The 112,027-nt window shown below is 62.6% G+C and carries 110 protein-coding genes (1 of these 110 cut by a window edge); 41 read left to right on the forward strand and 69 right to left on the reverse strand.

All coding sequences use genetic code 11. From position 1 onward, the window contains the following. Positions 1-85: 85 nt before the first annotated feature. The 3 genes from cysT to AC1RRE_RS00015 are packed head-to-tail and all read left to right on the forward strand — an operon-like array spanning position 86 to position 2,869. Positions 86-940: a sulfate ABC transporter permease subunit CysT gene (gene cysT / locus AC1RRE_RS00005; RefSeq protein WP_492978985.1), complete on the forward strand. Its 855-nt coding sequence runs from the start codon at positions 86-88 to the stop codon at positions 938-940. Positions 941-943: 3 nt separating this feature from the next. Further along, positions 944-1,819, forward strand: a complete 876-nt coding sequence (gene cysW, locus AC1RRE_RS00010; RefSeq protein ID WP_492978986.1) for a sulfate ABC transporter permease subunit CysW — start codon at positions 944-946, stop codon at positions 1,817-1,819. Positions 1,820-1,822: 3 nt separating this feature from the next. After that, complete coding sequence (locus tag AC1RRE_RS00015) at positions 1,823-2,869, forward strand: sulfate/molybdate ABC transporter ATP-binding protein (protein ID WP_492978987.1); 1,047 nt, start codon at positions 1,823-1,825, stop codon at positions 2,867-2,869. Between the two features lie 4 nt (positions 2,870-2,873). Here AC1RRE_RS00015 and hspQ read toward each other — a convergent pair whose 3' ends face one another. Together hspQ and AC1RRE_RS00025 are read right to left on the reverse strand one after the other, a co-directional pair. Continuing rightward, a complete protein-coding gene (gene hspQ, locus AC1RRE_RS00020) occupies positions 2,874-3,221 on the reverse strand; it encodes a heat shock protein HspQ (protein WP_492978988.1) in 348 nt (115 codons plus the stop codon). Between the two features lie 31 nt (positions 3,222-3,252). Beyond that, a complete protein-coding gene (locus AC1RRE_RS00025; RefSeq protein WP_492978989.1) occupies positions 3,253-4,005 on the reverse strand; it encodes an SDR family NAD(P)-dependent oxidoreductase in 753 nt (250 codons plus the stop codon). 121 nt (positions 4,006-4,126) lie between these two features. Between AC1RRE_RS00025 and AC1RRE_RS00030 the strand changes: the two genes are divergently transcribed. Next, positions 4,127-4,633: a PAS domain-containing protein gene (locus AC1RRE_RS00030; protein WP_492978990.1), complete on the forward strand. Its 507-nt coding sequence runs from the start codon at positions 4,127-4,129 to the stop codon at positions 4,631-4,633. Next, positions 4,630-5,211 (forward strand): DUF924 family protein, encoded by a 582-nt coding sequence (locus AC1RRE_RS00035; RefSeq protein ID WP_492978991.1) that lies wholly within the window; start codon positions 4,630-4,632, stop codon positions 5,209-5,211. Before AC1RRE_RS00030 ends, AC1RRE_RS00035 begins: the two co-directional genes overlap by 4 nt. Here AC1RRE_RS00035 and AC1RRE_RS00040 read toward each other — a convergent pair. Together AC1RRE_RS00040 and AC1RRE_RS00045 are read right to left on the reverse strand one after the other, a co-directional pair. Next, positions 5,186-5,929 (reverse strand): winged helix-turn-helix transcriptional regulator, encoded by a 744-nt coding sequence (locus AC1RRE_RS00040; protein WP_492978992.1) that lies wholly within the window; start codon positions 5,927-5,929, stop codon positions 5,186-5,188. The two genes, AC1RRE_RS00035 and AC1RRE_RS00040, sit on opposite strands and share 26 nt — an antisense overlap. Before the next feature lie 7 nt (positions 5,930-5,936). Next, positions 5,937-6,725 (reverse strand): winged helix-turn-helix transcriptional regulator, encoded by a 789-nt coding sequence (locus AC1RRE_RS00045; RefSeq protein ID WP_492978993.1) that lies wholly within the window; start codon positions 6,723-6,725, stop codon positions 5,937-5,939. Between the two features lie 114 nt (positions 6,726-6,839). Here AC1RRE_RS00045 and AC1RRE_RS00050 point away from each other — a divergent pair, with 114 nt between their 5' ends. Continuing rightward, positions 6,840-7,991, forward strand: a complete 1,152-nt coding sequence (locus AC1RRE_RS00050) for an acyl-CoA dehydrogenase family protein (RefSeq protein WP_492978994.1) — start codon at positions 6,840-6,842, stop codon at positions 7,989-7,991. A gap of 46 nt (positions 7,992-8,037) precedes the next feature. On the opposite strand, the gene AC1RRE_RS00055 is transcribed toward AC1RRE_RS00050, so the two are convergent. Continuing rightward, positions 8,038-8,658 carry a DNA-3-methyladenine glycosylase I gene (locus AC1RRE_RS00055; RefSeq protein WP_492978995.1) on the reverse strand — a complete coding sequence of 207 codons (621 nt, stop codon included), beginning with the start codon at positions 8,656-8,658 and terminating at the stop codon, positions 8,038-8,040. A 12-nt stretch (positions 8,659-8,670) separates the two neighbouring features. Continuing rightward, on the reverse strand, positions 8,671-9,531 hold the full coding sequence (gene ygfZ / locus AC1RRE_RS00060; RefSeq protein WP_492978996.1) for a CAF17-like 4Fe-4S cluster assembly/insertion protein YgfZ: 861 nt from the start codon (positions 9,529-9,531) through the stop codon (positions 8,671-8,673). A gap of 101 nt (positions 9,532-9,632) precedes the next feature. Between ygfZ and AC1RRE_RS00065 the strand changes: the two genes are divergently transcribed. Beyond that, complete coding sequence (locus AC1RRE_RS00065) at positions 9,633-10,586, forward strand: glycosyltransferase family 9 protein (protein ID WP_492978997.1); 954 nt, start codon at positions 9,633-9,635, stop codon at positions 10,584-10,586. Positions 10,587-10,591: 5 nt separating this feature from the next. Further along, positions 10,592-11,359 (forward strand): glycosyltransferase family 2 protein, encoded by a 768-nt coding sequence (locus AC1RRE_RS00070; protein ID WP_492978998.1) that lies wholly within the window; start codon positions 10,592-10,594, stop codon positions 11,357-11,359. Here AC1RRE_RS00070 and AC1RRE_RS00075 read toward each other — a convergent pair. The 5 genes from AC1RRE_RS00075 to AC1RRE_RS00095 all read right to left on the reverse strand — a co-directional run bounded on the left by AC1RRE_RS00075 (position 11,356) and on the right by AC1RRE_RS00095 (position 15,075). Beyond that, positions 11,356-12,126 carry an alpha/beta hydrolase family protein gene (locus tag AC1RRE_RS00075; protein WP_492978999.1) on the reverse strand — a complete coding sequence of 257 codons (771 nt, stop codon included), beginning with the start codon at positions 12,124-12,126 and terminating at the stop codon, positions 11,356-11,358. The two genes, AC1RRE_RS00070 and AC1RRE_RS00075, sit on opposite strands and share 4 nt — an antisense overlap. Beyond that, complete coding sequence (locus tag AC1RRE_RS00080; RefSeq protein ID WP_492979000.1) at positions 12,126-12,695, reverse strand: D-sedoheptulose-7-phosphate isomerase; 570 nt, start codon at positions 12,693-12,695, stop codon at positions 12,126-12,128. Before AC1RRE_RS00080 ends, AC1RRE_RS00075 begins: the two co-directional genes overlap by 1 nt. Before the next feature lie 103 nt (positions 12,696-12,798). Next, a complete protein-coding gene (locus AC1RRE_RS00085; RefSeq protein WP_492979001.1) occupies positions 12,799-13,095 on the reverse strand; it encodes an usg protein in 297 nt (98 codons plus the stop codon). Between the two features lie 194 nt (positions 13,096-13,289). After that, positions 13,290-14,465 carry an aminotransferase class V-fold PLP-dependent enzyme gene (locus AC1RRE_RS00090; protein ID WP_492979002.1) on the reverse strand — a complete coding sequence of 392 codons (1,176 nt, stop codon included), beginning with the start codon at positions 14,463-14,465 and terminating at the stop codon, positions 13,290-13,292. Positions 14,466-14,685: 220 nt separating this feature from the next. Continuing rightward, positions 14,686-15,075, reverse strand: coding sequence for a peptidoglycan-binding domain-containing protein (locus tag AC1RRE_RS00095; RefSeq protein ID WP_492979003.1), 390 nt, complete (start codon positions 15,073-15,075; stop codon positions 14,686-14,688). 382 nt (positions 15,076-15,457) lie between these two features. Here AC1RRE_RS00095 and AC1RRE_RS00100 point away from each other — a divergent pair, with 382 nt between their 5' ends. The 5 genes from AC1RRE_RS00100 (at position 15,458) to trhA (ending at position 20,961) form a co-directional block, all read left to right on the forward strand. Beyond that, the gene (locus AC1RRE_RS00100) at positions 15,458-16,624 is read left to right on the forward strand and encodes an acetyl-CoA acetyltransferase (RefSeq protein ID WP_492979004.1); all 1,167 of its coding nucleotides are present in this window, start codon (positions 15,458-15,460) and stop codon (positions 16,622-16,624) included. Positions 16,625-16,722: 98 nt separating this feature from the next. Beyond that, a complete protein-coding gene (gene acuI / locus AC1RRE_RS00105; protein WP_492979005.1) occupies positions 16,723-17,712 on the forward strand; it encodes an acrylyl-CoA reductase (NADPH) in 990 nt (329 codons plus the stop codon). Between the two features lie 94 nt (positions 17,713-17,806). Then, positions 17,807-19,597: a feruloyl-CoA synthase gene (locus AC1RRE_RS00110; protein WP_492979006.1), complete on the forward strand. Its 1,791-nt coding sequence runs from the start codon at positions 17,807-17,809 to the stop codon at positions 19,595-19,597. An 80-nt stretch (positions 19,598-19,677) separates the two neighbouring features. Next, positions 19,678-20,244: a Spy/CpxP family protein refolding chaperone gene (locus AC1RRE_RS00115; protein WP_492979007.1), complete on the forward strand. Its 567-nt coding sequence runs from the start codon at positions 19,678-19,680 to the stop codon at positions 20,242-20,244. A 78-nt stretch (positions 20,245-20,322) separates the two neighbouring features. Continuing rightward, entirely contained in the window at positions 20,323-20,961 is a 639-nt protein-coding gene (gene trhA / locus AC1RRE_RS00120) for a PAQR family membrane homeostasis protein TrhA (protein ID WP_492979008.1), read from the forward strand. A 3-nt stretch (positions 20,962-20,964) separates the two neighbouring features. On the opposite strand, the gene cysQ is transcribed toward trhA, so the two are convergent. Both cysQ and AC1RRE_RS00130 read right to left on the reverse strand, forming a co-directional pair. Beyond that, complete coding sequence (cysQ, locus tag AC1RRE_RS00125) at positions 20,965-21,738, reverse strand: 3'(2'),5'-bisphosphate nucleotidase CysQ (RefSeq protein WP_492979009.1); 774 nt, start codon at positions 21,736-21,738, stop codon at positions 20,965-20,967. A 19-nt stretch (positions 21,739-21,757) separates the two neighbouring features. Continuing rightward, the gene (locus AC1RRE_RS00130; RefSeq protein ID WP_492979010.1) at positions 21,758-21,937 is read right to left on the reverse strand and encodes a DUF3553 domain-containing protein; all 180 of its coding nucleotides are present in this window, start codon (positions 21,935-21,937) and stop codon (positions 21,758-21,760) included. 83 nt (positions 21,938-22,020) lie between these two features. Here AC1RRE_RS00130 and AC1RRE_RS00135 point away from each other — a divergent pair, with 83 nt between their 5' ends. Continuing rightward, complete coding sequence (locus AC1RRE_RS00135) at positions 22,021-22,647, forward strand: histidine phosphotransferase family protein (protein ID WP_492979011.1); 627 nt, start codon at positions 22,021-22,023, stop codon at positions 22,645-22,647. On the opposite strand, the gene AC1RRE_RS00140 is transcribed toward AC1RRE_RS00135, so the two are convergent. Both AC1RRE_RS00140 and ctrA read right to left on the reverse strand, forming a co-directional pair. Continuing rightward, positions 22,644-23,570, reverse strand: coding sequence for a DNA-methyltransferase (locus AC1RRE_RS00140; protein ID WP_492979012.1), 927 nt, complete (start codon positions 23,568-23,570; stop codon positions 22,644-22,646). The two genes, AC1RRE_RS00135 and AC1RRE_RS00140, sit on opposite strands and share 4 nt — an antisense overlap. Before the next feature lie 62 nt (positions 23,571-23,632). Further along, entirely contained in the window at positions 23,633-24,352 is a 720-nt protein-coding gene (gene ctrA, locus AC1RRE_RS00145) for a response regulator transcription factor CtrA (RefSeq protein ID WP_492979013.1), read from the reverse strand. 285 nt (positions 24,353-24,637) lie between these two features. Here ctrA and fliI point away from each other — a divergent pair, with 285 nt between their 5' ends. Together fliI and AC1RRE_RS00155 are read left to right on the forward strand one after the other, a co-directional pair. Next, positions 24,638-25,978 carry a flagellar protein export ATPase FliI gene (gene fliI, locus AC1RRE_RS00150; protein ID WP_492979014.1) on the forward strand — a complete coding sequence of 447 codons (1,341 nt, stop codon included), beginning with the start codon at positions 24,638-24,640 and terminating at the stop codon, positions 25,976-25,978. Next, on the forward strand, positions 25,978-26,415 hold the full coding sequence (locus tag AC1RRE_RS00155; RefSeq protein ID WP_492979015.1) for a flagellar export protein FliJ: 438 nt from the start codon (positions 25,978-25,980) through the stop codon (positions 26,413-26,415). Before fliI ends, AC1RRE_RS00155 begins: the two co-directional genes overlap by 1 nt. An 11-nt stretch (positions 26,416-26,426) precedes the next feature. Here AC1RRE_RS00155 and AC1RRE_RS00160 read toward each other — a convergent pair whose 3' ends face one another. Further along, positions 26,427-27,317: a DMT family transporter gene (locus tag AC1RRE_RS00160; protein WP_492979016.1), complete on the reverse strand. Its 891-nt coding sequence runs from the start codon at positions 27,315-27,317 to the stop codon at positions 26,427-26,429. A 77-nt stretch (positions 27,318-27,394) separates the two neighbouring features. Further along, complete coding sequence (locus tag AC1RRE_RS00165; RefSeq protein WP_492979017.1) at positions 27,395-28,273, reverse strand: LysR substrate-binding domain-containing protein; 879 nt, start codon at positions 28,271-28,273, stop codon at positions 27,395-27,397. A 90-nt stretch (positions 28,274-28,363) separates the two neighbouring features. On the opposite strand from AC1RRE_RS00165, the gene AC1RRE_RS00170 reads away from it, so the two are divergent. Continuing rightward, complete coding sequence (locus AC1RRE_RS00170; protein ID WP_492979018.1) at positions 28,364-29,287, forward strand: DMT family transporter; 924 nt, start codon at positions 28,364-28,366, stop codon at positions 29,285-29,287. Positions 29,288-29,290: 3 nt separating this feature from the next. Here the strand turns inward: AC1RRE_RS00170 and AC1RRE_RS00175 are convergent, their stop codons facing one another. The 12 genes from AC1RRE_RS00175 to AC1RRE_RS00230 all read right to left on the reverse strand — a co-directional run bounded on the left by AC1RRE_RS00175 (position 29,291) and on the right by AC1RRE_RS00230 (position 44,045). Further along, on the reverse strand, positions 29,291-31,216 hold the full coding sequence (locus AC1RRE_RS00175) for a hypothetical protein (protein ID WP_492979019.1): 1,926 nt from the start codon (positions 31,214-31,216) through the stop codon (positions 29,291-29,293). Between the two features lie 45 nt (positions 31,217-31,261). Further along, positions 31,262-32,101 (reverse strand): MinD/ParA family protein, encoded by an 840-nt coding sequence (locus AC1RRE_RS00180; protein ID WP_492979020.1) that lies wholly within the window; start codon positions 32,099-32,101, stop codon positions 31,262-31,264. Further along, the gene (locus AC1RRE_RS00185; protein WP_492979021.1) at positions 32,098-33,177 is read right to left on the reverse strand and encodes a flagellar biosynthesis protein FlhF; all 1,080 of its coding nucleotides are present in this window, start codon (positions 33,175-33,177) and stop codon (positions 32,098-32,100) included. The genes AC1RRE_RS00180 and AC1RRE_RS00185 overlap by 4 nt, the downstream gene beginning before the upstream one ends. A 14-nt stretch (positions 33,178-33,191) precedes the next feature. After that, positions 33,192-35,315, reverse strand: coding sequence for a flagellar biosynthesis protein FlhA (gene flhA, locus AC1RRE_RS00190; RefSeq protein WP_492979022.1), 2,124 nt, complete (start codon positions 35,313-35,315; stop codon positions 33,192-33,194). A gap of 37 nt (positions 35,316-35,352) precedes the next feature. Then, on the reverse strand, positions 35,353-36,720 hold the full coding sequence (flbD, locus tag AC1RRE_RS00195) for a sigma-54-dependent transcriptional regulator FlbD (protein ID WP_492979023.1): 1,368 nt from the start codon (positions 36,718-36,720) through the stop codon (positions 35,353-35,355). Positions 36,721-36,785: 65 nt separating this feature from the next. After that, positions 36,786-37,121, reverse strand: coding sequence for a flagellar motor switch protein FliN (gene fliN / locus AC1RRE_RS00200; protein ID WP_492979024.1), 336 nt, complete (start codon positions 37,119-37,121; stop codon positions 36,786-36,788). A 6-nt stretch (positions 37,122-37,127) separates the two neighbouring features. Further along, positions 37,128-37,778 carry a FliH/SctL family protein gene (locus AC1RRE_RS00205; RefSeq protein WP_492979025.1) on the reverse strand — a complete coding sequence of 217 codons (651 nt, stop codon included), beginning with the start codon at positions 37,776-37,778 and terminating at the stop codon, positions 37,128-37,130. 22 nt (positions 37,779-37,800) lie between these two features. Further along, entirely contained in the window at positions 37,801-38,814 is a 1,014-nt protein-coding gene (gene fliG / locus AC1RRE_RS00210) for a flagellar motor switch protein FliG (RefSeq protein WP_492979026.1), read from the reverse strand. Positions 38,815-38,837: 23 nt separating this feature from the next. Then, positions 38,838-40,490, reverse strand: coding sequence for a flagellar basal-body MS-ring/collar protein FliF (fliF, locus tag AC1RRE_RS00215; RefSeq protein ID WP_492979027.1), 1,653 nt, complete (start codon positions 40,488-40,490; stop codon positions 38,838-38,840). Between the two features lie 160 nt (positions 40,491-40,650). Beyond that, the gene (sciP, locus tag AC1RRE_RS00220) at positions 40,651-41,001 is read right to left on the reverse strand and encodes a CtrA inhibitor SciP (protein ID WP_492979028.1); all 351 of its coding nucleotides are present in this window, start codon (positions 40,999-41,001) and stop codon (positions 40,651-40,653) included. A 44-nt stretch (positions 41,002-41,045) separates the two neighbouring features. Further along, the gene (locus AC1RRE_RS00225) at positions 41,046-42,152 is read right to left on the reverse strand and encodes a FlgD immunoglobulin-like domain containing protein (protein WP_492979029.1); all 1,107 of its coding nucleotides are present in this window, start codon (positions 42,150-42,152) and stop codon (positions 41,046-41,048) included. 21 nt (positions 42,153-42,173) lie between these two features. After that, on the reverse strand, positions 42,174-44,045 hold the full coding sequence (locus AC1RRE_RS00230; protein WP_492979030.1) for a flagellar hook-length control protein FliK: 1,872 nt from the start codon (positions 44,043-44,045) through the stop codon (positions 42,174-42,176). A 203-nt stretch (positions 44,046-44,248) separates the two neighbouring features. Between AC1RRE_RS00230 and AC1RRE_RS00235 the strand changes: the two genes are divergently transcribed. Continuing rightward, on the forward strand, positions 44,249-45,976 hold the full coding sequence (locus AC1RRE_RS00235; RefSeq protein ID WP_492979031.1) for a tetratricopeptide repeat protein: 1,728 nt from the start codon (positions 44,249-44,251) through the stop codon (positions 45,974-45,976). 27 nt (positions 45,977-46,003) lie between these two features. After that, positions 46,004-46,546 (forward strand): hypothetical protein, encoded by a 543-nt coding sequence (locus tag AC1RRE_RS00240; protein WP_492979032.1) that lies wholly within the window; start codon positions 46,004-46,006, stop codon positions 46,544-46,546. A 5-nt stretch (positions 46,547-46,551) separates the two neighbouring features. Here AC1RRE_RS00240 and AC1RRE_RS00245 read toward each other — a convergent pair whose 3' ends face one another. Together AC1RRE_RS00245 and AC1RRE_RS00250 are read right to left on the reverse strand one after the other, a co-directional pair. Then, positions 46,552-47,331: a DODA-type extradiol aromatic ring-opening family dioxygenase gene (locus AC1RRE_RS00245; RefSeq protein WP_492979033.1), complete on the reverse strand. Its 780-nt coding sequence runs from the start codon at positions 47,329-47,331 to the stop codon at positions 46,552-46,554. A 39-nt stretch (positions 47,332-47,370) separates the two neighbouring features. Next, the gene (locus AC1RRE_RS00250; protein ID WP_492979034.1) at positions 47,371-47,625 is read right to left on the reverse strand and encodes a hypothetical protein; all 255 of its coding nucleotides are present in this window, start codon (positions 47,623-47,625) and stop codon (positions 47,371-47,373) included. Positions 47,626-47,741: 116 nt separating this feature from the next. On the opposite strand from AC1RRE_RS00250, the gene AC1RRE_RS00255 reads away from it, so the two are divergent. After that, positions 47,742-48,656 carry a LysR family transcriptional regulator gene (locus AC1RRE_RS00255; protein ID WP_492979035.1) on the forward strand — a complete coding sequence of 305 codons (915 nt, stop codon included), beginning with the start codon at positions 47,742-47,744 and terminating at the stop codon, positions 48,654-48,656. 18 nt (positions 48,657-48,674) lie between these two features. On the opposite strand, the gene AC1RRE_RS00260 is transcribed toward AC1RRE_RS00255, so the two are convergent. Genes AC1RRE_RS00260 through AC1RRE_RS00270 form a run of 3 tightly spaced genes read right to left on the reverse strand, consistent with a single transcriptional unit; the run spans position 48,675 to position 50,495 of the window. Next, positions 48,675-49,703, reverse strand: a complete 1,029-nt coding sequence (locus AC1RRE_RS00260; RefSeq protein WP_492979036.1) for a threonine aldolase family protein — start codon at positions 49,701-49,703, stop codon at positions 48,675-48,677. 1 nt (position 49,704) lies between these two features. Further along, entirely contained in the window at positions 49,705-50,118 is a 414-nt protein-coding gene (locus AC1RRE_RS00265; protein WP_492979037.1) for a M67 family metallopeptidase, read from the reverse strand. Between the two features lie 23 nt (positions 50,119-50,141). Then, positions 50,142-50,495, reverse strand: a complete 354-nt coding sequence (locus AC1RRE_RS00270; RefSeq protein WP_492979038.1) for a hypothetical protein — start codon at positions 50,493-50,495, stop codon at positions 50,142-50,144. 21 nt (positions 50,496-50,516) lie between these two features. On the opposite strand from AC1RRE_RS00270, the gene AC1RRE_RS00275 reads away from it, so the two are divergent. Beyond that, entirely contained in the window at positions 50,517-51,560 is a 1,044-nt protein-coding gene (locus tag AC1RRE_RS00275) for an RluA family pseudouridine synthase (protein WP_492979039.1), read from the forward strand. On the opposite strand, the gene AC1RRE_RS00280 is transcribed toward AC1RRE_RS00275, so the two are convergent. Continuing rightward, positions 51,557-52,522 (reverse strand): dienelactone hydrolase family protein, encoded by a 966-nt coding sequence (locus AC1RRE_RS00280; protein WP_492979040.1) that lies wholly within the window; start codon positions 52,520-52,522, stop codon positions 51,557-51,559. The genes AC1RRE_RS00275 and AC1RRE_RS00280 overlap by 4 nt on opposite strands. A 196-nt stretch (positions 52,523-52,718) precedes the next feature. Here AC1RRE_RS00280 and rpoH point away from each other — a divergent pair, with 196 nt between their 5' ends. Beyond that, positions 52,719-53,624 (forward strand): RNA polymerase sigma factor RpoH, encoded by a 906-nt coding sequence (gene rpoH / locus AC1RRE_RS00285; RefSeq protein WP_492979041.1) that lies wholly within the window; start codon positions 52,719-52,721, stop codon positions 53,622-53,624. Between the two features lie 6 nt (positions 53,625-53,630). Here rpoH and AC1RRE_RS00290 read toward each other — a convergent pair whose 3' ends face one another. Then, positions 53,631-54,632, reverse strand: coding sequence for an AraC family transcriptional regulator (locus AC1RRE_RS00290; protein WP_492979042.1), 1,002 nt, complete (start codon positions 54,630-54,632; stop codon positions 53,631-53,633). 86 nt (positions 54,633-54,718) lie between these two features. On the opposite strand from AC1RRE_RS00290, the gene AC1RRE_RS00295 reads away from it, so the two are divergent. Further along, entirely contained in the window at positions 54,719-55,087 is a 369-nt protein-coding gene (locus tag AC1RRE_RS00295) for a DsrE family protein (protein ID WP_492979043.1), read from the forward strand. Positions 55,088-55,117: 30 nt separating this feature from the next. Here the strand turns inward: AC1RRE_RS00295 and AC1RRE_RS00300 are convergent, their stop codons facing one another. From AC1RRE_RS00300 to mutM, 6 genes are all read right to left on the reverse strand, one after another. After that, the gene (locus AC1RRE_RS00300; RefSeq protein WP_492979044.1) at positions 55,118-55,813 is read right to left on the reverse strand and encodes a hypothetical protein; all 696 of its coding nucleotides are present in this window, start codon (positions 55,811-55,813) and stop codon (positions 55,118-55,120) included. Between the two features lie 204 nt (positions 55,814-56,017). Then, positions 56,018-57,313, reverse strand: coding sequence for an adenylosuccinate synthase (locus tag AC1RRE_RS00305; RefSeq protein ID WP_492979045.1), 1,296 nt, complete (start codon positions 57,311-57,313; stop codon positions 56,018-56,020). A 17-nt stretch (positions 57,314-57,330) separates the two neighbouring features. Continuing rightward, a complete protein-coding gene (locus tag AC1RRE_RS00310) occupies positions 57,331-58,461 on the reverse strand; it encodes an ATP phosphoribosyltransferase regulatory subunit (protein ID WP_492979046.1) in 1,131 nt (376 codons plus the stop codon). Between the two features lie 53 nt (positions 58,462-58,514). Then, a complete protein-coding gene (locus tag AC1RRE_RS00315) occupies positions 58,515-59,291 on the reverse strand; it encodes an enoyl-CoA hydratase (protein ID WP_492979047.1) in 777 nt (258 codons plus the stop codon). 23 nt (positions 59,292-59,314) lie between these two features. Next, complete coding sequence (locus AC1RRE_RS00320) at positions 59,315-59,677, reverse strand: hypothetical protein (RefSeq protein WP_492979048.1); 363 nt, start codon at positions 59,675-59,677, stop codon at positions 59,315-59,317. Between the two features lie 152 nt (positions 59,678-59,829). Next, on the reverse strand, positions 59,830-60,654 hold the full coding sequence (gene mutM / locus AC1RRE_RS00325) for a bifunctional DNA-formamidopyrimidine glycosylase/DNA-(apurinic or apyrimidinic site) lyase (protein ID WP_492979049.1): 825 nt from the start codon (positions 60,652-60,654) through the stop codon (positions 59,830-59,832). Positions 60,655-60,703: 49 nt separating this feature from the next. Here mutM and ubiE point away from each other — a divergent pair, with 49 nt between their 5' ends. Beyond that, positions 60,704-61,492: a bifunctional demethylmenaquinone methyltransferase/2-methoxy-6-polyprenyl-1,4-benzoquinol methylase UbiE gene (gene ubiE, locus AC1RRE_RS00330; RefSeq protein ID WP_492979050.1), complete on the forward strand. Its 789-nt coding sequence runs from the start codon at positions 60,704-60,706 to the stop codon at positions 61,490-61,492. Between the two features lie 7 nt (positions 61,493-61,499). Beyond that, positions 61,500-63,068, forward strand: coding sequence for a 2-polyprenylphenol 6-hydroxylase (gene ubiB, locus AC1RRE_RS00335; RefSeq protein WP_492979051.1), 1,569 nt, complete (start codon positions 61,500-61,502; stop codon positions 63,066-63,068). A 60-nt stretch (positions 63,069-63,128) separates the two neighbouring features. On the opposite strand, the gene AC1RRE_RS00340 is transcribed toward ubiB, so the two are convergent. Both AC1RRE_RS00340 and AC1RRE_RS00345 read right to left on the reverse strand, forming a co-directional pair. Continuing rightward, positions 63,129-64,439, reverse strand: a complete 1,311-nt coding sequence (locus AC1RRE_RS00340; protein ID WP_492979052.1) for a porin — start codon at positions 64,437-64,439, stop codon at positions 63,129-63,131. A gap of 319 nt (positions 64,440-64,758) precedes the next feature. Further along, on the reverse strand, positions 64,759-65,973 hold the full coding sequence (locus tag AC1RRE_RS00345) for a porin (RefSeq protein ID WP_492979053.1): 1,215 nt from the start codon (positions 65,971-65,973) through the stop codon (positions 64,759-64,761). A 36-nt stretch (positions 65,974-66,009) separates the two neighbouring features. Here AC1RRE_RS00345 and AC1RRE_RS00350 point away from each other — a divergent pair, with 36 nt between their 5' ends. After that, positions 66,010-66,213 (forward strand): hypothetical protein, encoded by a 204-nt coding sequence (locus AC1RRE_RS00350; protein WP_492979054.1) that lies wholly within the window; start codon positions 66,010-66,012, stop codon positions 66,211-66,213. 19 nt (positions 66,214-66,232) lie between these two features. Here the strand turns inward: AC1RRE_RS00350 and AC1RRE_RS00355 are convergent, their stop codons facing one another. Next, positions 66,233-67,201 (reverse strand): class I SAM-dependent DNA methyltransferase, encoded by a 969-nt coding sequence (locus AC1RRE_RS00355; RefSeq protein WP_492979055.1) that lies wholly within the window; start codon positions 67,199-67,201, stop codon positions 66,233-66,235. A gap of 53 nt (positions 67,202-67,254) precedes the next feature. Here AC1RRE_RS00355 and AC1RRE_RS00360 point away from each other — a divergent pair, with 53 nt between their 5' ends. Genes AC1RRE_RS00360 through holA form a run of 4 tightly spaced genes read left to right on the forward strand, consistent with a single transcriptional unit; the run spans position 67,255 to position 72,024 of the window. Further along, positions 67,255-67,875: a DUF3576 domain-containing protein gene (locus AC1RRE_RS00360; protein WP_492979056.1), complete on the forward strand. Its 621-nt coding sequence runs from the start codon at positions 67,255-67,257 to the stop codon at positions 67,873-67,875. Between the two features lie 45 nt (positions 67,876-67,920). Then, positions 67,921-70,491, forward strand: a complete 2,571-nt coding sequence (gene leuS / locus AC1RRE_RS00365) for a leucine--tRNA ligase (RefSeq protein WP_492979057.1) — start codon at positions 67,921-67,923, stop codon at positions 70,489-70,491. Continuing rightward, positions 70,478-71,011, forward strand: a complete 534-nt coding sequence (locus AC1RRE_RS00370; RefSeq protein WP_492979058.1) for a hypothetical protein — start codon at positions 70,478-70,480, stop codon at positions 71,009-71,011. Before leuS ends, AC1RRE_RS00370 begins: the two co-directional genes overlap by 14 nt. Then, on the forward strand, positions 71,008-72,024 hold the full coding sequence (holA, locus tag AC1RRE_RS00375) for a DNA polymerase III subunit delta (protein ID WP_492979059.1): 1,017 nt from the start codon (positions 71,008-71,010) through the stop codon (positions 72,022-72,024). Before AC1RRE_RS00370 ends, holA begins: the two co-directional genes overlap by 4 nt. Positions 72,025-72,054: 30 nt before the next feature. Here holA and AC1RRE_RS00380 read toward each other — a convergent pair whose 3' ends face one another. Both AC1RRE_RS00380 and AC1RRE_RS00385 read right to left on the reverse strand, forming a co-directional pair. Further along, positions 72,055-73,089: a WD40 repeat domain-containing protein gene (locus tag AC1RRE_RS00380; protein WP_492979060.1), complete on the reverse strand. Its 1,035-nt coding sequence runs from the start codon at positions 73,087-73,089 to the stop codon at positions 72,055-72,057. Continuing rightward, positions 73,073-74,200 (reverse strand): CobW family GTP-binding protein, encoded by a 1,128-nt coding sequence (locus AC1RRE_RS00385; RefSeq protein WP_492979061.1) that lies wholly within the window; start codon positions 74,198-74,200, stop codon positions 73,073-73,075. The genes AC1RRE_RS00380 and AC1RRE_RS00385 overlap by 17 nt, the downstream gene beginning before the upstream one ends. Before the next feature lie 130 nt (positions 74,201-74,330). On the opposite strand from AC1RRE_RS00385, the gene AC1RRE_RS00390 reads away from it, so the two are divergent. From AC1RRE_RS00390 to AC1RRE_RS00415, 6 genes are all read left to right on the forward strand, one after another. After that, positions 74,331-74,846, forward strand: a complete 516-nt coding sequence (locus AC1RRE_RS00390; RefSeq protein ID WP_492979062.1) for a methylated-DNA--[protein]-cysteine S-methyltransferase — start codon at positions 74,331-74,333, stop codon at positions 74,844-74,846. 107 nt (positions 74,847-74,953) lie between these two features. Further along, positions 74,954-75,646, forward strand: a complete 693-nt coding sequence (locus AC1RRE_RS00395) for a dienelactone hydrolase family protein (RefSeq protein ID WP_492979063.1) — start codon at positions 74,954-74,956, stop codon at positions 75,644-75,646. Between the two features lie 13 nt (positions 75,647-75,659). Continuing rightward, positions 75,660-76,634 carry a quinone oxidoreductase family protein gene (locus AC1RRE_RS00400; RefSeq protein ID WP_492979064.1) on the forward strand — a complete coding sequence of 325 codons (975 nt, stop codon included), beginning with the start codon at positions 75,660-75,662 and terminating at the stop codon, positions 76,632-76,634. Between the two features lie 100 nt (positions 76,635-76,734). Further along, complete coding sequence (locus AC1RRE_RS00405) at positions 76,735-77,721, forward strand: sodium-dependent bicarbonate transport family permease (RefSeq protein WP_492979065.1); 987 nt, start codon at positions 76,735-76,737, stop codon at positions 77,719-77,721. Between the two features lie 3 nt (positions 77,722-77,724). Then, positions 77,725-78,033 carry a P-II family nitrogen regulator gene (locus AC1RRE_RS00410; protein WP_492979066.1) on the forward strand — a complete coding sequence of 103 codons (309 nt, stop codon included), beginning with the start codon at positions 77,725-77,727 and terminating at the stop codon, positions 78,031-78,033. Further along, positions 78,030-78,770, forward strand: coding sequence for a HugZ family pyridoxamine 5'-phosphate oxidase (locus tag AC1RRE_RS00415; RefSeq protein ID WP_492979067.1), 741 nt, complete (start codon positions 78,030-78,032; stop codon positions 78,768-78,770). The genes AC1RRE_RS00410 and AC1RRE_RS00415 overlap by 4 nt, the downstream gene beginning before the upstream one ends. Before the next feature lie 11 nt (positions 78,771-78,781). Here AC1RRE_RS00415 and AC1RRE_RS00420 read toward each other — a convergent pair whose 3' ends face one another. The 16 genes from AC1RRE_RS00420 to AC1RRE_RS00495 form a co-directional block, all read right to left on the reverse strand. Then, the gene (locus AC1RRE_RS00420) at positions 78,782-79,330 is read right to left on the reverse strand and encodes a toxin-activating lysine-acyltransferase (RefSeq protein ID WP_492979068.1); all 549 of its coding nucleotides are present in this window, start codon (positions 79,328-79,330) and stop codon (positions 78,782-78,784) included. 15 nt (positions 79,331-79,345) lie between these two features. Then, positions 79,346-80,182: an acyl-CoA desaturase gene (locus AC1RRE_RS00425; RefSeq protein WP_492979069.1), complete on the reverse strand. Its 837-nt coding sequence runs from the start codon at positions 80,180-80,182 to the stop codon at positions 79,346-79,348. 13 nt (positions 80,183-80,195) lie between these two features. Continuing rightward, positions 80,196-87,878: a beta strand repeat-containing protein gene (locus AC1RRE_RS00430; protein WP_492979070.1), complete on the reverse strand. Its 7,683-nt coding sequence runs from the start codon at positions 87,876-87,878 to the stop codon at positions 80,196-80,198. 59 nt (positions 87,879-87,937) lie between these two features. Beyond that, positions 87,938-88,486: a GNAT family N-acetyltransferase gene (locus tag AC1RRE_RS00435; RefSeq protein WP_492979071.1), complete on the reverse strand. Its 549-nt coding sequence runs from the start codon at positions 88,484-88,486 to the stop codon at positions 87,938-87,940. Between the two features lie 412 nt (positions 88,487-88,898). Continuing rightward, the gene (locus tag AC1RRE_RS00440; RefSeq protein WP_492979072.1) at positions 88,899-89,816 is read right to left on the reverse strand and encodes an aminotransferase class IV; all 918 of its coding nucleotides are present in this window, start codon (positions 89,814-89,816) and stop codon (positions 88,899-88,901) included. A gap of 46 nt (positions 89,817-89,862) precedes the next feature. Beyond that, entirely contained in the window at positions 89,863-91,284 is a 1,422-nt protein-coding gene (locus AC1RRE_RS00445; protein ID WP_492979073.1) for an amidohydrolase family protein, read from the reverse strand. Between the two features lies 1 nt (position 91,285). Then, the gene (locus tag AC1RRE_RS00450; protein ID WP_492979074.1) at positions 91,286-92,830 is read right to left on the reverse strand and encodes an AMP-binding protein; all 1,545 of its coding nucleotides are present in this window, start codon (positions 92,828-92,830) and stop codon (positions 91,286-91,288) included. A gap of 144 nt (positions 92,831-92,974) precedes the next feature. Next, positions 92,975-94,516: an AMP-binding protein gene (locus tag AC1RRE_RS00455; RefSeq protein WP_492979075.1), complete on the reverse strand. Its 1,542-nt coding sequence runs from the start codon at positions 94,514-94,516 to the stop codon at positions 92,975-92,977. 117 nt (positions 94,517-94,633) lie between these two features. Then, positions 94,634-95,155 (reverse strand): DUF4823 domain-containing protein, encoded by a 522-nt coding sequence (locus AC1RRE_RS00460; protein WP_492979076.1) that lies wholly within the window; start codon positions 95,153-95,155, stop codon positions 94,634-94,636. Between the two features lie 275 nt (positions 95,156-95,430). Continuing rightward, positions 95,431-95,793 carry a hypothetical protein gene (locus AC1RRE_RS00465; protein ID WP_492979077.1) on the reverse strand — a complete coding sequence of 121 codons (363 nt, stop codon included), beginning with the start codon at positions 95,791-95,793 and terminating at the stop codon, positions 95,431-95,433. Beyond that, positions 95,793-96,329, reverse strand: coding sequence for an alpha/beta hydrolase family protein (locus AC1RRE_RS00470; protein ID WP_492979078.1), 537 nt, complete (start codon positions 96,327-96,329; stop codon positions 95,793-95,795). Before AC1RRE_RS00470 ends, AC1RRE_RS00465 begins: the two co-directional genes overlap by 1 nt. 1,308 nt (positions 96,330-97,637) lie before the next feature. Continuing rightward, positions 97,638-98,429: a MetQ/NlpA family ABC transporter substrate-binding protein gene (locus AC1RRE_RS00475; RefSeq protein WP_492979079.1), complete on the reverse strand. Its 792-nt coding sequence runs from the start codon at positions 98,427-98,429 to the stop codon at positions 97,638-97,640. 39 nt (positions 98,430-98,468) lie between these two features. Then, positions 98,469-99,122 carry a methionine ABC transporter permease gene (locus tag AC1RRE_RS00480; protein WP_492979080.1) on the reverse strand — a complete coding sequence of 218 codons (654 nt, stop codon included), beginning with the start codon at positions 99,120-99,122 and terminating at the stop codon, positions 98,469-98,471. Beyond that, positions 99,091-100,143, reverse strand: a complete 1,053-nt coding sequence (locus AC1RRE_RS00485; RefSeq protein ID WP_492979081.1) for a methionine ABC transporter ATP-binding protein — start codon at positions 100,141-100,143, stop codon at positions 99,091-99,093. Before AC1RRE_RS00485 ends, AC1RRE_RS00480 begins: the two co-directional genes overlap by 32 nt. Positions 100,144-100,158: 15 nt before the next feature. Beyond that, the gene (locus AC1RRE_RS00490; RefSeq protein WP_492979082.1) at positions 100,159-100,389 is read right to left on the reverse strand and encodes a hypothetical protein; all 231 of its coding nucleotides are present in this window, start codon (positions 100,387-100,389) and stop codon (positions 100,159-100,161) included. A 3-nt stretch (positions 100,390-100,392) separates the two neighbouring features. Then, positions 100,393-100,602: a hypothetical protein gene (locus tag AC1RRE_RS00495; protein WP_492979083.1), complete on the reverse strand. Its 210-nt coding sequence runs from the start codon at positions 100,600-100,602 to the stop codon at positions 100,393-100,395. A gap of 637 nt (positions 100,603-101,239) precedes the next feature. Here AC1RRE_RS00495 and AC1RRE_RS00500 point away from each other — a divergent pair. Next, complete coding sequence (locus tag AC1RRE_RS00500) at positions 101,240-101,728, forward strand: PAS domain-containing protein (protein WP_492979084.1); 489 nt, start codon at positions 101,240-101,242, stop codon at positions 101,726-101,728. 3 nt (positions 101,729-101,731) lie between these two features. Here the strand turns inward: AC1RRE_RS00500 and AC1RRE_RS00505 are convergent, their stop codons facing one another. The 5 genes from AC1RRE_RS00505 to AC1RRE_RS00525 all read right to left on the reverse strand — a co-directional run bounded on the left by AC1RRE_RS00505 (position 101,732) and on the right by AC1RRE_RS00525 (position 105,971). After that, positions 101,732-102,139 (reverse strand): DUF2000 family protein, encoded by a 408-nt coding sequence (locus AC1RRE_RS00505; protein ID WP_492979085.1) that lies wholly within the window; start codon positions 102,137-102,139, stop codon positions 101,732-101,734. Between the two features lie 34 nt (positions 102,140-102,173). Then, entirely contained in the window at positions 102,174-103,031 is an 858-nt protein-coding gene (locus AC1RRE_RS00510) for an AraC family transcriptional regulator (protein WP_492979086.1), read from the reverse strand. A 12-nt stretch (positions 103,032-103,043) separates the two neighbouring features. Beyond that, positions 103,044-103,586 (reverse strand): superoxide dismutase family protein, encoded by a 543-nt coding sequence (locus AC1RRE_RS00515; protein WP_492979087.1) that lies wholly within the window; start codon positions 103,584-103,586, stop codon positions 103,044-103,046. A gap of 130 nt (positions 103,587-103,716) precedes the next feature. Further along, positions 103,717-105,066, reverse strand: coding sequence for a transcription termination factor Rho (gene rho, locus AC1RRE_RS00520; protein WP_492979088.1), 1,350 nt, complete (start codon positions 105,064-105,066; stop codon positions 103,717-103,719). 281 nt (positions 105,067-105,347) lie between these two features. Next, entirely contained in the window at positions 105,348-105,971 is a 624-nt protein-coding gene (locus AC1RRE_RS00525) for a HupE/UreJ family protein (protein WP_492979089.1), read from the reverse strand. A gap of 206 nt (positions 105,972-106,177) precedes the next feature. Here AC1RRE_RS00525 and AC1RRE_RS00530 point away from each other — a divergent pair, with 206 nt between their 5' ends. From AC1RRE_RS00530 to AC1RRE_RS00545, 4 genes are all read left to right on the forward strand, one after another. After that, positions 106,178-106,582, forward strand: a complete 405-nt coding sequence (locus AC1RRE_RS00530; RefSeq protein ID WP_492979090.1) for a DUF2946 family protein — start codon at positions 106,178-106,180, stop codon at positions 106,580-106,582. Positions 106,583-106,626: 44 nt separating this feature from the next. Continuing rightward, positions 106,627-107,559, forward strand: a complete 933-nt coding sequence (locus tag AC1RRE_RS00535) for a DUF1775 domain-containing protein (RefSeq protein ID WP_492979091.1) — start codon at positions 106,627-106,629, stop codon at positions 107,557-107,559. Between the two features lie 80 nt (positions 107,560-107,639). Beyond that, a complete protein-coding gene (locus AC1RRE_RS00540; protein WP_492979092.1) occupies positions 107,640-109,682 on the forward strand; it encodes a TonB-dependent receptor family protein in 2,043 nt (680 codons plus the stop codon). Between the two features lie 110 nt (positions 109,683-109,792). Next, positions 109,793-111,520, forward strand: coding sequence for an ABC transporter ATP-binding protein/permease (locus tag AC1RRE_RS00545; protein WP_492979093.1), 1,728 nt, complete (start codon positions 109,793-109,795; stop codon positions 111,518-111,520). Here the strand turns inward: AC1RRE_RS00545 and htpX are convergent. Beyond that, on the reverse strand, positions 111,517-112,027 hold the 3' portion of the coding sequence (htpX, locus tag AC1RRE_RS00550; protein ID WP_492979094.1) for a zinc metalloprotease HtpX. The gene runs 458 nt beyond the window's last position; only the last 511 of its 969 coding nucleotides appear in the window; its start codon lies beyond the right edge, outside the window; it ends in the stop codon at positions 111,517-111,519. The genes AC1RRE_RS00545 and htpX overlap by 4 nt on opposite strands.

Consider the following 112,027-nt stretch of genomic DNA (forward strand, 5'->3'; position numbering starts at 1 on the left):
AGTTCGGCGGCTGGGCCAAGACCCAGAAGGCGCATTTCGGCGACGGCGGCGTCTTCGACCAGATCTACAAGCCGGGCTGATCCACGTGTCGCAAGCCTTATCCCGCATTCCCTTCAAGCCTCAGCCCAGCGTCATTCCCGGTTTCGGGATCACGCTGGGCCTCAGCCTGTTCTGGCTCTGCCTGATTGTGCTGGTGCCGCTGGCCGGCCTGTTCCTGAAATCCGCCACGCTGGGCTGGGACGGCTTCTGGGCCACGGTGATGACGCCACGCGTGCTGGCGGCGCTGCGCCTGAGCTTCGGCGCCTCGCTGATTGCCGCCGCCGTCAACGCCGTCTTCGGCCTACTGGTCGCCTGGGTGCTGGTGCGCTACGACTTCCCCGGCAAGCGCGCCATCGATGCGCTGATCGACATTCCCTTCGCGCTGCCCACCGCCATTGCCGGCATCGCGCTGACCACGCTCTGGGCCGAGAACGGCTGGCTGGGGAGTATCGTGGCCGATTACGGCATCAAGGTCTCGTTCACGCCACTGGGCGTCATTTTCGCCCTGATCTTCATCGGACTGCCCTTCGTGGTACGCACAGTGCAGCCGGTGCTGCAGGATTTCGACCGCGAGGTCGAAGAGGCGGCCGAGAGCCTGGGCGCCACGCCCTGGCAGGTCTTCGCCCGCGTCATCTGGCCCAGCATCCTGCCGGCCACGCTCACCGGCTTCGCGCTGGCCTTCGCCCGGGCGCTGGGTGAATACGGCTCGGTGATCTTCATTGCCGGCAACCTGCCGATGATCTCCGAGATCGCGCCGCTGCTGATCGTGATCAAGCTGGAGGAATTCTCCTATGGCGGCGCGGCCGCCATCGCCGCCGTCATGCTGATGGCCTCCTTCACCCTGCTGCTGGCGATCAACGGCCTGCAGCGCTGGGCCGAACGACGCGAAAAGCGGAGGTAGGCCATGGCGGGGGCAGCAATTGCAGGCACGCGCAACCAGGCGCGCCGCATCGAACGGCCAGGCGCGGCGCTCTGGCGCTGGTCACTGATCAGCATCGCGCTGGTCTTCATCTTCGGCTTCATCCTGGTGCCGCTGGTCATGGTCTTCGTCGAGGCCTTCCGCCAGGGTTGGCAGGCCTATATCAAGGCGCTGACCGACCCGGATGCACTCTCGGCCATCTGGCTCACGCTCGGCACGGCGCTGGTCGTCGTGCCGCTGAATCTCGTCTTTGGCCTGCTGGCCTCCTGGGCCATCGCCAAGTTCGAATTCACCGGCAAGAGCTTCCTGATCACGCTGATCGACCTGCCCTTCTCGGTCTCGCCGGTGATCTCGGGGCTGGTCTTCGTGCTGCTGTTCGGTCTTCAGGGATGGCTTGGGCCGTGGCTGCGCGACAACGACCTGAAGATCATCTTCGCCCTGCCCGGCATCGTGCTGGCCACCACCTTCGTCACCTTCCCCTTTGTCGCCCGCGAACTGATCCCGATCATGCAGGAACAGGGCACCACAGAAGAAGAAGCCGCGATCTCGCTGGGCGCATCGGGCTGGCAGACCTTCTGGCGGGTCACCCTGCCGAATGTGAAATGGGCGCTGCTCTATGGCGTGCTGCTGTGCAACGCGCGCGCCATGGGCGAATTCGGCGCGGTGTCGGTGGTGTCGGGCCATGTGCGCGGCCTGACCAACACCATGCCGCTGCATGTCGAGATTCTCTACAACGAATACAATTTTGTTGCCGCCTTCGCCGTTTCCTCGCTGCTGGCCCTGCTCGCCATCGTGACGCTGGCGGCCAAGACCACGCTGGAATGGAAACTGGCGCGCAGCACCCGGCCGGACAAGGACTGAACCATGCAGATCGAAATCGCCGGCGTCAGCCGCCAGTTCGGCAGCTTCCATGCGCTGCGCAGCGTCGACCTCAATATAAAAAGCGGCGAACTGGTGGCGTTGCTCGGTCCGTCAGGCTCGGGCAAGACCACGCTGCTGCGCCTGATCGCCGGCCTTGATCGCCCCGATGCGGGTGACATCCGTTTCGATGGCAAGAGTACGGCCAAACGCCCGGTGGGTGAACGTCATGTCGGTTTCGTGTTCCAGCATTACGCGCTGTTCCGCCACATGACCGTGTTCGAGAATGTCGCCTTCGGCCTGCGCGTGCGACCCAAGAAGGATCGCCCGAGCGACGCCGACATCCATCGTCGCGTCACCGAACTGCTGCGGCTGGTGCAGCTCGACTGGCTGGCCGAGCGCATGCCCTCGCAGCTCTCGGGCGGCCAGCGCCAGCGCATTGCGCTCGCACGCGCGCTCGCCATCGAACCCCAGGTGCTGCTGCTTGATGAACCCTTCGGCGCGCTGGATGCCAAGGTGCGCAAGGAGCTGCGGCGCTGGCTGCGCCGCCTGCATGAGCAGCTCGGCATGACTTCGGTCTTCGTCACCCATGACCAGGAAGAAGCGCTGGAACTGGCCGACCGCGTGGTGGTGATGGACAGGGGCCGCATCGAGCAGGTCGATACGCCGGTGGCGCTCTACAGCAATCCGAAAACGCCCTTCGTCAGCCACTTCCTTGGCGATGTAAACGAGATCGACTGCAATGTCGTGGCCGGCCGGCCGCATGTGCCGGGGCTGGATACGTCCGTGCTGTCGACCGTGCATCTGCCCAACGGGCCGGCGCGCCTGTATGTGCGTCCGCATGACATCAACGCCGAGCCGACGGCGGATGGCAAGGCCGTGATCCGCTTCGTCTCGCCGGTCGGCGCGCTGGTGCGCAGCGAGGCCGAACTGCCCGATGGCCGCGTGATGGAAGTGATGCAGCTGCATGACCGCTTCGCGCTGCGCCCGCTGCAAGTAGGCGACCGCGTGACGCTGACCGCCAAGCGCGGTCAGGTCTTCCCCATCGACTGAAGACTTACATGCGGGTGACGGCGCTGGTCCGCCACTGATAGCGGCCGGCACGGAAGGCGCCGAAATGCTTGCCGATATCGGGATGGTTGACCGGGCCTGAGTCTGAGTCCGGCAGCAGGTTCTGCTCCGAGACATAGGCGACGTAAGGCCCCTGCGCATTCTCGGCCAGCAGATGATAGAAGGGCTGGTCCTTGCGCGGGCGCAGGTCGGGCGGAATCGCCTGCCACCACTCCTCGGTGTTGTTGAACACCGGGTCGACATCGTAGATCACGCCGCGAAACGGAAACAGGCGATGCTTCACCACATCGCCAATCGCAAACTTCGCCTCGCGCTCGCGGCTCTTTTCCGCCATCACACCCTCAAATCACTCCGGACAGGCCAGTCTAGTACGTAGCCCGGCCGCCACTGACGTCAAACACCGCGCCGGTGGTGAAGGAGTTCTCGGCCGACAGCAGCCAGGCCACCATGGCGGCGATCTCCTCCACGGCCACGAACCGGGCGCGGGGTATCTTGGACAGCATATAGTCGATATGGGTCTGCGTCATCTGGTCGAAGATGGCGGTTTTTGCCGCAGCCGGGGTGATGCAGTTGACCGCAATGTCCAATCCGGCCAGTTCCTTGCCCAGGGACTTGGTCAGCGCGATCACGCCGGCCTTGGCGGCGCTGTAGGCGCTGGCATTGGGGTTGCCTTCCTTGCCGGCGATGGAGGCGACATTGACGATGCGGCCATATTTCTGCGCTTTCATCAGCGGCACCACGGCGCGACAGCAGTGGAACACACCGGTGAGATCAATATCGATCACCTGTTGCCAGGCATCCAGGGGATAGGCATCAACGGGCGCATTCGGCCCGGCGATGCCAGCATTGTTGACCAGCAGGTCGATGCCGCCCAGCGCTTTCGCGGTCTCTGCCGCGGCAGCCTCGATGCTGGACCAGTTGGTGACATCAGCCTTCACGGCGATGACCTTGCCCTGCGCACCCAGCCCCTCGGCCGTCTTCTGCGCCAGCGCGATATCCATGTCCCAGATGGCGACAGCGGCGCCCGATTTCAGCAGACGCTCGACCACGGCGCGGCCAATGCCTTGCGCCCCGCCGGTGACCACGCCGCGCTTACCCTTCAATTCGATCTGGTTCATCGTTTCTCTCCCGTTTGGACATAGGCTAGCAGAAGCCGCGCCCCTTTTCACAGGTCCACACGTTTTTAGACATCTGGGCATTCCAGCGCGACCGGCCTAGTCTGGCGACACGGGAGGGGCGATGTCGAACACGCCCGAGACAACAAGCGACCGGACCTGGCCGGCGGTGCTGCCGCCCGCGCTGGCGGATTTCCTTGCCTGGTGGCGCGCCCTGCAAAAGGCCGCCGGCACCGTTCCCCCCAAGCGCGCCGTCGATCCGCTGCTGATCCCGCGCCACCTGCTGCCCCATATCGGCCTGGTTGATGCGCGGCCTGAGGGCGACCTGGCCGCAGGCGGCAGGCTCAACCTGCACTTCCGCCTGCTCGGCACCGGCCATCGCCGCGCCACGGGGCGCGACTACAGTGGCCGCTCATTCGATGAACTTTATACCCCCGAGCAGGTTCTGACCTTCGAGCAGGAATATCGCGCCATCCTGCTGGGCGGCGAACCCACTTTCGCGCGCCGGTCATCTTTGAAGCAGAACCGGGAGTTCATCATGTTCCAGCGAATTCTGGCACCCCTGCTTGATGATGCCGGCCAACCGCGCCATGTGATCGGCTACTGGCATTGGGAGAATCTGGAATCGTGACGACAACACCTGCCACTGTGACACCCGAAAGCGTGCTGACCTTCTGGTTCGACGGACAGCCCAAGGACTTCCGCAAATGCTGGTTCGAGAAGAGTGACGTTTTCGATGCGCAGATCGCCGAGCACTTCGGCGCGGCGGTGGAATCGGCGCTGGCCGAGGGCTTTGCCGACTGGGCAGTGACACCCGAAGGCGCGCTGGCGCTGCTGATCCTGCTCGACCAGTTTCCGCGCAACCTGTTTCGCGGTCAGGCCAAGGCCTTTGCCGGCGATGCGCGCGCCCGTATCGTGGCACGACAGGCGATCGATCGCGGCTTCGATATTGCGCTGCCGCCGGTGACGCGGCTGTTCTTCTACCTGCCGTTCGAGCATAGCGAACACCTGCCCGACCAGGATCTGGCGCATCTGCTGTTCTCGGCGCTGGACAAGGAATTGCCTGGCCAGGATCTGGCGGGCTGGGCCGACAAGCATCGCGTCATCATCGCGCGCTTCGGGCGCTTTCCCCATCGCAATGCGGCGCTGGGGCGGCAGAATTCACCGGAAGAGATCGAGTTCCTTAAGCAGCCCGGATCTTCCTTTTGACATCGGGCCGCTCGGCGACCAGATGGAAGGTTCCTCTGGGCTTGGGCGGTTCGCTGACGCCCAGCCAGGCCACGAACTGCGCGATGGCATCAGGCTTGCCATCGAAGACAATCTCGCCGGCCTGACGTGCCTGATGCAGGCTGCTGTAGCCCATCACCATGCTGGTGAAGATTTCCAGATCGGCATGGATCGTCATGTCCGGCTCGAAGCCCATGTCGGTCGAGCACAGGTCGACCGTCTCGCCGCGCACCACCAGCCACCACCGGCGCAGCTTGTGATCGCGCTTGGGCACATTGCTGAATTCGAAATGGAAGATATACGACGTGGCCGGTGCTGACTTGGCGATCAGCATGCGCCGCAGCGCCCACATCAGGAAGCCGACATTGCGGTCTTCCCGGGTGATATAGGGCGTGCGCCATTCCCAGCCCCAGACGGCGAGGTTGATGATCATCGGCCGCAACGCCTCACCGGCGGGAGTCAGCCGGTAGAAATGCCCACGCGCCGCCGGCTGCGGTATCCTTTCCAGCAGGCCGGCATGCTCCAGTTCCTTCAGGCGACGCGCCAGCAGGCTGCGCGGGATCAACGGCACGCCCTGCTGGATATCGGTGAAGCGCACGCTGCCGAGCAGAAGTTCGCTCAGGATCAGGATGGTCCAGCGACCCGCGATGATTTCCGCAGCCTTGGCCAGCGGACAGAATATCCCGTATCGCATTCCCATCGGCGGTTCAGGCCGCCTCGGCCTGGCGCTTCACCATCTTGCTGAGTGTCGACAGCTTGATGGACGGCGGCGCCGGCGGCACCAGGTCGGGCGAAGCCGGCACACGCATCAGCCGCATCTGCGGCGGCTCGGTCAGCCCCAGCGTGGAGACAAACTGCGACACCAGCGCTGCATTATCGGAGAAGGTGACATCCCCGGCCTTGCGTGCCGACTGCAGGCTGACGGTGCCGATCACTACGCGGGTCATGATGTCGAGATCGGCATCAACGACCAGGTCCGACTCGAAACCCATGTCGGTAAAGCAGAGCTCGACCGCGCCATCGCACAGGATCATCCACCAGGTGCGCTGCTTGTGGTCGCGCTTGGGTACATTGCGGAAATTGAACTGCAGCACGCAGCGCGCCGGCAGCACCGTCTGCCCCAGCACCAGGTCGCGCAGCATCCGCATCAGGAAGCCGACATTGCGGTCCTTCTCGTCGATATGGGGCAGCCGCCAGGTGCTGCCCCATTCGGCCAGCATGTTGATCATCGGCCGCAGCGCGTTGCCGCACTCGGTCAGCCGGTAGGCATGGCCGCGCCGCCCGGGCTCACCCGTGCGCGTGATCAGGCCGGCGGCCTCCATCTCCTTGAGGCGCTGAGCCAGCAGGCTCCGCGGCATCAGGGGGACGCCGTTCTGAATGTCGCTGAAGCGCTCCCGGCCCTTCATGAGCTCGGTGAGGATCAGCGGGGTCCAGCGTCCGGCCACTACTTCGACGGCTTTCGCCACCGGACAGAAAATTCCATAGCCCGTTGTCATGGCGCGATCATCCTTGGTTGAATTACGTTTCCAAGTTCACTTTTCGAACTATCGCCCGAAGGGGTGTACAGGCATGGTCCCGGCTCGCCAATGACTCTAAAGGATGAGTGAGACATGACCGCACACGCCGCTGCCGCTCTCAAATCTGCGCAGATTTCCGCCAATAGTGACCTTGCGACCCGGGTCCAGGCCCTGGCCCAGTTTTTCGCCGTCCAGGCCGCTGCCAACGATGCGGCTGACCGGTTTCCAGCGGATAACTTCGCCCAGCTCAAGGCGAACCACATTTTCTCGGCCAGCATCCCGACCGAGCTCGGCGGTGGCGGCGCCAGCTATCGCGACATGGCGGTCATGCTGAACGAATTCGCCCACCATTGCAGTGGCACGGCGCTGGCGCTGGCCATGCACACCCATCCGATCGCCATGCTGGTGCGGCGCTGGCGCAACGACCCGGCCGCGGTGGAAGCCCCGCTGCGCAAGATCGCAGCCGAACAGCTGATGCTGCTCTCCACCGGCGGCAATGACTGGCTCGACGGTTCGGGCACAGCCAAGCAGGTCGAGGGCGGGTATCATTTCTCGGCGCGCAAGCGCTTCGTCAGCGGCGCCGAAGCCGGCAACCTGCTGATGACCATGGCGATCTGCGGCCAGGAAGTGCTGCATGCCGCCGTGCCGATGAGCAGCAAGGGCATCACCATCGAGAAGACCTGGAAGACGCTGGGCATGCGCGCCAGCGGCTCGCAGGATGTGGTGCTTGAGAATGTCTTCGTGCCGGAAGGCTCGATCTCGCTGCGCCGTCCCGCCGGCGTGTGGCACCCCTTCTTCCACCTGGTGACGCTGGTCGCCTTCCCGCTGATCTACAGCGTCTATCGCGGCGTGGCCGAGAAGCTGTGCGCCGAGGCCGCGAAGGCCGCCCTGCGTCGCCGCAGCGAGCCCGACACGCAGCTGCAGGTCGGCGCCATGCAGACCGCGCTGACAACAGCGGTTGCCGCCCATGAGCAGATGCTGGCCCTGGGCGAGTCCGCGACACCCAGCCCGGAAACCTCGGCGCAGATCATGACGCTGAAGCGCATCGTCGCCGACAACCTGCTGGCCACCGGCAACCTGGCGCTGGATGCCGCCGGCGGCAGCGCCTTCTATCGCGACAATGGCATGGAGCGGCTGTTCCGCGACCTGCAGGGGGCGCGCTACCACCCCTTCACGACCCTGCCGCAGCAGCGTCTGGCCGGACGGCTGGCACTGGGTCTCACGGCCGACGGTCAGGCGGCGTGATTCCCTCCGACGCCTGACTGACGGAAAAGCCGCGTAGCTGCCCTGATCAGCTACGCGGCTTTTTCAGTTTCTGGACCTGCTTGTAACGGAAGCAGTCCGTCGTGTGATCGTTGATCATGCCCACCGCCTGCATGAAGGCATAGACGATGGTGGGTCCGACAAAGGTGAAGCCGCGCTTGCGCAGGTCCTTCGAGATCGTCTGGCTGAGCGGCGTTTCCGCCGGCACCTGCTTCTTCAGCGCCCAGGTATTCTGCAGCGGCTTGCCATCGAGATAATTCCACAGATAGCCCGAGAAGCCGCCCTTCTCGTGTTCCATGATCTCCAGCCAGCCGCGCGCATTGGCCACCGTGCCGTGAATCTTGGCCTTGTTGCGGATGATGCCTTCGTTCTGCATCAGCGCATCCAGCTTCTTCGGCGTATAGCGCACGATCTTCTCGGGCACGAAGCCGTCAAAGGCTTTGCGGAAATTGTCGCGCTTGCGCAGGATGGTGATCCAGGAGAGACCGGCCTGGAAGCCGTCGAGGATCAGCTTCTCGAACAGCGCGCGGCTGTCCCATTCGGGCACGCCCCACTCGGTGTCGTGATACTCCATGTAGAGCGGATCGACGCCGCACCAGGTGCAGCGGCAGCGACCGTCATGACCGACATTGGAGGCGTCTTTGCTCATGGGGGAATCTTCTTATGATTTCGCTTCGGGAATCGGTCCGGCATAGTCGGGCCGCTTTGCGGTCAGTGCAACACCCGCAGCGTCCAACGTCTGCGTTACCGCATCCAGCCGCAGCAGCGCCAGGCCCGTCGCGCCGACACTGGAGCGCAGCTGCCCGACCTCCTGGCCGTTCGCGGTGATCGCCGTGCCGGCGGCCGGCAGGTCTGCCCCGGCCTGCACGCGATAGAGCTGCTTCTTCACCAGGCCGCGATACTTGGTGCGCGCGGTCAGCTCCTGACCGATGTAGCAGCCCTTCTTGAAATCGACGCCGTGCAGCGCCTCGAAATGATTTTCCAGCAGGATGCCCTTGTCGATCTCGATATCCTTCACGCCATCGGGCACGCCGAGCGACAGCCGGTGCGCCTCATAGGCGGCGAGATCGACCGGCGGGAAAGCCGGCTCGATATCCGGCGGCAACCACAGGCGCCAGCCCAGCGCGGCCAGACGCGGGTCGGCAAACAGGATGCCGCCGGCCACGGGCGCAGGTGTGTTGGTGGCGCTGAACAGCGCATAGCCGTGCCAGCCCTCGACGATGGCGATCTCCACCTTGGCACGCAGGCGATACAGCGTCAGGCGGCGCTGCAGGTCGGGCAGGCGTTCGGCCGCGACATCCAGCAGCAGGCCACGATCATCCGCGGTGACGAAGAAATCATGCAGGAACTTGCCCTGCGGGGTCAGCAGCGCGGCATAGACGGCGCGCGCTTGTCCATCAGGGCCGGGCACGACCCCGGTGACTTCGTTGGATACCAGGGCATTGAGGAAGCCGGCGGCCTCGTCTCCCCGCAGGCCCAGCAGGGCCCGGTCGGACAGCACAGCACAGGTCGGATTCGCCATAAAACCTCCGGAATCAGTCCCCCTGAGGTATGGGAGCGACGGCCGCTTGGCAAGCGGCCCTTGCTTGGCAAATGCCGCCCCGGCACCTATAACCGGCGGCCATGCGCATCCTCTTCATCACCGCCAACCGCCTGGGCGACGCCGTCCTGTCCACCGGCCTGCTCAACGAGCTTCACCAGCAGTTTCCCAAGGCGAAATTCACCGTGGTCGCCGGTCCGGCCGCGGCCGGCGTTTTCGAGGCCGTGCCCAATCTCGAGCGCCTGATCGTCATGCGCAAGCAGCCCTGGGGCCGGCACTGGTGGGAGCTGTGGAAGCAGCTCGCCTTCACCCGCTTCTGGCTGATCATCGACCTGCGCGGCTCGGCCATCGGGCAGCTCCTGCTGGCGCGCCGCCGCCGCACCTTCACCGGTTCGGGCTCGCGCCTGCACAAGGTGATCGTGCTGAGCAATTTCATGAAGTTCAAACTGCCGGTCGCGCCGCATGTCTGGACCAACGACGCCCAGAAGAAGGCCGCCGCACAGCTGTGGCCCGACGATGGCCGCCCGGTGCTGGCGCTGGGCCCGACGGCGAACTGGGGCGGCAAGATCTGGCCCGCCGACCGTTTCGCCGAACTGGCGCGCCGCCTCACCGCAAAGGATGGCATCCTGCCCGATGCCCGCATCGTCATCTTTGGCGGTCCGGGCGAAGAGGCGCTGGCCAGACCGGTGGTGGATGCGCTGCCGGCCGACACCATCGACCTGGTCGGCAAGATCGACCTGCCGGTGATCGCCGCCGCCATGCAACGCTGCAGCCTCTATATCGGCAACGACAGCGGCCTGATGCATCTGGCCGCCGCCGCCGGCGCGCTGACGCTCGGCCTGTTCGGCCCCAGCCGCGAGACCGTCTACGGTCCCTGGGGCGAGAAGAACAATGCCGTGCGCACCGATCTCAGCCTTGAGGAAATCGTCGGCCAGCCCGGTTATGATTTCACCAGCCAGGAAAGCCGCATGCTGACCCTCAGCGTCGACAAGGCGCAGAAGGCGGCGGAAGACATGTGGCGGCTGGCCCAGGATTGAGCAGGATGACCATGCCAAAACTCTCCGCTCTGGTGGTTGCCCATAACGAGGAAGCGCAGCTCGCCGACTGTCTCGAACGGCTGAAATTCGCCGACGAGATCGTGGTGGTGCTGGATCGCTGCACCGACCATTCGAAAGAGATCGCGCTGGGCTTCCACGCCAGGATCGTCGAGGGCGCCTGGCCGCTGGAAGGTCCGCGCCGCAACACCGGCATCGAGGCCTGCACTGGCGACTGGATTCTGGAAGTCGACAGCGACGAGCGCGTGCCGGCCGAGATGGCGCGCGAAATCCGCGACCTGATCCCACGCGCCGGCTTCGGCCATGTGCTGGTGCCGTTCGACAATTACGTCGGCAGCCGTCTGGTGCGCTATGGCTGGGGCGGCGCGTTCGGCGTGATGATGGCGCCGCGACTGTTCACCAAGGGCGCCAAGCGCTGGGGCGAGCAGCGCGTGCATCCGGCGCTGGAGCTGAAGGGCGAACGCCGCTTCCTGAAATCGCGCATGATCCATTATGTGGATCGCGACATCACCGACATGATCGCACGGCTCAATCGCTATACCAGCGCGAAAGCCGCCGACCTGCGGGCCCTGCGCGCCGAGGGCAAGGACATTGGCAGCTTCGGCCACAACGTGCGCCGCATCTTCAGCCGCTTCTACAAATGCTATGTCGGTCGCAAGGGCTATCGCGAAGGCCGCTACGGTTTCCTGATCGCGCTGATGGCCGGACTGTATCCGGTGCTCAGCTACCTGAAAGCCGATCTGGAGAAAGACTAGATCACGCCGGCCTGCTTCATCAGCCGGTCGCAGGCCGTCACGAAATGCTGCTGCGCATCCTTGTCGCGCAGAGTCGACAGACCGTGATCCTGCCCCGCCATCGCCTGCATCTCCGCCTTGCCATGCTGCGCCAACGCGGCCACCACGCGTTCGGCATGACCGATATCCGCAAGCTCGTCATTCACGCCATGCAACACCAGCAGGCCGTCGCGCAGTGAAACCTGGTCAGGGTGCAGGCGATGATCACCGGCAGTGTCCAGGAACCGCTGGTCGATCATGAAGGCTGCACCGGCTTCTCCCAGCTTGCCATTTGTCAGCCGCTGCAAGCGGCCATCGGCCAGTCGCGGCGCAAAATAGGTCTGATCCCAGTCGAAGGCCGGCGCCAGCGCCAGCATGCCCCGCAGCAGACCGGGCCGTTGCTGCTGTGCCGCCAGCATGGCCCAGGCGCCCAGGCTGGCGCCGATACCGATGCAGTCTTTCAGCGCCGCATGATCGGCGATCGAGAAAATATCATCCCGCATGCTGGCGATCGTCATGCCCCAGCGCTCGCCACCGGATTTGCCCTGGCCGCGAAAATCCAGCGCGATGCAATCCTGGCCGCGCGCCTGCGCATAACTGAACACCATCTGGCCCAGCGTTTTAGCCATCGGGCTTTGTTGGCCATAGCCGCCGACCAGCAGCAGGCCTGGCGCAGATCCGGCGCAGCGATATCCGGCGATGGCCGCACCATCGGCAGCCGCAACGGAAAAGCTCTGGATCGCCGACATCAGCCGGCGACCAGCCGCGCTTCCACCTGCTCGCAGATGTAATGGTAGTAGCAGGCATGAATCTGCTGGATATGCGGCGTGTGGCGCGAGGGCGCCGCAATCAGCACGTCGCAATGCGGCTTCAGCTTGCCGCCGGTCTCGCCGGTCAGGCCGATCACCGTCATGCCTTTTGCCTTTGCTGCCTCGGCCGCCTGGATCACATTGGCCGAATTGCCCGAGGTCGAAATCCCCAGCAGCACGCCGCGCTCGCGGCCATAGGCCTGCACCTGGCGCGCGAAGAGGCTGGCGTAATCGTAATCATTGCTCCAGGCCGTGGTGACGGCGGCATCGACGCCGAGCGCGATGCAGTTGAGCGCGCGGCGCTCTTTGAGAAAGCGGCCGACCAGCTCGCCGGCGATATGCATGGCATCCGAGGCCGAACCGCCATTGCCGCAGACCAGCAGCGGCAGGTCATGGCGCAGCGCTGCGGTGATCGCCTCGATTGCCTTTTCCACGGCGGTCGCCGTCTCAGGCGTCGCCGCCTTCTGGATCAGGGCGGCGGACTCTTCCAGATAGGCAATGACGGACATCTCAGGCAGGCTCTCGAACAGCGAATGACAAGGGGCTGCACTAGACTAGCATATCGCCGCCCCGGCTCCAGCCGCCGAAAGGCCCTGAAATCCCGCGACCAACCTAATGCAGGTGATAGCTGGCCGCCGCCGCCCGGATTTCGGCCGGACTGACCACCCGGGCCGACACCACGCGCACGCTATGCAGCTTGCCGTCCAATTGGCTTTCCCAGAAATCGAGAAACTTCTTCAGGCCGGGAAAGCGCGGCGCCAGATCATAATCCTGCCAGACATAGGTCTGCAGCAATTTGGGATGGTCGGGCATGTGATAGAGGATTTCCGCCGTGGTCAGACGGTGCGTGAGCAGCTTTTGCAGCCACGCGGCATGGTCGGGTCTTGTATCGGGGGACAGCACAGACATCGCGCCTCCTGCGTTCTGCGGGAGCCGACACCCGATGCCAGATCAACCGACTCGGGAGCCGGCACGCCAACAGTCAAAGCCTGCCGGCAGTCTGTGCTGTGTTGCAATAAGATTATGTAAATGCGACGCCGATTGGCACTCGGCGGATTCGACTGCCAGCAGACTTACAATGCCCAGTCTTAAAGCATACGGCCTTAAAGCATACGGCGGATCGCCGCGCCCAGGCGCTCGATCTCCTGCGACGTGGTGAAATAGCTGACCGAGGCGCGGTTGATCGCTTCCAGTCCACGCGCCTGCATGTCCAGCGGCGTATAGGCCGCACCGATGGCAGCGACATTGATGCGCTCGGCCGCCAGCAGTGTCTGCAATTCGGCCGGCGAACGGCTGGCGGTGGTGAAGGCGACGATGGATGAACGTTCACCTGCTCCCAGATCGCGCAGCGTCACGCCGGGGATGCCGGAGAGTTCGGCGCGCAGCTGCTCGGCCAGTCCGCGAATCTGCGTGCGGATGGCGGGAATGCCCAGCGCCAGCGCGTAACGGATCGCAGCCCCCAGACCGAGCTGCAGCCCGAAGGCATTCTCCGCCGTCTCGAAGCGGCGCGCATCGGTACGAATGTCAGGCGTCGCGCCGTTCCAGCCGGCCGACAGCACATCCAGATAGGCCGGCTGCAGATGCGCGATGAAATCGCGGCGCACGTAGAGCAGTGCCGTGCCGCGCGGACCGCGAATGTATTTGCGTCCCGCGCCCTTCAGCATGTCGCAGCCGATGGCCTGCACATCGATGGGAATCTGGCCGATGGCCTGGCCGGCATCGATGAAATAGGGAATACCAGCTGTTCGCGCGATTTTGCCGATGGCGGCAGCAGGGTTGATCAGCCCGCTATTGGCCGGCAGCCAGGTGAGCGCGATCAGCTTCACGCGGCCGTCGATCATTTTCGATAGGCCCTCGACCGATACCGCGCCATCCTCCTCGCAGGGAATGACCTCGACCGTCGCGCCGCTGCGTGCGGCAGCGGCATACAGCGTGCTGAGATTGCCGCCCCATTCCTGGCGGCCGACCAGGATGCGGTCGCCGGGCTTCATGGCGGGCAGCGCGGCAAACACCACGCCCCAAGCCTGCGAACCGCTGCCCATCAGCGCGATTTCTTCGGGCGTGCAATTGAACAGTTCGGCGGCGGCGACGCGCGTATCCTGCACCTCGGCCGTCACAGCGACGCCGACTTCGCTGGGGCCGTTCAGCGCCTCGCGCTGCAGGTGATCAGTGATCCGGCGCGTCATCAGCGCAGGCGGCAGCGAGCAGCTTGAATGATTGAAATGCGTGACGACGCCGCAGCCGGGCGTTTCCGCGCGGATGGTTTCGATATCAAGCATGGCCGGGCCTCATGAAGACTGCGATGCAGCCTCCATAACACCGGCGATCACGCGCTCACAATGAAACGATTGTCCCGATTGTATCGGTTTGGCGCAGCTTTGACGGCAATGTGAGCCAAAGGATGCGCCCGTTCAGTGAGTGGCAGTCAGTATGCGGGATGACGAAGGGTCTCATCATCGCCATCCCGCATTGCAGGCAAGCGGCCGGGTGGGTCACGGCTTACGCCGCGCGGCCACTCACCTGCCCCGACTGACCGGACAGCGGCTGCTGCAGCGGGGACTGCTGCATGTAGAAGCCGCGGAATGTGGTGATGGTCTCGCCCGCCGGTGCGGCGACGCCGTCGACATCGAGACCGTTGTCGCGCTGGAAGCGGCGCAGCGCATAGTCGTCGCGGTTGCTCCAGTCGCCGCCCCAGCCGCCATCGGGACCGGCATCCGGCAGGTAGCCTTCCCGGTGCAGCAGCGTCTGCAGCTTGAACACATCGGCGCGGCGGTTGAGCAGGCCCGGGCCGATGGCGGCCGACAGCTCGAACAGGCGGATATCGGCATACAGGCTGGCGTCAGCCTGGGCCGACCGGTCGCCGTAGAGAGGATCGCTGAATTCGGTCATGGGGGCAGCTCCCTGTTGAACAATATAAGAACATTAGAGCAGACCGATCTTGACTTCAAGAACATTTTCGCTAAATGTTCCTATAGTGATTTCAATAATATCAATGGTTTATACTATACATTCGTTTTGGTTGTGCCGTTGGGTAAACCAAAACTGGCAGTGGTTGAACGGAACGCGAATAAGATCGGATAAGCCGGAATAAGGACGAATAAGCCCCGGTTAAGGACGGATAAGGGAGCAATAAGGGTCCAATAAGGCAGAACAAGAGTCGCATAAGGGCAGATTAAGGCTGGCCGGGTCCGCGCCTTGACGGTTACCCCCCGCCGCCCTCTCCTTACGGGCAATCCGAACACATCGATTCAAGGACCAAGGGAGAGAGATCATGACCGCCTGCATCGTCGGCTGGAGCCACAGCAAATTCGGCAAACTGGACGGTCGCGACGCGGAAGACCTGGTCGTCGAAGTCGCCGTGCAGGCCATCAAGGACGCCGGCATCGAGCCCAGGGATGTCGACGCCATCTATCTCGGTCATTTCAACGGCGGCCTGATCGATCAGGATTTCACGGCCTCTCTCGTGCTGCAGGCCAGCCCCGACCTGCGCTTCAAGCCCGCCACCCGCGTGGAGAATGCCTGCTCCACCGGTTCGGCCGCGATCTATCAGGGCCTCAACACCATCGCCGCGAAGAAGGCGCGCTTCGTGCTCTGCGTCGGTGTTGAAAAGATGACCTCCGCCTCGACCGAGATGGTCGGCAACATCCTGGTCAAGGCGAGCTACAAGAAGACCGAGGTCTTCAACGAAGGCGGCTTCGCCGGCGTGTTCGATTCGATCCAGAAGCAGTATTTCCAGCGCTATGGCGACCAATCGGATGCCACCGCGATGATCGCCGCCAAGAATCACAAGAACGGCAGCAAGAATCCGCTGGCGCATATGCAGAAGGATTTCGGTTACGACTTCTGCAAGACGGTGTCGGACAAGAACCCGCTGGTGGTCGGCGGCATGCGCCGCACCGACTGCTCGATGGTGTCGGATGGCGCGGCAGCCCTGGTGCTGACCGATGTGCATACCGCGCTGGGCATGAAGAAGGCGATTGCCTTCCGCGCCGCGAAGCATGTGCAGGATTTCCTGCCGATGGCCAAGCGCGACGTCATCGCGTTTGACGGCCCGGCCAAGGCCTGGGCCGATGCGCTGGGCGAAGCCGGACTGTCCGTGTGGGACCTCTCCTTCGCCGAAAGCCATGACTGCTTCACCATTGCCGAACTGATCGAATACGAAGCCATGGGCCTTGTTGAAAAAGGCCAGGGCGCGAAAGCGATCATGGAAGGCTGGACGCAGGCTGACGGCAAGCTGCCGGTGAATCCGTCGGGCGGCCTGAAGTCGAAGGGCCATCCGATCGGCGCCACCGGCGTGTCGATGCATGTGATGGCCGCGATGCAGCTCTCCAACACGGCGGGCGACATTCAGATCAAGAACCCCAAACTGGGCGGCGTTTTCAACATGGGCGGCGTCGCCGTCGCCAACTACGTCTCGATCCTCGAGCCGTTGCGCTGACCTCTATTTAACTTGTCACCCCCGGGCTTGACCCGGGGGTCCCATTAAATGGGATACGCGGATCAAGTCCGCGCATGACACACAAGGAAAGAAAAGTAATGGCCGAGACATTCCGCGCTGTCGTCATCGAAGACGTCGACGGCAAGCCCAAGGCCGGCTTCAAGGAGCTGACCAAGAAAGAGCTGCCGGCCAACGACGTGCTGGTCGAGGTGGGCTATTCCACGCTGAACTACAAGGACGGCCTGGCGCTCACCGGCGGTCGCATCGCGCGCAAACTGCCGATGGTGGCCGGCATCGACCTGGCCGGCACCGTGGTCGTCTCGGGTAATCCGGATTTCAAGCCGGGCGAGAAGGTAATCGTCAACGGCTATGGCCTGTCGGAAACCCAGTGGGGCGGCTACAGCCGCTTTGCCTCCTTGCGCAGCGACTGGCTGGTGCGCCTGCCCGATGTCTTCACCATGCAGCAGGCCATGGCCATCGGCACGGCCGGCTACACCGCGATGCTCTGCGTGCAGGCGCTGGAAGATGCGGGACTGAACGCGGCCGATGGCGAAGTGCTGGTGACGGGTGCGGCCGGCGGCGTCGGTTCGATTGCGGTCAGTCTGCTGGCCAAACGCGGCTATACGGTGATCGCCGCCACCGGGCGGCCGGAGACGCATGACTATCTGACGTCGCTGGGCGCGAAGGGTTTTGTCACGCGCGAGGAACTGGCCGCGAAAGGCGCGCCGATGGCCAAGGAACGCTGGGCCGCGGCGGTGGATTCCGTCGGCGGCCAGACACTCGCCACCGTGCTTAGCACGGTGAAATACGGCGGCTATGTCGCGGCCTGCGGCCTTGCCGGCGGCAATGACCTGCCGGCCAGCGTCTTCCCCTTCATCCTGCGCAATGTCAGCCTGCTCGGTATCGACAGCGTCATGGCGCCGATGCACAAGCGCAAGCGCGCCTGGTGGCAGCTCGCCCAGGACCTGCCCCGGGACAAGCTGGCCTCGATCACCGAGGAGCACCCGCTCTCGGCCGTCTTCGACCTGGCGCCGAAAATCCTCGCCGGCCAGATTCGCGGCCGCGTGGTGCTGGATATCGCGAAGTAGGGGCCTTGCGCTCCTGCCCCGCTCGGCTATGATCTCCCCAACATTGTAACGCTGCCTTACAAATAAGGGCGGCGCTGTTTCCTGGGGAGGGAACATGATCCAGCAGGGCGACGCCAAGCCGCCATTCCTGCCGCTGGCCCTGGCCACGCCGCGCATCCGCCGCACGGATCGCAGCGACGGCAGTTTCATCCTCGAATCCGAAACCGCGCTCGACGCGCATCCCGATCACCTCGGCCTGGTGCTGCAGCAGCAGGCCGCCACGCAACCCGACGGCCTGTTCCTGGCCGAACGCGATGCCAGTGGAAATGGCTGGCGGCGGCTGACCTACGGTGCGGCCTGGCATGCGGCGCGCAGCATCGCGCAGAGCCTGCTGGATCGCGGGCTGGACCAGACCACGCCCATCGTCATCCTGTCAGGCAACAGCATCGACCATGCGCTGCTGATGCTGGGCGGCTTTGTCGCCGGCGTGCCGGTGACGCCGGTCAGCGTCGCCTATTCGCTGATGAGCGGCGATTTCGCCAAGGTGCATCACATCGTTGGTCTGGTGAAGCCGAAGCTGATTTTCGCAGAAGGGGCTGCACCTTTCGCCAAGGTGCTGGCCACGCTGCCCGCCGATATCGAGCAGATCACCGACCTCCGGTCTTTGCTGGATACCAAGACCACGCCAGCGGTAGACACCCGCTTCAACGCCATCCGGCCCGACTGGGTGGCGAAGTATCTGTTCACCTCTGGCTCCACCGGACTGCCCAAGGGCGTGATCAACACCCATCGCATGCTGAGCAGCAACCAGCAGGCCATCGCGCAGATATGGCCCTTCCTCAAAGAGCAGCGCACCATGCTGCTCGACTGGCTGCCGTGGAACCATACCTTTGGTGGCAACCACAATTTCAATATGGTGCTGCGTCAGGGCGGCACGCTGTATATCGACAACGGCAAGCCGGCGCCGGGCCTGGTCGACAAGACCGTGGCCAACCTGCGTGAGATCGCGCCGACGGTGTATTTCAACGTGCCCGCCGGCTACGCCATGCTGCTGCCGCATCTGGAAAAGGACGAGGCGCTGTGCCGCCAGTTCTTCAGCCGGCTGCAGCTGATCTTCTACGCCGGCGCGGCCCTGCCGTCCGATCTGTGGGCACGACTGGAAGCGCTCTCCATCCGCACGCTGGGCAAGCGCGTCTGCATGACCTCGAGCTGGGGCTCGACCGAAACCGCGCCGCTGGCGACGGCGGCACATTTCCCCATCGAGCGCGCCGGCGTGATCGGCGTGCCGGTGCCGGGCGTGCAGCTCAAATTCGTGCCGACCGGCGGCAAGCTGGAACTGCGCGTCAAAGGCCCAAACGTGACGCCCGGCTACATCAACGACGAGGCGCAGACGCAGAAGGCTTTTGATGCGGAAGGCTTCTACTGCATCGGCGACGCAGCCAGGCTGGCCGATCCCGCCGATCCCACCAAAGGCGTGGTCTTCGATGGCCGCATCGCCGAAGACTTCAAGCTGACCACCGGCACCTGGGTACATGTGGGCGGCGTGCGCGTCGCCGCCATCGCCGCCTGTTCGCCACTGCTGCAGGATGCGGTGGTTACCGGACAGGATCGCGGTTACATCGGGCTCCTCGCTTGGCCTTCCGCTGCGGCAAAGGACATGACGCCGGCGCAATTGCACAGCGAGATCGCCACCAAGCTGGCGGCGCATAATGCCACGCAGGGCGGTTCTTCGCTGAAAATCGCGCGTGTTGCTCTGCTTTCCGAACCGCCGTCGATCGATGCCAACGAAATTACCGACAAGGGCTATATCAACCAGCGCGCCACGCTGGAGCGTCGTCACGCCGATGTGATGCGCCTCTATGCCGATTCACCCGATGACAGCGTGATCGTCGTCACCGACCGCTGAGGTCTGCTGCCCTAGATTGCGCTCTCTGCCGAATCCGATTTTGTGATTCGGCCCGACAGTCAATTTGGGGAGACACGCCCGTGCCGCGCCGCCTGGTCGCCACGCTCGCGTTCGGCCTGACCCTTGCCGCCGGTGTGGCGCTGGGTTCGATCGGCCGACAGCATACTGCAGTACCACCTGAAGCCACGGCGGAGACCGATATTCCCACCATTCCGCCAACTGCCACTGTCCTGGTGCCCAACAACGCCGCCGACATGACGGCGGCCGAACGCAACCTGTTCCCCGCGCCGCAGAGTCTGCTGCAGATGGCCGATGCGCTCGACCTGGAACAGGAGCAGCGCCAGAAGCTGCGGCAGCTCCAGCATGACCTGGATAGCGAGGTGAGCGCACTGGGCCGCCGCATCCTGATCGAGGATCGCCGGCTCGACCGCGCCTTCACCGAAGGCAACATCGAGGCGACCCGCATCGATGCCGTGACCCAGAAGATCGGCAGCCTGCAGGGCCGCATGCGTGCCGCCCGCCTGCGCAGCCATCTGGCCGCCCGCGACCTGCTGACGCCGGACCAGCTGCTGCACTTCGCTGCGCTGCGCGGTTTCGAGCCAGCCAGTGAGCAGCAGAGCGCACGCAACGACGATCTTGATCGCTGACGCGCCACGATCACCGAAACGGTCTTTTTCCTGCCGCATTCAATCAGGTATGCTGACCCTCCTACTGGAGGGATGTGCATGCCCCGAACCTGCAGCCGCGCCGAACTGATCGCCGATGCCGTGGTGCATCTGCTGGGTCTGGCCTTTGCCGTCGGCGCGGTGACGACGCTGGTCGTCTTTCTCTGCATCTCGCCTGACCTGCCGCGCGGCATTAGTCTCGGGCTTTACGCCTTCGGCCTGCTGGCCACCATCATCTGCTCGGCGCTGTATCACCTGACCACGCATGCGCAACGCAAGGCGCTGTTCCGCCGTTTCGACCATGCCGCCATCTTCGTGATGATCGCCGGCACCTACACGCCCTTCAGCCTGATGCTGATCGGCGGCGGCTGGGGCTGGGCCCTGCTCGGCTTTGTCTGGACCATCGCCCTCATCGGCGTGGCGATGAAGCTGCTGTATCCGCTGCGCTTCGAGAAGCTGTCAGTCGTGGTCTACCTGGTGCTGGGCTGGACCGTGCTGGTGGCGCTGCAGCCACTGGTCAGCAACGCCTCGCTGGCCGGCCTGGTGCTGCTGATCACCGGCGGCGGGCTGTACAGCTTAGGCGTAGTCTTCCACCTGTGGGAGCGACTGCCGTTCCAGAATGCCATCTGGCACGTCTTCGTGCTGGCAGCAGCGGCCTGCCATTACGCCGCCATCCTGGTCGACGTGGCAATCGTCTAGACTTTACGCGCCGCGCGCCAGGAAACCCGGATTACGGAATTCCGGCTTGCCGTAACCCAGCGGCTGATCATCCCAGGTGCGCACCGAACCGCCGGCCGCTTCCAGCACGGCCTGCCCTGCCGCCGTGTCCCACTCCGAGATCGAAGCGTAGCGCGGATAGAGATCGGCCTCGCCCTCGGCGATGCGGCAGAATTTCAAAGAGCTGCCCACCGTCCAGGTATTCGGCGCCAGCTGCTTTTTCAGGAAATTGTCGACATCTGCTTCGCGATGATTGCGGCTGGTCAGTACCATGGGTGCGACGGGGGGCACCGGGCGCACACGGATGACGGCGCCGGTCATGTCGTCATGGCCGCGGAAGCGGCGCGTGCCCAGACCCGGCTGGCCAAGCCAGGTATCGCCCAGTGCCGGCGCGGACACGATGCCCAGCACCGGTTTGCGATGCGCGATCAGCGCGATGTTGACGGTGAACTCGCCATTGCGGCCGATAAACTCCCGCGTGCCGTCCAGCGGATCGACCAGCCAGAAATGATCGCCGTCGATCACCGGGACATGGCCCTTTGACACCTGCTCCTCGGCCACCACCGGTATGTCGGGCGTCAGGTCGTGCAGGCCTTTGAGGATGATCGCCTCGGCCATGTCGTCGGCATCGGTGACCGGGCTGCGGTCGTCCTTGGCACGCGTGGCGAAATCGGTGGCATAGACCGTCATGATGGCATCGCCGGCAGCGCGGGCGAGCGGCAGGAGGGCAACGGCCAGGCGGGTGAGATCGAGAGTCATGCCAGCTTCAGTCTTCCGCCTAGTCCTCGGGGGGCCGCACAGGCTTGAGAGCGACCTGCTCGGTATTGATCAGGCGCTTGCCCGCATGCAGGAAATTCACCGTGACGCGCGGCCCGACGGCGGACTGCACCTGCCCCGGTCCCCAATCCCGCTCCTGTGGATTCTCCACCCAGTCGCCCGGGGCAAAGGGTGCCGGCATGAGAGTACTCGCTGTTGCCTGCCTGATGCGGACATTCTAAACAGAGCAGGACTGTCCTGCCATATGCCGAGCCGGGAAATCGCATGGGAAATCCGCCTGCCCTCCAGTCCACCGACCTGATCGCGCTGATCTGTTCGCGGCTTTGCCACGATCTTGCCGGCAGCATCGGCGCGGTGAACAACGGCGTCGAACTGCTGGCCGAGGAAACCGACGCCACGATGCGCGAGGAAGCCATCGGTCTGATCGCGCAGTCGGCGAACGATGCGGCGCGCCGGCTGGCCTTCTTCCGGCTTGCCCTGGGTGCATCCGGCGGATTGCAGGACACCATGCATCTACAGGAACTGACCCGCGTGGCGCAGGCCTATTTCTCCGGTGGCAAGCTGACGCTGCATCTGCCGTCGCAGGATGCTGATCTGTCCAAACCGCTGGGCAAGGCGCTGCTGCTCGGTCTTGCCCAGGTCGGTGCGGCATTGCCGCGTGGCGGTTCGCTGGGCCTGGCGGCGGCCGGCGAGGGCTGGAGCATCCACGGCGAAGGTCCGATGCTGCGCTGGAACGAGCATATGGCAGCCGGGCTGGACAGGATGCAGGTCGAACTGACCGAACCGACGGCGGCTATCAGCCGCTACATGCTGCAGCAGGCAGAGAACGCCGGCTTCGCACTCGAGGCCGAGACAACAGAGACCTCTGTGACCCTGTACTTCACGCGCTAGTCGTCGAAGCGCGGCTCGTCATCCGTTTCGAGCGCAGATTCCCGCCCACCATAGACGCGCTTCACTTCCTTGCGGAACTTGCCCACCGCGTTCTCGTGCTTGTCGAGAAACCAGGTTTCATGATCGGCGAGATAGCTTTCGCGCAGTTCGGGCCGGCGCAGGTCGAGCGGCACGCGTTCCATGCGCGGGTCGATGCTGTCGAAGCCGTCAAACGGCTGCGCCAGCCGCTGTTCGACACCGGTCACGTAATCGGGATTGAGCTCGATCCCGATGCAGCGGCGGTCGAGCTGCTGGCAGACGCGCGGCACCGTGCCGCTGCCGGCAAACGGGTCCAGCACCAGGTCGCCGGGATTGGATGACGCCTTCACCATGCGCTCGATCAGGCCTTCAGGCTTTTGCGTGGGATGCGGCTGGCGATTGGGGTGCGAGTAATGCACATGGGAAAAGCCCCAGACATCGCCCGGATTGGCGCCACGCATGTTGTTGCGCTCGCGGTAATACTTCTGCGGTACCCGGACGGCATCGAGATTGAAGGTGAAGGCATCGGATGCCGTGAACATCAGGATGTCGTCATGACGCGGCGAGAAACCGCGCGTCTTGCCCAGGCCTTGCGTGTAATGCCAGCAGATCCAGCTGTTGAACCGCAGGGCCTGGTCGCGCTCCAGGATGTCGTAGATATAAGAAATGAAGCGCACGCCCATGAAGACATAGAGCGTGCCATGCGGCTTCATCACGCGGCGGCATTGCGTCAGCCACCGGCGTGAAAACGCCAGATAGTCATCGAAATCACGGTGATCGGAGTCGTTGCCATAATCTTTCTTCAGGTTATACGGCGGATCGGCGATCACCAGATCGGCGCAGGCATCAGGCAGACTGGCCAGCACCTCCAGCGCATCGCCGACACGAATATCGATTCCGGTCATTGCCTATCCCATGAAAAAGCCGGCCAGCGGCCGGCTTGTCCAATCCTGCAACATGCAAAAATCTAGCGCGCCCCGGCGGCCCGCTTGGCGCCGGCAGCCACCGGCTCGACCTGGTCGCGCAGCACATAGCCGCGGCCCCAGACCGTTTCGATGTAATTGTCGCCATCGGTGGCCGACGCGATCTTCTTGCGCAGCTTGCAGATGAAGACATCGATGATCTTCAGCTCGGGCTCGTCCATGCCACCGTAGAGATGATTGAGGAACATCTCCTTGGTCAGCGTGGTGCCCTTGCGCAGGCTCAGCAGCTCCAGCATGGCGTATTCCTTGCCAGTCAGATGCAGGCGGCCGCCCTCTACCTCGACCGACTTGGCGTCGAGGTTGACGGTCAGCTTGCCGGTCTGGATCACCGACTGGGAATGGCCCTTGGCACGGCGCACAATCGCGTTGATGCGCGCGATCAGCTCGTCCTTGTTGAAGGGCTTGGTGATGTAGTCGTCGGCGCCGAAGCCGAGACCCTTCACCTTCTTGTCCGGCTCGCCCATGCCCGAAAGAATCAGGATCGGCGTATTGACCTTGGCGGCGCGCAACTTCTTCAGCACGTCATAGCCGTGCATGTCGGGCAGATTCAAGTCGAGCACGATGATGTCGTAGTCATACAGCTTGCCGAGGTCCAAGCCCTCTTCGCCGTATTCTGTCCGGTAGACATTGAAGCCCTCGGCGCCGAGCATCAGTTCGATGCTCTTTGCCATATTGGCGTCGTCTTCGATAAGCAGTACTCGCATGGCTATATCCCCACGCGCGGTGGCGTCTGGCGGACCGAAAGTTATCAACAGACCCCCGGTCCTGGGTTTGGCGTTTTTCCGCCCGATTCGCTCTAATTTACCATCGTTAACAAATGAAGTTAACGCATTCTTTAACCCTGCCCTCTATATGGGCAGGTCGGACCCCCAAAACCATGGTAATTTCCGCCTGTCCGCAGCCGGTCACGACCGGATCACGGCGGGCTTTACCGGCAGTTAAGGCTTTGAGACTAGGGTATTTTTCTTAAAACCCCGAAATGAGGCGCCATGCACAGCCTGCTGATGGACCTGGAGCGGATCAAGGATGTGAGTTTCACCGGCCGGGTGACCTCCATCCAGGGCCTGCTGGTCGAAATAGCCGGCGTCGAGCGCCATCTGTCCATCGGATCCCGCGTCCATCTGATCACCCGCGACAACCGCCAGGTCGAGGCCGAGGTCGTCGGTTTCCGCCAGAACCGCGCGCTGCTGATGCCCTATGGCTCACTGGAAGGCATCGGCCTGGGCAGCCGCGCCATCGTCGGCGAGGACCAGCCGGTGGTCTATCCGGACCTGAGCTGGCGCGGCCGCGTCATCGATGGCATGGGCCGGCCGCTGGACGGCGGTCCGCCGCTGACCAACGGCACACAACCGTATCCCCTGCGCGCCAATCCGCCACCCGCCAATACGCGCAAGCGCGTCGGCAAGAAGATCGATCTCGGCGTGCGTTCGATCAACACCTTCATCTCCTGCTGCCGCGGCCAGCGCATGGGCATCTTCGCCGGCTCGGGCGTCGGCAAGTCCGTGCTGCTGTCGATGATGGCGCGCTACACCGAAGCCGATGTGAACGTGGTCGGCCTGATCGGCGAACGCGGTCGAGAAGTACAGGAATTCATCGAGGACGATCTGGGCAAGAGCGGGCTGGCCCGCACCGTGATCGTCGTCGCCACATCCGATGAACCGGCGCTGGTACGCCGCCAGGCCGCCTACATGACGCTGGCGGTGGCTGAATATTTCCGCGACCAGGGCAACCAGGTGCTCTGCCTGATGGATTCAGTCACCCGCTTCGCCATGGCGCAGCGCGAGATCGGCCTCTCCGGTGGCGAGCCGCCCACGGCGAAAGGCTATCCGCCGACCACCTTCGCCGAACTGCCACGCCTGCTGGAACGCGCCGGTCCCGGCACCCAGGACGGCAGCATCACCGGGCTGTTCACGGTGCTGGTTGACGGCGATGACCATAACGAACCGATTGCCGATGCCACGCGCGGTATTCTCGATGGCCATATCGTGATGGAACGCGGCATCGCCGAACGCGGCCGCTATCCGGCCATCAATATCCTGCGCTCGATCTCGCGCACCATGCCGGGCTGCAACACCGAGGACGAGAATGTACTGGTGACGCGGGCGCGCCAGCTCATGGCCACCTATGACGACATGGCCGAGCTGATCCGTCTGGGCGCCTATCGCGCCGGCAGTGATCCGAAAGTGGATGAGGCGATCCGCTACCAGCCGATGCTGGAAACCTTCCTCAAGCAGCAGAAGGCCGAGCGCGCCGACCTGCCGTCTGGCTACAGCCGGCTGGCAGAAATCTTCCTTGAAGGCGAAGGCCTGACCTCCCAGGCTGGTGAATAATGAAGGGCGTCGACGCCCTGATCCGGCTGTGGAAATGGCGGCTTGACGAGCGCCGCCGCATCGTCGTCGATCTGGAAATCATGCGCGCCAACTTCGAGCGCCAGATGGAAGCGATGGACGTGGAGCTGGAGGCCGAGCGCAAGGTCGCCACCCAGCATTACGAAGCCAGCTTCGGCTTCACCAACTATCGCAAGATGAACCGCGAGCGCCGCGCCAATCTGGAAGTCTCGCGCGAAGAACTGATCGACCGCATCGCAGCCGCACAGGAAGAGGTGAAAGCCGCCTTCCGCGAGCAGAAGAAATACGAACTCGTGCTCGAGAACTGGGAAAAGCGCGAACGCGCCAAGCAGGAAAAGCGCGAGCAGGCCGAGATGGACGAAGCCGGCCTGCAGGGCTTCCGCCGCCGCCAGGAGCAGGACGGCACACCGCCAGTCTGAAGGGCGGCCAACTAGCGCCGCAGCAACCTGAGCAGTCGCCCGTCGATGGCGGCCAGTCCCAGCGCGATCGCGCCGATGCCGATGAAATGCCGCGGCTCCAGCCGCTCGCCCAGCACCAGTACACCCAGCAGGATCGCGCTGACCGGCACCAGCAGCGTCACCAGATTGACGTTGCTGCCGGCCGCCGCCATCACGCGGAAGAACAGCACATAGGCAAACGCCGTCGACAGCACTGCCAGCCCCAGCAGCGCGGCGAGAACCGGCAGCGACGGCAGCGGCAACTGCCAGCTGCGTTCGACCAGCAGGGCCAGCGGCAGCAGGATCAGCGACGACATCACCAGTTGTCCGCCCGCAACCACGACAGGCTCGACACCCATGTGGCGGAAACGACGGCCATAGACCCCCGAGCAGGCATAGCTGAGCGTGGCCAGCAGGCAGGCGCATTGCGCCGGCACATTATGGCCGAGACCCGAGATCAGGTCGGGCCCCAGCATCGCCACCACACCAGCCAGCCCGAGCAGCACGCCGAGAATACGGTTAGCGGTCAGTTTCTCATCCTGGGTGAAGGCATGGGCGACCAGCGCGGTCGAGATCGGCGTGGTGGCATTGAGGATCGAAGCAAGGCCGCTGGGGATTTGACCCTGGGCCCAGACAAAAAGCGTGAACGGCACCGCGTTGTTGAGCAGACCCATCAGCAGGAAGGCGCGCCACACATCCCTGTCAGTCGGCAGGCGACGACCGATCAGATACAGCACCGGCAGCAGGACGCTGGCCGCAATGCCGACGCGCGCCGCCACGATGGTCAACGGCGGCAGCTCATGCACGGCGACACCGATAAAGAAGAACGAGCCGCCCCATAGCACAGACAGGGCCAGCAAGAGGCCCCAAGTCTGTGCGCTCATGCGTTGCGCTGTCATCCGCGCTGTCTAGCCCCATTCACAGGCGATGCCTATCCGCTTCTTGCGGTCGGTCGGCGCAATCACGCTGCCTTGGCGGCAGGCTGTGAAAGCGCCGTGGCGATGAACTGCGCCAGGTCCCGTGCCGCGGCGGCACGCTTGCCCTTGGCGGTGACATGACAGGCCAGCGCCACCTCGCCCAGATCGGGTAGTTTCAGCCGGCGGCGATCGATCAGCTTCAGCCCCGGTTCGATCACGCTTGCCATCATCGCGCTGACGCCAAGGCCTGCCGCCACGGCGGCGCGCACCCCGGCCAGGCTGGGACTGGTATAGGCGACGCGCCAGCGGATGCCTGCCGCATCCAGCGAATTGATGATGCGGTCGCGGAAAATGCAGCCCTGCGGCCAGAGGCAGAGCGGCAGCGGCTCGGCCGGATCGAGCGCCAAGCCAGGGCCGGCGAACCAGACCAGCGGATCGGCCTTCAGCCGCTCGCCGCTGCGGTCGGCCGGATCCTGCTTCACCACGGCGACATCGAGATCGCCGCGGTGGAATTGCTTCGTCAGCACGAGCGAGAGATCGCAATGCATGGCGATATGCAGACGCGGGTGCACGCGGCTGAATTCCGCCAGTGCGCGTGGCAGGGCGACCGGCGCAATATCTTCGGAAACGCCCAGCCGCATCTCGCCGCTATGGCTGATGCCGCCGATGGCGGCGCGTGCCTCGTCATGCAGGCTGAGCAGCCGGCGCGCATAGGTCAGCATGCGGTCGCCATCCTCGGTCAGGTGCAGGCTGCGGGTATCGCGCAGCAGAAGCGGTGCATTGGCCGCCTGCTCCAGACGCTGAATCTGCTGGCTGACGGTTGACTGCGTGCGGTTCAGCTTCTCGGCGGCGCGCGTGAAGCTGCCGCTTTCGGCAACGCCGACAAAGGCGCGCAGCAGGTCGATGTCCAGATCGTGGGTCATGGCCGAAAGCCACCACTTATTATGAAATACGATAAATCATATAATATCATTTAATTTCTAAATTAAAAGGTCAAGGTCTATCTAGGGGACATGAACGATGCATGCCTCCCCCTCACGCCCCCCTCTCGCCGCATATCCATTGAGAAATGGACCCAGCCGGCGCTGATCCTGCTGTTCTGCCTGCTGTGGAGTTCGGCCTTCACGGCCGGCAAGATCAGCATTCTCGATGCGCCGCCGCTGCTGCTGCTGGCGATCCGCTTCCTGGTCGCGGGCCTCGTGCTGACCGCCGTGATGCTGCTCTGGCGCGGCACGCAGGTGATCCGGCGCGCCGAAATCGGCCGCCTGGTCCTGCTCGGCATCCTCAATTACGCGCTCTATCTCGGTCTGGGCTATTGGGGCATGAAGACGATCTCGTCGGGCCTCGCCGCCGTGATCGTCAGCACCAATCCGATCCTGACTGCCCTGCTGGCCGCGCTACTGCTGGGCGAGCGCTTCACCTGGCGCAAGGGCCTCGGCCTGCTGCTCGGCCTGGCGGGCGTGACTGTGATCCTGCGCAGTCGCCTGACTGTGGGCCATGACGACCTGACCGGCATCCTGTTCAGCGTCGCCGCCGCCGTCGGCCTCGCCGCCGGCACCATTCTCTACAAGAAGCTGCCCACCAAGAGCGACACATTCGGCGGCCTGGGCGTGCAGCTGATCGCCGCCGGCAGCGGGCTGCTGCCCATAGCCCTGCTGCTCGAAGACGTCGCCGCCATCCATCCGAGCTGGTCACTGCTCGGCGCGCTGCTCTATCTCGCCGGCCCCATTTCGATCGGTGCCTATGCCCTGTGGTTCATGCTGCTGCGGCGTGGATCGGCCACCCAGGCCAGCAGCCTGCATTTCATCATGCCGCCGCTGGGCCTGCTGATAGGATGGATGGTGCTGTCTGAACCGCTCAATGCCATCGACTTCCTCGGGATCATCCCGGTGGCCATTGGCATCTGGCTGGTGACTCGCAGCCCGAAGGTGGTTTGAGCCTTAAATCTTGATCTCAGTGCTGTGGCCCTTGGCCTCAAGCTCGGGACTGGGCCAAGCCAGCGGCTTCTCGCGATCATGGAAGCGGATCGATCCTACCATGCCGGTCACTTCCAGCGCGCCGGTGAAAATCGCCGTGACATCCAGCTTGAAGGCCGGACCGAATTCGGTTTCCGAGCGCAGCACCAGATCGAGCTGCTTGGTGCTGACAAAGCCGTCGAACTGGATCGGGCCTGTGCTTTCCAGATCGAAGTCGATCAGGAAGCGGGTCTGCGCCTGCTTCTTTTCCTTGTCCTTGCGGCGGCGCATGAAAATCTGCACCGGTTCGACCTTGCCGTTCACCAGCATCGGCATCACCAGCGCCTGCCAGTCGCTGTCCGACTGGCGGCTGTTGAGCCGGCCGAGTTCGCGGAAATCGTCATCGAGCTTTTTCAGCAGCTCGCCCTTGCCCTGCTGCTCCAGCTTCTTCACGGCTTCAGAGCCCAGCCAGGCCTGCGCATTGCCGGCCGCGGCGGCAGCCATGAATTGCAGCGCCGTCGCCGCCAGCCGCACATTGGCCTGCGGCAGCAGTTCGGCCTGCAGGCGCTGCGCCAGCGCCGGATCGGCGGCGCGCACGGCATCCAGTGTCATCTGCAATGCCGGCCATTCGCCCTGCAGCCGTGTCAGCACGCCAGCGATCGGCGGTGGACCGAGCGTGGTCGGCGTCGACATCGGTGGCCGCGTGATCGAGGCCAGCTCCAGCGACAGCTGCGTGCCGGCCGGCAGCGGCTGCGACAGGCTGAGCGACAGCACGCCCTGCGGCGTGCTGACCAGCACCTGGCCATTGGCGGCCTGACCCGAGACCACGCCGGACAGCACCTGACCGGTGGAGACCGGCACGGGCTGCGCCTGTGCCGCGAGAGCGGCGGCGGCCGGACTGTTGGGTACTGGTGGCTGCGAAACAACCGGCGTCGGCACGGCGGTCTGCAGCAGCGGCGGAGTTGGTGACGGAGTCTGCGGCAGAGCCACTTGCGGTGTGCCCTGCATTGGCGGCGCTGCCTGCTGCAGCAACGTGACGGTGATTGGCGCAGAGACCGTCGGCGGCACAGATACGTTGCCGGTTGGCGATGGTGTGGCAGGTGTCGCCGTGGCCGGGGCGGCCGGCAATGGCGTGGCCAATACAGCCGGCGGCACCGGCGGCGCAGCGCCGGGCGGGATCGGCGCAGGCGGCACCGGTGATGGTGTCGGCGATGTGGGTGTTGGCGGCAACTGCACGGCAGGTGCGGTCGGCGGCAGCGTGGCGCTCTGCACCACAACCTGAATCTGGCTGCCGGTCGGCAGCGCCGCGTTGGCGGGATTGCCGCCGGCCTGCGCGGGCACGACCGTGGCGGTGAGAGTCTGTCCCGCCTGCGGCAGCACCGGCGCGGCGGTGTTCGCCGGCTGCGGCGGCGCGAGGGCCTGCGCCAGCTGCGTCGCTGTCGGCGGCTGCGCCTGCGCGGTCAGTGGCGGCTGCAAGGCAACGCCATTGGCGCTGGTGATGGTGGCCTGCTGGGGGTTTTCCGGATTGAGCTGGATTTTCAGTGCCGCTGTCAGCACCGCGATATTGGCCTGTTCCAGCTTGGCCGCGAGATTGGACGCCAGGGTGAGCACATTGCCCGCCGCCGTACGCACCAGCAGCGTCGCGTTGTCGCGCCCCACCACCTGTGCGGAAATCTCGCCACCCTTGGTCAGTTCGCTGGAGCTGGCCGCGATCTGTGAGGCGTCGCCCTGCAACACCGTGTTCGGCGATGGCTGCGGCTGCGTCGGTACACCGCCCTGCCCGCCGCTCTGCTGGCCGCCTGCCGGCGGCGGCACGGCCACCGGCGTCTGCGCCGCGGGCGCGGGCGTCGGCGCAACCGGGGTTGCCGGCGTGACCGGCGGTGGTGGCGTAACCGGGCCGAGATCGCTCACGCGAAGCCTCCGCCCGTCAGAGTACGACGATCAGAGTCTTGCGGATCAGGGCTGTGCAGGCTGGCCGACACGCAGCAGGCTGTTCATCAGCGCTTCGATATCCTCGGCCGCCTCGCACATCGGATGGCGGGTCAGCAGGGGAACCTGGTTGCGGATGGCGTCGCGCACCTTGTCGTCGCGACGCACCACGCCGGCCAAGGGCGGTGAATACTTCAGGAAATTTTCGGCCGCCTTGTTCAGTTTAGCATAGGTGCGCTCGCCCTCGCGGGTCGTCGCTGCGATGTTGATCACCACACGCACATCGGCGTTGCGATCGGCCATCCGCGCCAACTTGATATAGGCATAGGCATCGGTCAGCGCGGTCGGCTCGTCATTCGTCACGACTACAGTGATGCCGGCAGCCATCGAGAAGGTACGCACCACGGCATCGACGCCGGCGCCCAGATCGATGATCACGCGATCATAGCTCTTGGCCAGCAGCATGAGTTCGTCGCGCAGCGCCGTCATCGCCGCCTGGTCCAGCGTGGCGAGCGAGGCCGAACCTGACTTGCCGGCGATGATGTCGAAGCCCGCTTCCGACGGCATCACGGCATCGGCCAGGCTGAAGCGGCCGGCGATCACGCTGCCCAGGTCGCGGTCAGGCATCAAGCCGAGCTGGATATCGACATTGGCGAGGCCGATATCGCCATCGAAGAGCAGCACGCGCTGGCCCTGGCGGGCGAAGCTGTGTGCCAGCGTGACCGAGAGCCAGGTCTTGCCGACACCGCCCTTGCCCGAAGCGATGGCGATCACGTTGGACATGCGCTGCGCAGCCGATGGATGGCGGATCGGGCGAGCGGCGGCGGAGGGCGTCGTCGGCGTTTGCGTCATGGCGATCACGGTCATTCTGCGGCCTTCATGGCTGCGGGTTTGGGGGCGAAGTAGCGGCTGTCGATCTCGGCATCAGGCGAAACGGAAGACTGGGCATCCGGATCGGCCAGCAGGCGATGGGCCAGCATCAGGGCATCGAAGCGTTCGAAGCCCTTGCCGACAAAGGCGCTGGCGCTGGCATCAGCGAAGGCCAGACCGCCCAGATCGGCGGCGGTGACCAGTGCGCCGAGGCGACGGGCCGAATCGAGACGGGTGGCGACATAGCGGCGGGCGCCCAGCGCCACGGCCTGCGCGGCAAGTTCGCCCACTTCCATGGCGTCGGTGCCGGCGGCGAAGACGGCGACCGGCTCGGCGCCGCTGGCCTGGATCAGCTCTTTCAGGCTCCGGCGTTCGGCCGCGTCATGCAGGTTGATGCCCGCGGTATCGATCACCAGCTTGGCCGATGGCGGTACGGTATCAATGGCCAGTGCCAGATCGCGTGCGGTCGGCGCTTCCATGAAAGGCGTGGCCATGACGCGACAGAGCGCGGCCAGCTGTTCGCCGGCGGCGGCGCGGCTGCCGTCGCAGGACACCACATGCACGCCGCGACGGTCGATGACGCAGCGCGCGGCCAGCTTGGCCGCCACGATGGTCTTGCCGCTGCCCGGCGGGCCGATCAGGATCACCGGCCGGTTGTCGCTGCTCAGGCCCGGAAAGCGATAGGTCTCGTCCAGCGCCTCGGCCAGCGCGCCGACGGCGTCGTCGAGACCAACGCGCATCGCCGCCTGGGCCAGACGCTCGGCCACATGAGCCGGCACGCCATGCCACTGCAAGGCGCCGAGAATCAGTTCGCCCACCTGCTCGGGATTGTGATCGGCGAAATCATCGCCCGGCACGAACAGGCGACCGTTGCCCTGGCCGTAGCGCATCGCCTGCGCTTCCGGCGTCACGAAGTCGTCTTCGGTCTGCTGCTCGATGGCTGCCGTGATCTCCACGCCCTCGCCGTTGCGATGGCTGTAGGTCGACACGATGATCGCGTCTTCGCCCAAGGCCTGGCGCACGAGGTCCATTGCCTCGCTCATGGTCGCCGCCTGGAAGGTCTTGAGCCGCATCGTCTAGATCGTCCTCAGATTTGGGCCACTGTCCGAAGCTTGGCCTTCGGATGGATTTCCTGCTGTGACATCACCACGGTGGCCGGGCGGAAACGCTCGATGATCGACCGCACATAGGGGCGGATCGTCGGGCTGGTCAGCAGCACCGGCATATGGCCTTCTGACGCCATCCGTTCGAAGGTCTGGCGCACCTGGGCGATAAAATCCTGCAGACGCGAGGGCTGCATGCTGAGCTGACGCTCCTCGCCCTGGCCGACCAGCGCCTCGGCGAAATTCTGCTCCCATTGCGGCGACAGCGTCACCAGCGGGATATAGCCGTCCGGGCTGACATTGGCGTTCGAGATCTGGCGCGCCAGACGCGAGCGCACATGCTCGGTGATCTGGGTGATCGACTGGGTATAGCCCGAGGCCTCGGCGACCGCCTCCAGGATGGTGGCGAAATCGCGGATCGACACGCGCTCGGCCAGCAGATTCTGCAGCACGCGCTGCACGCCGTTGACGTTGATGCGGTTGGGGATCACTTCGCTGACCAGCTTTTCGTTGTTCTTCTTCAGCTCCTCGATCAGCTTCTGCGTCTCGGCGAAGCTGAGCAGGTCGGACATGTTGTCCTTCACCACTTCGGTCAGATGCGTGGTGATGACGGTGCCCGGATCGACCACGGTATAGCCGCGGAACATCGCCTCGTCGCGCATGTTGTCATCGACCCACATGGCCGGCAGGCCGAAGGTCGGCTCCACCGTCTCGATACCGGCCAGCGCGATGCGTTCGCCGCGCGGATCCATGACCAGCAGCATGTTCGGCCGCACTTCGCCGCGCGCCGCTTCCACTTCCTTGACCCGGATTACATAGGTGGTGCCGGGCAGCTGCATGTTATCCAGGATGCGCACGCTGGGCATGATGAAGCCCATGTCGATGGCGATCTGGCGGCGCAGAGCCTTGATCTGGTCGGTCAGGCGATAGCCGCGCGCATCGTTGATCAGCGGCAGGAGGCTGAAGCCAAGTTCCATGCGCAGGTCGTCGATGGCCAGCGCATTGGTGACCGGCTCATCCAGCGGGCTGACCGGTGGCAGCGGTTCGGGCGGCGGCACGAAGGCGGCGATCTTGGCATTCTTCTCGGCCTGCAGCGAAGCATAGGCCAGACCGCCGGTGACGGCGGCCAGCAGGATGAAGGGCAGGAAAGGCATGCCCGGGATCAATGCGAAGGCGCCCGCCAGCACGGCCGACATGGTCAGCGCCTTGACCGAGGAGAGCTGGCGCGACAATGCCTTGTCGGTGGAGCCGGTGACGCCGCCCTTGGACACCATGATACCGGCGGCGACCGAGATGATCAGCGCCGGAATCTGCGCCACCAGGCCGTCGCCGACAGTCAGGATCGAGTAGGTATTCAGCGCCTGGCTGAAGCTCAGGCCGTTCTGGATCACACCGATCAGGATGCCGCCGATCAGGTTGATGAAGGTGATCATGATGCCGGCAACGGCGTCGCCGCGCACGAATTTCGAGGCACCGTCCATCGAACCGAAGAAGCTTGACTCGTCTTCCAGCTCCTTGCGGCGGATGCGCGCCGTCGCCTCGTCGATCAGGCCGGCCGACAGATCGGCGTCGATCGCCATCTGCTTGCCCGGCATCGCGTCGAGGGTGAAGCGTGCCGACACTTCGGCGATACGGCCCGAACCCTTGGTGATGACGACGAAGTTCACGATGATCAGGATCGCGAAGACGATCACGCCGATCACCAGGTTGCCGCTCATGACGAACTGGCCGAAGGCCTCGATCACATGGCCGGCGGCATCGGTGCCTTCATGGCCCTTGCCGAGAATCAGGCGGGTGGAGGCCAGGTTCAGCGCCAGCCGCAGCATGGTGGTGATCAGCAGCACGGTCGGGAAGCTGGAGAATTCCAGTGGGCGCTGGATGAACAGGCAGGTCATCATCACCATGACCGAAATGGTGATCGAGATCGCCAGGGTGATATCGAGCAGCCAGGTCGGCATCGGCAGGATAAGCACCGACAGGATGGCCATGACGCCGACAGCCAGCATGATATCGCCATGCTGGCTGATGTTGCGCATCCAGCCGAATACGTCGCCGCCACCGCCTTGTGAGGCGGCCGGAGAATTCTCCGCCGGCAGGTTCTCGGCCATTACCCGTTACTCCTCAACCCCGTAATGCATCACAGCCTCAGGCCGTGACGCGCGAGCCTTCATTGGCAGCCGGAACGGCCATGCCCTCGTCGGTATACTGCTTCAGCTTGTTGCGCAGCGTGCGGATCGAAATGCCCAGGATGGTCGCCGCATGCGTGCGATTGCCCAGGCAATGCTTCAGCGTGTCGATGATCAGGTCGCGCTCCACATCGGCCACGGTGCGGCCGACCAGATTGGGCGCCGGGCCGGCCTCGCCGCCCGCGGCGCCATCGCCGACGGGGCGGCCGATCGCATCGGCCAGCGCCGTGCCATCGGGCAAGCGGATGTCTTCCAGTTCGATCTGCGTGCCCAGCGCCAGCAGCACGGCACGATGCATGGTGTTTTCCAGCTCGCGCACATTACCGCGCCAGGGCGCCTGCTTCAGGGCTTCCAGCGTGGTGGGCGCCATCGGCCGCTCCGGCACGCCATTGGCCTCGGCATATTTCTTCAGGAAATGGCCGGCCAGCAATTCAACATCGGCCGGACGCTGGCGCAGTGCCGGCAGCTTGATGTTCACGACATTGAGGCGGAATAGAAGGTCTTCGCGGAAATTTCCCTTGGCCACTTCATCGGCCAGGTTGCGGTTCGAGGTGGCGATGACGCGGATATCCACCTTGATCGGCTTGTTGCCGCCGATGCGGTCGATCTCGCGCTCCTGGATGGCGCGCAGCAGCTTGGCCTGCAGGCGCACGTCCATCTCACTGATTTCATCCAGCAGCAGCGTGCCGCCGTTGGCTTCCTCGAACTTGCCCAGACGCCGCGCCACCGCACCGGTGAAGGCACCCTTTTCATGGCCGAACAGTTCGGATTCGAGCAGCGATTCCGGAATGGCGGCGCAATTCAGCGACACGAACGGCTTGTCGCTGCGCGGCGAACGCGAATGGATGAAGCGCGCCATCACTTCCTTGCCGGTGCCGCTTTCGCCGGTGATCATCACCGAGGCGCCGCTGGGCGCGATCTGCTCGGCCAGCTTGACCACCTGGCCCATAGCCGGGTCGCGGAAAATCATCTGGTGGCTGTCTTCGGCCACCGCTTCCAGCACGGCGGCGATCAGGTCGGCTTCCGGCGGCAGCGGCAGGTATTCCTTGGCGCCGGCGCGGATCGCGGCGACGGCGGCGCGCGCATCGTTGCCGATGCCGCAAGCAACCACCGGCAGGCTGATGCGTTCATTCTTCAGGCTGTCGACCAGCAGCTTCACATCCAGGCTGACGTCGATCATGGCAAGATCAGCGCCCTTGCCGGAGCGCAGGGTGTTCAGGGCCTGTTCGATATCGTCCACCTGCATGACCTTGGCGCCGCGCTGCAACGCGATGCGCGTCGCTGCACCAATCTGTCCGTTCAGTGTGCCGATAATGATCAGTCGCATATCGTTTCGCCCCGACTTCCCGCTTTAATCCCGGCTTTCGCCAACACAGACAAACTCCGGCCGCATCAACCGCCGCGGCCGCCCTTGATGATTTCCGTCATGGTCACGCCCAAGCGGTCTTCCACGACCACGACTTCGCCGCGCGCCACCAGACGATTGTTCACGTAGATGTCGATTGCTTCGCCGACCTTGCGGTCGAGTTCGACCACCGCGCCACGACCGAGCTTCAGCAGCTGGCTGACCTGCATGTTGGCCTTGCCCAGCACGGCCGAGACATGCACCGGAATATCGAACACGGCCTGAAGATCCGCTGCAGTACGCGCTGCATTGGGATCTTCGTCATCCATCATGCCTGCGGTTTGCCCCAGGTCCTTCAGTTCAAGATCATCACTGTCAGCCATAAACCCTTACTCCTCGGTCGCAAGCTGCGCCTGCAGCCCGGCGATATACCGTTCCACCGCCTGGGCGACATCCTTGTCCAGCGCCGCCTGGCGTCGTTCGGCCGAGCCATCGGCCCAGTTGATGCGGCAGTCGGTGACCGCCATCGTCTCGTCGGGGACCAGCGCGATCTTGCCGCCGAAGCCCGACTGGGACACCAGCTGGTCGATCTTCTGGTCCAGATGCTGGATCACGCTTTCGGCGGCCCGCACCACCAGGCGCGGCTCATCGCGCATGTCGTCCATGCAGCGCAGCACCAGCGCCTCGATCTGGTCGAAGGGCTGACGCTCGATCAGACTGCCGGCCAGCTTGCGTGCAATCGCGACGGCCAGTTCGGTCGCCTCAGCGCGCGCCGCGACCTGGGCGCGTTCCTCGCCAGCCGCGATGGCGCCCAGTTGCTCGGCGATCGCCTGCAGCGCCCGCTCCAACCGCACCTGATGTTCGCCATAGGCGGCCTCGCGACCCGCGGCCTCGCCCTCGGCATAGGCCGTGCTGCGCGCCGTGTCGATTTCCTCGACCGAGAATTTCTGCGGCGGCGGCTTGGGCGCGTACGACCGCTCCACCTTCGGGCGGGTGCCGTCGAAGGGCATGTCGAACAGGAATTTCGCCTTGCTTGCCATAATGCGCTACGCCGCGTCCCTTTTAGTAAATGAGCTCGTCTTCGCCCTTGTTGTCGGCGAGCATGATTTCGCCCTTGGCCGCCAGTTCCTTGGCGGTCGTCACCATCAGCATCTGCGCCTCGTCCACGTCCTTCAGACGCACGGGGCCCATCGATTCCATTTCCTCGCGCAGCAGCTTGGAGGCGCGTTCGGACATGTTGGAGAAGAACAGGTCGCGCAGCGTTTCGGAGGCGCCCTTGAGCGCCAGGCCGAGCTTTTCCTTCGGCACGTTCTTCAGCAGGGTCTGTACGCCCGAGGGATCGAGCTTGATCAGATCCTCGAAGGTGAACATCAGCGCCTTGATGCGCTCGGCTGCGTCGCGGCTGCGCTCTTCCAGGGCCGCGAGGAAACGCGACTCGGTGTTGCGATCCAGGCTGTTGAAGATTTCGGCCATCATTTCGTGGGCGTCGCGGCGGTTGGTACGCGCCAGGTTCGACATGAATTCGGCGCGCAGCGTCTGCTCCACCTTGTCGAGCACTTCTTTCTGTACGGCTTCCATGCGCAGCATGCGCATGACGACTTCCATCGAGAATTCTTCCGGCAGCGCGGCCAGCACGCGGGCGGCATGCTCGGGACGGATCTTCGAGAGCACGACGGCGACGGTCTGCGGGTATTCGTTCTTCAGGTAGCTGGCCAGAACGTTTTCGTTCACGTTGGCGAGCTTGTCCCACATGGTGCGGCCGGCAGGACCGCGGATTTCCTCCATGATCTGATTGACGCGCTCGCTGGGCAGCGCCTTCATCAGCAGTCGCTCGGTGCTGTCGAACGTACCCGTCAGCGAACCGGTGGAGGAGAAGTTGTTGACGAATTCGAGGAACAGCTTTTCCACGACGTCGGAATTCACCGCGCCGAGGTTGGCCATGTTCTGCGAGATTTCCTTGATCTCTTCGTCGTCAAGCAACGGCCAGATCTTGGACGAATGCTCCTCGCCGAGCGCGAGCATCAGGACGGCAGCCTTGTCGGGGCCTTTGAGCTGTCGGAAATCTTTTTCTGCCATGAGGCGCTCCTAGATCGCAGCCGTCAGGTGGTCTGATAGAGCCAGTTGCGGATGATCGACACAGCCTCTTCGGGATGCTTGTCGACGATCTCGCCGATCTTCTTGAGCGACGAGGCCTTCACCTGGCCTTCGATACGCGCAATGTCGATCATCGATTCGATGCCGGGCGTCGGCGGCGCCATGCCGGCATCAGGCGCGGCCGGCAGCTCGGCGATCGGCGCGCCACCCACCACCATGGGCAGGCCCGGCATCGCCGGCGTCAGCATGCCAGGCGGAATATCGTCGCCTTCCTGCGAGGCTTCCAGCACGCGCTTGATCAGCGGACGCACCACCAGCAGCATGGCCAGCAGGCCGAGCAGCACGTAGCCGGCGATCTCGCCGATGCGGAACAGGTCGGCCTTGGTCATGCCCATGAAGACCGGCAGGCTGGCCGGATCGATCTCTTCCGGAATGTCGCCCGGCTCGGCGAAACGCATGGTCACCACTTCGATGGTGTCGCCGCGCTGCTGGTCGAAGCCAATCGCGTTGCGCACCAGCGCATTGAGCTGCTGCATCTCTTCGGGCGAACGGGCCTGGTAGGAGCGCTGGCCCTGGCCATCGACCTGGATGATGTTGTTGACCAGCACGGCGGCCGAGACACGGCGCAGTACGCCGGCCTCGCGCACCTGGGTGCGGATGGTCTTGGAAATTTCGTAGTTGACCAGTTCCTCGGTGCGATTACCCGAAGACGACTGCTGCGAGCCGCCCTGGCCCTGCGCTTCGGGCAGGTTGTTGGCGACCGAGACGTTCTGCTGGCCTTCCGAGCTCTGGTTGTTTTCGGTGATGGTCTGGGTCGAGCGCACCACCTGCTGGTCGGGATTGAACAGTTCCTGGTTGGTGGTGACGCGGTCGAAATCCATGTCGACCGAAATCTCGGCGCGCACATTGCCCACGCCGACCGAACGCTCGAGCAGTGCTTCGATATTCTTGCGCAGGCGCTCTTCGGTCTGGCGGCGCATATCGGCCATGCGGCCGGCGGTGGCCGTGGCCGGATCAGCCTCTTCCTGGGTGCCGGCGAGCAGGTTGCCACGATCATCGATCACAGCGATGCGGGTCGGCTTCAGGTCCGGCACGGCCGAAGCGACGAGATTCTGGATGGCTCGGACCTGCGGTTGGTCGAGACGACCGACCTTGGTCTTGATCACGATGGAGGCCGAGGGCTCGCGCTGGTCGCGGCTGAATACTTCGCGCTTGGGCAGCACAAGATGCACGCGGGCTGACTGCACCTGCTCGATCGAACGGATGGTGCGGGCGAGTTCGCCTTCCATCGCGCGCAGATGATTCAGGTTCTGCATGAAATTGGTGGCCGACAGCGCGTTGGCCTTGTCGAAGATCTCATAGCCGGCGCCGCCGCCGGACGGCAGGCCGCCTTCGGCCAGCTGCATGCGGGCGCGCAGCACGCGGTCTTCCGGCACCAGGACCTGGGTGCCGTTATTGGCAATCTGATAAGGGATTTTCTGGGCTTCCAGGCGATTGACGATCTCGCCCGAGGACTGCAGGTCCAGGTTGCCGTAGAGCAGCGCCATCTTGGGCTGCGTGATTTTCATACCCAGGAATACGAAAAAGCCGATCAGCACGGCCGCGGTCGCCGCCAGCATCGCCAAGCGAGCCGGACCGATATTCCGCATCATATTCATAATACCATTCACGGCATCACCCCATGCACCAGGCACGCGTTGCGGCAGGCCCTTCCTGCCTTGTGTGCAAGGTAGGAAAGCGGGATGAAGGAGAGGTTAACATCCCGGCAAAATTTGCCTACCGGGATGTTGCCCTGAATGGTGAGATTTATTTAGCGCTTTACGGGGAAATACGGACCGGGCGCAGGCTGCGCTCCGGCAGGGTGCCGGGCCTATATTCTTGTAAACGGGTGGTGCGCAGACCGGGCATGCCATGCTGGTCGATGGCGCGCTGCCAGGAGAGGAATTCTTCCACCGTCAGCGCGTAGCGCTGGCAGGCGGCATCCAGGCTCAGCAGGCCCCCGCGCACCGCGGCCACGACCTCGGCTTTTCGGCGGATTACCCAGCGTTTCGTGTTGGACGGCGGCAGGCTGTCCAGGGTGATGCGCTGACCTTCGGGTCCGATCACGCTGGCCTGGCCGGACACGGCGGACATCTGCGGCCGGCTGGGGAAGCTGTGGAGGTTCTGCATGGTGGTTATCCGCCTTTCTGACGCACGGGTGATGATGAAGGAACTCAGCTGCGCACCGCGGCGATTGCGGTCGCCGGCAGGCCGAGGGAGCCGATGAGGAAGATCGCCTGGAAGTTCTCGTAGGCCAGGCTCTCGATCTTGCCGCGACCCAGGATGTCGACCGTGACCGCCTGATTGTCGGAGTTCTTGGCTTCGACCTTGAGGCTGTAGACCTCGCCTTCCTTCGCCGTGGTGCCGTCGGTCTTGACGCCATTCCAGCTGAAATCGTGGCGGCCCTTCGTGGTGTCGCCGGTGGTCTCGTAGACCACCTTGTTCTCGGCATCGAGGACCTGGATCTTGGTGGCCGTCGAATTCGCCGCCATGCCATAGGTCCAGCGCGCATTGCTGCCCTGCATGACGCTGCTCTGGGTGAAGAACTCGACGTCCTTGCCGATGTAATTGACGTAGGAGCCGTTGTCCTGCGGGAAGATCGGCGCCTCCGGCGCTCCGCGCAGCTTCAGCACTTCAGAGGCGGCATACTTCTCGCCGTTCACGACCAGGAAGTCCTGGCCATCGACGCGTTCGATCGACGAGACGACGCCGCGGGTCTTGACCGTGGTTTCCATCTTGTTGCCGGTGGCGTCCTGCGCCACGACTTCCAGCTTGTAGTCGCCAAACGGCGCCTTGCCGCCGCCGGCCAGCGTGCCGTCCCAGGTGAAGGTATGCTCGCCCTTGGTCTTGTCGAGCTGGGCGGTGTGAATGACCTTGCCGCTCTTGTCGATGACGCGCAGTTCGCCCGCCGTCGCCGTCGACGGAAGATCGTAGAGCCAGCCCGCAGACTGGGTCGAACTGAGCGTCGACTTGTTCGACTCGATGTCGATGACCTTGCCGATATAGCTGACGAGGTTCGAGCTCTGCTGCGAACCGACCAGCGCGATCAGCTTTTCAAGGTTCTTGTTCTGGTTGATCGCCTGCTCCACCTGGCTGAACTGCACCAGCTGCGTGGTGAACTCCTTCGAGTCCATCGGAGAGGTCGGATCCTGGTTCTTCAGCTGCGTGGTCAGCAGCGTGAGGAAGGTATCAAAGTTCTTTGCCAGCGACACACCGGCGTTTTCCGACTGCGTCGGATTCGTGTTGGTGGTGCTCGGGGTGCTGGTGACTGCGGTAACCATGATGGTTCTCCTCGCGAAAACTTAAATCTTGATATCGAGACCGCCGCGGGCGGCGGCGGCGCGCTGCGCCTGGGCGGCAGCGGCCTGCACCGGATCGATGCGGGTGGTCTCGGCATATTCGTCGTGACCGCGACCACGGCGGCCGTAGCCGCCCTGACCATCGCGGCCTTCCTGGGCCTGGTTCTGGTCGCGCAGCGAGAAGCTGAGTGAATTCTGGTCGGTCTTCAGGCCGGCATCGCGCAGCGACTGCTCAAGGCTGGCCGAGTCCTTCTGCAGCATCTGCAGGGTTTCCGGCTTGTCGGCGGCGATCACGGCCATCAGACGGCCGTCCTGGCCGACTTCCAGCTTCACTTCCACCTGACCGAGATTGCCCGGATCAAGGCGGATCGAAATCTTGTCGAGGCCTTCCGAAGCGCCCTTCTTGATCTGCACGGCGACCTGTTCACCGGCAGTGACATAGGCATTGAGCCCGCGCGCCAGCGTCTGGTTGCTGGCATGCTGGCTGGCCGCAGCGGACTGCGCGGCCGGCGTCTCGACGATGGCCTGCTGCTGCATCACATGCGCCGGTGCATGCTGGGTCGCGGCGACATTCAACGGCTGCGCGGCCTGGGCACCGAGATGCGTCTGCAGGGCGGCGGCGAATTTCACATCCGGCGCGGCATTGAGCTGCTGCTGCTGGGTCTGGGCCTGCAGCTGCTGCTGGAGCAGCGCGGCATCGGCATGATCATCATCATTCTGCATAGCCATCAGTGCAGCCTGATCGACCAGCGGCTTCGGCGCGGCGGCAGCCACCGCCTGCACATCAACGGTCAGCGACTTGTCGTTCTTGCCATCGGCCTTCGGCATGGCGACGCCGGTCGCCTGAACGACCTGCACCTGAAGCTGCGGCTCGGTCGTCACGGTCTGAACATTCTGCTGCAGCTGGCTTTCAGCCTGCGCCTGCAGTGTCTGCCGGATCGCGGCGAAATCTTCCTTGGTCATGGTCTGCTGCTGCGACAGCAAGGCAGCCACGCTGGTCTCGGTCGCGTCCTTGGCCACGGCGGGAGTGACGGCCTTCAGCGCGGCGTCAGCAGCCTGCGGTGTCACCGGCACCTGCACCGGGGTTTCGACCGGCGTCTGCACCGGAGCCACAACGGCCTCGACCGGCGCAGTCTGCGCGGCGGCAGCGAGCACCTGCGCCGCTGCATCGGCAGCAACCGGGGCCGGCGCGGCAGGAATGGTGGCGGCGACAGCCGCGGCAACCGTCGGCACCACGATCGGCGCAGCAGTCTTGGCATCAGCGGCAACGGCTGTCTCGACCACCGGCGCGGCGGCCGGCACCTGGACCTGCAGCAGGTTCAGGATCAGTAGCGCATCCGGGGCATCGGCCACCACGGGCTTGGTGGCGTCGTCTTCCAGCGTGTCGTCTTCAGCGGTTTCGGTTTCGCCGGCAGTCGGCTTGGCGGCATCGGTCTTCGGCTTGTCGTCGGCCTTGGGCGCGGCATCCTTGTCGGCCGGCGCAGCATCGGCGTTATCCTTGGCCACCGGCTTGTCATCGGCCTTGGCGACCGGCTTCTCGGCGGGCTTGTCGACAGTCTTTTCCGGCGGCGCGGCATCGCGCGCTTCGGTCTCGGTCGGCTTGGCGGCCGGCGCGCGGGTTTCGGTACGGTCTTCGTTGCGGTCGGCCGGACGCTCGGCGGGGCGCTCAGCGCGCTCGGCCGGACGGGTTTCGGTACGCGGGGCGGGAGCCTGGTCCTGGGTCACCTGTTCGCTGCTGCGGGCCACGGCCTGGCTGCCGGTGCCGTAAAAGGCGTTCTGCAGGACGCGCGAGAAATCCTCCGCCCGGCGGCCGATATCGTCGGCGGCGGGAGCGGAAGTGGGGGTGACTGCACTGTTGACCGAGGTGACTTGCATGGGAATCCTCATTCGACACGCCTCTGGTAGCAAGCGCCGGGCCAACTCGGTTTTCATATTTAAGACATTGATATTACTTGATTAAATTTCAGAGGCCGGGCCAAAACCGGGGTCTGGAACTGCCGGCCGGCAATTTCTGCCGGTACGCCCAGGCCGCTCCTGCCGGTCGCCTTGGCCGGGTGGAGCGGCTAAGGTCCCGCCCCATGTCAGACCCGTTCCAGACTGCGTTGCAGCACCAGCAGGCCGGCCGCCTGACCCAGGCCGCCGAGATTTACCAGGCCATGCTGCGCGGCAATCCCCAGCAGCCCGAAGTGCTCTATCAGTTCGGCCTGCTGCACCATCAGGCCGGCCGCCCGGCCGAGGGCGTCAAATACGTCCAGCGCGCCCTGTCGCTGCAGCCCGGACAGACCGCCTATTTCAATACCGCCGCCATGCTGTTCATCGCCGCCGGCCAGCCGGCCGAAGCGCTGCGCATGGCCGAGCAGGCGCGCAGCCGCAACCCCGACAGCGCCGAGGCCGCCAACAATCTGGGGCTCGCGCTGGCACTGCTGGGCCGGCCCGCCGATGCCGATGCTGCCTATGCCGAAGCCCTGCGGCTGCGGCCCGCCTTCCCCGAGGCGCAGTTCAACCGCGCCAACCTGCAGCGCGAACGCGGCGACTACGCATCCGCCATTGCCGCCTATGGCGCCCTGCTGCAGGACGCGCCGCAGTTTGTCGCCGCGCGCGTCAACCTGGGGATCGCACATGAGCTGGCCGGCGACCTGCTGTCCGCCACCGAAGCTTATCGCGCGGCGGCCGAGCAGCAGCCGACGCTGGCCGTGGCACATCTCAATCTCGGTCTCGCCCTGCAGAAGCAGCATCGTTTCCGCGACGCCATCGCCGCGCTGAAACAGGCCGTGACGCTGGATGGCAATCTTGTCGTCAGCCACATGGCCATCGGCCAGTCGGCGCGCGAGACCGGCGATACCGCCACCGCCATGCAGGCCTTCCAGCGTGCGGCAAAGCTGGCACCGGACCACCCCGAGGTGAAAGCTGCGCTGTCGGGCTTGCTCAGCGGCCTCATCCCTGGCTGGCATTTCCCCATGCTGGCCGACACGGCGCGCAACGAGGCTTTCGATGCGGCGCTGAAGAAAGCCGTGACGCCTGGCATGACGGTACTGGATATCGGCACCGGCTCCGGCCTGCTTGCGCTGATGGCGGCGCGTGCCGGCGCGGACCGCGTGATCGCCGTAGAAGCGCATCCGCTGATCGCGGAGACCGCGCGCGAGATCGTGGCACAGAACAAGGCCGAGACGCGCATCACGGTCATCGCCAAACGCTCGACCGAGATCGACCCGCAGGCCGAAATGACGGCACAGGCCGACCTGATCGTGGCGGAAGTACTGGATGCCGGCCTGATCGGCGAAGGCATGCTGCCGACGGCGCGCGATGCCTTGAAGCGCCTTGCGAAACCGGGCGCGCAGATCATTCCCGCCCGCGCGCAGGTGCTGGCGCAGGTGGTCACCCTGCCAGTGCTACGCACCGTCAATCCGCTGCGCGGCATCAGCGGGTTTGACCTCTCGGCCTTCGACAAATTCCGCAACACCAGCGCGCATGGCAATGTGCGGCTCGATCACGAGCGCTATGAGCCGTTGAGCGACGTGCTGCCGGTGCAACTGGTGGATTTCGCCAATCCGCCCGACTGGACCCAGCCGCAGAGCATGCCATGGCAGGCATCCATAACCACGAGTGGCACGGCGCAGGCACTGGTCTTCTGGTTCGACCTCTGGCTCGACGACGAGATCATGCTGTCGACCGGCCCGGGCGGCGCCATGCGCCACTGGGGCCAGGCCACCTGCTGGCTGCCCGAGGATCGCGTGGTGAAAGCCGGCGACAGCCTCGCCTTCACCGTCACGCTGGCCGACACCTATATCGACTTCGTGCTGGCATAAGCCGCAAACGGCGCTAGACTCAGGGTCATGAGCATCCCGCCGAAAAAACCATCCGGCGCACCACCGCGCCCGCTGGCTCCCACAGCCGCACCGGTGTCGACCGATGCCGAGCCGGCCGAGAAGGAGCAGTTGCAGTCCAGCGAACTGGACGAGCTGACCCATGCCGAATACCGCCTGCTCTATGACGAGGCCGCACGCAACGTGCTGTTCGCCAAGCGGCAGCAATGGCGCGTGCTGGAATACTTCACGCTGCTGTCGCTGGCCCTGGTCGCCATCGGCATCGTCATGCCATTCGCAGCCGATGTGGCCACCTTCGTTTCCGGCTTCCTAATCCTTGTCGCCGTCGCCATCGTCGCCGTGCTGCTGATGCTGCAGGTCTGGCAGAATCGTGAACATGCCAAGCAGGCCTATCTGGCCAGCGACCTGTCGAATTTCGCCCGCACCGCCCGCCGCCTCAAGCCGAAGACCAGCAGCGATGTCCATCGCTACACCATCCTCGGTGCGATGATCTTCTATGTGATCGTGCTGGCGATGGTGATCGTGCGCCTGCTCGGCGACATCGGTCGCTAGACGCTTCAGTTGAACAGGTAGCTGTCCATCGCCAGCGAGCCATAGGCGAAGCTGGCATGCAGGCGTTCGGCTGCCCTGCCCGGCGTCGCAGCACCCAGCGCCACATAGAGCGGCAGCAGATGCTCGTCGGTCGGGTGGTTCATCGCCGCATGCGGCGCCTGCTGGCGGTAATCCACCAGTGCTGCATCGTCGCGCTGCGTCAGCTTGTCTGCCATCCAGTCGGCAAAAGACTGGGCCCAATCCACAACAGGCCCGCTGTCGCGGCGATCGAGCTCGCGCAGGTTATGCGTCAGCGAGCCCGTCGCCATGATCAGCACGCCGTCATCGCGCAAGGGCGCGATCGCGCGGCCGAGCGCCATGTGATGCGCCGGCGAAAGATCGGGCTGCATCGAGAGCTGCAGCACCGGGATATCGGCCTGCGGATAGATCAGCAGCAGCGGTGACCAGGCGCCATGATCGAGGCCACGGTCAGGATCCAGCCGCGCCGCAAGGCCGGCATCGTCGAGCAGCGTCTTCACGCGGCTAGCCAGTGCGGGCGCGCCAGGTGCAGGATACTGCTTGGCGAACAGCGCCGGCGGAAAGCCATAGAAATCGTGGATGGTGGCGGGCTGCGGCGTCGCCGCCACTTCGGGCGACGCGGTTTCCCAATGCGCCGAGATCGCGAGGATCGCTGTCGGCTTGCTCCAGCGCGTGCTGGCCTGCAACAGGAACTGATGCGCCGGACGCTCTGGCTCGAGCGTCAGCATCGGGGAACCATGACTGATGAACAGGGCCGGCAATGACATGGGCATCACCTATGCCAGCAGCGCCGGCCCCGCAAGACGTTACTTGCCAGTCACCACCGGGCGCCTGATCGAGCCATCCACGACTGAACCGGTCCAGTCGGCCGGACGGGCGCGGAACAGGCCAGCCACACGGGCGACGACGCCCTGCATAGTCCCGGGGCGGAACTGTGGGGCGCGATGACGCAGATAGGCGACTTCGTCGGGCGAGATGTGACGGACGGCCGGGAAGCCGTCACCGATCTGGAAACGCTTGTCGATGTCGGTCATCAGGTTCGTATGAGTCGTATAAGTCATGAGGGAGGCCCTCCTCTTTCCGGGTGGACTGGTCATGACCCTACGTCGCGTCACACTTTTCATTAATACGGAGATATGTCATTATTTAATGACTAAAATTCATAAATAGGCTAGTTATGGACCGCTATGGAGAGATGCAGGCCTTTATCCAGGTGGTCGACCAAGGTGGTTTCACCGAAGCCTCTCGGCATCTGGGCCTCTCACCCTCAGCCGTCAGCAAGCTGATCTCGCGGCTGGAGGACCGGCTGGGTGCGCGACTGCTGCAGCGGACCACGCGGCGCGTCAGCCTGACCGCCGAAGGCCGCGTCTATGCCGACCAGGTGCGCGAGATTCTCGCTGATATCGATGCAGTGGAAGCCAGCGTCGGCGGCGCCGAGGCCGAGCCGCGCGGCATGCTGCGCATCAACATGACACATGGCTTCGGCATGACGCAGATCGTGCCGCTGCTGCCCGGATTCCTCGCCCGCTATCCGAAGATCACCGTGCACATCACCTTCGCCGATCAGGTCGTCGACCTGGTGGCTGAGGGCGATGACGTCGGCATCCGCATCGGGACGCTGCATGACGATGCGCTAATCGCGCGAAAGCTTGGCGAGCATCGCCGCATCATCTGCGCTGCGCCTGCCTATATCGAAAAATTCGGCATGCCGCAGACGCCCGACGACCTGGCGCAGCATAACTGCCTGCTGTTCGACGGGCCCGAGAGCCTGAATGAATGGCCATTCTACGCAGTGGATGGCCGCATCGAGCGGCGCCAGATTCACGGCAATTTCCGCAGCAGCAATAGCGATGCGATCTTCCGCCTGCTGCTGGATGGCGTGGGGCTGTGCTATGCGGCCGATTTCAGCATCAAGCCGGCGATCGAGGATGGACGGCTGGTGCCGGTTCTACCGCACCACACGGCCGACATCCTGCGGCCGATCCATGTCGTGTATCCGGCGCGCAAGCATCTGGCCGCCAAGGTGCGCGCCTTTGCCGATTATCTGATCGAGCAGTTCACGCCGGAACCGCCCTGGCTAATGAAGCCGTAATTTAGACCAGAACCTGCTTCACACTAAGGCTTGGGCTGCCTTGATCAGCGCCGCGATCTCGGCCGGGCTCTTGTCAAAGGAGCAGACGAAGCGGCAGAGCGACCCATCCGCGCTCCAGGGATGGAACTTGGCGCCCTGCGCGCGCAGGCCATCGGCCAGCTTGGGCGGCAGCACGGCGAAGACCTCGTTGATCTGCACCGGCGTGGTGATCTGCACGCCGGGAATGCGTGCCAGGCCATCGGCCAGTTCGCGTGCCGCCGCATTGGCCTGACGGGCCAGCTTGAGCCACAGCCCGTCCTGCAGCATGGCCAGCAGCTGCACCGACAGGAAGCGTGCCTTGGAGAACAGGTGACCACCGCGCTTGCGACGATAGAGGAAGCTCTCGGCCAGCTCGGGCTTGAAAAATACCACGGCTTCCGCGGCAATAGCGCCGTTCTTAGTGGCACCGAAGCTGAGCACGTCGACGCCGGCGCGCCACGTGATGTCGGCGGCCGAACAGTTCAGGCCGGCGACGGCATTGGCGAAACGCGCGCCATCCATATGCAGGCGCATGTTGTTCTCACGGCACACACCGGCGATATCGGCGATTTCATCGGGCGTATACAGCGTGCCGGATTCGGTCGCCTGCGTGATGCTGACGGCCGAGGGCTGCGGGTTATGCTGCGAGCCGGCCCAGCCGAGCGACAATGCGTCCTTCAACGCATCGAGGCTGATCTTGCCATGCTCGCCCGGCAGATTGACCAGCTTGGCGCCGCCGGTGAAGAATTCCGGCGCGTTGCATTCGTCGGTGACGATATGCGCATCCTGATGACAGTAGATCGCGCCATGACCAGGACTGATGCAGGCGAGGCTCAGCACATTGGCGGCCGTGCCAGTCGCGACGGGAAACACCTTGCATTCGCGATCGAACAGTACCGAGAAGGCGCCATCGAGCTCCATGCTCCAGTCGTCGGCGCCGTAAGAGGATTGCGTGCCCTTGTTGGCGGCGAGCAGGGCTTCCATGATCTCGGGGGCGGCGCCGGCCACGTTATCGCTGCGAAAATCCATTTCAAGAATCCTGCTGTTCAATCTCGAGGGCAAGCGGTGCAAATCCGGTCGCGGTGGCGTTTGGACACCAGGCCTGCGGTGCATCCGCGCGTCCATCCTGCACCGCGCTGATCAGCCAGACCAGAGCCGTATCGTAAATCATCGCCGCATCCTGCGCCGAGGGCGACGGCCGGCCATTGGGATGGCTGTGCCAGTGACCAATTATGCGATTGGTTCCACCTTGTTCACGCAGCCGGCGCATCACGGCAACATGCGTGGCGGGATCGAGTTCGAATTCACGCTCGGGCGTCGCCGCCAGATTGGCGGCCGGCACGATCTCGGTGACCCGCAGATCGGCATCATCGCCCGTCCCCACCAGCAAGGCGCAGGCCTCGCGCGGGAAAACAGCCTCCGCCAGCACACCCAGCTCGGCCATTTGAACTGCGGTGAGCCGCAGGATCATTTCTCGACTTGGACCGTGATGCTGCCCAGCGGCTTCAGCGTCTCGCCGTCGAGTGCATAAAGCCGCTCGGTGCCATCCGCCAGCCGCACCCGCAGCACGATGCGGTTGCCGGTCGACAGCACATCGGCGACGCGGCTGTTCCTGGGCAGGCTGAACACCATGTCCTCGATCGCCACGCTGCGCGGAGCCGCCGCAGGGCTGCTGCCCGTGCCGCTGGCCGTGCGTTTCGGCCCGCCGGTCATGATCAAAACGATCAGCAAAGTGGCGAGACCGACGAAGATGACGCCCAGACCGATGACGACAGCCTTCAGCCACCGTATCTTGAAGGTCTGTCCCTGTGCTTCGCTCATTGTAAAGAAATCTCCAGTCGCATGTCCGACGCCCCCAACCCGATCATGGCCTTGCAAGACCTGCCGCCCGTTCCGCCGGAGACCGCCGGCGAACGGCTCGACCGCTATCTGGCGGCTGTGCTTGCTACCCTGCCAGGTGGCGAGGAAGCGTCGCTGTCGCGGTCGCGGCTCAAATCGCTGATCCTCGACGGTCATGTGCAGCTCAATGGCGCGACGATAACCGACCCCTCGCGCAAGATCAAACCAGGCGAGGTCTATACCGTGGGCCAGCCGGCCGCCGTGGCGGCGATTCCGGAAGCGCAGGACATTGCGCTGACTGTGATCTACGAGGATGACCAGCTGATCGTGGTCGACAAGCCGGCCGGGCTGGTGGTGCATCCGGCACCCGGCAGCCCCGACAGGACCCTGGTCAATGCATTGCTGCATCATTGCGGCGACAGCCTGTCAGGCATCGGCGGCGTGAAGCGGCCCGGCATCGTGCATCGCATCGACAAGGATACGTCCGGCCTGGTCGTGGCAGCCAAGACCGACCGCGCCCATCACGGGCTGGCCGCGCTGTTTGCCGAGCATGACATCGAACGCAGTTACGATGCGATGGTCTGGAGTCATCCCAATCCGCTGCAGGGCACCATCGAGGGCGCGATCGGCCGCGACCCGAAGGACCGCAAACGCATGGCCATCGTCGAGCGCGGCGGCAAGGATGCGATCACGCATTACGCCACACAGAAGATGATCTTTGATGGCAAGGGCCAGCCGGTCTGCGCGCTGGTGCGCTGCACGCTGGAGACCGGCCGCACGCACCAGATCCGTGTGCATATGACGTCAAAAGGCAATGCGCTGATCGGCGATCCCACTTACGGCCGCGCCCGCAACCTGCAGCGCTATCAGCTCAGCGATGCAGCGCGTGCGGCCTTGAGCGGCTTCAAGCGGCAGGCGCTGCATGCAGCGACGCTGGGCTTCCGCCATCCGGTCAGCGGCAAGGAGCTACGCTTTGAAAGCCCGCTGCCGGCGGATTTCGCCACCCTGCTGAAGCTACTCTCCACCCAGCGCAATACACCGCGCTAAAGCTTGAACGCTGCGCGCATCGCGGCCTTCATGGCATCCAGCGATTTCGCCTTGGTCTCAGCATCCGGACCGCCGCTGACGCCCATGGTGCGGCAGACGGCCTGCGCCTTCTGGTTCGCACCTTCAATAGCGCGTCCGCCAGGGCCGACGGTCATGATGCCGGAGGCCTGCTCGATCCAGCTTCTGTCGGCCTGTTCGACATAGACGCATTTGGCGTTGTTCTCGCCGTTGGCGATACTGTACGGTCGGCCGCCGCCATCCCAGCCATGCTGCGCCTTGGGGTAGACGATGGCTTCGATGTTGCCGCCACCCGCCTTGATCTTCTCTGAATAATCCAGACAGGGCTGGCTGCCGACATAGGTATCCGCACCGCCGATCAGCACCAGCATCAGCGCGTCGGTGGTTTTCACATTGAGATACTGCGTGCCGCAACTGGCATAGAAAGGCACATGCAGGGCAAAACGGGGCCCGCCGGGTGCGAAGCGTTCGGCCACGGCGACGAGCGCGCTCTGCAGTGCCACCGTGCCGCCCTTGGAAAACCCGGTGATCCCGATGCGCGCCGGATCGAGGCGCGGATGCGTGGCGGCTACCTTCAGGGCACCGAAGGCATCGGCCAGCACGTCATTGTTGGTGACGGTGCTCTGGTCAGCCACCGTGCTCTTCACGCCGCGCGGCGTGAAGGAGTCCGGGATGATCGCCGCCACGCCCATGGCGATGAACTCGCGCGCATAGGCATATTCACGCTCGTTGGTCACGCCGCCGCTGCCGTGGTGGATCACCATGGCCGGCAGGCCTTTGGCTCCGCCTTCGGGCAGGAACAGTTCGGCCTTCACGGTCACCGGTGTGCCGCTGCGCGACTGCCCCTGGAATTCCAGGATTTCCTTGATCTGCGCCTGCACCGGCCCGGCCAGAAAGGCAGCCAGCAAGACCAGACCGAATACCCCTGTTTTCATCCGCCCCATGACCACCCCTTGAGGTTGCACCCCGCCTGTGAGCACTATCACAAAAGCGTTTTAACCCCGCAACCCCGGGCTTTCACAGTCGCACTTCTGCCGTATTTGGCCGTTCATCTCATTGCAAATGAAAGACAGGGCACCCATTTCTGAACCAGCGCCGGACGCCGAAAGAGCGCGACCGGCCGGGGGAGTTTCACCGAAGATGTCGACCGTCAGCCTGCCCGCACTGTCCTCTATTGAAGGGGGCCTTGCCCGCTACCTCGCCGAAATCCGCCGCTTCCCCATGCTGGAAGCGCAGGAGGAATACATGCTTGCCAAGTCCTGGCGGGATCATGGCGACGTGCAGTCCGCGCATAAACTGGTGACCAGCCACCTGCGTCTGGTGGCCAAGATCGCCATGGGTTATCGCGGCTACGGCCTACCGGTCGGCGAACTGATCTCCGAAGGCAATGTCGGCATGATGCAGGCAGTGAAGCGCTTCGATCCCGATCGCGGCTTCCGCCTCTCGACCTATGCCATGTGGTGGATCCGCGCCTCGATCCAGGAATACATCCTGCGCTCGTGGTCGCTGGTGAAGATCGGCACGACCGCTGCCCAGAAGAAGCTGTTCTTCAACCTGCGCCGCCTGCGCGGCCAGATGAAGGCCATCGATGGCGGCCAGCTCACGCCCGACCAAGTGGAGAAGATCGCCACCCAGCTCGATGTGTCGAAGGACGAGGTCATCACCATGGACCGCCGTCTGGCCGGTCCGGACAGCTCGCTCAACGCGCCGCTGCGCAGCGACGAAGACGGCGGCAGCGAGTGGCAGGACTGGCTGGTCGACGAGACACCGAACCAGGAAGCCCGCCTGGTGGACGGTGACGAGTTCGACAGCCGCAAGGCGCTGCTGACCGCGGCAATGGCGCAGCTCAATGAACGCGAGCGCGACATCCTGGCCCAGCGTCGCCTGACCGAAGAACCGACCACGCTGGAAGACCTGTCGGCGCGCTATGGCATCAGCCGCGAACGCGTGCGCCAGATCGAGGTGCGTGCCTTCGAGAAGCTGCAGAAGGCCGTGCGCAATGCCGCCACCCAGAAGGGCATGAACGGCGTACCTGCCGAAGCCTGACGCCTGCTACAGCAAACTACCCTTGGCCTGCTGCCGCCAAGTGGCTGGCGGCGCGCCATAACCGCGTGAAAACGCGCGGCTGAAGGCTGCTTCCGTGCCGTATCCCGCCTCATTGGCGATGGCGCTGATCGCCCGGCTGGTGGTGCCCAGCGCCACACTCGCGAGGAACAGCCGCCAGTCGCGCACATAGCGCATGGGCGAAATACCCAGCATCGCCTCGAAGCGTTCGCTCAGCACGCTGCGCGACAGGCCTGCCGCCGTCGCCAGACCCTGCACCGACCAGTCGTGACCGGGATCGGTATGGATCATGGTGAGGCAGCGGCCAAGCGCCGGATCGGCCAGCGCCGCCAGCCAGCCCGCGGGCGCGGTCTGCGTGGCGATCATCTGGTGCCGCAGCAACTCGACGAAAATAACCTCCGTCACGCGCTCCAGCAGGAACTGTCCGCCGCTGCGCGGCGCATCCACTTCGTTCACGAGCTGGGTGATGGCGGCACTTACCCAGGCCGCGCTATTCGCACCCCGCGACCGCATATGCAGCAATGTCGGCATCGCATATTGCAGCGGGCGGAAATTCATGACATCGCAACGCAGGTAGCCACAGAGCAGGCGCAGCTTCACACCGGCGTCGCCGTAGCGGATAACAGGAACTTCGGACCATGGCCTGGGTGGCAGGAGACTGGACGGGTTGACCTGCCGGCCGCCACCACCGACACCCAGCTTGTGTCCGGTGCCGAATGGGAAGGCGACGACATCGCCGGCCACCAGGTTGACCCGGCGCCCTTCGATATCGATCCAGCACTCGCCTTCCACCACGATGTGGAACGGAATCGTGCTGACGCCACCCTCTCCCCGACTCATGAAAGACGGCTTGTCGTCCGTTTCCCAATCGCCTTCCGGCATGAAACAGAACTGCAGGGACCCCGACAGCCGGATGGCGCGCAGCACATCGGACAGCACATCGTGGTGTCCGGGATTGGCGGTTTTCGAACCATCCGGATTTTCGATCAATTTTTCCGGTAACACGGCCAAAGACGCGCTCCTTAACGGTTGTCCATATACGCAGCTTCAAAATCTAAACTGCAAGGGACACTACAATGTCAACCGCAACTGACAAGCTTGTTATTCTGGTGACCAAGGGCATCGACTCAGAACTGTCGTCGGTCGCGTTCACCATTGCCAATGGCGGCCTCACCGCCGGCCTGAAAGTCTCAATGTTCCTGACCAGCACGGCCATCGATCTGGTGCGCAAGGGCGGCCAACGCATGACCCAGGTGGCGCCGCTGCAATCGCTCAGTGCCCTGATCGAGGATTTCCAGAAGCGCGGCGGCGTGATCTGGGCCTGCCCGCCCTGCGTCGAATCGCGTGGCTACCAGCAGTCTGATCTGATCGATGGCGTGATTATTGTGGGCGCCAGCGCGATGCATGCACAGATCAAGGATGGCGCGGCGACACTGTCGTTCTAAGAGATGCTGAGCTTTTGAAGAAGACGGGGCCTAGTCGTAGGCCTCGTCTTCGTCGCTTTCGAACAGCGAGTCCATATCCAGCGACGGCATCGGCGCAGTGAGGCCCAGCGCATCGAAGGCGCGGGCGGCATCCACCGACTGCAGCCAGATGGCTTTTTCGCCGCCGCGATAGAAGTGGGACAGGTCCTGCTTCACCGAACCCATATCGGCCAGGCCGCGGGCCGACAGATCGGCCAACGCATCACGGGAGATGTCGCGGCCCGCCTGCTGCTGCCGCAGGGCGGCGGCCAGGGTCTGGGCCAGATTGCGCAGGATAGTGATGTCGCGGCTACGCCAGTCGTCATTGCCGGTATGGCGCTCGCAGCGGAAAATCGCGGTGGGACGGCCCTGTGTATCGACCAGCAGCAGGTCGAGACGTGCCTTCACGTCTTCGGCGGCGCCTTCCATGATCGGTGCGTCTTCCGTGACCAGCGAAGCAAGGCCCTGGGTGGCAGCGTCGATATAGGCGGAGGTGGCGGACTGCGGGATCACCGCACCCTGCTGGAAACGGCCGTCGCGGGCATCCAGCAGACGCTGGCAAACCATGTCGCCCTTGTCATCGAAGAACCAGATGCTCACGCGGCTGACTGCAGCCACATCCACGGCATCGAGGCAGATCGCCTCGCAGAGAGCGGTCATGCCGTCTGCGCCGAAATTGTAGAGTGCTGCTTCCTGCGTCCTGAGCATGGGGCCCCTCCTCCGGGGTACGAACTCGATGGACGCAGTCTCCTCCCGGCCGGCCCGAAGCGGCAGGTTACGGCTCAATAACGAGACATTAAGAGTCGATAACCTGCCGCACTACTGGTGCGGGTTTACCCCCGGTATTCGACGCAATCCCACAGCCCAGCAGATCGTGATCTGCCAGGAATACGGCCGGATTTTCCGCGCCGATCAGTCCTCGAAGGGATCCTTCATGAGGATGGTATCCTCGCGCTCGGGCGAGGTCGACAGCAGCGCCACCGGCGCGCCGATCAGTTCCTCGATGCGGCGGACGTATTTCACCGCCGTGGCCGGCAGGTCGACCCAGCTGCGTGCGCCGCGCGTGGTTTCGCTCCAGCCTTCCATGGTCTCATAGATCGGCTTGGCGGCCGCCTGGTCGCCCATGCCGGCCGGGAAGTAATCCAGAGTCTTGCCATTCACCTCATAGCCGACGCAGATCCTCAGTTCCTTCAGGCCGTCCAGCACGTCGAGCTTGGTGAGCGCGATACCGTGGATGCCGTTCAGCTTGACGGTCTGGCGCACCAGCACGGCGTCGAACCAGCCGCAGCGGCGCTTGCGCCCGGTGACCACGCCGAATTCATGGCCCTTCTCGCCCAGCCACTGCCCGGTCTCGTCGGTCAGTTCGGTCGGGAACGGCCCCTCGCCCACACGGGTCGTATAGGCCTTCACGATGCCAAGGATGTACCCCAGCGAACCGGGCCCAAGGCCCGATCCGGCCGAGGCCGAGCCCGCCATGGTGTTGGACGACGTCACGAACGGATACGTGCCGTGATCTACATCCAGCAGCGAGCCCTGTGCACCCTCGAACAGGATGCGCTTGCCGGCGCGACGGGACTCATCCAGATCGCGCCAGACCGGCGCAGCATAGGGGAGGATTTTCGGCGCGATCTCGGCCAGTAACTTAAGCAAAGCCTCACGATCCACCGGCTCAACGCCGAAGCCGCGGCGCAGTGCATTGTGATGCGACAGCAGGCCGTCGACCTTGCGGCCCAGCGTGGCCTGGTCGGCCAGATCGCAGATGCGGATGGCGCGGCGACCGGCCTTGTCTTCGTAGGCCGGGCCGATGCCGCGACGCGTGGTGCCGATCTTGACGCCGCCATCCGTGGCGTCCTCGCGTAGGCCATCCAGTTCGCGATGCAGCGGCAGGATCAGCGAGGCGTTGTCGGCGACCTTCAGGTTATGCTCGCCGATCTCCACGCCCTGCCCGCGCAGCTTGTCGATCTCGGCGAACAACGCCCAAGGATCAACCACCACGCCGTTGCCGATCACGGCCAGCTTGTTCTTGCGCACGATGCCTGACGGCAGCAGCGACAGCTTGTAGACGTTGTTGCCGATCACCAGCGTGTGGCCGGCATTGTGACCGCCCTGGAAACGCACCACCACATCGGCGCGCAAGGACAGCCAGTCGACGATCTTTCCCTTGCCCTCGTCGCCCCACTGAGCGCCGACCACGACCACATTGCTCATATCGAAATCCTTAAAGCTTAAAGCAGCTGGACGGTTTTGCCGTCCCACCAGTGACTGCAACCCGCGGCCTTGGCCGCCCTTTTCACATCGCCTTGGTCCTGCAGCGCCGCCCAGGTGGCATGGCCATCCTGGCGCAGCTTTGCTGCCGCGGTGCGCGGCGTACCGAAGGGAAGATAAACCAGCGGCGCGGCCGGTTGTGCCGGCAGGGCGCGCATGACGCTGTCGAGATAGAGCGTGAAGCCGGTGGCGGCCTCGCCGGCCGGCGTCACATAGCGACCGCCACGGCCAAGCTCGCCGCGCACGTTGCGCGCAAACAGCGTGAAGGCAATGCCGGTGTGATACTCGAATCCGCGGAATTCGCCGGGATCGAGCGTCAGCTGCAGATCGGGCGCGGCGGCCGAGACCTCGCGCACCAGCGCATCCAGGTCGGCCACGATCTTGGCTGCCACATCCGGCAGCTTCAGCTTGTTCAGGCCGTCCAGCGCCGTGCGGGCCGGACCGGTCAGCGCCAGCAGTTTCAGCAGCGTCGGCGCGGCGGCACCGCCGGATTCCTTCAGTTCGGCCGCATCCTTGCGGTCCAGTGCACGGCGCGCGGCGCGGGCCTGCTTCGGTTCCAGGCCATGCGCGGCCATGATCGCCGGCGCCAACAGCGGCTGCGTGATATCCAGCGACAGGCTGCCAACCCCGAGGGCAGCAACGGCTTCGGCCGCCAGCACAGCAACCTCCACATCGGCGGCCAGCGCATCCGAGCCGATCAGTTCGACGCCGGCCTGCGCGAACTGCCGTTCGGGCCGCAGCTGCGTGCCGCGCACACGCAGCACCTGGCCGGCATAGGCAAAACGCAGCGGACGGGCAGAATCCTTCAACCGCGAGGCAGCAATACGCGCCACCTGCAGTGTAATATCGGTACGCAGGCCCATCATGCGTTGCGATACCGGATCCATGACGCGGAACATCTGGCCCGCCAGATCCTGGCCTGAACCGGCAAGCAGCGTTTCCTCGAACTCGATCAGCGGCGGCTTGACCCGCGCATAACCCTGCGCCGCAAAAGCGGCAAGTAACGCCTCGCTGGCCTGTGCCTCGGCCTCGGCACGCGACGGCAGCACGTCACGCAGACCGGCCGGCAGCAAGCCGGCTGCAGCGCTCATGTCGCCATCATTCGCAGGGTTGCGTCCGCGCGGTGCCATGCCTGGTGATCCGCTTACTTGTTCTTGAAGGCGGGTTTGCGCTTTTCAGCGAAGGCACTCATGCCTTCCTTCTGGTCTTCCGTTCCGAAGGTGGAATGGAAGACGCGGCGCTCGAACTTGATGCCTTCGGCCAGCGTGGTCTCGTAGGCGCGGTTCACTGCTTCCTTGGCCATCATCACAGCCGGCAGCGACAGGGCGCAGATTTTCTCGGCCACCTTGATCGTCTCGTTCAGCAAATCGGCTGCGGGTACAATGCGGCTGACCAGACCCGAACGTTCAGCTTCGGCGGCATCCATCATGCGACCGGTCAGGCACATTTCCATCGCCTTGGACTTGCCGACAAAACGCGTCAGGCGCTGGGTGCCGCCCGAGCCCGGAATGGTGCCGATATTGATCTCGGGCTGGCCGAACTTGGCAGTATCGGCGGCAATGATGAAATCACACATCATCGCCAGTTCGCAGCCGCCGCCCAGTGCGTAGCCGGCCACCGCCGCGATGACCGGTTTGCGGCTGCGCGACACACGCTCCCAGTCGCGGGTGATGAAGTCTTCCTTGTAGACATCCATATAGGACTTCGGCTGCATTTCCTTGATGTCGGCGCCGGCGGCAAAGGCCTTTTCCGAGCCGGTCAACACGATGCAGCCGATCGTGTCATCCGCCTCAAGCGCATCCACCGCCCTGGTCAGTTCCTGCATCAGCGGCGTGCTGAGCGCATTCAGCGCCTGCGGCCGATTCAGCGTGATCAAACCGACCGGGCCGCGCGTTTCCACCAGGATGTTTTCATAGGCCATGACAGACGTTCCTTGGATTGGCTTTATTTAGGCAACAGCTCGAAGCGCACGGTGAGCGCGCCATCGCGGCCGGCAAAACTGATTTTCAGCTGTTCGGTGTCGCGGCGGAATTCTTCTGACCCGGCAGCCTGCCAACCCAGCTGCGGCAGCGTGGCGGCATAGAACTGCCGCACGGCAGCAGCAGTGACATTGCCCTTGGCTTCGGTGCTGCCGATGCGGCCGGTGGGCTTGTCGAACACCGTGGCAGCGTCGGCATTTTCAGCCAGACCCGGCATCAGAGGCACGTCTTCGGCGATGGACAGGAAGCCAGCAGCGGCATGGGCCGTGCTGATGAGGCTTGCACGAATCCCCGCCAGCGCCAGACCGCCAATGACAACACCGCCCATGGGGGGTGTGGCAAGGACGAAAAGTGCAGCTAGCGCCGGGACCGGGAAAGACCTCCAGCCAGGGCGGAACATGGCCGGGAATTTGGCAGATCGGGCCGTCGGTTGGAAGCCCCGGAGGCCCGGAATCACATGGTGAATCCGGTCTTTACCGGCTATTTCTGGCAGTGGCCGCAATAGAAGGTGGAGCGGCCGGACTGGACGATCCGGCGGACCGCGGCCTTGCAGGTGACGCAGGCCTGTCCCTCGCGGTCATAGACCCGGAATCGGGTCTGGAAATAGCCCAGCTCGCCGTCCGACTGGACGTAATCACGCAAAGACGATCCGCCGGCCTTCAGCGCCTCGGTCAGCACCGCCTTGATGGCGGGCACCAGCTTGGTCAGCTTGTCGGCCTTCACGCTGCCGGCCAGCTTTTCCGGATTGATGCCGGCACGGAACAGCGCCTCGCAGACATAGATGTTGCCCAGCCCCGCCACCACCGTCTGGTCCAGCAGCGCGGCCTTCATCGGTGCCTTCTTGCCCTTCAGGGCCTCAATCAGCACGGCGGCCGTGAAAGCGTCGTCCAGCGGTTCGGGGCCGATCCCGGCCAGCAGTTTATGCGCAGCCAGTGTCTTGCCCGGGATCAGGTCCATCATCCCGAAGCGGCGGGCGTCATTGAAGGTAACGGCCCAGCCCTCATCGGTGCCGAAAATCACATGGTCATGCGGCCCGATATCGTTGGGCCAGCCCTGCCGCATCACCATGCGGCCCGACATGCCGAGATGGATGATCCAGACCAGATCACCTTCCAGGCGGATCAGGATGTATTTGGCCCGACGCTCCAGCGACTCGACCCGGCGGCCCTGGATGGATTTGGCGAAATTCTTCGGCAGCGGGAACCGCAGATCCGGTCGCCGCGCCTCGATGCGCGTGATGCGCCGGCCCTCCAGTTTCAGGGCCAGTCCCCGGCGGGTGGTCTCGACTTCGGGCAGCTCAGGCATGGCTGTCTCTATACCGCGAGGGGGGCATTTCGGCTATGGTCTGCCCCGCATGACCCAGACAGGCCATACCCCCGGGAAGACACCGGGCGACGAGACCCATTTCGGCTTCCGCACCGTGCGAGAGAGCGAAAAGGCCGGGTTGGTGCGCGGCGTGTTCGACTCGGTGGCCGGCTCCTACGACATCATGAACGACCTGATGTCGGGCGGCATACACCGGCTGTGGAAAAACAGCATGATCGGCTGGCTCAACCCCCATGGCGCGATCCGCGTCCTGGACATGGCCGGCGGCACCGGCGACATCGCTTTTCGAATCCTCGACCGCGCCCCACAGGCCGAGGTGCTGGTGGCCGATATCAACACGTCCATGCTGGAGCAGGGCCGCAACCGCGCCATCGACACCCCCGGACGAGATGGGACGCGTCTGTCACGGCTGACCTGGACCTGCATGGACGCGGAACACCTGTCGCTGCCCGACCGTTCGGTGGATGCCTATACCATTGCTTTCGGCATCCGCAACGTGACCCATATCGACGCCGCCCTGCGCGAGGCCTATCGCGTGCTGAAGCCCGGTGGACGCTTCCTCTGCCTGGAATTCTCCACCGTGCGCAATCCAGCCATGGCAGCGCTGTATGACATCTACAGCTTCAACTTGCTGCCCAAGATCGGCGGACTCGTCGCCAAGGACGAAGACTCCTATCGCTACCTGGCCGAAAGCATCCGCAAATTCCCGAACCAGGAACGCTTCGCCGCCATGATCACGGAGGCCGGCTTTGGCCAGGTGTCCGTGCGCGACCTCACCGGCGGTATTGCCGCGCTCCATTCCGCCTATCGCATCTGAGCGTTCCGTGGCTGTGCTGACCGATCTGCGCCATCTGCTTCGCCTGTTCGCCACCGGACGCAGCTTCGCGCGTCATGACGCGCTGTTCCTGCTGCAGGATTCAGCCTTCACGCCGCGCAGCGGCCGCGTGGCGCTGCAACTGTTCCAGACCGTGTTCGGTCGTCGCCATCCCGCTCTGCGGCCGGGCGAGCGGCTGGCGGCTGCCCTGGGCGATCTGGGCCCCAGCTACATCAAGCTTGGCCAGGTGCTTTCCGTGCGTCCCGATGTGGTGGGCACGGCGATTGCCGAAGACCTGGGCCGCCTGCGCGATAAACTGCCGCCCTTCCCCTGGTCGCAGGCGAAAGTCATTCTGGAAACCGAACTCGGCGTACCGGTCGAGACGCTGTTCAACCATATCGAGCCTGAACCGGTGGCGGCCGCCAGTGTGGCGCAGGTCCATATGGCGGAAACCAGCGAAGGCCTGCCGGTGGCGGTGAAGATTCTGCGGCCGGGCGTGGAAGCGGCCTTTGCCCGCGATCTGGCGCTGTTTGGCTGGATCGCCGAGACGGCCGAGTTGCGCGCACCGGGCATGGCGCGCCTGCGGCCACGCGATGTCGTCGCATCCTTGCGCGACTGGGTGTCCATCGAACTCGACCTGCGGCTGGAAGCAGCAGCGGCATCCGAACTGCGCGACAATTTCCTCGACGATACCGACGTGATCGTGCCGGCCATCGACTGGCAGCGCACGGCACGACGCGTGCTGACCGTGCAGCGGATCAGCGGCACGCCGATCGAGGATCGCGCGGCCCTGATCGCGGCTGGCATCGACGTGAAGGCGGTGGCCGAGCGTGTCATCCGCGTCTTCCTCAAGCAGTCTTTGCGTGACGGCTATTTCCATGCCGACATGCATCACGGCAATCTTTTCGTGGCTGCCGACGGCCGGCTGGAGCTGGTTGATTTCGGCATCATGGGCCGGCTCGACCTCAAGACCCGCCGCTTCATGGCCGAGATGCTGGGCGCATTTTTAACCGGAAATTGGCGCCGCGCCGCCGAAGTGCATTTCGAAGCCGGCTATGTACCGGCCGACCGCAGCGTCGACGCCTTCGCCCAGGCCTGCCGCTCGATCGGTGAACCGATTCTCGACCGCCCGGTGACGGAAATCTCCATCGGCCGGCTGCTGGCCCAGCTGTTCCAGATCACCGAGACCTTCGGCATGCAGACGCAGACCCATCTGCTACTGCTGCAGAAGACCATGGTGACGGTGGAAGGCGTGGCGCGCAGCCTCGATCCGGAAATCAATTTCTGGGAAGTGGCGCGTCCGGTGATCGAAGACTGGGCGCGCGAGAATATGGGGCCAGAAGCCTATATGCGCGAGGCCGCCGGCACGTTAGTCGATTTCGCCAAACACCTGCCCAAGGTGGCACGCGACCTGGAAAGCCTAGCCGAGACGGCACAGACGGAGGGCCTGCATTTAAGCGCCGCCAGCATCCTGGCGCTGGCCGAGAGCCATGCCGAGGCACAAGCCCGTCGTCGCCGCCCGCTGCTCTGGGTGCTCTGGGCGATTGCCGCGCTGCTGGCGCTCGCGCTTTTCGTTTAAACCAAGAAAGAAAAGGGGCCGGTCACCCGGCCCCTTTCCGTTTGCACTGATCGATAAGGATCAGAAGTCGAAGCGGGCGCCGACGAGGCCGAAGGTGGCCTTGGCGTCGTTGTTCGCCTGAGCGGCAACGCCGTTCGGGGTCGCACCGGCACCATAGGCGTCGTCGAAGTCATACTGACCGCCGCCGCCGAACAGCAGGATGCCGCTGGCCAGCTGGTAGCTGGCGCCAATGCTGTACCAGGTGAACTTGTCGCGGCCGCCAACGGCGGTGCCACCAATGTTGCCCTGATCGGTCTTGCTGAGCGAGAAGTCAGCGCCGAGGCCGACTGAACCCGGACGCGTGCCGTTGGTGAGATACTTCACACCGAGGCTGTACACATCACGCTGATCGCCGCCGGCATTGGTGAGCGGATTCTTGGTACCGGTTTCTTCAGTCTTCCACGCACCACCGACCTGCACGGTCGAACCATCGCCGATATTGTAGGTGGCAGTGGCACCAACCATGTAACCTTCAAGACCATTCTGCTTGAAGATCTGGGCGCCGCCGGTGGCGGCCGCCGGAGCAGTGCTATTGGCTTCGATATTGTAGTGGTTGTAGCCAACCATCACACCGAGATCGACCGGACCGAACGACTCAAGGTAGTTCGCCGCACCTGAGTAGATCTTACTGAACTGACCCGCATCGGTGGTCAGACCGAAGCCAGTCGGACAAGCGTTAGTGCCCGCCGCAGCAAAGACACCAGAAGTGTTATTGAAGTCCTGGCAGCCATCGGGAACATAGGAGAAGCCGAGCTGCAGACCCTTGCCGGCCTTCGAGCCGAAATAGCGGTTCGAAGCGGTATACAGATTCAGACCTTCAGTGTCGTCACCAGCGGTACCGAATTTGCTGAGCGGGCCGGTGGTACGCGCACCTGAGGGAGCGTTGATCACGTTGGTGTTGCCGGCCGGATCAATGGTGCCAATATTCGGCAGAGCCGACGGAGCGCCGTAAACCATCTTCGAGGTCACACGGTCGGTCGAGCCGATTTCGGCACGGCCGATATCGGCACGCTCGAAGAACATATACGATTCGTCGATCTGATCGCTGTCGGTGTTACCCTCCAGCTCGATGCGGCCGCCGGCGATCAGGCCGTTGTCGAGCACGCTGCGGATATTGAACCAGATTTCGGTGTCGCCGGCACCAATGGTGTTGGAGCTGCGATCGAGATGGGCCGGGGTATTGTCGCGATCCTGGAACTTGTAGGTGCGCATCATGTAGCCGCCGACGCTGACGCTGATCGGCTCGGCCTTAACCTGGGCGGACGCGACATCGGCCAGGAACAGGCCAGCAGCGGCAACCAGGGCAGTCTGAAGCAGTAAGGTCTTTTTCATTCGTTGGTCCTTCTAGGTGAGGATGTGTCAGCATCGCCGGGGCGACCCACGAATGGCGCTAAGCGCGCAGGGAAACCTGATTTCTCACACACCTATTGTCAATCGAACCAGCCCGTCCACGGCCGAAGCCGACACTGTTTGCGGCGGAGTGTGATCCGAAAGCCGACACATCTTGTGTCAACGGTCACAATCGCATCAACGGCAACAAAATCGACGACTCGCTGTCTCAAATGGATTGCCGACCAGAATTTAGACCCGAAAAAAAAGAAAAGGGGGCAGGTTTCCTGCCCCCTTCCCCAGTTAAACCGAGTGTATCGGCTTAGAAGTCGAGGCGAGCGCCGACCACACCGAAGGTCGACTTGGCTTCGTTGGCGGCAGTGTTGTTGCCGTCCTTATAGTCGTAGGCGCCGATACCGCTGTACAGCAGAATGCCGGCGGCCAGCTGGTAGGTCAGACCACCCTGGAGCAGGGTGTACTTGTCATCACCCAGGCCAGTCTCTTCGCCCTTGGCGCGCAGGAATTCCGCGCCCAGACCGACCGAGCCCGGAGCCACGCCGTTGGTGAGGTAACGCAGACCAGCGTTCCAAACCTTACGATCAACCGTGGTGAAGACTTCTTCGTCCTTGTAACCACCACCGAAGGTAACGGTCGAACCATCACCAACGTTGAAGGTCAGCTGAGTACCAGCCTGCCAACCGTTGAGGCGATCACGCACACCAGCGCTCGCAGCTTCCATCTGAGTGCTGATGTAACCAGTGTACAGAGCCACGGTGAAATCACCGAACGACTCAATATAGTTCGCAGCAAACTGATGGTTGTTGTGAGTCTGACCGCCGTCATTGGTGAAGCCGAAGCCGGCCGGGCAAGCAGTCACAGTGGCGCTAGCAGCGAAGACGCCAGAGCCGTTGGCATAGTCCTGGCAGCCATCCGGAGTGTACGAATAACCAAGCTGCAGACCCTTACCAGCCTTCGAGCCGAAGTAACGGTTCGAAGCGGTATACAGGTTCAGACCTTCAGTGTCATGGGCAGCGTTAGCAAACCACATGGTCGTCCCGCCAGCGCGATTGCTCGCCGGGGTGACAATGGCAGCGTTTTCCGAAGCCGACGAACCAGTCGCATAACCCGGGATCGCGCCCGGAGCGAAATAGAGCATCTTCGACGTGACGCGGTCAGTGGAACCGATCTCCATACGACCGATCGAGTCGTTTTCGAACCACATGTAGCTTTCGTCGATCTGGTCGGCGTCAGTAGCGCCTTCCAGTTCAACGCGGCCGCCAACCTTCAGGCCGTTGTCCAACACCGCACGGATGTTGAACCAGATTTCCGCGTCCGGCGCGCCAAAGGTGGCGGGAGCACGGTCGGTCATCGCACTACCAGCGGACTTGCTGCGGTCCTGAACCTTCAGGCCGCGGTTCATGTAGCCGCCGACGGTGACGCTGATCGGTTCAGCCTTGACTTGCGCGGAAGCGATGTCGGCCACGAACAGGCCAGCAGCGGCAACAAGCGCGGTTTGCAGAAGCAGAGTCTTCTTCATTTTCCTCTTTCCTCTCCCACCGGGATTAGGGTTTCAATGCTAGTCACTAGCAGCGAACAAACAGCCGAGTCCGGCTATGTGATCGTTGAGGATCAAGCCATCCCCCCCCTGCAAGTGTCAATAAAAGCAGCGTTTTCCCCGCGCTTTTTGCAGCGGGTGTTGCAATTGAGCCACAATATTGACGCAATTCACAGAATTATCGTTTTATATCAAATAGTTGATGCTATTTTTGGCACCTGAACCCACCCGAATACGTGCCTTATTTGCGGCGCTGGAATCGATAGGCCCGACCCGGTTCTGGCTGCCCATCTTCAATGCGCAGCGTCTCATCGGCAAAGGCCGTAACTTCGAAATCGGCGGCCTGGGCACAGGCCCGGATATATGCGTCGGTCTGCCGGAACCGACCGCTGGGCATCAGCTGGACCGGTGGATCACCCGGCGCGCCCAGCTCGATGGTGCACAGAATCTCGCCATTTTCGCTAAGATTATGTTTTGAAAGAGAGAAAATTTCGTCCAACTTGCCGATGTAAATGAACACATCCGTCGACAGCAGGACGTCGTAACGCGCTGGAGGGCGCCGCAGGAAGGCGTGAATCTCGGCCTTGTAAAGGTGATCATAGCCCCGACGACTCGCCTGGCGGAGCATCCGCGGGGCCAGATCCAGGCCATCGAGCTGTGCCGCATAGGGCCGGAATAAGGGAGCATTCAGACCGGTCCCGCAGCCCAGGTCGAGAATGGCCCGGGTAGCCTCCCTGGCCCAGGCCGTCCTGACCAGCTCGGCGATCATTTCCGGGCCGCGATACTGCAGGGCTGCCAGATGGGCATCGAAATTGTCCGCATGGCCATCAAAGACCCAGAGGACATAATCATCCGGTGCCCGGTCCGGCGGCGCGCCGCCCTCCAGCATGGCGATCAGGTGCCGGACCGCGCCGGAGTTCGGCATCAGCGTACCGGCTCGCCGGAAGGCAGCGAGCGCTGAAGCACTATCCTTGCGTTCCAGATGACACTGCCCGAGGCCGAGCCAGGCGGGCGGAACATCGCGGTCATCCAGGATTTGCCGGTAAAGTGCGACGGCGGCATCGATATTGCCGGCGGCCTGGGCATCCCAGGCACGGCGCAGAAGATCATCGATGGCAGCATCATCAAGCGGCATCAGTGCCGGCTTTAAGGCTTTTCCCGGAAGCTGGCAATCCTCCGCTCCCACCAGGCCAGATGATTGGCGGGCCACCTGAAACTGTGCTATTCCACGCATCCTTAACGCGTTTCAGGAGGACGGCTGCGATGGCTTTTCCGCGCCCGCAGATTTTGCGCTCGATTTCCGGCGGATTCGCACCGCATCGGCTTGCCCGACTCGGATCGCGCCTTGCGGTCATGCTGGTTGCCGGCAGCCTGGTGGTGCTGGCCGGCTGCAGTTCGCCTGGCGACGGCCAGACCCAGACCTATTACCCTGAAAAAGATAACAGCGGTAATTATAACCCGGCCCCCCAGACCGGTGAACGCTCTACCATTTTCGGTGCTGGCGGCCTTAACATCCTGGGCGGCGGCAACAAGAAGACTGAAGAAGGCGGCAGCGGCGGCATTGGCGTGAACAGCTTCCTCTGGCGCGCTTCGCTGGATGCCATTTCCTTCATGCCGCTCGCCTCCGCCGATCCCTTCGGCGGCGTCATCATCACCGACTGGTATGTGCCGCCGCAGACCCCGAACGAGCGCTTCAAGGTCACCGTCTACATCCTCGATCGCGCGCTGCGGGCCGATGGCCTGCGCGTCGGCGTGTTCCGCCAGGTGCGGCAGGGTGATGGCTGGCTGGACCAGCCGGCGGCCCAGAACACGGCCGTGAGCATGGAAAATGCCATTCTGCAGCGGGCTCGCGAATTCCGCATGGAAGCCGAAGCGCGCCGCTAAGCGGCAACGCCCTACAGACGCAGCAGGAAGCACCGGATCAGTCTTATGTCCCGCTATAACGCCAAGGCGGTCGAAACCAAGTGGCAGGCCGTCTGGGACGAGCGTCAGTCGTTCCGCGCCGAAAACGACACTAAGCGACCCAAGTATTATGTCCTCGAGATGTTTCCCTATCCGTCGGGGCGCATCCATATGGGCCATGTGCGCAACTACACGCTGGGCGATGTCGTCGCCCGCTACAAGCGCGCGCGCGGCTTCAACGTGCTGCATCCGATGGGCTGGGATGCCTTCGGCCTGCCAGCGGAAAATGCCGCGCAGGAAAAGAAAGTCCATCCCGCGGCCTGGACCTACGACAACATCGCCAACATGCGCAGCGAACTGCAGCGCATGGGCCTGTCGCTGGACTGGAGCCGCGAACTCGCGACCTGTCATCCCGGCTACTACAAATACCAGCAACAGATCTTCCTGGATTTTCTCAAAGCCGGACTGATCTACCGCAAGGAAAGCTTCGTCAACTGGGATCCGGTGGATCACACCGTACTCGCCAACGAACAGGTGATCGACGGGCGCGGCTGGCGTTCGGGCGCACTGGTCGAGCGCCGCAAGCTGTCGCAGTGGTTCCTCAAGATCACCGCCTATGCCGATGACCTGCTGACCACGCTGCAGACCGGGCTGGAGCGCTGGCCCGAACGCGTCAAGCTGATGCAGCAGAACTGGATCGGCAAATCGGAGGGCGCGCGCTTCAGCTTCGCGCTGAAAGATCGCGCCGATAAGATCGAGGTCTATTCGACGCGGCCCGATACACTTTATGGCGCCAGCTTCGTCGCCATCGCTGCCGACCATCCACTCGCCGCCGAGATGGCGAAGAACGACCCGAAGCTCGCAGCCTTCATCGAGGAATGCCGCCAGACCGGCACGGCGGAAGCCGAACTGGAAAAGGCCGAGAAGAAGGGCTATCGCATTCCGGTCGATGCCCTGCATCCGTTTAATCCGTCATGGGACCTGCCGGTCTATGTCGCCAATTTCGTGTTGATGGAATACGGCACTGGCGCCATCTTCGGCTGCCCGGGTCATGACCAGCGCGATCTGGATTTCGCACGCAAATACGATCTGTCGGTCAAAGCCGTCGTGGCGCCGAAAGGGCAGACCGCACTGGAGATCGGCACCGAAGCCTTCACCGAGACCGACAATACGGTCGCGATCAATTCCGACTTCCTCAATGGCCTCGACGTCACGGCTGCCAAGCGCGCCGCGATCCAGAAGCTGGAGCAGATGAAGGCCGGCGAAGGCACCGTCACCTTCCGTCTGCGCGACTGGGGCGTGTCGCGCCAGCGCTACTGGGGCTGCCCGATTCCGGTGATCCACTGCGATGCCTGCGGCATCGTGCCGGTGCCGTCGCAGGACCTGCCGGTCGAACTGCCCGATGACGTCACCTTCGACAAGCCGGGCAATCCGCTCGACCTGCATCCGACCTGGAAGCATGTGAACTGCCCGGCCTGCGGCGGCAAGGGCCGGCGCGAGACCGACACCTGCGACACCTTCGTTGACTCGTCGTGGTATTTCGCCCGCTTCTGCAGCCCGCGCGCCGACCTGCCGTTGGAGAAAGCTGCAGCCGATTACTGGCTGCCGGTCGACCAGTATATCGGCGGCATCGAGCATGCGATCCTGCATCTGCTCTATTCGCGCTTCTTCACCCGCGCGCTGCGCGACACCGGTCATATCTCGCTGCCCAGCGGGGAGCCCTTCGAGGGCCTGTTCACCCAGGGCATGGTCTGCCACGAGACCTACAAGGATGCCTCGGGCGCCTGGCTGCAGCCGACCGAAGTGAAGAAGGACGGCGGCAAGGTCGTGCATCTGCGCACCGGCGAACCGGTGACGGTCGGCCGCACCGAAAAGATGTCGAAGTCGAAGAAGAACGTCATCGATCCCAGCCTGATCATCGATACCTACGGCGCCGATACCGCGCGCTGGTTCATGCTGTCCGACAGCCCGCCGGAGCGCGACCTGGAATGGAGCGAAGGCGGCGTTGAGGGTGCCTGGCGCTTCACCCAGCGCCTGTGGCGCCTGGTTGCCGAACCGCGCGGTCCGATTGCGGCCAAGGGCGCTGCGCTGCCCGCCGAATGGCCGGCGCCGGCGCTGGAATTGCGACGCGCTTTGCACAAGACCATCACCGGCCTGACCAGCGACCTGGAAAACTTCCATTTCAACAAGGCCGTGGCTCGCATCCACGAATTCGCCAACCTGCTGGAAGCAGCCAAGGGCGATGACGCCGCCACCGCCTGGGCCCGCCGCGAAGCGCTGGAGGCGCTGGCCAAGCTGATCGGCCCCATGGTGCCGCATCTGGCCGAGGAAATCTGGCAGGCACTGGGCCATGACGGCCTGCTGCTGGACCAGCCCTGGCCGGCCCCCGACGCGGCCCTGGCGCGAGATGAAACCGTCACCATCGCGGTGCAGGTTTCGGGCAAGCTGCGCGCCACCATCGAGGTGGATCGCGACATGGAGCAGACGGCGCTGGAAAAACTGGCGCTGGCCAACGACAATGTCCTGCGTGCCATGGAGGGCAAGCCCGTGCGCAAGGTCATCGTCGTCCCGAACCGGATCGTCAATGTTGTGGTCTAACCCCCACAGGCTTCTGATCGCCGCCGCCCTGGCCATGCTGCTGGCTGGCTGCGGCTTCAAGCCGCTGTACCGGCAGGACAGCACCGGCAATGTCGTGCCGCAGTTCGCCCAGATCATCATCACCCAGCCTGAAGACCGGCCAAGCCAGCAACTACGCAACTACCTGCTCGATACGCTGACGCCACATGGCGAACCGCAGAAGCCGCGATATATCCTGGAATACAAGATCACCGAATCGATCGGGGCGGTCTTCGTGACGCGGAATGAAGAAATCACGCGCAATAACCTGCAGGTATCGGTGATCTATTATCTGCGCGACTACGAGACCGGCAAGACCATCCTGTCCCAGTCCGCGTTGAGTCAGGCCTCCTACAATCTGACACTCGCCGACTATGCGAATCTCGTCAGCGAGAAGAATGCCCGTGAACGCAGCCTCAGGGATATTTCCGAGCAGATGCGGCTGCGGCTCGGCAACTTCTTCGATCGCCAGACGGCAGCCGGGCAACCGCGCGCGCAATGAAGCTGGCGACGCGCGACGCTGAAGCCTTTGTCAAACGGCCGCGTGCCGATGTCCGGGCTGTGCTGTTGTTCGGCAGCGACGCCGGCCTGATCCGCGAGCGCGCGAAGATCATTGCCAAAAGCGCCTGCGAAGATCTCAGCGATCCTTTCCGCGTTTCCACCCTCACCGGCGCCCAGCTGCAGGACGATCCCGCCAGGCTGGCCGACGAAGCCGGTGCGATCGCACTCACCGGTGGGCGTCGCGTCGTCATGGTATCGGGTGCCGGCGATCGTAATGCCAAACTGTTCGAGGCTTTCCTAGAAGCGCCGGTCGGCGACACGCTCGTCGTGGTCGAGGCCGGTGAACTGACGGCGCGATCCTCGTTGCGGGTTGCCTTCGAGGATGCACCGATTGCCGCCGCCATCGCCTGCTATGCTGATGACAACCGCGCCCTGCAGGGCCTGGTGGAAGACGTGGCGCGCGAAGCCGGCAAGAAGGTCGCGCCCGAAGCCATGGCCTACCTGCTCGACAACCTGGGCACCGACCGCATGGTCAGCCGCGGCGAACTGGCCAAGCTGATGCTCTACAAGGGCGACGATGCGACGCCGGTCAGCCTGGAGGATTGCGAAGCCACCATCGGCGACAGTTCGACGCTGTTCCTCGATGACGCCGCCTTTGCCGCCTTCGGTGGCGACTTCAACACCCTGACCGATGCCCTCACCCGCTGCGAAAGCGCCGGCGAGTCACCGGTGGCGATCCTGCGTGTGGCGCAGAAGCATGGCCAGAAACTGCATCTGGCCGCCGCCCAGCGCGAAAACGGCGGGCGGGCCGATCCGACCCGGCTGGGCGTGCATTGGACCCGGCGCGACGGTTTTGAACGCCAGAGCAAGATGTGGTCGAGCGATCGGCTGATGCGCGCGCTGGAAATCCTCACCGATGCCGAGCTGCTGACCAAGAGCACCGGCATGCCGGCGGCCGCAGCCTGCGGCGATGCGCTGCTGCGTATAGCCAGAGCTGCGCGCGTAGCGCGATAAAACGGGGCTGCGCGCGTAACGCGTTAAGGCTTACTGCCCGAAATCCAGAATGCCGGCTGCACCGTCTTCAGCGCCGGCTATCAGGTAGCGGCCATCGGATGTCCAGGCCAGCGCCGTCACCGGTGCCGGACCCAGTTTTTCCAGATCGATGCTCGACTCGTCGTTGATGCGACCGAGCTTGAGCCGGCCGTTCACATCGCCTGATGCCACCAACCCGTGGCGCGGATGGCAGGCCACGGCCGTGACCATGGCGCCGCGGCTGAGCTCGACCGGCGCCGATCCCATCGGTCCCTTGCCCTTGCAGTCCCACACCACCACAACCTCGGCACCCGAGGTGGCGAGCCAGCGGCCGTCACGCGCCCAGCTCAGGGATTTCGGCTTGTTCGGATAGCCACTCATGCGCATGTCGGCGCTGTCAGACAGCCGCCAGCCATGCATCTCATTTTCCTGCGTCGCCGTCATGATGAACTTGCCATCCGGCGACCAGGTCACCGCGACATGCGAGCTTTTCCAGGCGAGCCGCTTGGCCGGCTGGGCATCGGCCTTGACCCACCACAGCGTGACGCCGCCGTAATGCGACACCACCAGCCGCTTGCCCTTCGGATTGAAGGCGATGCCGCTGATCGTGCTGGGATGGTCTTCGAAAATGGCGATCGGTTCGCCACGCGTGTTCAGCAGGCCGACGCGCTTGCCGGCACTGTAGGCGATGCCGCCTTCCGACACTGCCACCTGTTCGATCCATTTGCGCGGCACGGCGGCGATCTCGCGCCCCGTGCCATCGATGGCGGTCAGCATCAGCTTGCCGTCATCGCCGCCCGAGACAAAGCCTTCGCCATCGGGGGAAGCAGCCAGACAGAGCAGCGCGGCATCGGGATGCGCCACCAGACGCCGCGTGGTGTCGGCATCGGGCTCATCGAACGGCCGCAGCGCGATCGAGCCGTCGCCCAGACCGAAGCCCGCCGTACCGGCGGCCTCGGCCGCCGCGACCGCGACGACACCGGACTTGAACTGCCAGAGATACGCGCGGAACCCGATCTGCGTTTCAGACTTAGGCGCGGGTGGCATCGAAACCCTGCTGCAGAGCGTTGCGGTCGAGATCCCGGCCGATGAAGACCAGGCGCGAGACGCGCTTTTCATCGGCGCGCCAGTCGCGCTGGAAATCGCCGTCCTTGATCATGTGCACGGCCTGGAAGACGAAACGCTTGTCGCTGCCCTGGAAACCCAGGATGCCCTTGCTGCGCAGGATGTCCTGGCCCTTGCTTGCCAGCAATTCACCGATCCAGGCGTCGAACTTGCGCGAATCGATCGGCGCATCGACGGTCAGCGACACGCTCTTCACCGTGGTGTCGTGGATGCTGTCGCCATGATCATGGTCGTGGCCACAATGTTCGTCATGCACATGGCCGGCCTCACCATGAGCCGGGTTGTGGCCATGATCGTGGTGATGATGTCCGTGATCATGATGGTGGTCGTGCCCGCAATGCTCGTCATGTACATGACCGGCCTCACCATGCGGCGGGTTCAGGAAGTCCGGTTCCAGGTCGAGGATGCGATTGAGGTCGAAGGCACCGCGGTCCAGCACCTTGTCGAGCGCGACATCGCACTTGGTCGCATGATGGATCTGGGCAAAACGGTTGACGCTGCGAATGCGGCGCTCGATATCGGCCAGTTCGTCCTTGGTCACCAGATCGGTCTTGTTCAGCACGATCACGTCGGCGAAAGCAATCTGCTCCTCGGCCTCACGGCTGTCCTTCAGGCGCAGCGGCAGATGGCGGGCATCGACCACGGTCACGATGGAATCGAGGCGGGCGCGGCGGGCGACATCCTCGTCGACGAAAAAGGTCTGCGCCACCGGGCCCGGATCGGCCAGGCCGGTGGTTTCCACGATGATGGCGTCGAAGCGGTCCTTGCGCTTGAACAGGCCCTCGATGATGCGGATCAGGTCGCCGCGCACGGTACAGCAGATGCAGCCGTTGTTCATCTCGAAGACCTCCTCGTCGGCATCCACGACCAGTTCGTTGTCGATGCCGATTTCGCCGAATTCGTTGATGATGACGGCGTATTTCTTGCCGTGATTTTCGGTCAGGATGCGGTTCAGCAGCGTGGTCTTGCCGGCGCCGAGATAGCCGGTCAGCACCGTGACGGGCGTCTGCGTATTTTCCAATGACTGTGACATAAGCGGATATCTCCGGCCGGCATGGCCATGCTAGGAAGCAGGCCTTATATTGAATATCGGGGCGTAACCATAGTGGCCTCGTCCTCAGAGTCCAGTCTTGGGTCCAGCCCCGGCCAGAGCGTCAGAAACCATGGCAAAAACCTATTCGATCACCGTTCCCAGCCCGCTCGGTTCCCTCACCGTCACGGCAACCGCCACGGCTATCGTCAAGCTCGACTGGGGCGGCCGCGGTTCAAAACCTGCACCACTCGACATCCCGCCCGAGGCCGAGGCCCTGCTGGCCGAGGCCGCCCGCCAGCTCGAAATCTATTTCCGGGACGGAAAATACGCCTTCGACCTGCCGCTGGAACCGGCCGGCACCGGGTTCCAGCGCGCCGTGTGGGATTTCATGCTGGCGATCCCGGCCGGCCGTACGCGCAGTTACGGCGAGGCGGCGAGCGCCATCGGCAGCGGCGTGGTGGACGCCCGGGCCGTGGGCAGCGCCTGCGGCGCCAACCCGATCCCGGTGATCATCCCCTGTCACCGGATTTTGGCGGCCGGCGGCGATGCCGGTGGCTATTCGGGCAAGGGCGGGCTGGAGACCAAGCGCTGGCTGCTGCGCCATGAGGGCGCTTATGTGCCGTCGGAGCAGGTCACCCTGCTGTAACCGATTTCACAGACTTGTGCTGATGTAACCGGACCATATGGCACTGGTTGCCGCTGCGCCCGCGCCTGCCTTAGAGTTCCTCCCCGGATAAACAGGAGGAACGCGCAATGGCGAAGACCATCACGATCAGCGCCGCGGATGGCAGCGGCAGCTTCACCGCCTACCAGGCCGGCGACAAAGGCCCCGGCATCCTGGTGATCCAGGAAATCTTCGGCGTCAACAAGGTGATGCGCGACATCTGCGACGACCTGGCGAAACAGGGCTATGTCGCGCTCTGCCCCGATCTCTTCTGGCGCCAGGAACCTGGCATCGACATCACTGACAAGAGCGAAGCCGAGATGAAGAAGGCCTTCGCGCTGTTCGGCGGCTTCAACCTCGATCTCGGCATCGCCGACCTGAAGTCCTCGCTCGCCGCCCTGCGCAAGCTGCCGGGCGTCACCGGCAAGGCCGGCGCAGTCGGCTATTGCCTCGGTGGCAAGCTCGCCTTCCTGATGGCCGCGCGCAGCGATGTCGATGCGGCCGTCTCCTATTACGGCGTCGGCCTGGCCGATCATACCGGCGAAGTGGCCAACATCAAAAAGCCACTGCTGATGCATGTGGCGACCGAGGACAAGTTCGTGCCCAAGGACCAGCAGGCCAAGGTGAAGGCGGCTGTCGCCTCCAATCCCAATGTCACGCTGCATGAATACCAGGGCAACGACCATGCCTTTGCGCGTACCGGTGGCGAGCATTACGATAAGGCGGCGGCCGACACGGCAAATAAACGCACGTCGGATTTCTTCAAAACGCATCTTGGTTAAGGATTACACGACCATGGTTCACGCGATCCGCATTCACGCCGCTGGCGGCCCCGACGTCATGAAGTGGGAAGAGGTCGAGGTCGGCGCGCCCGGCCACGGCCAGATTCGGCTCAAGACCACCGCCGCCGGCCTGAACTACATCGACACCTATCATCGCAGCGGCCTCTACAAGATGCCGCTGCCGCTGGTACTGGGCATGGAAGGCGCCGGCACGGTGACGGCCGTCGGCGACGGCGTCAGCGATGTGAAGGTCGGCGACCGCGTCGCCTATGCCTCGGCGCCACTGGGCTCCTATGCCGAGGAACGCCTGATGCAGGCCGACCGGGTGGTGTTGATCCCCGACGGTGTCTCGGATCAACAGGCCGCTGCCATCATGCTGAAGGGCATGACGACGGAATACCTCGTGCTGCGCACCTACAGGATCAAGGCCGGCGACACCGTGCTGTTCCATGCCGCCGCCGGCGGCGTCGGGCTGCTGTTCGGCCAGTGGGCCAAGGCGCTGGGCGCCACCGTGATCGGCACGGTGAGCTCGGAAGACAAGGCCAAACTGGCGAAAGCCCATGGCTATGACCACATCATCAACTATCGTACGGAAAACTTCGCCGAGAAGGTGAAGGAGATCACCAAGGGCGCGATGCTGCCCGTCGTCTATGACGGCGTCGGCAAGGACACCTGGGCCGGTTCGCTTGATTGCCTGCAGCCTTTCGGCCTGATGGTCAGCTTCGGCAACGCGTCGGGCCCGGTGCCGCCGGTGGATATCGGCAGCCTCGCCGGCAAGGGCTCGCTCTATGTCACACGGCCGACACTGGTCACCTACACGGCCAAGCGCACCGATCTGGTGGCCTCGGCCAAGGCGCTGTTCGAGGTGGTGAAGAGTGGCAAGGTGAAGGTAGAAATTCCGCAGACCTATGCGCTGAAAGATGCCGCCCGTGCGCATACGGATCTGGAAGCGCGCAAAACCACCGGCTCGACGCTTCTGTTGCCATAGGGGCCTCTGCCGTAAGGGCTGTGCGTTTTGCATAACAGGGCCGGATGGGCGCCCCCGCCCGGCCCTTTTCCTTTATCCACAGCTTTGCCATGCTGCGCCCATGACCGAACTTCTGCATCTTGCCGCCGGCAATCTGCTATCGCCGATGATCCTGGCCTTCGTGCTGGGTGCAGCCGCGGCGGCGTTGCGGTCCGACTTGGAAATCCCCGAAGGCGCCGCAAAGGGTCTAGCGATCTATCTGATGTTCGCCATCGGTTTTAAGGGCGGCGTCGCTATGCATGCCGCCAATGGTTGGGCGCTGGTGGGCGCGATTTTTGCTGCACTCGCACTCAGCCTCGCATTACCAGTGATTGCTTTCGGACTGCTGCGCGGCCTGTGGCAACAAAATCGTGTAAATGCCGCCGCCATCGCCGCCCATTACGGCTCGATCAGCATCGTCACCTTTGTTACGGCCGCCGAATTCCTGCGCAGCCGTGACATCCCGTATGAAGGCTATCTCGTCGCCATGACGGCGGTGATGGAAACGCCGGCCATTCTGATCGGTCTGCTGCTAGCCGGTCGCCAGATGCAGCAGGGCATGCAGCCTGGCAGCAGTGAACGCGGTGCGCTGGTACGTGAAGTGCTGGTGAATGGCTCGGTGATGCTGCTGGTCGGCGGCTTTGTCATCGGCTGGCTCACCGGCGATGCCGGCATGAGCAAGATCAAACCCTTCGTGGCTGACCTGTTCAACGGCGCGCTGTGCATCTTCCTGCTCGATATGGGTCTTGTCGCCGTGCGCCAAGGCCGGGCGGCGAAGAACTTCCCGCCCGCGCTGATCCTGTTCGGCCTGGTCATGCCACCGATCGGCGCAGCCGTCGGTTTCGCGGCGGCCGCTCTACTGGGGCTCTCGGCCGGCGGCGCCATGTTGCTGGCGGTACTCTCCGCGTCTGCGTCATACATCGCCGTGCCGGCCGCGATGCGCCTCGCCCTGCCGGCCGCCAGTCCGTCTCTCTCCGTGACACTGGCGCTAGCCGTCACTTTCCCCTTCAATGTCGCCATCGGTTTGCCGCTCTACCTGACGGTGGCGCAACACCTGTTCGGGAATTAGGTCATGGCCCATTCGCGGAAAAAGATCGAGATCATCGTCGAGGCACCGCTTCAAAGGTCTGTTCTTGACTGGCTCAGCCAACAGGGCGTGAAGGGCTGGAGCATCTTGCCGCGCGTGATCGGCGGTGGGCAACAGGGCGAGCGCAGCGGCGACGACATCACCCGCGCCTTTGACAATGTGATGATCGTCGCCGTGACGACCGAAGCCGTGGCACGCCAGGTTCTGGACGGCTTCCATGCCCGCTTCGCCGATGCCGTGGCCATCGTCTATCTCTCGGATGTCGAAGTCGCCCGCGCGGAGAGGTTTACGTGACTGATCCTATCGGCAACGGCCGCACTCCGGCGCAGCAAGCCCGCACGGTCGCTCGCGCATGCCTCACAGGATCTCTGGCCACCACCATGGCCGACGGCGCGCATACACCCAAGACCGCGCAACCTTATGCCTCGCTGGTGCTGACAGCCTTCGATCACGACGCCAGCCCGATCCTACTGATCTCGCGGCTAGCCGAGCATACCAAGAATATCTTGAGCGACGACCGCGTGGCGCTGCTCTGCGACGGCACGACAGGCCTCACTGAGCCGCTGACCGGCCCGCGCGTGACGCTGTTGGGCCGCGCCGAGAAGACCGACGACGCGCGGCCGAAAGCCCGCTTCCTGGCACGGCATCCATCCGCCGAAATGTATGCCGGCTTTGCCGACTTCGCATTTTACCGGATCAATGTCGAGCGCGCACACATCGTAGCCGGTTTCGGCAAGATCCACTGGCTGGACGATTACCTGTATAGCGGTGAAATGGCGGCGCTGATCGATTCTGAAGTCGGCATCGTCGAGGATATGAATGACGACCACGCCGATGCTATCCAGCTCTATGCGCAGAAGCTACTGGGGCAGACGACAGAGGGTTGGAGCTTCTGCGGCATCGACGCCGAGGGTGCTGACCTGATCCGCGAACAGAAAGTAATCCGCCTGCCTTTCGACAAGCCAATCAACACGGCAGAAGAAGCGCGGGTAGAGTTAGTGCGATTAGTGAAGAAAGCACGAAGTCTTTAAGGCGAGCTCACTTAGTCTTTAACCTTCCTGAACGTCGGCTTTACCACCGGCCGGACATAGCTCTTCCACGTCCGATCTTCGTGTGCCGTGGGCCCCAACTTCATGACCCGGATCGAATCCTCGCCCTTCACTTTCCTGAAGGCCTTGCAGAATCCATGGGGCGCGAAGACCTTGTCTTTGCGCAGATGCCGCCGCACCGCCGTCGCATGGCCAAACGGCGCCACGAAATCGACGATCCAGGCATTCTGGCCGCTCTTCCAGTCTTCGACCTTCAGCGAATATGTGCCGGTCGCATACTGGGCTTCGGCTTCGTCCGACAGCCACGCCCAGCTGACAAAGCCGATCGGGCGGCCATTGTCATCGTGATAGAGCCGGAACTGCTTGTGATGGATCGCCGGCAGGATATTACGCTCAAGGATCGCGAGCGGCCACATCCGGTGCATCTTCGAATGCAGCAGCAGGAATACGATGTCGCCAAGAACGGAAGAATTCGTGCGGCTGCCGCCGCTCTCGGCATTACCCGGCAGGCTGCTGCCGAGCCCTTTTCCCGTACCACTCATCGTCACCCCTCCGGATCAACTCGCCTTGGCCGGAACGGCGCTCATGCGGTTGCGCTTGTCGCAGAGCCTGATCAATGCAATCACCACTGCTCCGATGTCAAGCTCCCACCAGCGCATGAAGCCAAAACTCCAGCGGCCGGGATGGGCATGGTGATTGTTATGCCAGCCTTCGCCCCAGGCGAGGATGCCAAGCCACCACACATTCCGGCTGTCGTCCTTGGTATCGGTATTCTGGTAGCCGTATTTGTGGGTGATGTAGATAGTGAGGCCGCTGATCCACAGCTTGATCGCCACCGGCACGGCCCAGCCGAACAGGAAAACCTGCCAGTCGGCCAGCAACAGCAGTGTGGCGAAACCGAGTACCAGCGCCACATAGTTCTTGTGCACCCAGAGCTGGAAGCGGTCACGCTTGAATTCGCGCCGCATCTGCCACTTCCGGTTCTTCGGGGCATAGTTGTGGATGAACATCACGCCCAGCCCGCGCAGATGCGGCGAATGGGGGTCACCTTCGCGGTCGGCATATTGATGATGCTGGCGATGCATCACTGCCCAGCTGGCCGGCGAGCCGGAGCAGCCCAGAGCGCCGGACAGGGTGAACAGAATCTCGGCCCAGCGCGGGGCCTTGAAGCTGCGATGCGCATAGTAGCGATGGAAACCAACCGAAAGTCCGATGCAGCCATAGATGAAGTACCCGAACAGCGCGAGCGCCCACCAGTACCATTCCGCTCCGGAGAAAAGGGCGTAAACGGTCAGCAGGCCCGTCACGATCTGGATGCTGCCGACGAACTGTACCGTCGGGCGCACCAGGGGCGAGCGCTCGATCCTGCGCTGCGCGATTTGCAAAGCACTCATATCCAACTCCCCGTTAATGCCAGTTGGCGGCCAGCACAGAGGCCAGCTGCTCCTGATAGGCGGCCGGCAAGGTCGTCTGACCCGCCGATGGCGGCGCGTAGCTTGCCATGGCGGAGACCAGATTCGCCACATCGTTCGCCACCAGATTCTTGCCATCGCCAGCCGTGATGACATCGACCCGCTGGCTTGCATTGAGATACCAGTCGTCGAGGATGACCCTGCTGGAGGATTCTCCGATGACGTCGATCCACAGGTCGTCGCCCGACTGCCGGAACCAGAGCTGGCTGGCGCCGACGCCCGGACCGAACTGCAGGCGATCCGTGGTCGCCGCCGCATCGGCAATGCCGTTCTGGCCGATGGTATCCACGCCACTGCCTCGCGCCACCATATAGGTGTCGTTGCCGTCACCACCGGCAAGCAGGTCATTACCTGCCCCACCAATCAGGATGTCGACGCCCGCACCACCATTGATCGTATCGTCGCCATCGCCGCCGTTGAGCACGTCGTTACCGGCGTTGCCGTTCAGCGTGTCGTTGCCAGCGTGACCGAACATCCAGTCGTTGCCGGCCGCGCCATTCAGCGTCTGGGTGGTATTGCCGGTCGCAGCATTGGTGAAGGCCATCGCCGACACGTCGATCTGGGTACCATCGGCGAAGCGGAAGGTTTCCACACGATTGTTCGTGGTGAACCAGTCCTTGATCGTAACTCGATCACCGGATTCGGAAGCTGACTGATAACCGGTCCCGACGCCCTGCAGCCCGACGACCAGGTCATTGCCGGACTGCTGCAACAGCAGATCAGCAACGGCAACGCCTTCGCCGAACTCCACTGCGTCTGAGCCACCATTTGCCAATATTGTGTTGTAACCAGTATGAGTCACCCAACCGTAGTTGGCGCCACCTTTGCCATCATAGGAGATGATTTCCCAAGCCTCATACGAGTAAGCCTGCTGGTAGCGGTAATCATCATATATTTGATCAACACCATCGCCACGCTTGAAGCGATAAATGTCATTACCGGCACCGCCAGCAAGGCTGTCATTGCCCCCCGCACCCGCGAGGATGTCGGCAGAACCACTACCTGTCAGAGTATCCGCGAATGCACTGCCTATAATGCCTTCGACGCTATTGAAGGTATCTCCCTGTGCCGCACCACCTGCACCAGTATTTGCTCCCAGAATGACAGTGACCGCAGAAGCGGACGTCGCATAAGACACAAAATCAGTGCCGGCGCCGCCATTCAGAGTATCGGCCCCCAAGCCGCCGTCCAGGACGTCATCGCCAGCGTCGCCGTTCAGCGTGTCGTTGCCAGCATCGCCATTCAGGATATCAGCGTCATCACCGCCATTCAGCGTGTCGTTGTCAGCGCCGCCATTCAGTGTGTCGGTGCCAGAACCACCCCATAGCGTATCGTTGCCGGCATCACCCCATAGCGTGTCGTTGCCGGCACCGCCATCCAGAACGTTGCCAATGGCACTACCAGTCAACGTATCGTTGAAGCTGCTGCCAATGGCATTCTCAAAGCCACTGAGCACATCACCATCGGCATCACTGCCCGAGGCCACCTGCGTAGCGAGATTAATCGTGATGCCAGCTGAAGAACCCGCGTAGCTCACTGTGTCGACGCCCGCACCACCCGCGAGGATATCTGCGCCAGCACCGCCATTGAGCACGTCGTCATGGTTGCCGCCTGCAATATTATCATTGCCCGCGCCGCCACTCAGGGCATCATTACCGTCACCGCCATCCAGAATGTCGTTGCCGTCATTGCCATTTAGCGTGTCATTGCCGCCACCGCCCCACAGGCGGTCGTTACCTGCGCCACCGGTTAGCGTGTCATTGTTGGAGCCGCCACTCTGGATTGCCAGCGTGCTGCCATCGGCGAAGCGGAAGGTCTCAATCTGGCTCAACGGGTTAAACCAGTTCTTCAGCACTACGCGATCCGCAGATTGGCTGGCCGTTGTCAGTGTTCCACCGGCATTCTGCAGACCAACAATCAGATCACCACCAACCGTTTCGAACAGAAGGTCAGCTGCCACAATACCTGCGCCAAACTCAAGCACATCGGCGCCCGCGTCACCCTGCACCGTGTTGTAGCCGGTATGTGTGACCCAGCCCCAATCCGCAGCCCCACCCTTGGGATCGACACTGATAACTTCCCAAGTCTGGTATGTATAAGCCTGCTGGTAGAAATATTCGTCTGTGACCGTGTCAACACCATCACCGCGATTGAAGCGATAGGTGTCGCTACCAACACCGCCGTTCAGGCTATCGTTACCAACACCGCCGGCCAATGTGTCATTGCCTGCACCGCCCATCAGAGCGTTGGCACCGACATTGCCGGCCAACACATTGTTCAGATCGTTGCCTGTGCCATTAAGCGCCGCAGAACCTGTCAGCGTTAGGTTCTCGACATTGGCCCCCAATGCAAAGGTCGACGCAGTGATAATCGTATCTGTTCCAGCATTCACTGCTTCAGTGACCGTATCGCTGACACTATCGACATAGTAGGTGTCATTGCCAGCACCGCCAGACATGCTGTCATTGCCAGTGCCGCCGTCCAGGACGTCATCGCCAGCGTCGCCGTTCAGCGTGTCGTTGCCAGCATCGCCATTCAGGATATCAGCGTCATCACCGCCATTCAGCGTGTCGTTGTCAGCGCCGCCATTCAGTGTGTCGGTGCCAGAACCACCCCATAGCGTATCGTTGCCGGCATCACCCCATAGCGTGTCGTTGCCGGCACCGCCATCCAGAACGTTGCCAATGGCACTACCAGTCAACGTATCGTTGAAGCTGCTGCCAATGGCATTCTCAAAGCCACTGAGCACATCACCATCGGCATCACTGCCCGAGGCCACCTGCGTAGCGAGATTAATCGTGATGCCAGCTGAAGAACCCGCGTAGCTCACTGTGTCGACGCCCGCACCACCCGCGAGGATATCTGCGCCAGCACCGCCATTGAGCACGTCGTCATGGTTGCCGCCTGCAATATTATCATTGCCCGCGCCGCCACTCAGGGCATCATTACCGTCACCGCCATCCAGAATGTCGTTGCCGTCATTGCCATTTAGCGTGTCATTGCCGCCACCGCCCCACAGGCGGTCGTTACCTGCGCCACCGGTTAGCGTGTCATTGTTGGAGCCGCCACTCTGGATTGCCAGCGTGCTGCCATCGGCGAAGCGGAAGGTCTCAATCTGGCTCAACGGGTTAAACCAGTTCTTCAGCACTACGCGATCCGCAGATTGGCTGGCCGTTGTCAGTGTTCCACCGGCATTCTGCAGACCAACAATCAGATCACCACCAACCGTTTCGAACAGAAGGTCAGCTGCCACAATACCTGCGCCAAACTCAAGCACATCGGCGCCCGCGTCACCCTGCACCGTGTTGTAGCCGGTATGTGTGACCCAGCCCCAATCCGCAGCCCCACCCTTGGGATCGACACTGATAACTTCCCAAGTCTGGTATGTATAAGCCTGCTGGTAGAAATATTCGTCTGTGACCGTGTCAACGCCATCGCCGCGATTAAAGCGGTAGATGTCGTTGCCGATGCCACCATTAAGCGCGTCGTTGCCCACACCACCGGCCAGCGCGTCGTTGCCAGCACCGCCGGTCAGCGTGTTAGCGCCATCGTTACCAGTGAGAACATTGTTCAACTCATTGCCGGCACCGTTGATCGCAGCCGTACCCGTCAGTGTCAGATTCTCGACATTGGCACCCAATGCAAAGGTCGCCGACGACACAACTGTATCAGTACCGTTGCCAGCCGCTTCGGTAGCTGTGTCGCCAGCACTGTCAACATAATACGTATCGCTGCCGGCACCGCCGGCCATGCTGTCGTTGCCGGTACCGCCATCCAGCACGTCATCGCCAGCGTCGCCGTTCAGCGTGTCGTTGCCAGAATCGCCATTCAGGATATCGGCGCCATCACCGCCATTCAGTGTGTCGTTGTCAGCGCCGCCATTCAGTGTGTCGGTGCCAACCCCGCCATTCAGGGTATCATTGCCGGCATCGCCAGACAGCGTGTCGTTGCCGACACCGCCATCCAGCACGTTAGCTAGGGTGCTACCGATCAGAACGTCGTTGAAGCTGCTACCAATGACATTCTCAAAGCCGGTCAGTACGTCACCATCGGCGTCACCGCCAGATGCAGTCTGAGCAGTAAGGTTAACTGTGACGCCAGCTGAAGAATCGGCATAGCTCACTGTGTCGACGCCCGCACCACCCGACAGAATGTCGGCGCCAGCACCACCATTCAGGATGTCGTCGTTGTTGCCACCAGTCAGCGTATCGGTGCCAGTACCGCCGTTTAGCGTGTCGCTGCCATCACCGCCATCGAGCTGATCGTTACCATCATTACCGGTGAGTGTGTCATTGCCAGAAGCACCCCAGAAACGATCATTTCCAGAACCACCGATTAATATGTCATTGTTAGAGCTGCCACTCTGAGTCGCCAGCGTGCTGCCATCGGCAAAGCGGAAAGTTTCAACCTGGCTCAACGGGTTGAACCAGTTCTTCAGCACCATGCGATCAGAGGACTGACTCGCCGCCGTCAGCGTACCATCAGCATTCTGCAAGCCGACGATCAGATCGGCACCAATGGTCTCAAACAGTAGATCGGCTTCTGTGATACCTGTGCCAAATTCCACCGCATCTGCACCAGCATCACCCTGCACTATTTGATAGCCGGTATGGGTGACCCATTGGTACTGGGCGAATTTCTCGTTACCGACAAGCTCCCAGACATCATACTGGTAAGCCTGCTGGTAAAAATACTCGTCTGTGACCGTGTCAACGCCATCGCCGCGATTAAAGCGGTAGATGTCGTTGCCGATGCCACCATTAAGCGCGTCATTGCCCACACCACCAGCCAGCGTGTCGTTGCCAGCGCCGCCGGTCAACGTGTTAGCACCATCGTTACCGGTGAGAACATTGTTCAGATCATTGCCGGCGCCGTTGATCGCAGCCGTACCCGTCAGTGTCAGGTTCTCGACATTGGCCGAGAGCGTCGTCGTCACCAATGCGATGACCGTATCAGTGCCGCTGCCGGCCGCTTCCGTTACCGTATCAGCGCCATCGACATAATAGATGTCGTCGCCGGTGCCGCCGGCCATGCTGTCGTTGCCGGTACCGCCATCCAGGATATCGTTGCCTGCATCGCCACTGAGCGTGTCATTGCCAGCCCCGCCACTGAGCAGGTTGTTGCCGGCATCGCCGGTCAGGCTGTCGGCATGATCCGAGCCGATCAGGTTCTCGATGCCGCTGAGTGTGTCGCCAGCCGCATGACCGCCGCTGCCCGTGCCCGTCGCCAGATTGACGGTCACGCCGGCATTCGATCCCTGATAGGAAGCCGTATCGACACCGCTGCCGCCGATCAGCACGTCAGCGCCGGCACCGCCGGTCAGCAGATCGTTGCCGCCTGCGCCATTCAGCGTGTTAGCGCCAGCGGTGCCAGTCAGGACGTCGTCCTGGTCAGATCCTGTCAGATTCTCGATACCGGTCAGCGTGAGGCCGTATTCGGCCACGGTCGCATTGCCGTTGCTGTCGAGAACGACATTCACGCCGGCATAATTCTGGAAGACAGCCGTATCCACGCCCGCGCCACCAATCAGGGTGTCGCCATTCCCGGACGCGACCAGCGTATCGTTGCCAGCACCACCATTCAGGATATTGACGCCGTCATTGCCGATCAGCGTATCGGCATGGTTCGAGCCGATCACATTCTCGATGCCGGTCAGCGTATCGCCGGTGCCAAAGCCACCAGAGGCCGAGCCCGTCGCAAGATTGACGGTCACGCCGGCATTCGAGCCCAGATAAACAGCCGTATCGTTGCCGGCGCCGCCGTTAAGGGCATCACCGCCAAGGCCACCAAGCAGCGTATCATCACCATCGCCACCATTCAGTGTGTCGTTACCGGCATCGCCATACAGAAGATCATTGCCGTCACCACCGCTGATGGTGTCGTCGCCCGCCGTTGCCGGCGTCGTACCGATATTGCCAATGGCCAGATGTTCGACGCCGATATTGCTGAACGCACCTTCGGCATCCACCACGCCGACATTCAGCGTGCGGATGCCGGGACCGGCATTCTCGTTGATGAATGTCACCGCGCCCAGTACAGCCTCATACATCGCCACCGAGGCAACACCAGAGAAGGTCAGGCCATGGAGATTGGACGGATCGGTGCCGAAGCCGCCGCCGACCAGCTTGATGCCCGTGAACTGCCCGTTGGCATCCAGGATTTGGCCGGTCGCATTGACAGTATAGCCGCCCGTGAGTTGCAGCGTGTCACCGGCCTGATAGCCTGAAGCGATGAAGAATGCGCCACCCTGCAGGGTGGGACTGTCGATATCGCTGACATCGAGATTGGCACCGGCACCGACATTGGCCGGATTGACGCGGGTGACGCTGGTTTCACCGACATCAACTTCCAGAATAACGTCGTTGAAATCGCGGTCCGACTGTTGGGTCGACAGCTGGTCATCCCAGCCTATGGCAATCCGGTCAGGCGCAGTGCCCTGGCCGGCGGCGACATGCTGCAAGTTGTCGGGATTAAGCCCAAGAGTATTGATTGTCTCGCCATTGAAGCTGGCGTCTGAATCTGCCGCGCTGTGGAAGATCGGCTGATTGATTGCAGTGCCACTGCTGGCGGATGCATTCGACGGATGCACCATGAGCCGCGGCGGTGTTGCATCAAATAGTGTGGCGGGATCGCCATCGGCTTGGACAAAACTCATAGCTACAGCGCCGTTGCCATCCACGACCTGCTGGATCAGTGGATTGCTGGCGGCGTCTTGGATCATGAACATACCAAAGGTCGCACCGGCCGGCAGTACACCCAAGCTGACAGTCGCGCCGGTTGCCAGCGGAGGCATATTGGCATCAGGAAAAATCAGCTTCGCGGGGCCGAAGGTGCCGTCAGGGTTGATCAAATACCAGCCGATCACACTGTGATATCCGGCGTCGACAAGATGCAGCACGACACTGACTTCGCGTGCCTGGTCATCCAACTGGAATGGACCAGCGCCATTCACATACTGCTCGCCAAGCGGCTGACCATTCACAGGCGCGGTCAGTACGTCGATGAAATTGGTGATATCGTTCTGGTATTGGCTGGTAACCTGGGTGGTCGTCGCAAAGGCGAAGCCATCAATCTGCACGGTCGGCGCATCGTTCACCGGCAGGATGTCGATGGTCGCCTGCGCCGTGTCGAAGCCGCCGTTGCCGTCCGTAACCGTGTAATCAAAAGTGACCACACCGTCGAAATCCGGATTGGGCGTGATGATGATCTGGCCGCCCGACAGCACAGCGGTGCCGCCGACCACATTGGAAATGCCGGTGATGCTCAGCGCATCGCCATTGGCATCTGTGTCATTGGCCAGCAGGGAGGATACATTGACGACGACCTGATGGTCTTCCAGACCCACAAAGCTGTCGTTGCCCGCGATCGGCGGTTGCGGCGGCGGAGGCGGAGGGGGCGGCGGAGGGCCGCCACCGCCATCGCCATCAGTACCACTGTTTACGCCGCCATCATCACTGGCGCCGCCACCATTGTTGCCATTACCACCACTACTACCGCCGCCGCCGCCGCCGTCGCCGCCGTCGCCGCCGCCGCCGCAAAATAGAGCCCTGGGACTTGAGGCAAAATGATCGCTCACACCACGAATAATCCGCAGAATCTCAATATCGACGGCACGCATCAGTTATGCCTCTTGATGTGAATGGTTTTGCGCTCAAAAAGAAAAGGTAATGGCAGGCATCAGGGCAACTTCCGCAGGCCCAACTTGAAGTTTCCGCCCACTTCCCGCATGCCTAGGCGTTGGAAAAAACGGCTCGCACGTTCAGTTTTTATGCCGGTGGAGACACCCATCGCTAACTCCCGTGCCCCACGCTCCTCTGCCCACTGGCGGAAGCCTTGAAAGAGCCGAGTAGCGGCCATCCCCCCACGCCAAGCCGGCGCAATGTAAAAGACCTGATCACTAGCCAAGGTTTCGCGGCAAAAAACGTACTCGGTGAGGTACCCGAGCAGCATGCCGATCAACTTTCCCTCCGCCTCGATCACCAAAGCGCACGAAGTTGAGCTGTTGGCGATATAATGCTTCAACACCGCGGCCACCTTGTCGTCATCGAAGGGCAGGAAGGCATATGTAGATTCGGCGTGCATTTGGCGGGCCAGCTCTCTAACCGCGGCGACATCCGCTTCCTGAAGCGGCCGCAGCACATAGGCAGGGCTTGGCTGTTTGCGCTTGACGCTCCTCACAATCGCGATTGAGCGCGGCCGGTTCGGCAAAGCGCTTTCATCAGCCATTTCAGGCCTCAGTCGATTGGTAGCAGAGCGAGACGATGGCGTGACTTACGCCACACTCATAAGTAGCCCAAAGGGGTGATATTTCCGATTTACTCGCGAAACCGAATCGGGAATACCGATCAAGCTCGCGAGTGGATTGCTTAGCTTTGCATATGGAGAATCGAGCTCTGCTGCCGCCGACAACTGGAGACTCAGGCTTCTTATATGACCCCATTCTCACACCATTTTTGGCGGTTCTCCGCCATTAACTAAGCTAGAGCATCACGCCTTTAGCTTGCCTACCCATGTAAACTCTAGCAAGGCCCAAGAAAGCTTAGCAATAGAAATACGCGAAGGTGCTACAATTTTTACAATTTTCTCGCGCGCGCGTATAGCGCGCAACCGTATGGCCCCATCGGCTTCATCTCAGAGGCTAAAAAGCTATTGGCGTTGAATATTCAGGGTCACGGTGCATTCGCCAATATTCGGCTGCCAGACTGGCAAGATGCTTAGATGGTGGCATCTCACGCCCGTCAATCCGCGTGACCGGGATGATGCCGCCGGATGTAGATGTCAGGAATATTTCTCCCGCCGCCATCAGTTCGTTTCGATCGATAACACGACGCTCAAGCGGAATGCCTAGAGTTACAGCGGCAATCTGCACAGCTCGAGCTGTAACCCCAGGCAAACAGTTCTCAGCCGGCATCACCAGTACACCATTGCTGATAATCGCTGCATTAAAGCCAGGTCCCTCTGCCAATGCACCCTCTCTATCCAATAAGAGTGCTGTATCGAAACCATGGTCTTGCGCCTCAAATTGCGCGCGCGTCAGATCAATCCAGGAAAAATTCTTCCAGCGAGGATCGACCGTCTCAGCGCCCGAACGCTGCACAGACCGCGCAACCCGCACACTAACGCCAGTGTCGCGTCCACTAAAGCTGTAATAAGGCTTGGCATACGCCATGAAGCGAGGTCTACAGCCATTTAGATCGCGCGGATTTCCACTTTCTGGCAAACCGCGTGTCAATATCATCCACACCAGCGCCTCACGAAGACCGCTCTTTGCAACAAGAGAAAGAACTATGGTGCGCAATTGATCGGGGCTATGCGGTAGAGGCAAACGCTGATTGCTTGCAGATGTCTGGAAACGCTCAATATGATGATCGAGCATGAAGGCACGACCATCGGTCACATGGAAAACATCATAAGTGGCATCACAATGAATAAAGCCAAGGTCGAGCACGCTAACCGATAGCGACGCCAACGGCACATAGGCTCCATCTTGATACCCGAGTCCCTGGGAGATGATGTCTTCAATACTTGATCTAGCCGATACGATATTGTTGTTCATAAATACATTCCCATCACAACTGCGCTCTTAATTTCACCGCGAGCGATCACACAAACTTTTCTATGCTTGTGCCATTAAAGAAATCGGGATTCATGCCGGTATAAAGCGCGATCGGATTATCACAGACAAGGCTACGGAACTGATCCGATGTGATCAGACCTTGCTCAACCCGTTCATATGCCTCAGCAACCACCTTTTCGATGTCCGGCACATCCCAATGGCCAATATCTGAACCAAAAATCGGCTTCAGTTGGCGCCCCTCTGGCACAAATTTACGGTCAAATGCCATCGTCAATGAGCGATCGTCTGGCTCGCAACCCAAGAAAAAATTGTCAGCGAACATAGCTGCTATATGCGCCCGGCCAGAAATTCCACTCGCCGCAAATTCATCCAATACTTCGCAACGAGAGACTTCAATATCACGCATGATTTCCCAGGCTTTACGCAGTTGTTCATCGGGCTTTTGCAGCAGCGGCCCGCCATAATCGCGAAAAAGTTGGCATAGACGATCAATGTCGAGATGCGCAGGATTATAATTATTGATCGCGTCTCGATTTCGCTTTTCCCAATGGCCGACCAGGCTATTACAAAGCTCTACAGCCCACATCACGCCTCCCTCAAGAAAGGCGAACTTCAAAGCCGGGAATCGCTGCAACACACCCCCCATTATCAAAGCCTTGGCAAAGGCTTCATGAGCGGCCCCGAACATCCCAATATGGTTGTATACGTAGTTGCTCGGCGATACCCGACTACCCTCTCCCATCATAGCAGAATGTACAGCCGGCACGACTTTCAGATCGATGCAAGTCTGCCAAAAGGTGTCGTAATCAAAGGCGCTGTCGAGAACCAGATTGTCTACAATATGACCGAACCCCAGAGCATCAGCGCCTTGTCTGATAGCAGCCGGTAGCGGACGACGCGCAAAGCCAGATATGAGGATGGCCTTGTAGCCGAGGCTCTGCACGGCAAATGAGGCCTCAGCGATCGCTTCCTCTGGTGAGTACATGGGAATAGTCGCCACAGGGGTCAAACGGCTGGCATGAGGGCGAAACAATTCTGCCTGCATGACATTAAGCGCACGGCATACGGCTTGCCGTATTTCCTGATCATCTTCCCGCATAAACATCAGACCAAGCGTCGGATAGACGACGCCAAAATCAAGGCCGATAGCATCCATCCGCGCCCGCATCAGCCCCGGCAGAATAGCCGTTGCCCGATCATCTGTTGATCGCGCTGGCATGCCCCACCACGGCCCACGCGGCGCACCGATTTGACGTCTCGCCTCTACATCGCGTTGAAACCAGTAAGGCCCTATATGCTCTTTCGCCTGCGCGACAAACCGCCGAACCACATTCGGGCCAGCCACCTGCTTTAGGAAATCCTTGAAAACTGGCTGATACTCAAGGTTATGACCATCACAATCGATGATGGGATGGCCAATCCTTTGGCGGATATCATCACCCCTCACATCAGCCCTCCCGGCCCACACACAGGCTGCGCGCCTTTTCACGATTCTTTTTACCCAAAATGGTCCTGGGTATTTCATCGACGACAAAGAATTCTGTCGGGCATTTATGCTTCGCCATGCCCTCAGAACAATAAAGTGCAATATCGCCCATAAATTCGTGATGCCGATCGTGCGCATGTTCGGGCACAATCATCGACACGACACGCTCGCCTTTAGAAGCATCTGGCAGAGAAAAGGTTAGAGCATCGCGAATTTTTGGATGCTTCAGCAGGAACTGATCTATCTCTTCGGGATAGACGTTATAACCGCCAACATTGATTATTTCTCGATCACGGCCTACGAGAAAAAGATACCCGTCGCCGTCTAAATAACCGATGTCCCCCATCGTAAAATGGTCACCGCGATAAGCAGCCGCAGTCTTCACCGCATCCCCAAGATAAGAAAACTTCATTCCATCTTTCGAAGAAAAGTAAACACTGCCAGCAACATCAGTGGGGCATATTTGCCCATCCGCATCCATAATCCTGACGCCAGCTTGCTCTGAAGGCTTTCCCACGCTACCGGGCTTACACAACCAATCTGGGCTTGTTATGCAAACGCCCCCGCCTTCACTGCTCGAATAATATTCAGTCACGATGGGACCGAATGTCTCAATCGCCCAATATTTAAGGTCGATCGGACATGGAGCGGCACCATGCAAAATACAGCGTAGATCTGGGAACTGCAGCGCCCCCGACGCATCCCCAGCCAGCCGCATCAAATGCAGCACATAGGGTGACAGATAAGCATGCGTGATATGGCCTTTATGCAGGCGCTCGACAATTGCCTGAGGATCAAGTGCATTCTGTAGGTACAGCGTGACGCCAAAGGCCAGCGGCATGCGGATGGCTATATTGTAGAGGCCTGGATGAAACAGAGGGAACGGGCATAAATAGCGATCCCCTTCACGAAAATCATATATCGGGGGTAACTGGCGGGCCAAAGGGTAAAGGTCAGGCTGACGTCCCGCCACCGCTTTCGGCCGTCCAGTGGTGCCGGAGGTGAAATAGACTGGCACACCTTGCCTCTCGACGGCCATATGACCGGGCTCATTTTTCAACAGCAGCTGGGAATAATCCTGAAAGCCAGGCTGCGGCTCGCCGACTGAAATGCGGTGAGCCGGCGGCAACGATTGTACAACTTCGGCAATGCAATCACTCACCCCACTCTCGACAATACAACTTTTTATATCGCCGGCCTGCAGAATGTGTCGAAGCTCATCATCTTTTAGATCATAGACAACAGGCACGACATCAATGCCGGCTCGCTCTGCCGCCAGCATGCATTCGACAAATTCAGGCCGATTGCGACAGAGCAGAAGAATGCGATCGCCAGCCTGCAGACCGCTTGCCAACAAGCCACGCGCTAAACGATTAGCGTTTCGATCAAGATCTGCGTAGGTGCGCACACCGAAATCAGAAACGATCGCAAGACGATCAGGCCCCTTCCGGGCATGCATGCGGATAAGTCGCGATACAAGATGCGGGCCGCGCTCACTGACCGACATAGAATGCCCGCCATAATACTTGATGAGTATTGCCGATTGGATTGCCCGAGATTTTGAGCATTGTGTTTATTGCCACCCCGATTTGGTGGCAGCATACGCACAATCGTCAAATCCTGTCACTCGCCACAAGAGCACTGCACTCTCTTACTCTGCAGTTAGTAGATAGTGAGAACGCGCGAACTCGCGACGCTTCTTCCCCATATCAGAGCGCTGGACTTCCTTCGTGACTCCGATGACAGTGGGATGCTTATACGGGGCAAGATAAGTGCAGCAATGCCGCCTCAGATCCTCCTCCAGCATAGCAATATCAGGAGCGTCTGACGATGGAATGATCAGTGCAACAACTGCTTCGCCCTTGCCTGGGTCTGGCACAGAGAAACTGATAGCATCCCTTACATACGGGTGCCTCATTAGGCATTGATCGATCTCTTCGGGAAAAACATTATAGCCGCCAACAACACAAATCTCTGACGTGCGGCCAGTTAGAAATAGATAGCCATCATCATCAAGATAGCCAATATCGCCAAGAGTCAGGCAATCGCCATAATAGGCGGCAGCTGTTTTATCTGGTGAGCCAAGATATTCAAATCGGGCTTCAGTCTCAATCTGCATATACACGCCGCCAGCACTGTTAGCCGGCAGCAGCATCCCATCTTCGCCATATATGTAGACAGGATAATCTTTCAGTGGTCTGCCTACGCTGCCAGGCTTTTTTAGCCATTGTTCTGAATCAATAAAAACACCACCGCCTTCGGTGCCAGCATAAAACTCGTGCAAGATCGGGCCGAAGGCTTTTATTGCCCAATGCTTCAAATCAACAGAACAGGGCGCGCCGGCGTGCAAAATCATGCGTAACGATGATGTGTCGTACCGATCTTTCCACTCCTCATAACTTTCACGTAATAAATGCAGCAGGTATGGGGTCATATACGCATGTGTAATACGCCGTTCGGCGACTAGGCGCACAACAGACAAAGGATCAGGTTGCGGCAGTACGTGCACAGGGATGCCGGCCGCGAGCGGGACACGCACACCAACACCAAACATGCCGAGGTTGGACATGGGGATGGGATACAAGAAGGCATCTGCAGGTCGAAAATCATACAAGGCTGGGAGATGTCGCGCTAATGCGCCAAGTTCAGGCCGGGCCCGCAATACACCTTTCGGCCGACCGGTTGTGCCAGATGTATAATAGATTGGCTGCCCGGGCGCCTTGGGAGTGATTTCAATCTCTTCCGCCTCTGCTATAGCTACATCGCAACTTTTAAAGCCGGACAGCGCCCCACCAATCGACAGTCTCAATTTCATTTCGGCTAAAACATCAACCAACTGCGCCAAACCGCGGTCATAGCAGGTCGCATCGACGATACAGCCACAAACCTGTGCATCAGTTATGATGTAGCGCAACTCATCTGCCGTCAGGCTTGGCATAAGGGGGACGATAGAAATGCCACTGCGGTCGGCCGCCAGCATAATGGCAACAAATTCTGGGCAATTATTGCTGAGCAGGCAAATGCGATCGCCTTCTGTAAGGCCGGCCGCTGCGAATACGCTGACGAGGCCTTTAATAGCCGCGTCTAACTCTGCATAATCGACAGACCGATCGCCAACAACAAAAGCCAAATCTTTTGGCTTTTGACGCGCCATAGCAGCTAACCGCCGTGCAACGATGCTGCCGCCCTTCATCCCCACGCCCCGAGCTACAAGCCGCCTCACCACTCATATGTGAGGCGGCTTCATTTTTGCAGATGGTGTTTAAAATTGCCTTTGAATACCACGGCAAGCTTCAAGCTGGCTCTTCTATCAGAAGAGCTGATCGACAAACTTCTGCGTAGGTACAGGCAGTAAATCTTGCGGGTGATCGCCGCCAAGCGTACCCCACTTGCTGCTCGAGCGCGTGGTTGTGGACGCAACGACATTGCCCGACACTACTACGTCATAGACGGCATATTTGATGGTGATCTTGTCAGGGATACCAGACCATTCCGTTGCCTGGTCCTCCCAATGCAAAATCGAGGCTTCAAGGATGTAGCCAAGATTGGCCTGCTTCGCCTTTTGCAAAGAGTCAGCCAGGCTTTCAGGCGCGCTGGCCTCAACAATCTTGCCGACATGCTGGCTAAGGGCTGCCACGACAGCGTTTGCGGTTTGCGCGCCAGAGCGGGGATATGTTTCAGTGCCATAGGCGCCGTTTGTGGGCATGGTGACATAGAAGCCAGAATTCTTGTCTAAACGGGCAGTTGGGCCTGAATAGGCATCAACAGCATATTTGCTCACACAACCGCTCAGCATGAGCATTGCCGCAAGAGCGGCGACGACCACTTTCATAACACCCCCATTAAGTCTGCCCTGCCTATGAGGGAGCATGCCTGATTCGCAGCTATGATGGAATTAGCAAAATCGTGTACACCCATTCATATCGCCAAAATCCACTGATGCAGTCCAAAACGGTAAAACCTACTCAGTTACGCGTGTCCGCTTATTTGCGATTTAACGTGCGCGTGAAGAATTCTGCTATCTGAGTATTTGTCTGTCGTTGTATAGCTATGCGATTGACACTAGGCGAATCCACACATACACGCGGTACCGTGGCCGCCAGCTTTTCAGAGCATGGCTGTATAAAAACAAAAATGTCCGCCTGGCACAGTGCGATAATCCGGCCGACGCGGCAGAGAATCCCGGATTAGATCGCCATTGAATGCGTTCGACAGCATTTCGTCGCGTTCTGGCTGAAACAACAGCACAGGCACCTTCACCCCTGCCAAGGCCGTCTTATCAAACATCACGCCAAATGGCGCCAATAGAACTACAGACTTAATCCGCGATTCTGCCGGCCTCTCCCAATCATCGAGAAACCTCAAGCCTAAACTCGTCAGCCAACCGCCTAACGGACAAGCTGCGCCATGCTCCACCGGCTGCTGGCAATGTTTGATCCAGTTCTGACGATCAGGCTTGGCACCCGCCATCACCAGAGCCGTAACCCGCCGGCAGAGTAGCCAACCATGCCGATTTGGCGGTGGTTAATGGTCTTGGACAGCTTTGGGTGTTTTAACACCACATCTAAGGCATACGACGCCTGATAGGGCCGTGCGCCGAATTGCCGTGACGATCCATGTGCTGATTTATCATCAAAGCTATCGCCTAGATGACGCGGCGCAGCCACAACCATGCCACGCCGTGCTAATTGTCTGGCCATATCGCTTAAAGCGAGATCACTGCCTTCGCTGCCATGAGAGATCAATATAAGGCGATGGCGGCCGGACACTGGTGTTGCGTCTAAAGCCACCTTGAGCTCCACGTCCCCAAACTGCAGGATCTTTTCTGGCGTTTTCGATGGGTACCAAACAGTGACTGGAACTCCCGGCACAATGGCCCCCGGCATCTGGACTGGGGGCAGCTGCATCATACCTGCCGTATATGACTGCGCTACAACCGCGCAAGACATCGTCACCGAAAACAACGCGCCTGCAATTACAGCTGATATTGTCTTCATCAAAGTCATTGCTAAATATGAGTATGTTAATCGTCAGAAACCGAGCCATAAATTTTTGTGCAAATAGAGCCCGATTGTCAAATGAATGGGCGAAAATCGGGCCAATCCGGCTTACGGTATCTAGGGTCCAACCGGAGTATGCTGCGTCAATTTTATGTATTTGTTCAGGTGCCGATCTAGTGTGAAGACAAATATAATATATTCTGCACATTAGATTTATAGGCCCAAAAGGACCGCTCCATTGCGCTGGATATTTGTCGTCTTACCCCTGCTCTTCCTACTTGCCTTTATTTATGAATTTTATCGTTAGAAGCCTGAATTGCTTCAGACCGCTCTAAAAATCAAAGACGTGTTTATCCCGCCAAAGGCAAATTGTTCGACATAACGTGATTATGCACATGTCGTCTCATTCCGGCCAGTTGGCGCGGGCGCTTTTACGATATTCCGCTAGGAATTCCGGCTATTTCCCCAATACCTCGGGATGGATCATTTCCCGCATGCCATCTGGTCAGCCCCAACTCGACAATCCCGGAACCCGCAGTACTTGGATTTCCTTTAGCCATTCCGGTGAATGGGTCGCATGCGCCCTTAGCACCACTGGCCCTATTGGTGTCGATATTGAAACACATCGTCGTGATCGAGATCTGCCTGGTATCGCTGCGCTTGGCTTCAGTCCTGCTGAGCACAGCCGTAGTCAAAACAGTGTCAAGGAGTTTTACCGGATATAGACCATCCGTGAAGCTGTGGCCAAAGCGACAGGCGCTGGCTTAGCACAAGTGACCGATGGCAACAATTATGCCGGCACCGGGCCAATGCTGGGAAGCTGGCGGGCGATAACCTCAGGAAAGATGTGGGACATAACTCACATACTGCCCGTAGCCGACTTCAGTCTAGCCTGCGCCATGCCCTCAGAGAAAACCCCGAACTTGCAACAACCCGAGCTACGCATATCCATCTGAGCATCGGCTGGCACGGTTGCTCTCTAGTTCTGCCCAACCGTCTGTTCAGCCAAAACGGCATCCATCCGCTCGAACAGGCGGCGCGAGACACCCTCTTCGCCACCAGTGAATTGGAAAGGCGTGCGCCTATAATCTTGCTTTTTGGCGCAGATGGCAGACCCTGTGGACGTCACTTGACTCGGCTGATCGTTCTCAGCTTGATCATTTGCCCCGTACATTCACTGAACTAAAAATTAGATACGTACAGCTATAGTCGTATCAACAAGAAAAGCCCGCCAATCTTTCGACTGACGGGCTTTTCACTGTCCGGTGTCCGGGGAGGGCTTTACGCGGACGGGAGCAGCTTAAGACGCGGCGCTTACCAGCTGGTCACGACGGCCTTCTGGTATTTCTGTTCGACGAAGGCCTTCACCTCGGCCGACTGATAAGCCTTCACCAGCTTGGCGTATTCCGGCTTGTCCTTGTCCTGGGTGCGCACCGCGATGATGTTCACATACGGCGCCTTGGCACCTTCGGTGGCGATGGCATCCTTCACCGGCGACAGGCCGGCGGGGATCGCGTAGTTGGTGTTGATCGCGGCGGCGTCGAATTCATCCAGCGCACGCGGCAGCTGGGCAGCATCGAGCTCGACGATGCGGATCTTCTTCGGGTTGTCGGTGATATCCAGCGGCGTGGCCTTCAGGCCGGCGCCGTCCTTCAGCTTGATCAGGCCAGCCGATTCCAGCACCAGCAGGGCGCGGCCGCCATTGGTCGGGTCGTTCGGGATGCCGACGCGGGCGCTGGTGGGCAGATCGCCGAGGCCCTTCACCTTCTTGGAATAAACACCCATCGGGAAGTTCACGGTGTAGCCGATATTGGTGATCTTGTAGCCGCGATCCTTCACCTGCGCCTCGAGATACGGCAGGTGCTGGTAGGAATTGACGTCGAGGTCGCCGGCATTGAGCGCGGCATTCGGCTGGATGTAGTCGCTGAATTCCACGATCTGGATCTTCAGGCCATCCTTCTCGGCAACCTTCTTCACCACTTCGAAGATTTCGGCATGCGGACCGGCGGTGACGCCGACCTTGATCGGCTTGTCCTGGGCCAGCGCGGGAACCGCAATGAAGGCGGCGAGTGCCAGAGCAGAGAGCGAGCGGCGAGTAAACGACATGGTCTTTTTCCTTTTCTGTAGGGAGACTGAACGAACGGATTAACGGTGACTCAATTTGCGGACCAGGCGGTCGCCCAGCGACTGCACGCCCTGCACGAAGACGATCAGCACCAGTACGACGGCGGCCATCACTTCGGGCAGGAAGCGCTGGTAGCCATAGCGGATGCCGATATCGCCCAGGCCACCACCACCCACGGCGCCGGCCATGGCGGAATAACCGATCAGGCTGACCAGGGTGATGGTGAGGCCGGCGACGATGCCGGGCAGCGCCTCGGGCAGCAGGACCTTCACGACGATCTGCAGTGGCGTCGCGCCCATGGCATCGGCGGCCTCGATCAGGCCCGACGGCACTTCGCGCAGGGCGGTTTCCACCAGGCGCGCGATAAAGGGAATGGCGGCGATGGTCAGCGGCACGATGGCGGCGGCCGTGCCGATCGATGTGCCGACAACCAGGCGCGTGAAGGGAATGATCGCCACCATCAGGATGATGAAGGGCGTGGACCGCGCGGCATTGATGATCAGGCCGAGGATGCGGTTGACCGACACATTCTGAAGAATGCCGCCACGGTCAGTCAGAATCAGGATGACGCCGAGCGGAATCCCGAAGGCCGCGCCCACGCCGCCGGAGATGCCAACCATCACCAACGTTTCCCACAGGCCGTCAAACAGCAGCGCGATCAATTGCGACGACATCTTCCAGTTCCTCGACGACCAGCTGACGGCTGGCAAGATAGGATTTGGCGGCGAGCAGCTTGGCCTCGTCGCCGCGGGCCTGCACGACCATGACGCCGAACGGGCGTCCCTGGATCTCGTCGATCCGGCCATGCAGGATGTTCAGGTCGAGCCCCAGGTTGCGCGACAGCTCGGCGATCACCGGCTCGTCGGCATGGGGGCCGGTAAAGAGAATGCGCCACAGGCGGCTGTTGGCCGGCGGTTGAACCGCGAGCCGCTTCTGCAAGGCTGGCGGCAGGTCGAAGCCGATCAGGTCGGCCACAAAGCTGCGGGTGGTCGGATGCTGCGGCCGGGTGAAGACGTCAAACGTCGCGCCCTGCTCGATCACCCGGCCCAGTTCCATCACAGCGACGCGGTCGGCGATTTCCTTCACCACCGCCATCTCATGGGTGATCAGCACCACCGTGAGATTGAGGCGGTCGCGGATATCCTTGATGAGCGTCAGGATCTGTTCGGTGGTTTCCGGATCGAGCGCCGAGGTCGCCTCGTCGCAGAGCAGAACCTTCGGATCGGTGGCCAGCGCGCGTGCGATACCGACGCGCTGCTTCTGCCCGCCCGACAGCTGCGCGGGATATTGCCCGGCCTTGTCGCTCAGGCCCACCAGTTCCAGCAACGGCCCGACCTTGGCCTTGATCGCGGCTTTCGTCTCGCCGCGCAATTCCAGCGGCAGCGCCACGTTGTCGAACACCGTGCGCGAAGACAGCAGGTTGAAATGCTGGAAGATCATGCCGATGTCGCGCCGCGCCGTGCGCAGCTCGGCCGCCGACAAGGCCGTCAGGTCACGGCCGGCAACCTGCACGCTGCCTTCGGTCGGGCGTTCCAGCAGGTTGATGCAGCGGATCAGCGTCGACTTGCCCGCACCCGAGCGGCCGATCACGCCGAAAATCTCACCCTGCGCGACGGTCAGCGAGACCTCGCGCAGGGCTTCGACAGAACCGGACGCGCTGGCAAAGCGCTTGGTGATGCCACGCAATTCAATCATGGGTCTGGCGAAATCTCAGCGGTCGAAGGGGAGGAAGCTGAGACTAAGCAGATCGCCCGCGGCATGCCAGTCCGGCGGCAACGCCAGCGGATCGGCCAGCGAGCTGGCATAGTCTTCGACGGCCACGGCCTGGTTGTCGTTGCTGGCCGGCTTCAGGCGATCCGGCGCAACAAAAGCGCCGAAAGCGGCCTGGATGCGGTCCACGAAGCCCGGCTTGGATGAGGGAACGAGTAGAATCTCGGTCATGACTTACCTCCAGTTCCGACGGCGATGATTGTCATTGGCGGCGTCGCGGGCCAGCGCCTGGGCGGCGCGGGTGGCGTCCGACGTGCGGCGATAGACGCGCTGCTCCAGGCTGCTGAACTGCGGGCCGGAGGCGAAGAAGCGGAACCCGCTGCGTTCGCGGATCACAACACCGGCGGCCTCGCCGGCCGCCTCGATCAGATAGGCTTCACTCATGGGATATCTCCGTTGCCGGCAACGCCTCTCTACAAGAGGGGGCCAGTGAAAGTCGCTTCAGGGAAAACGCAAAAACCGGTGGCTTGCGCTCAGCGACAACAACAGAGGCGGATGGTCTTGCAGGATGCAGTCATGGGTCTTCTCCGAACGATCAGTGCCGGGCCCACGACCCAGGGCATGATCCCTGGCCGTGGCGCTTTAGCGTTGATGACGCGGCGCAAGCTGCCCTTCAAATCCCGCGATCCCGTCCTTACCCAGTGGGCCGGACCAGATGATCTCTATATTCTACACCAAAATAAGACAGTCAATCCTATTTAACAGTCAAAGTGACAAAGAATACAAAATCCACACGCAAATAAAATCACAGCTTATCGCTAAGCCACTGAAAAATTTGAATTGTAAGGGAAAACTTCGGTCGGGGTCGGCCCGGTAATGCCCCATACACCGGACCGACCACGAACCCCGACACGACCAGCAGAGTGGCGGGGCCGACCTAAGAAACCGCACCGAAGCGCGATGCCCTGATTATATGAGAATGATTTTCAATTACAAGCAGGAAAACTGCCTCACGCCGATTTTTCTGGGCAGGGCCTGATTTCACAGCCTAATAGGTCCAGCGCCGCCAAGAATGGCGGTCGTGACGGGGGACTTCGTGGCAGGCCAGATTCCGGCGACACCAGAAACGGTACGCGGCCCGCGCCTGCAGCGTCTGCTGCAGTACTGGCACCAGCGACGCGGCAGCCGGATGATGCCGGGCCGCGCGGATATCGATCCGCTGCACTTCCCGTGGATCTTGGGCAATCTCTCTTTGCTGGAAGTGCATCGCGACGCCGCCGGCCATCTGCGTTACCGCTTCCGCCTGGTCGGCACGCTGGTGGCGCAGCGCCTGCGCTACGACATGACCGACAAATGGCTGGACGAACTGCACGAGCAGCAATACCGCAGCCATCTGAATGACAGCTACATCGACGTGGTGACCAAACGCCTGCCGCTGGTCGAGCGCCTGGACATGGTGATCGACAACCGTGTCCACGATTACGAGATCGTGCGCCTGCCGCTGGCCGCAGATGGCGAGACGGTCGACATGATCATTCTCGCCGTCGAATTCAGCAATCCGGGAATCTGATCGTCACGGATGCAGCGTCAGGCCTTTCACGGCCTTGTCGACCGCCTTGCAATCGCCGTGCAGACCCAACCCGACCCAGTTTTGTGCCGCCGGATCGCCTTCGGCAAACACCGCGCGATTGGCGGCGTCATGCCCGGTCGCAAACATCGCCTCGACATAGGGCACGATCACCAGCCCCTGCGCGAGCGCGCGATCATGCGCTTTCTGCAAGGCCACCAGATCGCCGGCAAAGACCAGCACCGGCTGGCCGCACATCGCAGTGTAGCCCTGCCCCGCCCTGTTGACGTAAGCGCTGCCGATGCAGTCGGGCACCGTGGCGGCGATGCCGGTGGCCAGAAAAGCCGTAACATTCAGCTTCTGCCAGACGGCAAGGTCTGCGCGGACGACAATGGCGATCTTGGTGGTGAACACGGGTCTCTCCAGCAATGGGAGACCCAGCATGCTGTCAGGACACGCGGCCGTCTGGAAGATTTGTGCAATGGCGGCGATAGGCAGCCGGCGTCATGCCGAAGGCGCGGCGGAACCAGCGCCCCAGATGACTCTGGTCGGCGAAGCCGGTGGCGGCCGCCACGGCTGCCGGCGTTTCGCCCTGCCCCAGCATGCGGCGCGCACGGTTAAGCCGGCACTGCACGAGATAAGCATGCGGCGGCAGGCCGTAGGCCGCCTTGAACACCCGATGCAGGCGGAAACGATCGGTGCCGGCCAGATCGGCCAGCGCCTGCAGGCCAAGATCATCCGCCTCATGTGCGACAATCGCCTCGCGCGCACGGCGCGCCAGCAGCGGCGATGCATCCGCCGCCGGTATGGCCATGCCGCCGAAGCGCTGCGCCAGCAGGGCGGCAACATGATCCAGCGCCGTCTCGCGCGCCATGCGGTTAGCGCTCCGATCCATCTGTCGGCAGGCCGTCAGCACCGCCTGCGCCAGCGGCGTATCGTCGTTCAGCACGGCGGGAAAACCAAAGACGCGGTCGCCCGGATCGCGACCCCCATAGAGACCGGCAGCCTGCCGCAGCCATGCAGGGTCAAAATACAGCATCGCATATGTGAAGCCGCCATCCGCACCGGCCTCGCCGTCATGGGTCTCGCCCGGCTCCATCAGAATGACGCGGCCCGGCGTGCTGCGCTGGGTTTCGCGACGGCAGCGAAACTGCTGCAGGCCCTGCTCGGTGACGCCGACCAGCACCTGGTCATGGAAATGCGGATCGTAGGCATGGGCATGGAACTGCGCATGCACGGCTTCGGTACCGCTGAAAGGATCGCGGGCGAAATCGAACCAGTCGCGGCCGTGCTGCGCAGTCACCATGCCTGCAGTCTGCTACTTCACCACGCCGCAGGCAATGCGGCCGGCTCCGCCGCCCAGCGGCGCCGGGGTGTCGCTGTAATTGTCGCCGCCCGCATGGACCATCAGCGACCGGCCAGTGAGGTCCTTCACCTTCAGATGCGGCACCACCATCGGCAGGGTGGCGGTGCCATCGCCACTCACCACCAGCACCGGCAGGTCGCCGACATGGCCGTCCTTGTGGCCAGGGCCGTGATGCATGCCGGTTTTCTTCGGATCGTAATGGCCGCCGGCGGCAAAACCGGCCGCCGCCTGGTTGCCGGCCGCCGGATTGGGACCGGGCCCGCAATCGGGTTTTTCATGCATGTGGAAGCCATGCGGGCCGGCCGGCTCCAGCCTGGTCAGCTTCGGCGTCAGCACCAGCCCCTGCGGGCTGTCTTTCGCCGTGATGGTGCCGATGCTTGCGCCCACGCCGGTGGCGGTGATCGCGTTGATGGTGATGGTTTTCTCGGCCGCCATGACTGGCACGGCCAGCAGGACCGCAGACAGAATCACGACCCCGGACAGAAGACGCTGCATGGTGTTTCCTCCCGTTGGCAGATACGACCTACAACAGATATAGGGCGGGAAAACTCCGGCGGCCGGTGAAGAAAACAAAAAACGGGCGGGGTTTGCGCCCCGCCCGTCGGTATCCGGATGACCTGATGGATCAGGTATTCATGGAGTCGAAGAAGTCCGCGTTGGTCTTGCTGTGCTTGATCTTGTCCAGCAGGAACTCCATCGCGTCCTGGCCGCCCATCGGCATGAGGATGCGGCGCAGCACCCACATCTTGGCCAGCACGCCCTTGTCGACCAGCAGTTCTTCCTTGCGGGTGCCCGACTTGGTGATGTCGATGGCCGGGAAGGTACGCTTGTCCGACAGCTTGCGGTCGAGGATGATTTCCGAGTTACCGGTGCCCTTGAACTCTTCGAAGATGACTTCGTCCATGCGCGAGCCGGTTTCGATCAGCGCGGTGGCGATGATGGTGAGCGAGCCACCTTCTTCGATGTTACGCGCGGCGCCGAAGAAGCGCTTGGGGCGCTGCAGGGCGTTGGCGTCCACACCGCCGGTCAGCACCTTGCCCGAGGACGGCACGACGGTGTTGTAGGCGCGGGCCAGACGCGTGATCGAATCCAGCAGGATGACGACGTCGCGCTTGTGCTCGACCAGGCGCTTGGCCTTTTCCAGCACCATCTCGGTGACCTGGACGTGGCGGCTTGCCGGCTCGTCGAAGGTGGAGGAGATGACCTCGCCCTTCACGGTGCGCTGCATGTCGGTGACTTCTTCCGGACGTTCGTCGATCAGCAGGACGATCAGGTAGACTTCCGGATGATTGTGGCTAATCGCGTGCGCGATGTTCTGCAGCAGCACGGTTTTGCCGGTACGCGGCGGAGCGACGATGAGCGCGCGCTGGCCCTTGCCCTGCGGCGAGATCAGGTCGATGACGCGGGCCGAGACGTCGCGCTTGGGCGCCGAGATGATCTTCTCGCGCTTCTCGCCGCCGCGGCTCTTGATCGTCGGGGTCTTGAGCGCCGCAGCCGGCGCCGCCGGCGCCTCTTCCTCGATCGCCGGCAATTCCATGCGCAGGCGTTCGGTCGGATAGAGCGGCGTCAGGTTGTCGAAATGGACCTTGTGGCGGGTCTGCTCGGGGTCTTCATAGTTGATCGTGTTGACCTTGAGCAGCGCGAAGTAACGCTCGCCATCCTTGGGCGCGCGGATCGTGCCTTCGATCGTGTCACCGGTGCGCAGACCGAAGCGGCGGATCTGGTTCGGGCTGACATAAATGTCATCAGGGCCCGGCAGGTAGTTGGCCTGGGCGGAGCGCAAGAAGCCGAAGCCATCCTGCAGCACTTCCAGCACGCCCTCGCCTGTGATCTCGACTTCGCGATCGGCCAGCTGCTTGAGGATCGCGAACATCATGTCCTGCTTGCGCAGGGTGGATGCGTTCTCGATCTGCAACTCTTCAGCAAAGGCCAGAAGGTCAGTCGGGGATTTGGTTTTCAGTTCCTGGAGATTCATGGACGGACTCGCGGACTCGGCAGGTCGGTATTGTTTGGGAGATTTGGGCGCCGCATCCGGGACGGAGCGCAGCAACCAGTGAAGGGGGGTGTCGTGAGCCGCCCGCGCAGGTTCCGCTTTTACGTACTGAAATCTGATGTGCGGAAGGTGCCGGATCGGCCCCGGCCCGAGAGAAGGATGGGCCGGATGCCCAAGCGAAATAGCAATCGCCCGGGTTTAAGTCAAGGGCGGGCGGGGATTTGCGTTCCCGCCCGCCGTAACAAAATAGCGATCAGCCCGGATCAGGCCGTGATGTTCATGACCAGGAAGAAGGTGCCGGCCGCCACGACCGCCGCGCCGGCAAGCCGGCTGAGCTGCGGCGCCAGCGCGCCATGACGGTAGCTGAGCGTGCGCAGGGCCAGCGCCGCAACCAGCGCAATGCCGTATTGCGTCACCGCCAGACCGCCGAGATAGGCGACCAGCGGTGTGGCTTCGGCGCCGAAAATGGACTCCGCCAGGGCATGGCCGTGCAGCAGGCCGGCCAGCGCCAGAATGGCGGCAAACAGCTCATCGGTGATGCGGGCCTGCACGACCAGCAGCAGGCCGAGCAGCAGCACCGAGCCGGCGACCAGCAGTTCACCGCCCGGCAGGTCGACGCCGCGCAGATGCAGCAGGGACCCGACAAACGAGCCAATGACAAAGGCGACCGGCAGGATCAGCCAGCGGACGCGCGGCGCAGCCAGCAGGCCGGCAGCCACGATAAAGGCGAAATGATCGATGCCGAGGATCGGATGGCCAAAGCCGGACAGCAGGCCCTCCATCAGCGTCGATGGTGTAGTGCCGCCCATCGGGTGGTGGGCAAAGGCGGGGGCGGAGGAGACCAGACCGGCCAGGGCAACCGTGGCGGCAGTGATAGAGCGCAGCATGATGTATCTCCCGTGCGGCATGCCAGACGGCGACCGAGTCGCCATCATAAGCCAGTGCCGGCGACCTTAAGTGGCGGTCTTCTCGCCGTCAAACGCCGGTACCGTCTCTGGAACGGCCTCCCCCTGCGGCAATACCGCCCCAAGAGCAGTCTTGCCCGCCGGCCGGTCCGGGGGTAAGCCTGTGCGCCATGCGCAGCCGTTCTGTCATGACCGGATCCTGGAGCCTGCCTCGCCTGGCGGCGATGGCGGCCCTGTTCGCGCTGCTGTTCCATGCCCTGCTGCCGCTGACCCAGCAGGCCGCCCGCCAGGTGCAGGCCGCCAATGGCATTGAGCAGGTCGTGCTCTGTTCGGCGCTCGGCCTGCGTATCCTCGCCCTGCAAGACGGCCAGCAGGTCGACATCGATCCGGCCAAGGCGGAAAAGACCAGCAAGCTCTGCCCGGTCTGCTTCGGCACGACCGGTTTCGCCCAGGCCATCCTGCCGGCCGGCCATGACCTGGCCCTGCCGCAACTGGCCGTCACGGTGCTCTATGGCTCTGCCGGCAGCAGCACGCTGGCGCAGGCCTACACCCATTCACCGCAGGCGCGCGCGCCACCCGTCTCCCTGTCCTGATCTACGCCACCCTTCTTCGTTTCAGGATTACCGGGAGTTTTCCCATGTCGGTTATCAGGTTTGCGGGCGCTGCGGCGCTCACCATGCTTCTGTCCACGCCTTCTTTCGCCCATATCGTTGCCGATCCGGCCGAGGCGAAGCCGGGCAGCTATTTCCGCACCGCCCTGCGCGTCGGCCATGGCTGCGGCGCCGGCAAGCCCACGACGGCGGTGCGCGTCACCATCCCCGAAGGCATCGCCAATGCCAGCGCCCAGCCCAAGCCGGGCTGGGAGATCAAGGTGGAAACCACCAAGCTGGCGCAACCCGTCGATGCCGGCCATGGCCGCAAGACCGATACGGTGGTCAGCGCCATCACCTGGAGCGGCGGCAATCTGCCCAACGAGCAGTTCGACGAATTCGGCCTGGTGCTGAAGCTGCCCGATGCGCCGGGCCAGGAGTTCTGGCTGCCGATCGTGCAGACCTGCGCCGGCGGCGAAGCACGCTGGGACCAGATTCCGGTTGCCGGACAGAAGGTTGACCGTCCGGCGGCGCTGATCCGCATCGCCGGCAACGCACCGGTCACGGTCAAGGCCGGCGACATCCAGATCCTGCAGCCCTTCGCGCGCGCCACCCCGGCCAAGGTCGGCGGCATCTTCCTCACCCTGAAGAATGCCGGCGGCACGCCCGACAAACTGCTGAAGGCAGAATCGCCGGTGGCCGCCAGCGTCGAGTTGCATACTCATGTGAAAGACGGCGATGCGATGCGCATGCGCCCGGTGGAAAACATCCCCGTGCCGGCCAATGGCCAGACTGCGCTGGAGCCCGGCGGCTATCACATCATGCTGATCGACCTGCACCAGCCACTGAAAGACGGCAGCCAGGTGCCGCTGACGCTGACCTTCGAGAAGGCCGGCAAGGTGACGCTGCAGGTGCCGGTGCTGAAAGCCGGTGCAGGCGCGGCTCCCGCTGCCGGCGGCGGTCACCAGCACCACCACTGATCGCCCCATTCCGGAAACACCGCCACGAATCCGTGCTGCGGCGGCGTCGCCGCGTGCCCGTGGCCATGATTGAGACACCCATGAACCATATCACCTATGGCCTGCTGCTGGCCGCCCTGCCCGGCATGACGCTGGCGCAGACCGTTACCCCGCCGATCACCGTGACGGCGAAGCCTGAGACTGAATCCGCCACCGTACCGAATGCCGAAGAAGCCCGCCGCCGCATCGAGAAGACGGCCGGCGGCGTCGACATCGTGCCGGCCGACGAGGTGCGCGACGGCCGCGCCAACACGGTGAAGGATGTGCTGGACTATGTGCCGGGCGTGTTTGCCCAGTCGAAATATGGCCAGGAGGATTCGCGCCTGTCGATCCGTGGCTCCGGCTTGTCGCGCAGCTTCCACCTGCGCGGCACCCGCATCCTGCGCGACGGCGTGCCGATCACCGATGCCGACGGCTCGGGCGACACCATGGAGATCGATCCGCTCGCGGTCGATTACACCGAAGTGTTCAAGGGTGCGAATGCCCTGCAATACGGCGCGTCGCTACTGGGCGGCGCGGTGAACTTCGTCAGCCCGACAGGCCGCAGCCAGCCGGGCTTCCTGCTGCGCCAGGAATTCGGCAGCTTCGACAGCATGCGGTCGCAGTTCGGCGTCGGCGGCGCCAGCGGCAATTACGACTATTACGTCACGCCGACCTACAGCCACAGCAGCGGCTTCCGCGACCATACCGACCAGGATTACCTGCGCCTGAACGGCAATGTCGGCTGGCGCGCCAATGACCGCACCGAGACGCGGTTCTTTTTGAGCGCCGCCAACATCAACCAGAAGATTTCGGCCAGCGTGACAAAGGCGCAGGCGCTGAACAATCCGCAATCGACACTGGCTTCCAGCTTCACCGGCAACACCAAGCGCAACATCGACTCTTTACGCGGCGCCAGCAAGACCACGGTGCTGACCGACAGCGGCGAAGCCAGCTTCGGCGTCTTCGCCGCCAACAAGCAGCTGTTCCACCCGCTGAACGGCGCGATCCTGGTCGACAATGACGAGACCAATGGCGGCGGCTTCGCGCGCTGGATGGACGAGCAGCAGATCGCCGGTCATCGCAACGAGATCACGCTGGGTATCAATTACTTCACCGGCGTCAACAAGGCCCGCACCTTCGCCAATGCCGGCGGCAGCAAGGGCGCATTGACCAACAGCGCCGAACAAAACTCCGATACACTGGAACTCTATGGCGAGGATGCTTTCTATATTGTGCCCGAAGTCGCCCTGATCGGCGGCCTGCAGGGCACGCTGGCGCGCCGCAAGCTGGACGACAAGTTCCTCACCGACGGCAATGCCTCGCTGGAGCGCGGCTATAACAGCCTCAACCCCAAGCTGGGTGCGCGCTGGGATATCCGCCCCGACACGCAGATCTTCACGAACGTCAGCTGGTCGACCGAGCCGCCGCCGTTTTCCGAACTGGGCACCGCCACCACGGTGGTCTCGGCCGAGGCGCAGCAATCGAAGACGCTGGAAATCGGCACGCGCGGCAAGCGCGTCGACTTTGCCTGGGATGCCGCGATCTATCGCGCCTGGCTGCATAACGAAATCCAGACTCTGCAGAATCCGGCCAATCCGGCGCTCAGCATCCAGTCGAATGCCGACAACACCATCCATCAGGGCATCGAGCTGGGCGGCGAATGGGTGGCCCTGCGCAATCTGGTCAGCGCCCACGACAAGACATCGCTGCGCGGCGCCTATACCTACAGCGATTTCCGCTTCGATCACGATCCGGTGTTCCGCAACAACGACATCCCCGTCGCGCCGCGTCACTATATCCGTGCCGAGCTGCGCTACAGCCATGCGGATGGCTGGTATGCCGGCCCGAATGTGGAATGGGTGCCGCAGGGTTACTTCGTCGACAACGCCAACACGCTGAAGACCGACGCTTACGCCCTGCTCGGCTTCAAGACCGGCTATGATTTCGGCAACGGGCTGAAACTGTTCGTCGATGGCCGCAACCTGCTGGACAGGGCCTATATCTCGAATGCCAGCGGCACCACGACCGCCACGGCAACTTCCGCCCTGTTCAATCCGGGCGACGGCCGTGCCGTCTATGGCGGCATCGAGTATCGCTGGTAGGATTAAACTTTCTTCATGGAGGGATGGCGGCCAAGACTTCGCCATACTCTCCGGGTTAAGGTCGCGGCGCCGGCATTCTACCGGCGCCGTTATCCTGCCCGGGGTTCCCCATGCCGACATTCACTGCCTTCTGCCGCGATTTCTGGTCGCTGGCCAAGCCCTATTTCCTCGATCCGAAAGAACGCGTCAGCGCCTGGAGCCTGCTCGGCGTCATCGTCGTGCTGAACCTGGCCAGCGTCGGCCTCAGCGTGTGGTTCAACCAGTGGTACAACGACTTCTACAACGCGCTGCAGGAAAAGGACTTCGACAGCTTCAAGACCCTGCTGCTGTATTTCACCGGCGTGGCGCTCGCCTTCATCGTGGTCGCGGTCTACCGCCTTTACCTGCAGCAGATGCTGCAGATCCGCTGGCGCCGCTGGATGACCGAGTACTGGACCGCCGACTGGTTGTCGGAGAAGCACTATTATCACATGCAGATGGCGGGGCTCGGCACCGACAACCCGGACCAGCGCATCTCGGAAGACCTGCGGCTGTTTCCGCTCTACTCGCTGACGCTGACGCTCGGCCTGATGAACGCCGTGGTCACGCTGGTCTCCTTCCTTGGCATCCTGTGGACGCTGTCGGGCGACTTCAGCTTCACCCTGGGTGGCCATGAGATCAGCATCCCCGGCTACATGGTCTGGGTCGCCATCGTCTATGCCGCCGCCGGCACCGGGCTGACCCATCTGATCGGCCGACCGCTGGTGAAGATGAATTTCGACAAGCAGCGTCTGGAAGCCGACTTCCGCTTCCATCTGGTGCGCGTCCGCGAACATGCCGAGGGCATCGCCTTCCAGCATGGCGAGGTGGTCGAGCAAGCCGGCCTGCTGACACGCTTCAAGGGCGTGTTCGAGAATTTCTACGACATCATGCGCAAGACCAAGCAACTGACTTGGTTCACATCGGGGTATGGCCAGCTGGCGCTGATCTTCCCCTTCGTGGTCGGTGCGCCGCGCTATTTCGGCGGCGCCATCCAGCTTGGCGGCCTGATGCAGATCGTCTCGGCCTTCGGCCAGGTGCAGGAAGCCCTGAGCTACCTGATCAGTTCCTATTCCGACATCGCCGAATGGCGCGCGGTGATCGAGCGTCTGACCGGCTTCCGCGCCGGCCTGGAAAAGGCCAGGACGCTAGGCGCGCAGTCGCAGGTCGCGGTGGAGACCACCGGCGACGGCCTCACGGTTGACGGACTGTCGCTGAGCCTGCCTGGCGGCAAGCCCCTGATGCAGGTGAGCAGCCTGTCGCTGAAAGCCGGCGAGAGCCTGCTGGTCGGTGGCAAGTCGGGTACCGGCAAGACGACACTGCTGCGCGCCATCGCCGGGCTGTGGCCGTTTGGCGCCGGAAAACTGCAGCGCGCTGATGACGCGCAGAGCCTGTTCCTGCCGCAGAAGGCCTACCTGCCACTCGGCACGTTGCGGGCGGCGCTGGCCTATCCGCGCGATCCAGCCAGTTTCAGCGATGCCGACTATCACGCCGCGCTCGAAGCCCTCGATCTGGACAAACTCGCGTCACGGCTGGATGAGGAAGTGCAGTGGCACCAGCAACTGTCCGGCGGCGAACAGCAGCGCGTGCAGTTCGCCCGCGCCCTGCTGCTGAAACCCAACTGGCTGTATCTGGATGAGGCGACGTCCGCCTTGGACGAAGCCACCGAAGCGAAAGCGCTGGCGGCTTTACGGCAGCATCTGCCGGACACCGCCGTGCTCAGCATCGGCCATCGGCCGGCGCTGCAGAAGTTCCACACGCGGCATGCCGAGTTGAAACCGGCTGTCGCAGGCGGACCGGCAACGCTGGCCCTGACTTAACCCCAGGGCCGACGGCGCTTGGCCGCGCCCGAGGTCGGCACCGAGCTGGTGCCGCGCGATACTGGTGGCGCTGCAGCAAAAGCGGTCTGCTCGTAGGAGCGGCCGCCGCCGCGCACACTGCCAGCCAGTTCCATCAGGGCGGCGACGCGATTTTCCGTGCTCGGATGCGTCGAGAACAGACTGTCCATGCCGCGGCCATGCAGCGGATTGATGATGAACATATGCGCGGTGGCCGGATTGCCCTCGGCGCGCTCGTTCGGCACACGCTCGGCCGTGCCGCTGATGCGCTGCAGCGCCGAGGCCAGACCATGCGGATTGCCGCTGATCTCGGCGCCCATGCGGTCGGCGGCATATTCGCGGCTGCGGCTGATCGCCATTTGCACCAGCATGGCGGCGATCGGCGCCAGGATCATGATCAGCAGGCTGCCGATCATGCCAAGACCACCGCGATTGCCCTCGGCATCCCGGTTGCCGCCGAAGAACATGGCGAAATTGGCCAGCATGCCG

This window comes from Ferrovibrio sp. GW821-FHT12D07 (assembly GCF_058807275.1).

Bases quoted from the DNA above. Each gene is read 5' to 3' on its own strand.
- cysW (WP_492978986.1), top strand. From the start codon at position 944: ATGGCGGGGGCAGCAATTGCAGGCACGCGCAACCAGGCGCGCCGCATC.
- AC1RRE_RS00015 (WP_492978987.1), top strand. From the start codon at position 1,823: ATGCAGATCGAAATCGCCGGCGTCAGCCGCCAGTTCGGCAGCTTCCAT.
- hspQ (WP_492978988.1), bottom strand. From the start codon at position 3,221: ATGGCGGAAAAGAGCCGCGAGCGCGAGGCGAAGTTTGCGATTGGCGAT.
- AC1RRE_RS00025 (WP_492978989.1), bottom strand. From the start codon at position 4,005: ATGAACCAGATCGAATTGAAGGGTAAGCGCGGCGTGGTCACCGGCGGG.
- AC1RRE_RS00030 (WP_492978990.1), top strand. From the start codon at position 4,127: ATGTCGAACACGCCCGAGACAACAAGCGACCGGACCTGGCCGGCGGTG.
- AC1RRE_RS00040 (WP_492978992.1), bottom strand. From the start codon at position 5,929: ATGGGAATGCGATACGGGATATTCTGTCCGCTGGCCAAGGCTGCGGAA.
- AC1RRE_RS00045 (WP_492978993.1), bottom strand. From the start codon at position 6,725: ATGACAACGGGCTATGGAATTTTCTGTCCGGTGGCGAAAGCCGTCGAA.
- AC1RRE_RS00050 (WP_492978994.1), top strand. From the start codon at position 6,840: ATGACCGCACACGCCGCTGCCGCTCTCAAATCTGCGCAGATTTCCGCC.
- AC1RRE_RS00055 (WP_492978995.1), bottom strand. From the start codon at position 8,658: ATGAGCAAAGACGCCTCCAATGTCGGTCATGACGGTCGCTGCCGCTGC.
- ygfZ (WP_492978996.1), bottom strand. From the start codon at position 9,531: ATGGCGAATCCGACCTGTGCTGTGCTGTCCGACCGGGCCCTGCTGGGC.
- AC1RRE_RS00065 (WP_492978997.1), top strand. From the start codon at position 9,633: ATGCGCATCCTCTTCATCACCGCCAACCGCCTGGGCGACGCCGTCCTG.
- AC1RRE_RS00070 (WP_492978998.1), top strand. From the start codon at position 10,592: ATGACCATGCCAAAACTCTCCGCTCTGGTGGTTGCCCATAACGAGGAA.
- AC1RRE_RS00075 (WP_492978999.1), bottom strand. From the start codon at position 12,126: ATGTCGGCGATCCAGAGCTTTTCCGTTGCGGCTGCCGATGGTGCGGCC.
- AC1RRE_RS00080 (WP_492979000.1), bottom strand. From the start codon at position 12,695: ATGTCCGTCATTGCCTATCTGGAAGAGTCCGCCGCCCTGATCCAGAAG.
- AC1RRE_RS00085 (WP_492979001.1), bottom strand. From the start codon at position 13,095: ATGTCTGTGCTGTCCCCCGATACAAGACCCGACCATGCCGCGTGGCTG.
- AC1RRE_RS00090 (WP_492979002.1), bottom strand. From the start codon at position 14,465: ATGCTTGATATCGAAACCATCCGCGCGGAAACGCCCGGCTGCGGCGTC.
- AC1RRE_RS00095 (WP_492979003.1), bottom strand. From the start codon at position 15,075: ATGACCGAATTCAGCGATCCTCTCTACGGCGACCGGTCGGCCCAGGCT.
- AC1RRE_RS00100 (WP_492979004.1), top strand. From the start codon at position 15,458: ATGACCGCCTGCATCGTCGGCTGGAGCCACAGCAAATTCGGCAAACTG.
- acuI (WP_492979005.1), top strand. From the start codon at position 16,723: ATGGCCGAGACATTCCGCGCTGTCGTCATCGAAGACGTCGACGGCAAG.
- AC1RRE_RS00110 (WP_492979006.1), top strand. From the start codon at position 17,807: ATGATCCAGCAGGGCGACGCCAAGCCGCCATTCCTGCCGCTGGCCCTG.
- trhA (WP_492979008.1), top strand. From the start codon at position 20,323: ATGCCCCGAACCTGCAGCCGCGCCGAACTGATCGCCGATGCCGTGGTG.
- cysQ (WP_492979009.1), bottom strand. From the start codon at position 21,738: ATGACTCTCGATCTCACCCGCCTGGCCGTTGCCCTCCTGCCGCTCGCC.
- AC1RRE_RS00130 (WP_492979010.1), bottom strand. From the start codon at position 21,937: ATGCCGGCACCCTTTGCCCCGGGCGACTGGGTGGAGAATCCACAGGAG.
- AC1RRE_RS00135 (WP_492979011.1), top strand. From the start codon at position 22,021: ATGGGAAATCCGCCTGCCCTCCAGTCCACCGACCTGATCGCGCTGATC.
- AC1RRE_RS00140 (WP_492979012.1), bottom strand. From the start codon at position 23,570: ATGACCGGAATCGATATTCGTGTCGGCGATGCGCTGGAGGTGCTGGCC.
- ctrA (WP_492979013.1), bottom strand. From the start codon at position 24,352: ATGCGAGTACTGCTTATCGAAGACGACGCCAATATGGCAAAGAGCATC.
- fliI (WP_492979014.1), top strand. From the start codon at position 24,638: ATGCACAGCCTGCTGATGGACCTGGAGCGGATCAAGGATGTGAGTTTC.
- AC1RRE_RS00155 (WP_492979015.1), top strand. From the start codon at position 25,978: ATGAAGGGCGTCGACGCCCTGATCCGGCTGTGGAAATGGCGGCTTGAC.
- AC1RRE_RS00160 (WP_492979016.1), bottom strand. From the start codon at position 27,317: ATGAGCGCACAGACTTGGGGCCTCTTGCTGGCCCTGTCTGTGCTATGG.
- AC1RRE_RS00165 (WP_492979017.1), bottom strand. From the start codon at position 28,273: ATGACCCACGATCTGGACATCGACCTGCTGCGCGCCTTTGTCGGCGTT.
- AC1RRE_RS00170 (WP_492979018.1), top strand. From the start codon at position 28,364: ATGAACGATGCATGCCTCCCCCTCACGCCCCCCTCTCGCCGCATATCC.
- AC1RRE_RS00180 (WP_492979020.1), bottom strand. From the start codon at position 32,101: ATGACCGTGATCGCCATGACGCAAACGCCGACGACGCCCTCCGCCGCC.
- AC1RRE_RS00185 (WP_492979021.1), bottom strand. From the start codon at position 33,177: ATGCGGCTCAAGACCTTCCAGGCGGCGACCATGAGCGAGGCAATGGAC.
- flhA (WP_492979022.1), bottom strand. From the start codon at position 35,315: ATGGCCGAGAACCTGCCGGCGGAGAATTCTCCGGCCGCCTCACAAGGC.
- flbD (WP_492979023.1), bottom strand. From the start codon at position 36,720: ATGCGACTGATCATTATCGGCACACTGAACGGACAGATTGGTGCAGCG.
- fliN (WP_492979024.1), bottom strand. From the start codon at position 37,121: ATGGCTGACAGTGATGATCTTGAACTGAAGGACCTGGGGCAAACCGCA.
- AC1RRE_RS00205 (WP_492979025.1), bottom strand. From the start codon at position 37,778: ATGGCAAGCAAGGCGAAATTCCTGTTCGACATGCCCTTCGACGGCACC.
- fliG (WP_492979026.1), bottom strand. From the start codon at position 38,814: ATGGCAGAAAAAGATTTCCGACAGCTCAAAGGCCCCGACAAGGCTGCC.
- fliF (WP_492979027.1), bottom strand. From the start codon at position 40,490: ATGAATATGATGCGGAATATCGGTCCGGCTCGCTTGGCGATGCTGGCG.
- sciP (WP_492979028.1), bottom strand. From the start codon at position 41,001: ATGCAGAACCTCCACAGCTTCCCCAGCCGGCCGCAGATGTCCGCCGTG.
- AC1RRE_RS00225 (WP_492979029.1), bottom strand. From the start codon at position 42,152: ATGGTTACCGCAGTCACCAGCACCCCGAGCACCACCAACACGAATCCG.
- AC1RRE_RS00230 (WP_492979030.1), bottom strand. From the start codon at position 44,045: ATGCAAGTCACCTCGGTCAACAGTGCAGTCACCCCCACTTCCGCTCCC.
- AC1RRE_RS00235 (WP_492979031.1), top strand. From the start codon at position 44,249: ATGTCAGACCCGTTCCAGACTGCGTTGCAGCACCAGCAGGCCGGCCGC.
- AC1RRE_RS00240 (WP_492979032.1), top strand. From the start codon at position 46,004: ATGAGCATCCCGCCGAAAAAACCATCCGGCGCACCACCGCGCCCGCTG.
- AC1RRE_RS00245 (WP_492979033.1), bottom strand. From the start codon at position 47,331: ATGTCATTGCCGGCCCTGTTCATCAGTCATGGTTCCCCGATGCTGACG.
- AC1RRE_RS00250 (WP_492979034.1), bottom strand. From the start codon at position 47,625: ATGACTTATACGACTCATACGAACCTGATGACCGACATCGACAAGCGT.
- AC1RRE_RS00255 (WP_492979035.1), top strand. From the start codon at position 47,742: ATGGACCGCTATGGAGAGATGCAGGCCTTTATCCAGGTGGTCGACCAA.
- AC1RRE_RS00260 (WP_492979036.1), bottom strand. From the start codon at position 49,703: ATGGATTTTCGCAGCGATAACGTGGCCGGCGCCGCCCCCGAGATCATG.
- AC1RRE_RS00265 (WP_492979037.1), bottom strand. From the start codon at position 50,118: ATGGCCGAGCTGGGTGTGCTGGCGGAGGCTGTTTTCCCGCGCGAGGCC.
- AC1RRE_RS00270 (WP_492979038.1), bottom strand. From the start codon at position 50,495: ATGAGCGAAGCACAGGGACAGACCTTCAAGATACGGTGGCTGAAGGCT.
- AC1RRE_RS00275 (WP_492979039.1), top strand. From the start codon at position 50,517: ATGTCCGACGCCCCCAACCCGATCATGGCCTTGCAAGACCTGCCGCCC.
- AC1RRE_RS00280 (WP_492979040.1), bottom strand. From the start codon at position 52,522: ATGGGGCGGATGAAAACAGGGGTATTCGGTCTGGTCTTGCTGGCTGCC.
- rpoH (WP_492979041.1), top strand. From the start codon at position 52,719: ATGTCGACCGTCAGCCTGCCCGCACTGTCCTCTATTGAAGGGGGCCTT.
- AC1RRE_RS00295 (WP_492979043.1), top strand. From the start codon at position 54,719: ATGTCAACCGCAACTGACAAGCTTGTTATTCTGGTGACCAAGGGCATC.
- AC1RRE_RS00300 (WP_492979044.1), bottom strand. From the start codon at position 55,813: ATGCTCAGGACGCAGGAAGCAGCACTCTACAATTTCGGCGCAGACGGC.
- AC1RRE_RS00305 (WP_492979045.1), bottom strand. From the start codon at position 57,313: ATGAGCAATGTGGTCGTGGTCGGCGCTCAGTGGGGCGACGAGGGCAAG.
- AC1RRE_RS00310 (WP_492979046.1), bottom strand. From the start codon at position 58,461: ATGAGCGCTGCAGCCGGCTTGCTGCCGGCCGGTCTGCGTGACGTGCTG.
- AC1RRE_RS00315 (WP_492979047.1), bottom strand. From the start codon at position 59,291: ATGGCCTATGAAAACATCCTGGTGGAAACGCGCGGCCCGGTCGGTTTG.
- AC1RRE_RS00320 (WP_492979048.1), bottom strand. From the start codon at position 59,677: ATGGGCGGTGTTGTCATTGGCGGTCTGGCGCTGGCGGGGATTCGTGCA.
- mutM (WP_492979049.1), bottom strand. From the start codon at position 60,654: ATGCCTGAGCTGCCCGAAGTCGAGACCACCCGCCGGGGACTGGCCCTG.
- ubiE (WP_492979050.1), top strand. From the start codon at position 60,704: ATGACCCAGACAGGCCATACCCCCGGGAAGACACCGGGCGACGAGACC.
- AC1RRE_RS00340 (WP_492979052.1), bottom strand. From the start codon at position 64,439: ATGAAAAAGACCTTACTGCTTCAGACTGCCCTGGTTGCCGCTGCTGGC.
- AC1RRE_RS00345 (WP_492979053.1), bottom strand. From the start codon at position 65,973: ATGAAGAAGACTCTGCTTCTGCAAACCGCGCTTGTTGCCGCTGCTGGC.
- AC1RRE_RS00350 (WP_492979054.1), top strand. From the start codon at position 66,010: ATGCTAGTCACTAGCAGCGAACAAACAGCCGAGTCCGGCTATGTGATC.
- AC1RRE_RS00360 (WP_492979056.1), top strand. From the start codon at position 67,255: ATGGCTTTTCCGCGCCCGCAGATTTTGCGCTCGATTTCCGGCGGATTC.
- leuS (WP_492979057.1), top strand. From the start codon at position 67,921: ATGTCCCGCTATAACGCCAAGGCGGTCGAAACCAAGTGGCAGGCCGTC.
- AC1RRE_RS00370 (WP_492979058.1), top strand. From the start codon at position 70,478: ATGTTGTGGTCTAACCCCCACAGGCTTCTGATCGCCGCCGCCCTGGCC.
- holA (WP_492979059.1), top strand. From the start codon at position 71,008: ATGAAGCTGGCGACGCGCGACGCTGAAGCCTTTGTCAAACGGCCGCGT.
- AC1RRE_RS00380 (WP_492979060.1), bottom strand. From the start codon at position 73,089: ATGCCACCCGCGCCTAAGTCTGAAACGCAGATCGGGTTCCGCGCGTAT.
- AC1RRE_RS00385 (WP_492979061.1), bottom strand. From the start codon at position 74,200: ATGTCACAGTCATTGGAAAATACGCAGACGCCCGTCACGGTGCTGACC.
- AC1RRE_RS00390 (WP_492979062.1), top strand. From the start codon at position 74,331: ATGGCAAAAACCTATTCGATCACCGTTCCCAGCCCGCTCGGTTCCCTC.
- AC1RRE_RS00395 (WP_492979063.1), top strand. From the start codon at position 74,954: ATGGCGAAGACCATCACGATCAGCGCCGCGGATGGCAGCGGCAGCTTC.
- AC1RRE_RS00400 (WP_492979064.1), top strand. From the start codon at position 75,660: ATGGTTCACGCGATCCGCATTCACGCCGCTGGCGGCCCCGACGTCATG.
- AC1RRE_RS00405 (WP_492979065.1), top strand. From the start codon at position 76,735: ATGACCGAACTTCTGCATCTTGCCGCCGGCAATCTGCTATCGCCGATG.
- AC1RRE_RS00410 (WP_492979066.1), top strand. From the start codon at position 77,725: ATGGCCCATTCGCGGAAAAAGATCGAGATCATCGTCGAGGCACCGCTT.
- AC1RRE_RS00420 (WP_492979068.1), bottom strand. From the start codon at position 79,330: ATGAGTGGTACGGGAAAAGGGCTCGGCAGCAGCCTGCCGGGTAATGCC.
- AC1RRE_RS00425 (WP_492979069.1), bottom strand. From the start codon at position 80,182: ATGAGTGCTTTGCAAATCGCGCAGCGCAGGATCGAGCGCTCGCCCCTG.
- AC1RRE_RS00430 (WP_492979070.1), bottom strand. From the start codon at position 87,878: ATGCGTGCCGTCGATATTGAGATTCTGCGGATTATTCGTGGTGTGAGC.
- AC1RRE_RS00435 (WP_492979071.1), bottom strand. From the start codon at position 88,486: ATGGCTGATGAAAGCGCTTTGCCGAACCGGCCGCGCTCAATCGCGATT.
- AC1RRE_RS00440 (WP_492979072.1), bottom strand. From the start codon at position 89,816: ATGAACAACAATATCGTATCGGCTAGATCAAGTATTGAAGACATCATC.
- AC1RRE_RS00450 (WP_492979074.1), bottom strand. From the start codon at position 92,830: ATGTCGGTCAGTGAGCGCGGCCCGCATCTTGTATCGCGACTTATCCGC.
- AC1RRE_RS00455 (WP_492979075.1), bottom strand. From the start codon at position 94,516: ATGAAGGGCGGCAGCATCGTTGCACGGCGGTTAGCTGCTATGGCGCGT.
- AC1RRE_RS00460 (WP_492979076.1), bottom strand. From the start codon at position 95,155: ATGAAAGTGGTCGTCGCCGCTCTTGCGGCAATGCTCATGCTGAGCGGT.
- AC1RRE_RS00465 (WP_492979077.1), bottom strand. From the start codon at position 95,793: ATGGCGGGTGCCAAGCCTGATCGTCAGAACTGGATCAAACATTGCCAG.
- AC1RRE_RS00470 (WP_492979078.1), bottom strand. From the start codon at position 96,329: ATGACTTTGATGAAGACAATATCAGCTGTAATTGCAGGCGCGTTGTTT.
- AC1RRE_RS00475 (WP_492979079.1), bottom strand. From the start codon at position 98,429: ATGTCGTTTACTCGCCGCTCGCTCTCTGCTCTGGCACTCGCCGCCTTC.
- AC1RRE_RS00480 (WP_492979080.1), bottom strand. From the start codon at position 99,122: ATGTCGTCGCAATTGATCGCGCTGCTGTTTGACGGCCTGTGGGAAACG.
- AC1RRE_RS00485 (WP_492979081.1), bottom strand. From the start codon at position 100,143: ATGATTGAATTGCGTGGCATCACCAAGCGCTTTGCCAGCGCGTCCGGT.
- AC1RRE_RS00490 (WP_492979082.1), bottom strand. From the start codon at position 100,389: ATGACCGAGATTCTACTCGTTCCCTCATCCAAGCCGGGCTTCGTGGAC.
- AC1RRE_RS00495 (WP_492979083.1), bottom strand. From the start codon at position 100,602: ATGAGTGAAGCCTATCTGATCGAGGCGGCCGGCGAGGCCGCCGGTGTT.
- AC1RRE_RS00510 (WP_492979086.1), bottom strand. From the start codon at position 103,031: ATGGTGACTGCGCAGCACGGCCGCGACTGGTTCGATTTCGCCCGCGAT.
- AC1RRE_RS00515 (WP_492979087.1), bottom strand. From the start codon at position 103,586: ATGCAGCGTCTTCTGTCCGGGGTCGTGATTCTGTCTGCGGTCCTGCTG.
- rho (WP_492979088.1), bottom strand. From the start codon at position 105,066: ATGAATCTCCAGGAACTGAAAACCAAATCCCCGACTGACCTTCTGGCC.
- AC1RRE_RS00525 (WP_492979089.1), bottom strand. From the start codon at position 105,971: ATGCTGCGCTCTATCACTGCCGCCACGGTTGCCCTGGCCGGTCTGGTC.
- AC1RRE_RS00530 (WP_492979090.1), top strand. From the start codon at position 106,178: ATGACCGGATCCTGGAGCCTGCCTCGCCTGGCGGCGATGGCGGCCCTG.
- AC1RRE_RS00535 (WP_492979091.1), top strand. From the start codon at position 106,627: ATGTCGGTTATCAGGTTTGCGGGCGCTGCGGCGCTCACCATGCTTCTG.
- AC1RRE_RS00540 (WP_492979092.1), top strand. From the start codon at position 107,640: ATGAACCATATCACCTATGGCCTGCTGCTGGCCGCCCTGCCCGGCATG.
- AC1RRE_RS00545 (WP_492979093.1), top strand. From the start codon at position 109,793: ATGCCGACATTCACTGCCTTCTGCCGCGATTTCTGGTCGCTGGCCAAG.